Here is a 115,343-nt window from a genome sequence, read left to right on the forward strand (position 1 = left end):
GGATAGATTGGGTCGGGATGCCATAGACGTACTCCAGACCATACAGCATCTGACCTCAAGGGGGATTAGCGTTCAGTCTCTAGACTTGCCTGTGTCCGACCTCAGCACGCCTGAAGGTAAGCTGATGCTATCCCTGATGACAGCCTTTGCCGAGTTCGAGAAGTCCCGCATTGTAGAGCGTACTCAGGAAGGACTCGCAAGGGCCAAGGCTGAAGGCAAGAAGCTTGGCCGCCCTGTAGCCAAAGGAACTACTGAGGCGGTGAAGAAAGCAAGAGAGCAAGGGCTGTCGCAATCCAAGGCAAGCGAGGTCTTGGGGTTGTCTCTGGCGACAGTCAAGAGGCACTGGAATAAGAGCCTGTAAACGCTCTGGATGATCTGCTGTGGCCTCCAGAGTCTTGGATAGGCCAAAGGTATTACTGGAGGCTAATCGAGGCTCTGAGGCGTTCTGAGGATCTTCTGCCTTCCTTGTCTCTGCCTCCCTGTTTTGGTGCTGTCACTGAGACCGCCTACGGTCATCAAGACCACCAGCAGGAGACCATCTGCCAATTGTCCCTCCATATACGACAGAGAAGCCAAGGTCGCTTTGGGTTCTCCTTCGCTTCCTTTGGGCCACACAGTTTCCTCTGCTGTTTCAGTGGCCCTCCAAGGGACTTCAGGACTGCCATAGGTAATCCTCAACCCTCCTAAGTGTTGCTGTCTACGTGTATCGGTCTCCCTTACCTTAAGACTCCTCAGACCTAAGGATCCTCAAGACCAAGGTTCTCCTCAGCCAGTATAACCAATCAGGATAATATCCCTCCCAAGACAGAGCCTCAGACCTAAGGACACCTTAAGACCTAAGGATACCTCAAGACTACCTAAAGACGGGGGCTGGGCTTAATACCACATTTTCATGTTTGTGTCTACATGATTTTGCGATGAATCTGAGCATTATTTACCCACCTAAGCAGACAGCCTCAAGATTCCATTGCTGGTCGGGTGTGTCAGGTGTCAGTCCTGAGGGTCTCCAAGTCAAGCCAGAGGTCGCCTTAGTGGATGCCAGGCTATGCATCCCTCTCAGTGATGGCCTTGGAGGTACAGTTCAGTAGCCCGTTGTTCATGGACAGACACTACGGTCTGGGCTATCTCTTGGGCTTCCTCAATGTCCCCGTTAGTCAGGGCGGTGAAGGCATCCACGACCACCATGTAGAACTCAACATCGCACCACATAGCGTAGGCATAGAGGGCTTCCTGAGTTGCCCATGTGTGGTGGCTCAGATGACCGTTGGCGGCGGCGGTTCTACCAGCGCGCAATTTTGCGCTCTGGACGAGGCAATCCCGAATGCGGTGCCTCCATTGATGTGGGAGCTTAGTCTTCGGCAGCTTGAAGGCTTGGTGAATGTCATTAAGGTCGTACATACCGTCTTCATTTGGATATACGGTCGCGGTGATGTTGGCGCCTCCCTGCGCCTCTGGGCCATCCTTAGGCTGCTTTAAGGTAAGTACAGCAGTCGTCAGAGAAGATTACCGGGAGGCCCTCAGATAGTGCCTGCTTGGCTTCCTCTCGGGTGACCTCTTTCCAGTCCATCGCGGCTGGGTCTTTCTGTTTGACGTTGTGGGCCTCAGAGGTAAGCAAAGCTGGCAGCAGCTCGACCTCAGCAGCTAGTGGATGGGATTCATTAAAGATGTAGACCATAGTCATTGATTACCTCCTGTGTGTATGTGGTGTTCATCTGGTCGGCAAACATACCACCGCAAGATCTCACCTGAGACAATCAAGTCGTATACGCATGGATTTTTCGTGACGGTCATCACGGGTCTTCCGATCAACCGATCATCCCTTGATCGACAGTAAACCTTAGCGGCCCCGGAGTCATGTTAGGCAGTTGGCGTTGCTTGGTCTCCAGCTCCAGCCAGCGGTCGATTACGGCGGCTCTGCGAACTACGTCATAGCCACAGACCAGAATCTCGCACTCGCGGCGAGGCAGTCTGAAGAACGCAACTGTACGTCCATTGGCCCCAGAGTTATCAAAATTCAAAAATGAATCTTGTTCGACATTTAACTGTTCCAACATGCTGCGAATATCTCGGCATATATGGGCGTGCTTCTTACCTGTCAGCTCGGCAATCTCGCGGCTTGACATAGTGGGTACATTGTTGGTTATTGCCGTCAAAGTAGCCCGAACGAAAACTCGTTTCGGCTAATCCAAGTTATCTTGACCTATGGACGGTCATCAGACACCCTCACTCCCAATCCAGAGCCTCAACCACTCTGAGCAGGTTGTTTACCTTGTACTCCTTCCCGTAGCGGTCGAAGGTAATTGAACCATGGGAATGCCCCAATAACCCGGCGACCAAATCAGAGCTAAACTCCTTGCGTTTCAACTGGGTTGCCACCGCATGGCGTATACCGTGCAAGGTCTCTCGCTCTCCCCAGTCCAGTTTCCTTTTGAAGTTGTGGAACCACTTAGAAACAGCATGGGAGTAACCACGAGCCTCCTGTTTAGGCAACTCAGGGAACAGGCGCTGATGACCTAGGCTTCGCTGTCTCTCAACAAAGTGCAGGAAGCCCAGAGCTATCAGCTTAGGGTGAATGGGGATGGCCCTCTCGCTGCTTGGGGTCTTAATTGATTGGTCTGGGTGATTGGCTCGGATAAGGATGCACGGATGACCATCAATTACCGTGAAATCATCCAGATACAACTGAGCCAACTCCCCGACTCTGGCCCCAGTGTACGCCGCAAGCCGAGGCACCCAGTACCTGTAGGCATACCTTTTGGCGTTGCCTATGGGTAGTGCTTGGAATAACTGCTTGATTTGGAATGGAGTCAGCGCCTCCCGCTCTTTAGACACCTTCACCTTTGCCGACACACGAATGCTCATTCCTGCCATGGGATTGGGTGTCCCATAGTGAGCTGAGGCCCACTGCAACAAGGCGGTGACCCTAGTCAGATACTTGTTGATTGTCGCGACAGACAGGTCAGTCTTGGCACTGTAGTGCTGCTTATACCTCTGAGCCAGCTCCTTGGTGAACTGGTCAATCCTAAGGTCACCCAGCAAGGTAATCATGTCTCTGAATGTCTTGCGGTTGACGCTCTCAGTATGTTTCGACCATGCACCACCCAAGACCTTTTCCCGGCTGTATTCATCCGCTATCTGACTCAACTTAGGTAACTGGGGGGATACGGGGGGAATCTCAGAAGGGACTGGGGCCGATACCACAGCACGACCTTGAGAAGACTCCAAGCTGGCTGATGGGGATTGTGTCGCCGATGCTTTGCCTTTAGCCAAGGCATGCAGAGCCTTAAGCACATCCCAAGACCTCAGGACAGCCTCGCGCTTGTCTTTAGTGGCAAGTGTCTTGCGAAGTTCACGTTTCCCTATGGCATCTCTACGGTCTTCAGGAACGACTACACGGGCATACCAGACACCATGTCGGGATCGATACAAGTAAGGAGCTGGATTAGAGGCTTTAGCTAGACTCAAAGTGGACCACCTTGTGGACCCCTTAGGTACTTTCAGCGCTAACTATTTGAAAAGGTTTGGAATTGGAGGTTCCCCCAGAGCCACACCCCGGCACATGAGTCACTTGCTACGGTTGCTCCCTTCCGGGCCTGGCCGGGTTCACAAGTTATCATTGCGGGGGGACCCTGGGGTCACCACAGATTTGCAGCCTTGCTGCAACGCCGTGGATTATCCACCATGCCCCCGCCGGGATCAAGGGAAATAACCTCCGTTTGCCCCCTAGTGCTTTTAAGTGAACATAAGATAAACAAAAACCTGTGTTTACCCTTACTCTTCAAAGTACCAATAGATGTTTATTCTGTTCGACCAGTTTAGCCCCAATCCCCTTCACTTGAGCCAACTCATCAATGGATTTGAATTTTCCTTGGCTGCTACGATATTCCACAATCGCTTTGGCCTTAGCTTCTCCAATCCCTTTCAGTAGCTGCAGCTCAGATTCCGAAGCAGTATTAATATTGATTTGGTGAACCTGTGCTTGGCCGGCTTGCGGGGTTTGTGAAGTTTTATCCTTGGTGGGCTCTCCGGCGTAAAGGGGGAAACTCAAACTAGTTGCAAGTAATAAAGCATAGAATGGTGTTTTCATTGAAGACTCCTTGTCATGGTCATTGAGGCCGAGATCCTTTTCCTTGGCCTAAGAGAAATGTAGACCAGCGCACGGATATTGCAAAATTATTGCAACTAGACATTAGTACAACAGCTTAATGTGACACGCATCACCGTTTTAAACTTTCATTCTCTTTCAGTAATATAGAGGCTGTGCCTCTTAGTTAACCGTTTGAAACAAAAAAACGCTCAAAGGCGATCAAAATTAGGTGATCCATCTCTCCAATTTTCCAATTTCGTGATAGATTCCTCATACAAATGTATTACGCAAGGTGGTTAAGTTACCCAATAAAGCCCTTTGCCAAATGTGAGCTATACCCTAAATTGCTTGCCATAAAAACAAGACGAGGAAGTTAAGAATGTCTTTAGAACAAACGGAAAGCTTACCCCCTTCGCAGACAGAGAAGAGCGTCCAACAACGTAACATGTTGATCTTAGCCGCAGATATCTTGCTGCTTTTCCTATTGCACAGTTTTTTACCTTTTGAACCTGGGGTAAATACCGGTCTGTCTATCTTGGTATTTGCCGCTGTGCTCTGGCTTACTGAAGCCATTCATTTGAGTATCACGGCGATACTCATTCCGGTTCTGGCGGTATTTTTCGGTGTGTTTGAAACCAAAGCTGCCATGAGCAACTTTGCCAACCCAATTATCTATTTGTTTTTTGGTGGTTTTGTATTGGCTGCTGCCCTGCACCATCAAAAAATCGATACTCTTATAGCCCAAAAGGTGTTACTGGCTTCCAAGGGTAAACTCAGTATCGCCTGTATGATGCTGTTCGGAGTAACAGCTTTGCTGTCTATGTGGATCAGCAACACAGCCACAGCGGCCATGATGTTGCCTCTGGCACTGGGGATCTTGCAGCAACTGGATAGAGAGAGCCAACACAACACCTATGTCTTTATGCTGCTGGGTATCGCTTATTCGGCCAACATTGGTGGCATAGGCACTCTGGTAGGTAGTCCACCAAACGCCATTGCCGCTGCCCAAGCTGGCTTGAGCTTTAGCGACTGGCTGGAGTTTGGTCTCTTGACTGTGGCCTTGATGCTGCCAACCATGCTGATCGCCCTGTATCTGTATTTCAAACCAGACTTGTCGGTGGAATGCAAACTGGATATCGAAAATCAGAAACTGAGTTTCCAGGGAAAACTGACCCTGCTTATTTTCCTGGCCACAGTTTGCTGCTGGATCTTCAGTAAGCCCCTATCAGAGGCGCTCGGTGGTATCAGCCAGTTTGACACCATAGTCGCGCTTTCTGCAGTAGTTTTGCTGGCAGGACTTGGCTTGGTTGGTTGGAAAAAGATAGAAAAAACCACCGATTGGGGTGTACTGATACTGTTCGGCGGCGGTCTGACCCTGAGTGCCGTACTGAAAGCCACGGGTACCAGCGTCTTCCTGGCCCATTGGATGACAGACATTTTCGGCAGTACCCATATGTCGCTGTTCGTGTTCGCGGTCATTTTCTTTGTGGTCATGCTGACAGAGTTTGCCAGTAACACCGCGAGTGCTGCGCTGCTGGTACCTGTGTTTGCTGCTATCGCCGAAGCATTGGGGCTGTCGCCTGTGATGCTGTCAGTGCTCATAGGTATTTCGGCATCCTGCGCCTTTATGCTGCCGGTGGCCACGCCACCCAACGCCATTGTCTATGGCTCTGGCTACATAAAGCAGTCTGAAATGATGCGAGTCGGTGTTATCATCAACTTCATCAGTATGTTGGTGCTCTATATCATAGCCCACACCTTCTGGGGCATTTGATTCTCTCAAGCCCGAAAAGATAAGGCGAGCCATGCTCGCCTTATCCCTTTTAACTGATCACTGTCAGTGCCTGCTCCAGATCGGCTATCAGGTCATCCACATCCTCGAGCCCGGCCGATATTCGCAGCAGGCTGTCACCTATGCCGGCTTTAAGACGCGCCTCCTGAGTATAGGGGGAATGGGTCATGGACGCCGGGTGCTGAATAAGCGACTCACAATCTCCCAGACTCACAGCAATTTTGAATAGTGCCAGTCGATTGACAAAGGCCATGGACTGCTCCAAATCGGCCTTAAGCTCAAACGCCAACACCCCACCGGCCCTGCGCATCTGCGAGCCGATAAACTGATGGCCCGGATGGGAAACCAACCCGGGATAATGTACCTTGGCCACGGCTTGATGGGATTCGAGATACTGCGCCAAGCGCTCGGCATTATCGCAATGACGTTCGAGTCGCACCGAGAGGGTTTTCAGGCCTCGCAAAATCAACCAGGCATCGAAAGGCGATAGCACGGCGCCAATATCTTTTAGCTGTTGTTGCTTGATGGCCATTATCGCCGCCAGTGAGCCACAGATGATACCGGCAATAACATCGCCGTGGCCATTGAGATACTTGGTGGCGCTGTGAACAACAAGATCGATTCCCAACTGCAGTGGCTGCTGCAGCAACGGTGTCATAAAGGTGTTGTCCACTATGCTGGTCAGTTGATGGCGCTTGGCTATAGCGGCTATGGCGCGGAGATCATACACGGCCAGATGCGGGTTCACCGGGGTTTCGCAAAAAATCACCCGAGTGTTGGGGCGTATAGCCGCCTCGACGGCCGCGAGATCGGCAAAATCCACCAGAGACACCTCAATACCGAAGCGGGCAAACTGCTCTGTCATCAATGAAAAAGTGCAACCATAGACGGCCGAGGAAGCCAGCAGGTGGTCGCCACAGCTCAAGTATGCCAGCAAGGCCGCCGATACCGCGCCCATGCCGGACGCGGCAGCAGCTGCTGCTTCAGCGCCTTCAAGCAGCGCCAGACGCCGCTCAAGCTCGGCAACCGTCGGGTTACCCAAGCGGGTATAGATATAGCCCTCTTCTTCACCGGCAAAGCGGCGACCACCGCTTTGGGCTGTATCAAAACAGAAGGTGGCACTCTGATATAAAGGCGACACCAATGCCCCGGAAGACTCGCCCGAGTGGCCACCATGAATAGCCAGTGTGGCTGAGTGCAGTACTTTTGGCTGCTTGTGTTGCATGCTTAACTCCCCATGTCAGTCCGCCCATCCCTTATATTGTTATTCGGCTTCTCGCCCGGGATGATTCAGTTGTCCTGGCACCAACATACTGAGTCAGCAAGACTTGCCCAAATCGGCAAGCAAAAATCATTACCCCTTGGTTGTAAAATCTTTGTTACGTTCAGTTTTTCTGGCCAGCACTGAGGCGGAAAAATCCTTCAGTTCCAATAGTAGTTCTTTGTGGATCCGCGACAGTTTGGGCTTGCTGGCACTGGAAAATGCCAGCGGCCGACAAAGCGCCATCGCCTGATAGCCAAGTCTCGCCGTCAACAAACCGCCCCCCAGTCCCTGACCGAGCCGCGCCGAAAGCTTGCCGGACATCTCTACCGACAGCAATTGGGTACCCAAGTCGGTGGCAAGCTCTGTGGTGCCTGCATAGAGAATATTAACCAGGATCCCGCGGATCAGCCGAATACGGCTCCAATAACCCAGCTCTACCCCATAACAGCGGGCGATATCCTGGATCATCTTCTGATTGCGCCAGAGGATCAGCGCCATATCCAGTACCGCCAGCGGGCTGGCCGCCAACAACAACGCCGATTCGGCCGCATAACGGCGCACCAGCTTCATTCCAACCTTGTCACGCTCGGTCAGCACTACCTGATCAAACAGTTGCAACTGCTCAGCATCATTCTGCTCCGGATTCAGCAGCGTCTGCAGCCTGTCCTGCTCCGGCCCCTTGGGCATCTGCTTGCAAATACCATAGATAAAATCGCGCGCTTCGCCCATCTGCATACTGCCGAGCAGGCGTTGCCCGGTTTGCTGAGTATCTTCCACCTGGCGCAGGCGTTTGAGTTTACGCCACTCCCCGAAACAAAGCTTGCCAACCCAGGCCAGCACCAAGGCTAGCACCAGGCTGTAAAAACCAAACAGCCAAGGGCTTTCCCGCCAGGCATCGATAAGACCAAGCAGTGTCTGCACCACAACAGCCGCCATCACGCCCAGCAGAGCCAAACGCGCCAACCAGGACCAGCGTTTGGGCTTGAGGGAGATGAGTTGATCTGCCTTGGGCTGTGCACTCAGCACTTGTTCCAGTTCGGCTTCTGTGGGGTATTCAACAAAGTCATCGCCTTGAAAATCCTTGGCCGCGGCCAATTCGACGGCGGATTCCGGCTGATGACTGAAAATTCTCTGCGGCGCCAACTCTGTGGTTTGCGCTTCATCAGCGTGACTGCCGTTGCCGGCAGCATTGTCAACACGCTTTTCTGAACTGTGTTTTGCCACGACTTACCTCAACTTGTCGCCCAAAAGAAACTCCAGCAGGTGATCGAGCCGGATATGTTCATAGCCTAGTTCCGGTTGGCTGTCGGGCGGCGCAAACTCACAGAAATGAAATCCCTGCCTTTGCCAAAACGCTTTCTCAGGCAAGGCTCTGGGCACCTCGCCCGGATACAGGGTCACCTTCTGGCCATCGCTCATGCGCCTGCCACAGACTACTTCCACTTCTGCGCCATCGGCATCTTTTACCATACCGTGACGGGTCGCCTTGATGGCGCTGATGGCCATGGTTTCCACCCTACTGCCGGCAAATCCAGCCTGTTGCCGACTGGGCGCCAGCATGGCACTGAGCAGTGACAACACATTGCCCTGCTGATCCCGGGTCACCTGATCGACTTTACTGGCGGCAAACAGCAGAGTATCTATTCGAGGAGCAAACAAACGGCGCAGCAAATTGGACTGGCCATACTGGAAGCTGGCGCTAATGGCATTGAGTGCTTCGGCCATATCTTCAAACTGCGCCTTGCCACGATTAAGGGCGCTGAAACAATCCACCAGAATTAACTGACGGTCGAAACCGGCAAAATACTCCTGATAGAAGGGCTTAACCACCTTGGCCAGATATTGCTGATATCTGTGCCTGAGCACCTGATAATTACTGCGACGTCCGGCCGATGCCAGTTGCTGTTTGTCTTTGAGTTGCTCGGGTAACAGGGGAAAAAAGGCCAAAAGTGGCGTACCGGCCAGTTCTCCGGGCAGCAACATTCGCCCCGGCTGTGCCTGATAAAACCCCTGTTGATGCACCAGATCCAGCAGTAGTAACCGATAACTTTCGGCAATGGCGGCCAGCGCCTGATCGTCGGCATCGGCGTACAAATCCAGCGCCGCCAGCGCTGCAGCAAATTTAGGGTAAAGAGGCGAGGCTTCCAGGGTTGATTGCCGAGCAAAACGGGTTTCGGACCAGCGGTTAAAGTCCTGACTCAACATGGGCAAGTCCAGCAACCACTCCCCGGGGTAATCGACTATGTCAAGATGCAGCTTGGCGCTGTCAGCCAATTTTGCCAGCATCCCTCTTGTAGGCACATATTTGAGCGTCAGCCGCAGCTCACTGATACTGCGGGTCGATGCCGGCCAACTGGGCTTGGCCGCGGTCAAGCTGGCAATCGCCGCATCAAAGTCAAAACTGGCTATGGTCAAATCCGGCTGCAGCTCCCGCCTAACCCCGAGTAAACGTCCGTCGCGGCACACCTGAAATAGGGGTAAGCCCCTGCCATCAGCCTCAGTACCGGCGCGCAGCAGTCTATCCACCAGCGCGGTAATAAAGGCCGTCTTGCCGGCGCCGGAAAGGCCGGTAACCGCCAACCTAAGATGCCTGTCTGTAGTGCGCTGTGCCAACTCGCGGGTTTTATATTTGAGTTTGCCGAACTCTTGCCTGACGCTTGCCATAAGTCTCCTGATACAAACAAACGGGGCGGTAAACACCGCCCCTTGAACAAGGATTTATAGGTTGTTGAATTGTCTTTTCAACTCGAACTGCTCAGAGGTGACATGTTGTTCGAGTGCCCTGAGCCTATGCTCCAGCGATTGAAAGCGATTGCTTACATCTCTGAGCGCTTGCCCGGCGGGCTCCCCGGCTTGCCAGACCTTTTTCTTGACCCCAATGTCCTTATGGGTGTCTTTAGCTGTCCAAGGTTTGACATCCAGTATCATCCACAGCACCAGATAGGTGATAATCACCATTCCATAGCCACCGAGCACAAGGATTGAAACCGTAGCGACCCGAACCAACCAAGGTTCCAGATTAAAGTACTCGGCTACCCCGGCACAGACCCCGGCGATCTTCCTTTGCTGGGGAATGCGGTAAAGAGTACGCTTGCCTGATTCAGTCATGACGTTGCCTCCATTCCGGGGACTCGGCATCCAGGATGGCTTCCAGCGTTTCAATCCTTTGGCCCATCTTATCAGCTGTGTCTATCAAATCGTTAAGCTGTTTGAACTCTGCCTCGGTAAGCCCCTGGCTCACCTGACTTTTACTGCGATAATGCAGAATCAACCAGATTGGCGCCACAAAGATCATGAAGATAATCAGGGGTGCCAGCAGTAAGTCCATATCCATAAATCACCTCTGAGTCTGTATTATTTTTTGGTTTTGGCGCTATCGCCTTTCACCTTGGCCTTCAAGGCTTCCAGCTCGGCGCTGACAGAATCTTCGGCCTTGAGTGCCGCAAATTCCTCTTCCAGACTGGACTTCTTGCCACCCAGATCATAGGACTCAACTTCAGCCTCCAGACCTTCGATGCGACGCTCATACTGTTCAAACTTGAGCATGGCATTGTCGATTTTGCTGGAATCCAGCTGCTTTTTCACTTCCAGGCGTGAAGAAGCAGTTTGCTTGCGCATTATGATGGTCTTCTGGCGAGCCTTGGCATCGGCCAGCTTTTCCTGCAGTTGACCCACTTCCTCTTTCAGGCGGGCGATATGCTCTTCAACCACCTCGAGCTCTTGCTCCAGGGTTTGCGCCAGCGCTGCGGCTTTTTGCTTTTCAACCAGCGCGGCCTTGGCCAGATCTTCCCTGTCTTTGCTCAGTGCCAGCTCGGCCTTTTCCTGCCAATCCTGCACCTGAAGTTGCACTTTGCCAATACGGCGGAGTAACTCTTTCTTCTCTGCCAATACTTTAGCCGAAGTAGAACGTACTTCAACCAGGGTATCTTCCATTTCCTGAATGATCAGGCGCACCATTTTTTCCGGATCTTCTGCCTTGTCCAGCAAGGCACTGATGTTGGCATTAATGATGTCGGCAAAACGTGTGAAAATTCCCATAATCCTGTCCTCTACATTTATTGTGGGTCTCGGTTCTTGTAATACAGATCCCGTGCCAACTTTTAATTTATTAACAATATCAATGATTTAATATAAATCTTAACTTTTACTTTATTTATTTAACCTACCCGCATATTATGATTTTCACCAATTATTAGCGTTAAAGACTAACTGTTATCGTGGCCAATCCCTATCAGCAAGACAATCTTATCGGTCAATCCAATGCCCTGTTGGAGGTGTTGGAGCACGTTTCCCAAATCGCACCACTGTCCAAACCTGTGCTTATCATAGGTGAGCGGGGGACGGGTAAAGAGTTGATCGCCGAACGTCTGCACTATCTTTCCCAACGCTGGGATCAGAGTTTTATCAAGCTCAATTGTTCCTCTCTGAGTGAAAATCTACTGGAAAGTGAACTGTTTGGCCATGAGTCCGGCGCATTTACCGGCGCCAAGGGACGTCATGAAGGCCGCTTCGAGCGCGCCGACGGCGGCACCCTGTTTCTTGATGAGCTGGCCAATACGTCCGGCCTCATTCAGGAGAAGCTGCTGCGGGTTATTGAATATGGTGAATATGAAAGGGTGGGCGGCAGTAAGACCCTCAATGCCGATGTACGTCTAATCTGCGCCGCCAATGAAGACTTACCCAGTCTGGCGGAAGCCGGCGAGTTTCGAGCCGATCTGCTCGACCGTTTGGCATTCGATGTGATCACCCTGCCGCCGCTGCGCTGCCGCCGGGAAGATATTCTGCCATTGGCCGAATACTTTGCCGTGGGGATGGCGCGCCAGCTCAAGCTGGAGCTGTTTACCGGTTTTGCCGCCGCAGCCGTGGCGACCATGATGGATCACAACTGGCCGGGTAATATTCGGGAGCTTAAAAATGCCATAGAGCGCAGCGTCTATCGCCATGGCCATAACCCCGAACCGATTGAAAACATAGTGCTCGACCCCTTTGCCTCGCCCTACCGGCCCACCAAGCGAGTCAAGACCCATAGTCGCCAGTTGGCGACCGCTGAAGTTGGCAATGAAGTCCTTGCCGGCAGTGCCGCCGCACCGACGAGCGATAGCCCGGAACCTTCGGCAAACCAGATACAGTTCCCGGTGGACTTCAAACAATGCTGTGAAGACTTCGAGACCGACCTGATTCAACGTGCGCTCAGTGCCAGCCAGTTCAATCAAAAGAAAACCGCCGAGCTACTGGGACTTAGCTACCATCAGCTCAGAGGCATACTGAAAAAATACAATTTGCTCGATAAGGCATAAGCCGATTGCCCAGGTAACGGCTGCACTGCTAAAATGTTCGGTCAACATCTGAATAACTAACGATTTTGTAATGAATCTGCTGACGTTAAGCCCCGGGCGAGGCTCTGATGCAATGGCGCAAGTCTCCAGGAGCAAGCTCTACGGACGCCTTGCCACTGGGCGTTTATTCCGCTCATGTCGGCGCCTGAAACTGACCGGGTGCATACTGACCGGCCTGGCTCTGACAATGCTGCTTGGCGGCTGTGGTCAACAGAAAGTGCCTTCCGGCCTGGTTTACTGCTCCGAGGGCAATCCCGAGTCGTTCAACCCGCAGCTGGTGACCTCGGGAACCACAATCGATGCCACCTCGCACCAAATTTATAGCCGCCTGGTGGATTATGATCCCGAGAGCGGCGATATCATCCCGGCACTGGCAACCGAGTGGCAAATAAGCGAAGACGGCCTCAGTTATGAGTTTGAGTTGCGCCAGCGTACCCTATTTCACGAACAGCCATACTTTCACCCCAGCCGGCATTTCAATGCAGATGATGTGCTGTTCAGTTTCAATCGCATCATAGACAAACAGCACCCTTTCCATGAGGTAGCTCAGGGCGGTTACCCCTTCTTCCAAAGCATAGGCTTTGCCGGGCTGATAAAATCCATCAGCAAACTGAGCGAATACCGAGTCAGATTTGAACTCAACCAACCCGATGCTTCATTCCTGTCCAATCTGGCCACCGACTTTGCGGTAATCCTTTCCAAAGAGTATGCCGATCAGCTTCTCGCCCAAGGCAGCCCACAACAGTTGGATAACCAGCCGGTAGGGACAGGCCCCTTTATGCTGGTGCAATACGTTAAGAATGAATATATCCGCTACCGGCGCCACCCAGGTTACTGGGGCAATATGCCGCAGTCTGAAATGCTGGTGTTCGATATCACGCCACGAAGCACTACCCGCCTGGCCAAGCTGATCACCGGCGATTGCAGCGTCTCGGCCTTGCCCAAGGCCGGTGAGTTGCCGGTTATTGAGCAGCACGACAACCTGGTTTTGGAGAGCCGCCCCGGGATGAACGTGGCCTATTGGGCCTTCAATACCCAAAAACCGCCGTTCAATGATGTCAGGGTCAGACGGGCGCTGGCCTACGCCATCGACAAGCAAAACCTGCTCAAAGCCGTTTATCAGGACACTGCCGTCGAGGCAACCGGTATTCTGCCGCCCTCCTCCTGGGCCTATTCCGACTCGGCCAAGAGTTATGAATATGCCCCGGACAAAGCCAGGGCGCTGCTGGATGAAGCCGGCATAGATAAACTGGAGCTGGATATCTGGGCTATGCCTGTGGCACGAATATACAACCCCAATGCGCTAAAGACCGCCGAGCTGATCCAGGCTGATTTGGCGACCATAGGTGTCAAGGTCAATATCGTCAACTACGATTGGAGTGTGTTCACCCAAAAACTGGCGCGCAGTGACTATGACTCAGTACTCATCGGCTGGAACGCCGACAACAGCGATCCGGATAACTTCTTTACCCCCTTGCTCAGTTGTGGCTCCATCGCCTCCAACAACAACCGTTCCCGCTGGTGTAACCCCAAATTTGACGGCCTGCTCAACCAGGCCAGACGCGTGACCGACAGAGAAAGTCGCAGTTTGCTGTACCGCCAGGCCGAGGCGATTCTGGCACAGGATATGCCGCTAGTGAGTCTGGCACATGCCAAACGTATGGCGCTAAAAAATGCCAGCGTGACCGAAACCAGCCTAACGCCTTTTGGCGGTATCGCCTTTGCCAACATAGGCCACGGCAATAAAGCGACTGCTGATGCCCCAATGCCGCCCGCAAAGGATCAAGAATGATGGCTGCTTACCTATTGCGCAGACTCAACCTCTTTGTCGCCACCTCTATGCTGCTGATTGGTGTACTCTTCTATGCCACCAGTTTGTTTCCGGTTGACCGCATCTACGCCCTGACCGGGATCCAGGCACCGACTGATGCCCAGGAGGCGCAAATCATTGCCGATTATCATCTCGATGGCGGCTCTTTTGCCCAGTTTATGGGTTATTTAACCCAGAGACTCAGTGGCGATCTCGGTATTTCGGTGACCTCTCAAAGGCCAGTGGCAGAAGAGCTGTTGGCGGTATTGCCGGCCTCTTTCGAACTGGCGACTGTATCCGGTTTATTTGCCATCATCTTCGGGGTGCCACTGGGGGTGCTGGCCTCATTGAGTAAACAGAAACTAACCCAAAACGCCATCATGGCGGTAACACTGACAGGTTACTCAATTCCGGTATTCTGGCTCGGGCTGTCCCTGTCACTCTGGTTCGGTGTCAGGCTGGGTTGGCTGCCAATTTCCGGCCAGATAAACCTGCTCTATGAAATCAAGCCTGTGACCGGCTTTATGCTGATAGACACCCTGCTTTCCGACTCGCAATACCGCTTATCCGCCTTTAAGGATGCCGCCTTGCATATAATCTTGCCAGCGCTGACCTTGTCTGTGTTGCCCTTTACCGTGGTGGTACGTATTACCCGCTCGGCGATGATGAATGTGATGAACCAGACCTATATCCGCGCCGCCGAGGCAAGAGGTCTGCCAACCAGCAAAATCGTTTTGCGCCACGCCCTGCCCAATGCCTTGATCCCCTTGCTCAAGCATCTGGGACTTATGCTGGGGCCATTTGCCAGTTATGCCATAGTGGTGGAGGTAATCTTCAGTTGGCCTGGAGTAGGCTCCTGGCTGGTATCTGGTATCTATCAGCGGGATTACACTGTGATCCAGGGCGGTACACTGGCGGTAGCGCTGCTGATTATCTTTCTGAGTATTCTGATTGAAGTGCTGCATACGGCCACCAATCCGCTCAGCAGGAAGGAACTCTATGCCTCAAATTAAGATTTATCAGGAAGACGATATTCCGTCCCCCAGCCTCAAGCTCTGGCGTACCTTTGCCGCCAACCCTTTTGCGCTTGCCGGGCTTTGGGGCGTGCTCTGCCTGCTGATCCTGACAATGTTCGGGCCCATGATTGCCCCTTACCCGGCCGATTTTCAAGATCCCAACGCCCTGTTACTGCCACCATCCTGGGACGATCTCGGCACGGTTGAGCACTTTCTCGGTACAGACGATCTCGGCAGGGATATCTTTTCCCGCCTGCTGCACGGCACCAGCTACACCTTCGGCATGGCGCTGGCGATTGTTGCCACCGCGCTCCTGGTCGGATTTATCATAGGTTCATTCTCGGGGATGATGCGCGGCCTCAAGTCCAGTATCCTTGGGCACCTGCTCGATGCCCTGCTGTCGATTCCATCACTCTTGATGGCCATTTTGGTGGTGGCGGTAATGGGCCCAGGGCTGATGAACGTATTCTGGGCCGTGGGGATTGCGCTCACCCCTCAGTTTGTGCGCGCCATACATCAAGCCGTGCATGAAGAGTTGCAAAAAGAGTATGTCACCGCCGCCAAGTTGGATGGTGCCAATGGTCTGCAGATATTCTGGTTTGTGATTATGCCCAATGTCTGGGAGACTGTGATTATTCAAACCACGCTGGCAATATCAGCGGCCATTTTGGATATCGCCGCGCTGGGTTTTCTCAACCTCGGCGCCCAGGCGCCCAAATCCGAATGGGGCGCCATGGTGTTCCAGGGGCTGGATAACCTGCTGACCGCTCCCTGGACTGTGACCATTCCGGGAGCCGCTATCCTGCTGAGTGTATTGGCCGTCAACCTGGTCGGCGATGGACTGAGATCGGCGCTTGCGCCCATCAGAAACTGATTATGCCATTACTCGATATACGAAATCTCACCATAGAACTGGACACGCCACAAGGGCGGGTCAAGGCATTGGAAAAAGTCAGCCTGACTGTCAATGCCGGAGAAATCCATGGTCTGGTCGGTGAATCCGGCTCGGGCCGCTCTCTCATGGCGCGGGCCATTCTCGGCATTCCCGGCCCCAACTGGACTGTCACCGCCGATCGCATGATGTGGGATGGCCGCAACCTGATGGAAATGACCCATGCAGAACGCCGTAGTCTGATGGGCTCTGATATGTCAATGATATTTCAGGACCCTTCCGGCAGTTTCGACCCGGCGCTGACCGTGGGCAGCCAATTGATTGAAGCCATGCCGTTGAATAGGCAGACACCTTTCTTTCGCCGCAGTAAAGAGCGGCGCCTCACTGCCCAGAAATGGCTGCACAAAGTGGGGGTCAAAGAGCCGCGGCGGGTGCTGGCCAGCTACGCCTGGGAACTCTCCGAAGGTGAATGCCAGAAAGTGATGATCGCCATGGCGCTCGCCAATCGCCCCAAGTTGCTGATAGCCGATGAACCCACGGCTTCGATGGAACCCAGTACCCAGGCGCAGATTTTTCGTCTGTTGACCCAGCTCAATCAGTTGCAGAACGTCGCCATCTTGCTGATCAGCCACGAGCTGGACACACTGTCGAACTGGTGTAACCGCCTGACTGTACTCTACAGCGGCCAGGTGATGGAATCCGGCCCTACCGCAGAGCTTCTTGAGCAGCCCTATCATCCCTATACCAAGGCGATGCTGGATAATATGCCGGACTATTCCGGCCCTGCAGCCCACAAGACGCTGATGCCGACCCTGCCGGGCTCAGTGCCGGCGCTGCAACATCTGCCGATAGGCTGTCGCCTGGGGCCTCGCTGCCCAGAAGCCCGCAAACAATGCGTGGTGCAACCGCAACTGAGCCATCACAAAGACAGATATTACGCCTGCCATTTCCCTTATCAGAGTGAGCCTATTGATGACGACTCCCTTGCTTAAAGTCACGGACCTGAGCAAACGCTACTTCAGCGGCTACAAGGGCTTTCGCCGCCAATATACTGAAGCTTTGGCGCCCATTTCGTTCGAACTCAACAGTGGCGAAACCCTGGCCATCGCCGGTGAAGCCGGCTCCGGCAAAAGTACTTTGGCCCGCATTTTAGTCGGCGCCGAGTATCGCAGCGGCGGACAAATTCTGTTCAATGGCGAGCCGCTCGACAGCCATGATCTGAAACAGCGCTGCAGACTTATCAGGATGATATTCCAGGATCCCAACACCTCACTCAACCCCAGGCTGACCATAGGGGAGTTGCTCAATGAGCCGCTGAGATTTAATACCCGGTTGTCGGCCCATGCCCGCAGCGAACAAGTGATTGAGACCCTGCGCAAAGTCGGCTTGCTGCCGGAACATGTGGAGTTTTACCCCCACATGATTTCCGAAGGTCAGAAACAGCGGGTGGCGGTGGCTCGGGCCTTAATGCTCAACCCGAGGATCATTATCGCCGATGAAGCCCTGACGGCCCTGGATCTCTCGGTGCGGGCGCAGATCCTCAACCTGCTGCTCAAGCTACAAAAAGAGATGGGACTTTCCTATATATTTGTGTCCCACAACCTCAATGTTATTCGCCATGTAAGCGACAAGATCATGGTGTTGCACAAGGGGGTGATGGTGGAAAAAGCCGCCACTGAGACCCTGTTCAATGACCCGCAACATGAATACACCCAAAGATTGCTGCAAGAGCAGGCACAATTGACCCGCAAGCGTTGATAAGGGTTCAAACTGCTCCAACCACTGCCCCGTCGGCAGGCTTTTTGAAAAAATCAGTACCAATTCAAGTTGAAATACTTATCCTAATGACAGTTTTCGGAAGAAGAAGCTAAGACATGATTATTAAACCTAAAATTCGTGGTTTCATTTGTACCACTACTCATCCTCTGGGCTGTGAAGCCAACGTGCTGGAGCAGATCAACACCACCAAGGCCAAAGGCAAGATAGCCAATGGCCCCAAGAAAGTACTGGTGGTAGGTTCTTCCAGTGGTTATGGTCTCTCCTCCCGTATTGCCGCCGCCTTTGGTTCCGACGCTGCCACTATAGGGGTCTTTTTTGAAAAGCCCGGCACTGAAACCAAACCAGGCACAGCCGGTTGGTACAACTCGGCGGCGTTTGACAAGTTTGCCAAGGCAGAAGGCCTGTATTCCAAGAGCATCAACTGTGATGCCTTCAGCCATGAAGCCAAAGCCAAGGTGATTGAGCTGATCAAGGCCGATCTGGGCCAGATAGACATGATAGTTTATTCACTGGCCTCGCCTGTGCGTAAATTGCCTGACAGCGGCGAAGTGATCCGCTCAGCCCTCAAGCCTATCGGCGAGTCATATCGCTCTACCGCGGTGGACACCAACAAAGACACCATCATTGAAGCCTCGGTTGAACCGGCCACAGAGCAGGAAATCAACGACACTGTGACTGTGATGGGTGGTCAGGATTGGGAACTGTGGGTAGATGCCCTCGACAAAGCCGGTGTGCTGGCCGATGGCTGCAAGACAGTAGCTTACAGCTATATAGGTACAGAGCTGACCTGGCCTATCTACTGGCATGGTGCTCTGGGTAAAGCCAAGATGGATCTCGACCGCGCCGCCGGCGAACTGAACCAAAGACTGGCCGCCAAGGGTGGCAGTGCCAATGTCGCCGTGCTCAAGAGTGTGATCACTCAGGCCAGTTCGGCTATTCCGGTAATGCCACTGTATATCGCCATGGTCTTCAAGAAGATGCGCGAAGAAGGCCTGCATGAAGGCTGTATGGAACAGATTTACCGTATGTTCAGCGAGCGCCTATACAAGGCCGATGGCAGCAAGCCAGAAGTAGACGATGCCAACCGCCTGCGCCTGGACGATTGGGAGCTGAGAGAAGACATCCAGCAGCATTGTCGCGATCTCTGGCCACAAATCACCACAGAAAACCTCAGTGAGCTGACTGATTACCGTGAGTACAAGGCCGAATTCCTTAAGTTGTTTGGCTTTGGTATCGAAGGCATAGACTATGATGCCGACGTTAATCCAGCCGTTGAGTTTGACGTGATTGAACTCTAAATTGAAACAATAACGCTGACCGAAAAACGCCGCTATCAAGCGGCGTTTTCTTTTACCACCACAAGTAAAGGTTAAATTATAAGCTTTCAGGCAATGAATCGACCGTGGGCATTTTACCTATGGTTGCAGAATCAGCGCTTGGAGCCCAAATTTGTCGCTCAGGCATCCATCTTGAGGACGATTGAGTTTATACTCTTTACCTTGCTAATTATTCTTCCAGGAGAAAACCATGAAAATCAGTGCACGCAACTGTCTTGGCGGTACCATCAAAGCCATCGAAGAAGGCTCTGTAAACAACGAAGTCACCATTGAACTGGCTCCGGGTGTCGAATTAACTTCCGTAGTCACCAAAGCCTCCTGTGAGCGTTTAGGGCTTAAAGTCGGTGACAGTGCATACGCACTGATCAAAGCCAGCAGCGTAATGCTGGGTGTTGACGAATAATCAATGAGCAGCGCCGCAAGGCGCTGTTTTTTGTTATGCATACGGATATCAGTTGGGCCAAAGTGCTGGGCCCTGAAAAACAACAAGCCTATTTTCAAGAGACGCTGGCTTATATCAACGCCGAGCGTGCCCGGGGAAAAATCATCTACCCTCCCAAAAACAATACCTTCAACGCCCTGCGTTATACACCACTATCAGAAGTCAAAGTAATGCTCCTGGGACGAGATCCCTATCATGATCCAGATCAGGCCCACGGCCTGTGCTTCTCAGTGCCCAAAGGGGTGATGCCACCGCCTTCATTGCAGAACATGTTTAAGGAGCTGACCACCAATACAGTCCCGGGATTTCGCTATCCAAGCCATGGCAATCTTTGCAGCTGAGCCAGTAAGGCGTGCTGCTGCTCAATACTGTGCTCAGTGTCGAGCGTTATCAGCCACACTCCCATGCCCATATCGGCTGGGAACTATTCACCGACAGAGTGATAGAGGCGGTCGATAAATACACAAAAAGCGTGGTGTTTCTGCTTTGGGGGAAGCCTGCCGGGCTCAAGGCTCAGCGGATTGATGGCAGCAAACATCTTATCTTAAAGGCCCCTCAGCCATCGTCGCGCTCGGCTCACAGAGGGTTCTTTGGCTGTAATCATTTCAATCGGGCCAACGATTACCTCATAACCAAAGGCAAGGCGCCCATAGATTGGCGCTTACCAGACTAACCTGCCGCTCGCCAAAGTCCTGGCACCCTGGTTAACCACAGAACATAAATCCCAGACATAAAGAAGCCGGTCACTTGGACCGGCTTCTAAGCTAAATCAATGAAGCTATTTACTCATCGCCTTCCGGGTAAACGATTTCAGCTTTGGCCTTCAGCATATCGATAACAGCGCGATAGTCATTCTCACCGTACTGGCTATTAAGACCTTGCTTAATGGCCGCAACCTGATCGGCAGGTACGCTTTCAGTGGCATGGATTGCATCCAATACCACTACCGCATAACCGGTCGCCAGCGATACAGTATCAACGCTCAAGCCCTCTTTGGCCTTGGCCATCTGGAATGCCTTGCTCACCAAAGCCGAATCTACGTCCTGGGTGAAACGTCCCAGGTTAGCACGGCTCTGCAGCGCGATATCAGCACTACCTTCTTTGAGCTTGACCATGTATTCCTGCGCCTTGTCACGAGCAATCTCATTAGCCTTTTGCTGCTTAAGACGCGCTTCAATGGCAGGCTTCACTTCGGCGAATTCCAGCGTGCCGGCTTGTTGATGTTCCTTAACGCGGATAACCACGACATGGTTGCGCTCTACTTCAAGCAGCTCACTGTTCATACCTCCCAGTACATCACTGGAGAAGGCGGCCTTGGACAGCTCCGGCTTATCGAAAGGCGCAGGCGCGTTATCACGGCCGAACAACCGGGTAGTCTTGATCTCTGCACCAACGGCCTTGGCCGCCTCCTGCAGGTTATCAGGGATTTCATAGCTGGTATCGGCCAGTTTTTGCTGCAAACCATAGAATTGGTTGACTGCTTCATCCTGCTTGAGTTGGGCAACTATCTTGTCTTTCACTTCGGCGAAAGGAGCAGTCTGACCGCTTTGGATATCCAATAACTTGATGATATGGAAACCAAATGGTGTCTTGACCACTTTGGAGACATCACCCTTACTCAATGCAAACAGAGCGTCATCAAAAGCAGGATCCATCACACCAGGCTCAAACCAACCCAATTCACCACCCTTCTCACCGCTCAAGGTATCCTGGGAATCGGACTTGGCCAGCGCAGCAAAATCAGCGCCGTTTTCCAGTTGCTTATGAATATCCTCGGCCTTGGCTTCGGCGTTGTCGGTCGAGGCATCAATCAGAATATGGGCAGCCAGACGCTTTTCGGCAGTCTGATATTGATTCTGATGCTCATCATAGTAAGTCTTGGCTTGCTCATCGCTGACCTCAATGCTATCGGCCAAATCTTTGGCATCAAGCTCAACATATTCCAGACTGATCATTTCCGGACGTTCAAATTGGGCCGGATTGGTGTCGTAGAATGATTTGACTTCCTCTTCGGTCACTGTCGCTTGGCCCAGGAAAGGCTCAGCGTCAACCAAGAGATAGCGAATATCACGGGTTTGTCCCTGCAGCTTTGCCAGAGATTCGGCTTCACCATTGAGAACAAACTCACTGCCAATCAAGGCGCTAATCAGCTGTCGACGAGTCATGTCCACCCGCATGCTTTCACGGAAAGTGGCTTGTTGATAGCCCAGTTGGCGCAGAATCGCTTCGAAGCGATCGTTGTCAAACTTGCCTTCTGTCTGGAAAGCCGGTTCTTGTCTAATGGCTTCTGCGATTTGAGCATTGGACACTCTCAAGCCCATTTCAGCAGCGGCTTGATCCAGCAGCTTTTGCGCTACCAGACGTTCAAGCACCCCTTGCTTGATACTGGCCAGATAAGCATCATTGGCCGCCAGGGCGTCAAACATCTCACCCAACTGTTGTTCCAGACGGGCACGCTCGCTTTGATAGGCCTGGTCCAGTTCGGTTGTGGAAATCTCTTCACCATTGACTGTGGCGGCCGGAGCCACTGAGGAGGAACCCAGGTAACTGCTTACACCAGCAAATGCAAAGGAAAGTATCACCAGTACCAAAATACCTTTGGCTATTACGCCCTGTGACCCTTCGCGAATCTTCTCTAACATCAGACGTCTCGCTTAGCGATTAATAGTAAAAAAAAGGCGCATCTCTTGTGGGATGCGCCTATCTGTAACATGAATGGAGTCTGCAGACGCTACTTCAGCTTATCCTCACACTCCGAAACGTCGGCTAATCCGGCGCTTCCCAATCCGTAAAAAGCACTGCCTGGCAGTGCTTAATCTTTACGAAAGCCTACAAAGGCTACGATGTTAATTAGTTAACAGCGTCTTTAAGAGCTTTACCTGCTTTGAATGCAGGGATCTTAGCTGCAGCGATTTTGATCTCTTTCCCGGTCTGTGGGTTACGACCAGTACGCTCAGCGCGCTCACGCACTTCAAAAGTACCGAAACCAACAAGAGAAATTTTGTCGCCTTCTTTCAGACCATCAGTCACAGCTGCGATGAAAGAGTCCAGTGCGCGGCCGGCAGCGGCTTTAGAAATGTCAGCACCAGAAGCGATTTTCTCGATTAGTTCAGATTTGTTCATGTCATCCCCTTGAATGTAGTTTTCGCGCCGCAACCAAATCCTTCTCTAGAGCGGTCTGCGGAGGCTTTTATAACAAGCTTGATACCAAAGTTCAAGCTCAGTTGGAAAACCAAAGAATTTAAATTGGATACAGCTCAAAGCCAGTTGCCCCAAGGGCTTGGCACAACTGGCTCTCCACAGACCTAGGCTACCACAGGTCTGGGTTTTGTTAAGCCCCTTTTTTCATTTTTTTTAGTGGCATAGGACATTTTCTTGCGTTAGCCCAAATTTTTAACCACTTCAAAGCCTTCGACTGGTCGCTCAAGCGCCAATTGCAGCACTTCGTCTATCCAACGAACCGGACGAATTTCCAAGTCTGCCACTACGTTAGCCGGAATTTCTTCCAGATCCCGTTCGTTTTCCTTGGGTATCAACACCAGCTTAATGCCACCGCGGTGGGCCGCCAGCAGTTTTTCTTTCAGGCCACCGATTGGCAGCACCTCGCCTCTCAGGGTAATTTCACCTGTCATGGCGACTTCACCCTTGACCGGGTTACCTGTTAGGCTGGAAACCAGCGCGGTACACATGGCGGCACCGGCAGATGGACCATCTTTCGGGGTTGCCCCTTCGGGTACGTGCACATGGATATCACGCTTCTCGTAGAAGTCAGGGTTGATCCCCAACTGCTCGGCGCGCGCCCGAACCACAGTCATAGCGGCCTGGATAGACTCCTGCATCACATCACCCAAAGAGCCTGTATAGGTGAGCTTACCCTTACCGGCCACAGATGTGGCTTCTATAGTCAGTAAATCGCCGCCTACTTCGGTCCAGGCCAAACCTGTCACCTGGCCAATCTGGTTCTTGGACTCGGCCTTACCATAGTCAAAGCGCTGTACCCCGAGGAAAGACTTGAGGTTGTCCTGATTGACATCCACATGCTTGGTATCTTTCTCCAGCATGATCTGTTTGACCACTTTACGGCAAATCTTTGACAGCTCACGTTCCAGCGCCCGCACCCCGGCTTCACGGGTGTAGTAGCGGATCACCCCGAGAATAGCGCTGTCATCGATAGTGATTTCAGTCTTCTTCAGGCCGTTACGTTCAATCTGCTTCGGCAACAAGTGCTGCTTGGCAATATTGAGTTTCTCATCTTCCGTGTAACCGCTCAGACGAATAACTTCCATCCGATCCAACAAGGGGCCCGGGATGTTCATCGAGTTGGAGGTGGCCACAAACATCACATCGGACAGATCGTAATCCACTTCCAGGTAGTGATCGTTAAAGGTGGCGTTCTGCTCGGGATCCAACACCTCCAGCAATGCCGAGGCCGGATCGCCGCGCATGTCCGAGCTCATCTTGTCGATTTCATCGAGCAAAAACAGCGGGTTTTTCACCCCGACTTTGGCCATCTTCTGGATAATCTTGCCCGGCATAGAACCTATATAGGTACGGCGGTGACCGCGGATTTCCGCCTCATCACGCACGCCGCCCAATGCGACCCGCACATATTTACGACCGGTCGCTTTGGCAATAGATTGTCCCAGGGATGTCTTACCTACCCCTGGCGGGCCAACCAGACACAGGATAGGCCCCTTAAGCTGTTTCACCCGGCTCTGTACTGCCAGATACTCAAGGATCCGCTCTTTAACCTTCTCCAGGCCATAGTGATCTGTATCCAGCACCTGTTCGGCCTTGGAGAGGTCACGCTTAATCTTGGAGCGCTGTTTCCAGGGCACTGAGGTCATCCAGTCAACATAGCTGCGTACCACAGTGGCTTCGGCCGACATCGGAGACATCATTCTCAGCTTGTTGAGTTCAGCAGACGCCTTCTCTTTGGCTTCTTCCGGCATGCCGGCTTCTTCAATCTTACGGCCAAGGCTTTCAAATTCATCATGGCCCTCATCAAGATCGCCAAGCTCCTTCTGGATAGCCTTCATCTGTTCGTTGAGATAATACTCACGCTGGCTCTTTTCCATCTGCTTCTTGACCCGAGAGCGGATACGTTTTTCTACCTGCAGCAGGTCGATTTCCGCTTCCATCATGGCCATCAGATATTCGAGTCTTTCACCGACCTTGACCATCTCCAGTACAGACTGCTTGTCTGCCAGCTTAAGCGGCATATGCGCCGCCATGGTATCGGCCAGTCTGTCGGCCTCTTCAATACCAGAGAGTGAGGTGAGTACCTCGGGCGGAATTTTCTTGTTCAGCTTGATATAGCCTTCAAACTGACTGATAGCGCTGCGAACCAGCACCTCTTCTTCCTTGTCATCCAGCGCTTCAGACTCCAGGTAGTGTGCGGTGGCAACAAAGAACTCTTCTTCCTGGGTATAACGTTCTATGCGGGCGCGCTTGCCGCCTTCGACCAATACCTTGACTGTGCCATCGGGCAGCTTCAGCAGCTGCAAAATGGAAGCGACTGTACCTACGTCGAAAATATCGTCTATGCCAGGCTCGTCCAGATCCGCATCCCGCTGCGCCACAAGAATGATCTGTTTATCCTGCGCCATGGCAGTTTCCAAACAACGGATGGACTTTTCACGTCCTACGAATAACGGAATTACCATATGGGGATAGACCACCACGTCTCTCAGTGGCAGCACGGGCAATTCGATTCGCGCTTCACGCTCTAGGGTCATAGTTCGATTCCGTTTCAGTTAAAGATTACATTGAGTATATTGGGACGCTTTCCCGGCTTTCAATGGTAAAGATAAAAAAAGGAGCCCCAGTGGACTCCTTAATTTTCAACCTGATAGCTTATTGCTCAGTTATTGGTCACCGGCAGCAGCCTGGGAGTCATTATTCTCATAAATAAGAATAGGCGCTGACTCACCTTTCACCACAGACTCATCAATAACCACCTTGACCACGTTATCCATGGACGGCAGGTCATACATGGTATCCAGCAGTATCGCCTCAACGATGGAGCGCAGACCGCGGGCACCTGTCTTACGGGACATGGCTTTTTGTGCTATCGCCTTGAGGGCGTCATCGCGAAACTCGAGTTCGACATTCTCCATCTCGAACAAAGTGGCAAACTGCTTGGTGATGGCGTTTTTGGGCTCGGACAGGATCTGCACCAGCGCCGCTTCATCCAGTTCACCCAAGGTCGCAACCACAGGTAAACGCCCGATAAACTCAGGAATAAGGCCATACTTGACCAGGTCTTCCGGCTCAACCTGCAGCAGAGTATCTGTGATGGTGGCCTTTTCAGCCTGACCTTTAACCTGAGCGCCAAAACCTATACCGCTGCCCACATGGGAGCGCTGCTCAATCACCTTCTCAAGGCCGGCAAAGGCACCACCACAAATAAAGAGTATCTTGGAGGTATCAACCTGCAGGAACTCCTGTTGTGGGTGTTTACGACCGCCCTGAGGAGGCACAGCGGCAACAGTGCCTTCAATCAGTTTCAGCAGTGCCTGCTGCACCCCTTCACCGGACACGTCCCGGGTGATGGAAGGGTTATCTGACTTACGGCTGATTTTGTCAATCTCATCGATATAGACAATACCACGCTGCGCCTTGTCAACATCATAGTCGCACTTCTGCAGCAGCTTCTGAATGATATTTTCAACGTCTTCCCCCACATAGCCGGCTTCGGTCAATGTGGTGGCATCCGCCATGGTAAAAGGCACATTCAGGAACCGCGCCAGGGTCTCTGCCAGCAAGGTTTTACCACTACCAGTTGGGCCGATAAGCAGAATATTACTCTTGCCAAGCTCCACACCATCTTTGGGGGCGCTGTTTTTCAGGCGTTTGTAGTGGTTATAAACCGCTACAGACAACACCTTCTTGGCCTGCTCCTGGCCGATAACATAATCATCCAAATGAGCGCGCAGTTCATGGGGAGTCGGCAGCTTGTCCTGATCCCGATTGGGCGAAATCTCTTTTATCTCTTCGCGAATGATGTCGTTACACAACTCGACACATTCGTCGCATACATACACAGATGGCCCGGCGATCAGTTTGCGAACTTCATGCTGGCTTTTTCCGCAGAAAGAGCAATACAGCAATTTGCCGCTATCACCGTTGCCTTTGTTGTCACCCATTACTCTACCTCTTTTGCAGTCTGCTCTACTGCCATACACTTAAGCGTCTTCAATCTGAGCATAGCCCAGCCATAAGCAAAAATCAGCCTTAACGTTTGGTCAGAACCGAATCCACCAAACCGTATTCCATGGCCTGAGAAGCACTCATAAAGTTATCTCGGTCGGTATCCCGCTCGATGATTTCCAATGGTTGACCTGTGTGCTCGGCCAACATCTGGTTCAGCTTCTGTTTAATCCCCAGGATCTCTTGGGCATGGATAGCGATATCCGATGCCTGGCCCTGGAAACCACCCAAAGGCTGATGGATCATCACCCGCGAGTTCGGCAAACAGTGACGCTTACCCTTGGCACCACCGGCCAACAGGAAGGCGCCCATACTGGCCGCTTGCCCGATACATACAGTGCTGACATCCGGCTTAATAAACTGCATGGTGTCATAAATAGCCATACCAGCAGTGACAGAGCCGCCTGGAGAGTTGATATAAAGAGAGATCTCTTTATCCGGGTTTTCTGATTCCAAAAACAGCAACTGTGCCACGATCAAGTTGGCCATGTGCTCTTCAACCTGACCAACCAGGAAGATCACCCGCTCTTTCAACAGACGTGAATAGATATCGTAAGAGCGTTCTCCCTTGGCGGTTTGCTCAACCACCATAGGAACGAGTGCATTAAGTACTGATTCTGGCGCGTTATGCATCATTAACTTTCCCTAAATAAAAAACGGCCCGCATGAGGGACCTCATACGAGCCATTATAAATGGCGAACAACCAAGCAAGTCAAGCTTAGGTTATGCGCGGCCGGTAGCCTTGTTCATAAATTCTTCAAAAGCGACATCTTTCTTAGTCACTTTGGCTGATTTCAGAACCGCTTCAACAGCTTGCTCTTCCAGAGCCAGGTTGCGCATGTTCTGCATCAACTCTTCGTTACCGTTGTAGTATTCGATCACTTCTTTTGGATCTTCGTAAGCAGAAGCCATGGAAGCAATCAATGCCTGTACGCGCTCTTCTTCGGCTTTCAGCTCGTTGGACTTAATCACTTCGCCCAGCAGCAGACCGACTTTAACACGGCGCTCGGCTTGTTCGGTGAACAGCTCGGCTGGCAGCTCAGGCATGTTGGCACCTTGACCACCGAAACGCTGCATGGCTTGGCGACGCAGTACGTCAACTTCACCGTCGATCAGCGCTTTTGGCAGTTCGATTTCGTTGGCAGCCAGCAGGCCTTCAAGAACTTGTTCTTTCACATTGGCTTTCAGAGCTTGTTCCAGCTCGCGGCCCATGTTCTTGCTGATCTCAGCTTTCAGAGCATCGATGCCGCCATCGGTGATACCGAACAGCTTGGCGAACTCGTCGTTAACTTCAGGCAGGTTGGCGCCCTTGACTTCTTTCACTGTGATAGCGAACTTGGCGGCTTTGCCTTTCAAGTTTTCAGCGTGGTATTCCTCAGGGAAAGTCACGTCAATGTCGAACTCTTCACCGGCTTTGTGGCCTTTAACGCCTTCTTCAAAACCAGGGATCATGCGACCGCTGCCCAGTTGCAGTTCGAAGTCTTCGGCCTTGCCACCTTCAAACTCTTCACCGTCAACGCTACCAACAAAGTTGATAACCACTTTGTCGCCGTCTTCGGCAGCGCGCTCAACCGCTTCGTAAGTCGCGTGTTGCTTGCGCAGAGTTTCGATCATGTTATCAACGTCGGCTTGTTGTACTTCGGCAACAGGCTGCTCAACTTCGATACCGTCCAGGCCTTTGATTTCAACTTCTGGATAAATTTCAAAGGTCGCAGTGAACTCAAACTTTTCGGCGTCAGTGGCACCTGGGGTAAAGGTAGGAGCACCGGCAGGGTTCAACTTCTCGGCAATGATGGCCTCAATGAAGTTGCGCTGCATTACTTCACCGGTAATGTCTTGGCGAATCGCTTTGCCATAACGCTTTTCAATCACGCTTGCTGGGACTTTACCTGGACGGAAACCTGGGATACGGGCACGCTTGGCTTCGCGTTGCAGGCTGTCTTTAACCAGTTGTTCGATCTGCTCTGCAGGAACAGAGATGGTCAGGCGACGCTCCAGGCCTTGGGTTGTTTCAACAGAAACTTGCATTGTTTTACCTCGAAATGTGTCTAACGTCCTTTGCAATAGCCGATTGTTTCAACTATTCAGGTATTCGTTTCTTGATCTTTAACTTGACTTAAATGCCCATCAGAAGTGAATTCCGGCACCGGTCGCACATTGTTGATTGTTATCAAGACGCAGCATTATATCGACCGTTCTTAGTGGAGTCGAGCCTCAATGCCACAGAAAAGGGCATAAAAAAAGCGACCTAAGGTCGCTTTTTTTAATAAAGAGTGGGGTGACTGATGGGGCTCGAACCCACGACAACTGGAATCACAATCCAGGGCTCTACCAACTGAGCTACAATCACCACCGAAAGTGGTACGCCCGGCAGGATTCGAACCTGCGACCATCCGCTTAGAAGGCGGATGCTCTATCCAACTGAGCTACGGGCGCAGGACCTGCAAATTCAATTTGCATCCTAAGCGGTACTGACAATGCTATCCACACTGCCCTTGAAATCTGGTCGGTGATAGAGGATTCGAACCTCTGACCCTCTGCTCCCAAAGCAGATGCGCTACCAGGCTGCGCTAATCACCGAAAATTTTCTCCAAGCGCGGTTACAACCGGCTCGCCTCGAGAACGGAGCGCATCTTAGCCCCTCACCCGACAAGCGTCAACGATTTTTTTAAGCGCTTTATCTGCTTGGCGAAATTACGTGCTGCTTTAACGAAATTCTGTGTTCTGGACCCGGTTTGTCCATGACACTCCCAAGCCTCACTGGTAAAATGGCGCCGTTTTCAACATCATCGCGCCATACAAAGGATATCCTACACCCATGACAGCCCAACTAATAGATGGCAAAGCGATTGCGCAATCCATAAGACAACAGCTAAAGCAAAAAGTCGCTGCACGTCAAGCAGCGGGACAACGTATCCCAGGCTTGGCTGTTATTCTGGTGGGTGCTGATCCTGCCTCTCAGGTCTATGTCGGCAGCAAGCGTAAAGCCTGTGAAGAAGTGGGGTTCATCTCCCGCTCCTATGATCTGCCGGATTCCACCAGTGAAGAAGAACTGCTGGCCCTGATAGATTCACTCAATGAAGATGCCGCCATTGATGGCATTCTGGTGCAGCTGCCGCTGCCGGAACATATTAAAGAATCCAAGGTCATTGAGCGGATCCGTCCCGACAAAGATGTCGACGGTTTCCATCCTTATAATGTCGGCCGTCTGGCCCAACGGATCCCGGTACTGCGCTCTTGCACTCCCATGGGGATCATGACCCTTATCAAGTCTACCGGTATCGATACTTATGGTCTGGATGCGGTTGTGGTGGGCGCCTCCAATATTGTGGGCCGTCCCATGACTCTGGAGCTCTTACTGGCAGGCTGCACCACCACCACTTGTCACAGATTCACCAAAGATCTCGAGGATAAGGTCAGCCGCGCCGATCTTCTGGTGGTTGCCGTCGGCAAACCCGGCTTTATCCCCGGTAGCTGGATCAAACCAGGCGCCATAGTCATAGATGTGGGCATTAACCGTCTCGACAGTGGCCGTTTAGTGGGCGATGTTGACTTTGATCTTGCCTGTGAGCGCGCCAGCCACATCACCCCGGTTCCCGGTGGCGTGGGTCCAATGACCATAGCCAGCTTGCTGGAAAACACCCTGTTTGCCGCAGAGCAATATCACGACTGAAAGCAAACTTCCGAGCTGCATCTTGATTGAAGCCAACCTCAGTTTGGTTTTCAATTTCAAGCGATAAAAAAACGCCGACTTCAACAGCCGGCGTTTTTGTTTGCGTTATTATTTCGATGAGGGTTACTTCTTGCGCCAGCTGGTACCCTGTGGGCCATCTTCCAGCACCACCCCCAGCTCATTCAATCTATTACGGGCAACATCTGCTGCCGGCCAATCCTTCTCGGCGCGGGCACGGTTACGCTCGGCAATAAGCGCTTCGATTTCAGCCACCTCATCGTCGCTGCCCTCGCCTTTGAAGAAGGCTTCAGGTGTTGAGCTGACAATCCCCAAAACATCCGCCAGTTGTTTCAGTGACACGCCAAGGGCCGAAGCTGCCGCCATATCCACGCCCTTGAGGCGGTTGATTTCACGCACCATCTCAAACAGCACTGAGTAGGCTTCGGGGGTGTTGAAGTCATCATCCATCGCCGCCTTGAAGCGCTCAACATACTCTTCGGCAGGCGCAGCAGTGACACTCAGGTCAAGATCTTTAAGCGCAGTATAAATTCGCTCAAGCGCGGCTCTGGCCTGCTTGAGGTTGTCTTCCGAATAGTTCAGTTGGCTGCGGTAGTGGCCGGACAACAGGAAGTAGCGTACGGTTTCGGCATCATAATGCGCCAACACATCGCGAATGGTGAAGAAGTTACCCAGCGACTTGGACATCTTCTCTTTGTCGACCATCACCATGCCGGTATGCATCCAGTAGTTCACATAAGGTGTGTCGTGGGCGCAGCAAGACTGGGCGATTTCATTTTCATGATGCGGGAACTGCAGATCGCTGCCACCGCCATGGATATCGAAATGCAACCCCAGGTGTTTGCTGTTCATAGCAGAGCACTCAATGTGCCAACCGGGACGACCCGGGCCCCAAGGTGAATCCCAGGTAGGTTCACCGGGCTTGGACATCTTCCACAGCACAAAGTCCATGGGATCGCGCTTGTGTTCGTCCACTTCGACCCGGGCACCGGCCTGCAACTGCTCCAGGTTCTGCCCGGAAAGCTTGCCGTATTCAGGGAAAGAAGCAACGCTGAAAAGTACATCGCCATCATCGGCTACATAGGCATGACCACGGGCGATCAGCGCCTCAACCATGTCGATAATCTCGGCAATATGCAGAGTCGCCCTTGGCTCCATATCGGGGCGCAGCATGTTCAGAGCATCAAAATCTTGATGCATCTGACCGATAAGACGCTCAGTGAGGCTATCGCAGCTTTCGCCATTTTCATTGGCGCGCTTGATGATTTTGTCATCCACGTCTGTGATGTTGCGCAGGAAGTTAACCTGGTAACCCGCGTAACGCAGGTAGCGCACTATCATGTCAAAGGAAACAAAGGTCCGGCCATGACCGATATGACACAAGTCGTATATGGTGACACCACACACATACATACCCACTTTACCTGGGTTAATCGGTTTAAATTCCTCTTTTTGGCGGCTCAGACTGTTGTATATCTTCAACATCGACTTTCTCTTCAACAATATAGGATTAGTGGGTAAAACGAATCTGGCAGTTTAGCATTGCCACAAGCTCTTGAATACTGCCCTTTATAGCCGGAGTCGGATAAGTTAGAATCCGCCAACAAAATTTATCCTGAGGATCCAATCATGATTACATTGCACACCAACCACGGCGACATCAAACTGGCGCTGGATAGTGAAAAAGCCCCTCTGACCGCGGCCAACTTTATCAAGTATGCCCAGGAAGGCTTCTATGACGGCACTATCTTCCACCGCGTTATCGATGGTTTTATGGTTCAGGGTGGCGGCTTTACCGAGCAGATGTCACAGAAACCTACCAATGCCCCTGTGCGTAACGAAGCCAACAACGGTCTGTCAAACAAGACAGGTACCATAGCCATGGCCCGCACTTCCGATCCTCATTCCGCCACCGCGCAGTTCTTTATCAATGTCAACGACAACACCTTCCTGGATTTCAAAAACGAATCCATCCAAGGCTGGGGTTACTGTGTATTCGGTGAAGTGGTAGAAGGTATGGACGTGGTCAATGCTATCAAAGGCGTGAGCACGGGCAACCGCGGCATGCACCAGGATGTGCCTCTGGAAGCTGTGATCATCGAGAAAGTGACCATAGCAGACTGATAACTTCTGAATGCGCACTCTCTTTATCGGCGATCTGCACCTCAGTGCCGATCGCCAAGATATCCTCAACGCCTTCTATCAATTCCTCGATACCGGTCTTGAACAGGTCGATGCACTCTATATTTTGGGAGATCTGTTTGAGGTTTGGGTCAGTGATGATTTGGCCGAGCCCTTTGCCCTGGCGCTGGCCGAGCGGCTCTATGAAGTCAGCCGCAGCCTGCCGGTGTACTTTATCCACGGCAACCGCGACTTTATGCTGGGGAAAGACTATGCAGCCAAAGCGGGAATAACCTTACTGCCCGAGGTGTATCGACTGGATCTCTATGGTCACAAGACAGTGCTGCTGCATGGCGACAGCCTCTGCACTCTGGATAAAGCCTACCAGCGTTTTCGCCGGTTTCGCAATATGACATTGCCCCGCTGGATATACCGGCATCTGCCGAAAAAGACCCGCAGCAATATTGCCGCCAAGCTCAGGCAAAACAGCCAGATGCAGAATCAGCTGAAGAGCGTTGAAATAATGGATGTTGATCCGAGCGCGGTGGAAGAACTGTTTGCCGACACAGGAGCTGAGTTGATGATCCACGGTCACACCCATAGACCGGATATCCATCAATTGGCCGGTAATAAGCAGCGCTTGGTGGTGGGAGACTGGTATGAGCAGGGCAGTGTCTTAAGCATCAGTGCCGATAACATAGCACTGACCAGCCTGCCTTTCATAGAATAAAGCCAGTAGACTCGGATTTTATCTGTTTGGCTTGGTCGGCTCGCGTTAAATCTATCCAGCCCTGATAACCTATAAAACCCTTCCAATCCATCAGATGCCGACCCTGTCGGCATCTGCATTGACCTAGTATTGGCTCAACATCGAGTAATTTAAAGCGACGCGCCGCTGTGAAACCTGAATTCGTCATCCGGCGCTAGAATAAGCTCGGCTTCCACCTCAGCAAAATAAGCCACTCTGGCGCTGATATCCTCGCCGGCAATCGCCTCGGCCAATGAAAGATAATCCTGATAGTGGCGCGCTTCAGAACGCAGCAGTGAAATATAGAAACGTTTAAGCTCATCATCGAGCCAAGGCGCCAGCTTGGCGAAACGTTCACAGGAGCGGGCCTCGATAAAGGCGCCCACTATGAGTTTATCTATCAGAGTAGCAGGCTCATGGGTGCGAACATGCTTCATCATCCCCTTGGCATAACGGCCGGCGCGGATGTTGCTGTATGGGATATTGCGCGCCAACATCAGCTCCAACACCTGTTCAAAGTGGTGGAACTCCTCTTTGATAAGGCGGATCATCTTGGCGATAAGTTCAGGGCCATGGGGGAACCCCGCCCTGGGAGTCAACTCACCAATCAACTCGTTCTTCTTCACCTCTCTGGCCAGAAAAGCCGCCATATCCCTGTCGTTTCGATAAACAAACTCTTCGTAGGGCCTGGCCCAGGTTAGCAACTGCTCGCCACTTTGTTTGTCCACCGCATACTTGCGTACCAAAAACATCGCCGTCTGCGCCGCCTTAAGCTCACAATTACAGTGATCTATCAGCAATTCGGCCAGTCTATGCTCCTCTTTGGCAGCCGCTATCCAGCTGTCCGGGGTTTCACAGGCCAAGAATTCTTTTACAGGGGCGAGTAACTGCTGCATTGAGGTCAAGCTTCCACAAGAGTTTTCAAGGCCGCCAAGTCTACCAGCAAGCCAATGCTATGCCCACTGCCTCTCGGAGCACAAACTTGACGCCCCGCCGTTTTTGTTCAATAAATAGACTCAGAGCGGTAAAACGCTCGTCTGCAGTTTGGCGAGCAAAAGTCAAAGCGGAATAAGGATAATTATAATGGTATTGAATCACTTAATGGGGTTGTATACCCATCCCAAACAGGAATGGCAAACCATAGAACAAAACCATGAGGCACTTAAAAGCTGTCTCAGTCACCTGCTACTCATTGCGCTCATCCCTTCTATCTGCAGTTACATCGCCGCTGTGCACATCGGCTGGAACCCTGGTGCCGGCGAACCTCTTTTTCTAACGGCTCAAAGCGGCTTCTTTATGTGTGCCGGTATGTACTGTAGCCTGGTATTCGGCGTATTTGCCCTCGCCTATCTGGCCTATTGGATGGGTCAAACCTTTGATGCTCACCCGGACTTTACCCAGTGCCTGGAACTGGCGTCCTATACCGCCACGCCGCTGTTTATGGTGGGACTGGCGGCGCTCTATCCAGAGCTTTGGTTTATTATGGTGATAGGATTGATAGGGCTTAGCTACTCGGTATACCTGCTGTATACAGGAGTCCCTATCATAATGAACATTCCCGAAGAAAAAGGCTTTATCTATGCCAGCTCTGTGGTGACTGCAGGCTTGGTGCTTCTGGTCGCTCTGATGGCTGGTAGTGTGATCCTCTGGAGCATGGGACTCGGCCCAATACTGCAATAGTAAACGCGGCTGACATGAAAAAGGCGCTCAATGAGCGCCTTTTCTATCTGTATACCCGAAGCATTAAGCGAATGAATCTCTTAATGCCACAGTGCGGTTAAATACCAACTTATCTGGGCTTGAGTCCTTGCTGTCGGCGCAGAAGTAACCTTCACGCTCAAACTGATAAGCCTTTTCGGCCTCAGCTTGCACCAAACCGGCTTCAACCAGACCATGCTTAACCACCAAAGATTCCGGGTTCAGCACTTCGTCCACAGTTTCTGCCGCGGCAGGATTGGCATCGACGAACAAGCGATCATAGAGGCGGAACTCGGCAGGCACAGCGCTGCTGGCTTCTACCCAGTGGATCACGCCCTTGACCTTGCGGCCATCGGCAGGGTTTTTACCCAGAGTCTCTGGGTCATAACTGCAGTAAATAGTGGTGACCTTACCGTCTGCGTCCTTGTCACAACGCTCGGCTTTGATCACATAAGCGTTGCGTAGGCGCACCTCTTTGCCCATCACCAAACGCTTGTAGTGCTTGTTGGCCTCTTCACGGAAGTCGGCCGCATCGATATAAAGCTCACGGCCAAAGGCCAGCTCACGATTACCCAGCTCTTCCTTATTGGGATGCACCGGTGCACTGACATGCTCCAACTGCCCTTCAGGATAGTTCTCGATGATCACCTTAACCGGGTCGATAACCGCCATGGCTCTCGGGGCGTTGTCATTGAGCTCTTCGCGAATACAGGCTTCGAGCATACCCACTTCCACCAGGTTATCCTGCTTGGTCACGCCGATGCGATCACAGAACTCACGGATGGAGGCCGGGGTATAACCGCGGCGACGCAAACCGGCGATAGTCGGCATGCGAGGATCATCCCAGCCATTGACCAACTGACGCACCACCAGCTCGTTGAGTTTACGCTTGGACATCAGGGTATATTCCAGATTCAGGCGTGAAAACTCATATTGACGGGTACGGTTGGGGATCTTGAAATCATCCAGATTATCCAACACCCAGTCATAGAGGCGACGGTTATCCTGGAACTCCAGCGTACAAAGGCTGTGAGTGATATTTTCCAGCGCATCAGAGATACAGTGGGTAAAGTCGTACATGGGATAGATGCACCACTTATCACCCGTCTGATGGTGATGAGCGAATTTGATCCGGTAGATTACCGGGTCACGCATACACATGAAAGGTGATGCCATGTCTATCTTGGCCCGCAGTGAACACTCACCTTCTTTAAACTCACCGGCGCGCATCTTTTCAAACAGTGCCAGGTTTTCTTCAACGCTGGTGTCACGATAAGGGCTGTTCTTGCCCGGCTCTTTCAAAGTGCCGCGGTACTCGCGCATCTGCTCGCCATTGAGAAAACACACATAAGCCAGACCTTTTTTGATCAACTCAACAGCATAGCCGTAGAGGTTATCAAAGTAGTCTGAGGAGTAATGGATATCACCGGCCCACTGGAAGCCCAGCCATTGCACGTCCGCTTTAATGGAATTCACATAGTCGATATTTTCCTTTTCCGGATTGGTATCGTCAAAGCGCAGGTTGCACTGGCCCTGATAATCCCTGGCAATACCGAAATTCAAGCAGATAGATTTGGCATGACCTATGTGCAGGAAGCCATTAGGCTCTGGTGGGAAACGGGTGTGCACATTGGTGTGCTTACCGCTCGCCAAATCTTCATCTATGATATTGCGAATGAAGTTACTTGGACGTACTTCGGTGTCCACATGACTCATGAAATTCCTCTTTGCGAACAATGGCAGTCTAACGAAAAGAGGCATGATCCTACAGATCATGCCTGGTTACAATCCTTCTAGAATAAAAACTGCGGCGCGCTTCGTCAAACCCGGCGCCATGATCCAAAAAGCAGCCAAAATGGCTGCTTTTTATCTGCGACCTTACTCAGTCACTATCTTGATACCCGGAATAATCTCCTGGGTCTTGCGGCCTTTGCGCTTCAGCCACATATAGAAACTAATCAGGGCAAGTACAAAGAAGCTTATCCAGGCGGTGGACTGCAATGGATGCTCGGCAAAAGTCGCACCTTGATAGACCACAGTGGCACTACCGTAAGCCAGTGCAAAGGTCCAGGTCGCCGCGAAAGTAGCCCAGCGACTGCCAAACTCATTCACCAGTGCGCCCATAGCGGCCACACAAGGCGTGTAGAGCAGAATAAACAGCAGATAGGAGAAGGCAGCCAATTGTCCGCTGAACCCTGCCTGCAGAGCCCCGAATGTGGACTGATCAACCCCCTGCTCTTCTGCAGCCAGGTTTTTATCTTCAACATGGCCCACAGACAGCTTAAGCGGATCTTCCATCACTATGCCGAACAGGTTGGCCGGAATGGTCGCCAGCGCCTCGGAGAAGCTGTCCATCAATGGAGTAAGCTCGCCACCACCGCCATCAGCCGTGCTATACAGGCTATTGAGCGTACCCACTACCGCTTCTTTGGCGAAGATCCCTGTCACTATCCCAACCGTGGCCGGCCAGTTATCTTCCTCTATCCCCATGGGCGAAAACACCGGAGTGATCTTCTGACTGGCGACACTGAGCAAAGACTCCTGACTGTCTTCATGGCCAAAACTACCATCGACCCCTATGGCATTAATAAAGTTAAGCAGAGTCACTACCACTACAATGGTCTTGCCGGCACCGAGAATAAAGCTCTTGGTACGTTTACCTGTGCGGGAAGCCACAGCTTTTAGCTTGGGCATTTCATAGCTTGGCAGCTCCATCACTACGGCACTGCTGTTACCGGGCAGCAAGGTCTTGCGCAGCAGCAGGCCTGTGCCTATCGCAGCCAAAATACCTATGAGATAGAGACCGAACACCAGGTTCTGACCTGAATCAGGGAAAAAAGCCGCAGCAAACAAGGCGTATACCGGTAATCTGGCACCGCAGGACATAAAGGGTGCCATCATACCCGTGACGATACGTTCACGTTCACTACCCAGTGTGCGGGTCGCCATGATGGCAGGCACAGAGCAGCCGAAACCGACTATCATGGGCACAAAGGCCTTGCCGGGCAGGCCGATGCGGCGCATCAAACCGTCAACAACAAAGGCCGCACGGGCCATATAGCCAGAGCCTTCCAACACAGACAAAGCCAAAAACAGCGCCGCGATAACCGGAATAAAGGTCGATACCGTCTGAATACCCTGACCTATACCACCGGCCAGCAGAGTCACCAACCAGGCAGGAGCACCTATGTTGGTGAGAAAAGCACCGAAATGATCAACAAACAGTGCACCGGCACTGATATCGAAGAAGTCGATAAAGGCACTGCCCACGTTGATGGCAAACATGAACATCAGGTACATCACCAGCAAAAATACCGGAATACCCAATACAGGATGCAATACCAACTTATCGAGTCTGTCACTCAAGGTCAGTTGACCGTCGGCATTGACAGAACCCTTGTAAACGCGCTCGACAAAGTCAAAACGTGTGGTAGCGACCATGATCTCTATGTCTTTGCCTTCGAGTGTCAATTGATCTGTCACTCTGGAGACTTGTTCATCGAGTAAATTGTTTTGACAGGAACCACAACCCAGACCATTAGCCAACATAGCCAAGGCTCGGCCCCGACTTAATTGACTGTCGCTACCCATAATGGCAGCGACACCGCTTTCAATCGTGGCATCATACTTAAGCATCAAAGGCGATTCTGAAACCCGCCCTTCCAGCAGTGCTATCACCTGCTCCTTGACCCGCTCGACGTCTTGGGCTTCTCTTGAAGTCACGCCTATCACGGGGCAACCCAATTCTCGACTCATGGCTTGAGTATCGACCCGAATGCCACGCTTGACCGCCGCATCCATTTTATTGAGTACCACAACCATGGGAATACCCAGCTCACGCAGCTGCACTGTCAGATACAGGTGACGTTCGATATTGGTGGCATCCACCAAGTTGATAATGCCATCTACTTTCTGGCTGGCCAGATACTGCTGGGCAATCTGCTCATCCAACGAGCAATCACAGTTGCTACCGGCGGGAAGAAGATCGTAAATGCCGGGTAAATCAGTGAGAAAGACATCATCGCCATTAAGCGAAAAGTGGCCGGTTTTCTTTTCAACTGTCACCCCGGACCAGTTACCCACCTGTTGATTGGCACCTGTGAGGGCATTGAACAATGTCGACTTACCGGCATTGGGGTTGCCGACAGTGACACAATGAAACTGCTTAGTCATTGGCCTTTTCCACCTCTATAATCTGTGCCAGATCCTGACGCATGCACAACTTACTGCCGCGGATGTCCAATTCCAACCCGGATCCCATGGGAGCTCGACGGATCAAAGAAAAACGGGTATTTGGGGTGATCCCCATGGACAGGAGCTTGCGTTTGACCACTGCAGGCAGATCCAGATGGCCAACTTCGGAAATCATGGCGCGATCACCGGGTTTCAATTCACTTAACTTCATTGCCTCTACCACTGAAAACAGCATGCAAGCATGCGGGTAATGATTCGATTTTACCTGAAACCGTCAAATAAGAACTTTATCTGGATCAAGCTTTTCAACTGGTAACGATAATAGTTTTCAATTGTGTTGGCTATTATGAGTCAAAAGCGCTCGGGAATAAACCGCTTAAGCTCAAATAACCCAAACTGAATCCGGTATTTTTCTGCTTCAGATCCCAATTTCAGCTTAAAGAGTGTCACAACAAAATGTGGCGCAGATCACACTTTGTTGTTTTCTTTTTTAAATCAGCCTTCTTTATTCATAAGCATCATTAAAAAGTTATCGCCTTGTCATTTTTTTGCTCTATTCTTTAACATTAGCAATTCAGTAAATTACTGAAGCATGCCCAATAACTATAAATCGGCAATGAACGCGCTCAGGATGGAATGATGAAAATGGATAACTCGAGTAAACCAAGCCTTTGGGGGTTGGGTTGTGCTCTCCCCTTATTGTTTTTGTTGGCCTTTGCAGCCAAAGCCACCCCATGGGACGACAAGGATCCGGCCGAAGTTGAAGCCATCCTGGATGCCAAGTTTGCTGAAGGAAAATACTCTCCCAAAGGGGCTGACAGCTGCCTGATGTGTCACAAAAAGAACCAGAAGGTGATGGCGCTTTTTGATGGTGTCCACGGCAATCCCAACGTCTCTCAGTCTCCGATGGCCGATCTGCAATGCGAAGCCTGCCACGGTCCTATGGGAAAACACAACCGCGGCGGCAAGGAACCGATGATCACCTTCGGTGCCGACTCGCCGATACCGGCAGACAAACAAAACAGCGTTTGCCTCAGTTGCCACCAGGATGAACAGCGTCTTGGCTGGAGTGCCAGCCACCACGACACCGCCGGAGTTGCCTGTGCCAGTTGCCACCAAGTGCACACAGGCCATGACCCCATCCAGAGCCGTGAAACCGAAGTCGCCGTTTGCAGCAGCTGTCACTCAGAGCAACGTGCCGACATCCACAAACGTTCCGCTCACCCGATACGCACAGAGCAGATGGTCTGCAGCGACTGCCACAATCCTCACGGCAGTCTTGGGGACGCCAGCCTGAAACAGATGACGGTCAACGAAAACTGTTACAGCTGCCACGCCGAAAAGCGCGGGCCCAAGCTGTGGGAACACGCTCCGGTTACAGACAACTGCGCCAGCTGTCATAACCCTCATGGCAGTGTCAACGAAGCCATGTTGCTGGCCAAACCACCTCAATTGTGTCAGCAGTGCCATGCCTCCGATGGCCATGCAGCCAGAGCTTACTTCCCTGCCAATGAGCAAACCGGCTTGATGCCCAACGCCTATAACGCCGGCAACTCCTGCCTGAACTGCCACACCCAGGTGCATGGTTCCAACCATCCATCCGGCAAACTCTTGCAGCGATAAGGAGCTGAGTATGGTTATCGAGAAACAGACACAGATGAAGCTGTCACTGCTGACGCTCACCATAGCCTGTGCACTGCAACCGGCCTGGGCCGGTGGCTATTCGCTGCAACAGGCCAATCGCGCCGAGCTCAAGCAAGACAAGTGGAGTTGCGGCCAGTGCAAGTTGCCACAGGAAAGCCGCGGCACGCTTGAAGCCGGTGTGGCCTACAATGATGGCGGCAATGCGGTGTTTGCCAATAGTAGCGGCACAGACGCCGATGGCGCCACTGGGCACCTTGGCAGCGATGTCGTTTTTTACGGTGAGCGGGGTTACCGCACCCACATTGAAGCCGACAAATTGGGCTATGACACCGGCAGTGCCAGCCTGAGCATGGGAAGACCCGGCCAATTTGATATCCGTCTGGGTTATCGCGCCTTGGCCAACTTCGGCCCGGACAATGGCATGAGCCCCTATATCAATCAGGACAACAGGCTGATGTTGCCGGACAACTGGCAAGCGGCCGCCCTCACCTCGCAGATGCCAGGGCTTAATGACAGCCTGACAAGCCAGCGACTGGAAATGAAGCGGGATCGCTTCACCCTGGATGCCCATTACCTGGGCAGCTTTTATAAAGCGGGGCTCAATTACCGTCACGAGCAAAGGGATGGTACTCGCCAAACCAACGGCAACTTTCTAACCAACTCCATGGCATTAGCCACCCGAGTGGATGACAGCACCGACGAACTGGAAGCCAAACTCTATTTCAAAGGAAAGGGCTGGTTGGCCGGCTTCAATTCGACCCTCAGCCAATACAGTAACGACTATCAGGCACTCTATTGGGAAAACGCCTTCTTACCCACATTCGGGGCCGCCTATAATGGCCAACTCGCCGACAATCCGGACAACAAGGCATTGAGAGTCGGCGCCGATCTGCAGTTATCCGAGGCCGGACATCAAATATTAATGCACACGGCATTCACCCGCATGACTCAGGATCAGGCGCTGTTACCGGCCACCATCAATGGTCCTTCACCCCAGTTGCCCGCAATCGATGGCGACATGCAGGTCGACGTGCTGGAACTCAAACTCAAGTATGCCGCCCGCATCAGCAGAGGCTTGTCGGTTCGCGGTGGCTATGACTATCGCGACCGGGAAAACAAGACACAACTTAAAGACTGGCCACAAGTGAGCAGTGACAGCTGGCACCAGGGCAGTGCTACACCCGCGGCCTATGACCACACCCGCCAAAGAGCCGATATCGCCTTTAACTACCGTTTTACCCGTGCCCTGTCTCTTGACGCAGGTTACGAGTATGAACACCACAGCTATAGCGATCTGGCGCGCGAATCCCTGTTCCAATCCAGCGTGTTTGCCAAGCTGAACCTGCGTGCCAGCCGCGATTGGCAGTTGTGGTTCAAAGGTGAACTCAGTGAGCGCAGTGGCGGCAGTTATCAGGCCTCCGAGCTGAGCCAAAGCCCCAATAATCCATGGATGCGTCAGTATTGGCTGGCGGATCGCAAGCAAACCCTGTTGCGACTGCAAAACGATTACCGCTTCAGCGATGCCCTGTCGTTCAGCCTGGCGCTAAATCACAAAAAGCAAGACTATGATGAGACGCTTATCGGCCTGGATGAAGTCAGCAGTTGGGGCTATGGCCTCAGTGGCAACTATCAATTCTCAGCCCAATTTGGCCTCAATGCCTGGCTCAATCAGGACTGGCAGGATACAGATCAAACCGGCTCAGCCTCTTTCGGCCCCAGCGGTTGGTACAGCCGTGCCAGTGACAGCAGCACAGTCGCCGGGTTCGGCATCTACTATAACGAGTTGCTGGATAAACAACTGGATCTGGGCTTCGACTGGCAATACTCAAAAGGCGAAAGCGACACAGATGTCAGCCAGGGGCTCACACTGGATTACGGCGACTATTATTCACGCCGTCATACCTTCAACGCCTTTGCCAAGTATCACTTCAGCGACAAGATGGCATTGAGGCTGGATTGGATGTTTGAACACTATCAGGACAGTGACTGGCTCAATCAGGGATTAACCCCAGATAGCATCCCCAACGTGCTCAGCTTTGGAGATCTTGGCCAGGACTATAACGCCCACTATCTGGGGCTGACACTGAGTTACTCCCTATAAGAGCAAGAGGCGAAGAGCGATGTCAAAGGAATACACCCCAAAAACTCCCCTGTTTTATCTAGGCGCGCCCCTGCTGACCGCCATGTTGGCTCTCTCAGGTTGCGGTGGTGATGATGGCAACCCGGGAACCCCAGGCGAACCGGGCGGCGAGCCGGCGATGAATATCAGTATGCTCAAAATTGAGGTCAAGGAAACGGCTCTCGAAGAGGGCATTACCCGGGTAGATTACCGGGTCACCAATCAGGATGACGAGCCTGTGGTTGGTATCCCCTCCGGGCGCTTCATTGCCGCGCAGTTGTTGCCGGAAGGCACCAGTGGCGCAGGCAACAGCAGTGAATGGCAGTATTTCACCGCCGAGACCTGCTCCAGCAGCTGCCCTGGCACCTATGTTGACCATAAAAATGGCAACTACTCCTACAGTTTCAGTGCCCCTTTCGACGGTATGAATGAAATAGCTGAAATCGCCGGCGCCACCCACAGAGTGGTGATCAAACTCGGTGGTGATACCTTGGCCGATGGCACCACATTGCCGGTAACCAATGACCATTACGACTGGCAGCCACCCTCTGGGGCTCCGGCCTACAGCCGCAACATTGTCTCCATCGACACCTGTAACAGCTGTCACAATGACCTGGCGTTTCACGGCGGTAACTATAACCAGGTGGAAACCTGTGTCACTTGCCACAATGCCTCTCGGATCAGCAATCCGGAAAACATCTTCCCGCAAATGATCCATGCCAAACATCTGGCCGGATTCCCCAAACCCTTGTCTGACTGTCAGACCTGTCATAAAGAGGATGAAACCCTCAGCGAACAGCACAACTGGTTCCGAGTGCCAACTATGGAGTCTTGTGGCAGTTGTCATAACGATATCGACTTCGTCAAGGGCGAAGGTCATCCGGCGCAAGCGGATAACAGTAATTGTGTCGCTTGCCACAATCCGGATTGGACCCGCGAAGTCCATGCCAATCAGCAGAACATGGCGGCCCTAGAGCAATTCAAGGCCGAGGTCACCAACGCCAGTGTCAGCGGCACCAGTTTGAGCTTCTCGCTCAAGTTGAGTAACCCGCAGACAGGTGCAGCCTATAACGACAGCGCCGACAAACAGCTGTTTGTCAGCGATCTCAGGATCTACGCCAACTGGGGCACCAGCTTTGATTACGCCACCCGCTCTGCCCGCTCAATTCGAGTGCATGAAGTGGCGCCGCTGTCCGGAAGTAATGGAGTCTATCAGTATCAGTTGGATGGACTGACCATTCCCGCCGGCAGTGAAGCCGATGCAGGCACCCTGGCGATTCAGGGCCGCGTCTGTGCCAGCCAAGGCATGCTGGTTGACTGCAGTGACAGCGCCGCCAGTGTGCTGGTTATCAAGTCGAGCCATCAGTCGTTCAACATGGCGGGCCTCACCACGGCCGGGCGGCGCCAGGTGGTCAGCAACGAAACCTGTGGCAGCTGTCATGGCGATCAGCAATTGAACTTCCACGGTGCCCGCAACGACTTGGCCGGTCAGTGTCAACTGTGCCACAACCCCAATATGCAGGCCGATGCCACCGCTGCCAATCCGTCGGCAACGAGTGCCGACTTCAAACAGCTGATCCATGCGCTGCACTCTGCCCGCTACGAAGGGTTCGAGACGCTGCAATTCCCGGGGAACATAGGCAACTGTGCTCACTGCCACAGCAAAGATGAAAATGGCGTGTTGAGTATGGCGCTCCCGCTCAACTCGGCGGTGCAACCCTTGAGCCTGAATGACGGCAGCTTCACCAGCCCCACGGCGGCAATCTGCAGTAACTGCCACCAGAGCGATGGTGCCCGCAACCATATGACACAACAAGGGGCCGTGTTCCAAGGCGCTGAAGCCGATGCCAAGGCAGGAACGGAAAGCTGCGCCACTTGTCATGGGCAGGGTGGCCTGGCCGATGTCACCAAGGTGCATCCTATCGCTCAGTAACAACAATAAGCCGCCCTTTAAGGGCGGCAATAACAGGAAAGAGCCGGTATTTAAACACTGGCTCAGTCGTGCAATCAAAGCAATGCAGGGAAATAATGATGAAAAGCTCAAGACTGGTTAAAGGGCATACCCGCCTGGCATTGGCCACTCTGATGTCGCTGACGCTCATAGCATGTGGCAGTGACGGCAAGGATGGCGAAGACGGTAAGGACGGCGTGATCGGAGTGAATATCGATGCCACTCCCACCCTCAAGGTCAAGTTTACCGACGCCAAAGTGGAAGCAGGAAAGGTCACTGTTGACTTTATGTTGACCAACGCCAATGGCGTAGCTGTGCTGGGTCTGAACAAAGACTATGACCTCAGATTTGGTATCGCTCAGCTGACCCATGTAACCGAAACCATAGGTGAAGGCGAAGAATCCAGAGAAGCCGATTGGGGATTCCAATGGCAAGCCTATATCAATAGCCTTAAACAGCCTACAACAGTTCCCAATGGGGTGGACAACATCAGTCCATCGCCTCAGTATCAGGCTGGAGTCGAAGCCGCCAGCGCCTGCGAGACCTGTCTGGTGGACAATGGCGATGGCAGCTATAGCTATAGTTATCAGGTCAATATTGCCGAAGTCACAGAGCCGCTGGCCATAGCTTATGATGCCGATGCCACTCAAAGGGCCACGCTGGAACTGAAACTGCCTCAAATTACCGCCAATGCCCATTATGACTGGCAACCCTCCAGCGGCAAAACTGAAGGCATTCAGACCCGCAATGTGGTCACCATTGATGCCTGTTACACCTGTCACCAACCGGACAGCCTGGAGCTGCACGGCGGACGGCGGATAGCGCTGGAAAACTGCGCCTCCTGCCATACTGCGACCTCTGGTGATCCTGAGTCGGGTAACAGCGTGGAGTTCACCTATCTGATCCACGCCATTCACCGCGGCGCAGAACGGCATACCTATGATGCCGATGGCAATGAAGTGCCGGCACCATACAAGATTGTCGGTTATGGCGGCAGCGTCCACGACTATGGTGTGGTCGGCTTCCCCCGTAAGCCTGCTTCAGACTGTAGCGTCTGTCACCAGGAAGGCAGTGGCGCCCCGGCCAATGCCGACTTGTTCAAGGCCGAGAAAAGCAATACCGCCTGTGTCGCCTGTCACACGGAAAAACCTTCGTCCCACCACTCCAGCACAGATTGTATGGCTTGCCACAACACGGACAATACCTATCACGGTACCGGCAGCGCAGCCAAGCGCCACGGTGATGTGATGCAAGCCTTCACTCTGGCTGCCGAACTGAGCGTCAAGGTGTTGGAGGTCAGCAGCAACACCGGCAAGATGACCTTTAAAGTGCAGGTTTTGGACAAAGACGGTAACGCCATGGAGCAAAGCTTTATCGATCAGAGTAGCCGTATGATAGTGGGCTGGGATGTAGACAAGGACTACCCAGCCTACAACGAAGCCTCCTACAGCCAGCGCCGTATTCGTCTCAGTGAAGGCAGTTTTGACGCCACCAGCAAGAGCTATACGCTGACTCCGGCGTTTGATATGCCGGCAAACCCGGATGGCAAGAGCTTTGAAATCTGGTCGGCACTGGAAGCCTGCTTCAATAACGGCGGTTATGGTGTTGCCGATATTCAACTGACAGACTGTGCAACCGACGGCGTTCGCTCTGTGGCTATCCAGCAGGAACCCTACCGCTTTGTCTGGGGCAACAATGGTGTCGACAGCAGTATGGATGCCATGGCCCGCCGCGCCATCATAGACCCGACCAAGTGTCAGAGTTGTCATGGCAAGGAGATCCATCACTATGACAATGGCGTCAACTGCCAAACCTGCCATACACCGGATAAGACACTGCGAAATGATGCCGATTATCCCGGCGGCAAAATCCCCTCAAGCTTTGCCTGGAAGGCACACGAGCGTGAAGGCCACTTCCTCAAATATGCAGGGCTTAAGTCCGGCACTGTGCTGAAAACCGATTGTGCCACCTGTCATGCAGAGTCCTCCGGCAGCGTCACAGGTATCACTCTGGGTCGCTCACCGGATCGCGTCTGGCGCTATGGTGACATCAGCAATGGCGGCGCGGATATCTGGGTATCCTCAGATGCCGGCTCCTGTTTGAGCTGCCACCAGCAGTACCTGAGTGATGCAGCCAAATCGCATATTCAGGCCAACGGCGGTATTCTGGATGGCATGGATGAAGCCGATGTCCGTAATCGTGCCAAAGAGGCCTGTGCCACCTGTCACACCCCGGCTCAGCTGATGACAGCACACGGCAATTAAACTCAATATTGCTACCAAAGGGAGGCTTTCGCCTCCCTTTTTTATGCAGCAAAATTCGTTAAAAAAGCCTTTAAAACACACGTTTTTTTGATCAGGATTAACTTTTTTTGATCTGGCGGTATACCCCTAAAGAAATAGTCGGATCTTAATCACATAACCCATCTAAAGTGACTGATTAATCCCCACCACTTGGGTAGCCTTGGCCTTGGAAAAATAATTCCACACACTTTCCATGGTTGATGAGATTTATTCTTATTTAACCTCTGGTTAGTGATGATTAAAATCACTTGCAGGGAAATATCATGATGAAACGGTTTAATTTCAATGCCGCGACGAAAGCGATGTTGGGTGCCGGTTTGCTGTCTCTGATGCTGGCCGGTTGTGGCAGCGACGGTTCAGATGGCGAACCAGGTAAGCCAGGTCCTGTCGGCACACCTATAAGCAAAGTCAACACGCTGAAATCCAAGATTAATTCCGCGTCTGTAGACACCAACGGCTTCCTGACAATCAACTTCAGCTTGTCTGATGCCAACGGCGCCGCCGTCTTTGGTTTGAAAAACACTGACATAGGTGCAGTCTCCTTCGGCCGTGTCGGCAGCGAAGATGAGATTGAAGGCCTGACCGATGTAGAAGGCCAAGCGAGAGAAATCTGGCTGAGCTACTTTAACAAAGACAAAGGTGATGGCTTCTACACTGGCTCTTCCTACTTCCAGGGTAAAAACTGTGAAGACTGTCTGACCGACAATCAGGACGGCACCTACACACTGAAACTGAACAAAGCCATAGATACTCTGGGTAAATACGACTACAAGGCCGACATGGTCAACGGTATTTATCTTGGCATCAAGACAGCCAATGCGGCCAACGTTAATCTGGTTAACAACAGTTTCTTCTACTGGCAACCCTCTTCCGATACTACTCAGGCCAAACCCAAGCCGATTATCGCCGATGAAACCTGTCAAAGCTGTCACAGACCCGGTCATGATGGCGCACTTGCCATGCACGGTGGCAAACACGTCACCCTGGAAAGCTGTACTTTCTGTCACACCGACTACAACAGCTACATGAAAGATGACAAGGACGAAAATGACCAAGTGATCGGTAGCCACAAATTCGACGGCTCCATCAAAGGCATGGCACACGAAGTGCACAGTCATGCCTTCTACAACGGTATTTTCCCGCAATCAGCCAGCAACTGTCAGACCTGTCACCAACCCAGTGAAACTCTAACCATGGCCGATGCCTGGAAAGCCGACAAGGATTCCGCAACCTGTCTGAATTGTCACAACAGCCCATATGCCGTGCCTTCCTGGCACTGGGATGCAGAAAACAACCAGATCCTAGAAAACAAGCAAAACTGTGTTTCCTGCCACAATGATCCTGATGGTGCCCGAGGTGCCGAACGCGCCCACTATAGCAGCAACGACAGTGCTCAGGCCGCCAAAACCCGCGTCATTTTCAATAGCATGACCTATGATGAGGCCAGCAAGACAGTCACGGCCAATATGACGGTCAAGCACGGCGACACCAATGTGACGCTGGCGCAGATTGACTCCAGCCCATACTCACACGGCGGTTTCACCAGCGCCATCGTCTTCAACGGCGTGGTTAAAGACGACTTCCTGGTTAACTACCAGAAAGTGGGTTACGACCACTTCAGTGAAGGCGCCGACGGCAGCATAGATGTCACCTTCAGCGACGGCGACTTCAAAGTAGCCGAAGTCATGGGTACACCTGAGGTCAAAGTGGCTCTGAGCAGCCAGCTGCATGTCTGCTTCGATGGCAAAGGCGCTGTAGCCAACTGTAAGCCAGTCGCAGACGGTGTTATCCCTAACTCCGGCCCTTACGTGCCATCTGACACAGTTTACTTCAATGTGGATGGCAGCAAAGTCGACAAGACGCCAAGGGTTCAACATGCCGAAATGACAGCTTGTCAGCAGTGTCACACCACTGCCATCAAGCATCGTTTCTCCAACGACATCGACGGTTGTGCCTCCTGCCATAACGGCACCCGCGACAAGAAGGGTAATGGCTCATCTAACCTGGCATACATAGTGCACTCCAAGCACTACCTGTATGACAGCTCAGGCAATGGCTTCTTCAAGAAGACAGACTGTCAGACCTGTCACGGTAAAGACGGCTTCTCACTGAAGAAAATTGCCGCCGATGCCGCGCCGGTTGCCTTCGGCAAGACCGAAGATGAAACAGAGCAGACTCTGGTATCACCACAGACTGCCGCCTGCGCCAGCTGTCACCAACCGCCATACGGCCTGAGTGAAACCACTATCAACCACATAGTGACCAATGGTGGTGTGATAGGTACAGGCCACGGTGTAGCTGCAAGTGATTATGACGCCCAGAAAGGCCAAGAAGCCTGCGCTACCTGTCATACAGACTCCCAGCTGTTGGAAGCTCACTCCAACTGGAGTTTCGATCACTAATACTTAACCCTAAAGAGAGGCTTCGGCCTCTCTTTTTTTATCTGTCAAATTGTTAAAATCGAATTAAAAAACAGCGTTTTTTTGATCGAGATTAAGTTTTTCCTACCAGCTCAAATACCTCTTTATAAATAGAAAGATCCAAGTCACACATTAACACCAGTTATGCAGCTTTTCGGCCCTGCTTGAGTTAGCCTTTTCAAGGGGAAATCCTATTTCCGGTATCGGGTTAAGGGCCAATTACATAATCAATTTGGTTGACTCAAATCAACCACTCCCTAAACCAGATACTTCCACTATTGCAGGGAACAAGATGATGAACGCACAAAAAACCAGAATCGCACTGCTGCTGGCAGCCAGTGCAGCTACTCTGGCCTTAGGTGGCTGTGGTGGCGATGATGGCAACGATGGTAATCCAGGTAACCCAGGCGGCGAGCCGGCAGGCGAAATCAAAGCACTGCATTTCAGCTTTGAGCAGGCCGTTGTCAAAGACGGTATCCCAACTGTCGAATTTACCGTGACCAACGAAGACGATATGCCGGTAGTTGGCTTGCAGAAGTTCCGCTTCGCCGCCGCTCAGTTGCTGCCGGAAGGCGCAACCGGTGCAGGTAACGCCTCTCAGTGGCAATATTTCGGCAACGAAGACTGCACTGTAAGCAGCAGCTGCGCAGGCACTTTCGTTGACCACAAAAACGGTAGCTACAGCTACACCTTCAGCAAGACACTCAATGAACTGAGTAAAGATAGCATCAGCTTCAACCCTGAGCTGGCTCAGCGGGTATTGCTGCGTGCTTACAACACACCACTGCCTGACGGCACTCTGATCCCCAACAGCAACGCCTTCGTCGACTTCAGTGCCGACTCAGGTGCTGCCGCATACAGCCGCATGCTGGTGAGTACTGATAGCTGTAATACCTGTCACGGTGACTTGGCCGACGTCAAACATAACGGTGGCTATCCTGACGTCAACTATTGTGCCACTTGCCACACTCCTGGTCGGGTTGGTGAAGGAAAAGAGTTCAATGTCCTTATTCACGCCAAGCACAAGGACCTGGGGCTGGATGCGCTTAACAGCTGCCAATCCTGTCACAACGACACCAATGTCGAGCTGACGCCCGATTGGGGCAACTGGTCCAAAGTGCCTACTGCTGCAAGTTGCGGTAGCTGCCACAGCAACATCGACTTTGCTGCAGGCCAAGGCCACAGCCAACAAACCGACAACTCCAACTGTATCGCCTGTCACAACAGCAAGTGGACAGAAGAGCTGCACACAGGTGTAACCGCTGATAAGCGCGCCGTTATCGCTCAGCGCGGTCTGGCCGCAGAGATGACAGGCAATGCCGACAACAGTGCCACTCTGACTGTGACTCTGCTGGATAAAGCCGGTAATGCGCTGGATGCCAACAAGGAGCTGGCCAAGATCAAGCGCCTGGAAACCATCACTAACGTGGGCCCTAACTTCCCTGTCATGGGCTACAACGTCAGCCCTGGAAGCGGTAAAGCCAAGGTTGCCAAAGATCTGGTTAAAGACGGCCAGCTGCAGGACGCCGTGACTCTGGTTGACGGCAAGCTGCAATTTACCGTTCAAGACCTGCCTTTCGGTGCCGGTGATGCCGATACTGCCTTCAGCTTTATCGGTCTGGAAATGTGCAACCAAGGCAGCGAGCTCATCGCCTGTGCCGATGGCGTTGCCACTACCAGTATGAAAGCTCAACTGGCCTTCGCTACCAAGTCAGGTGATGCGCCTAGTCACCGTCATATCGACTCAGTGGACTTCGCTACCTGTCAGGGCTGTCACAGTGACACCTTCGAACTGCACAAAGGCCACCACTCAGGCTTTGTAATGACAGAACAGCTGGGCCGCGAAGTAAACGGCAAGCTCACCGTCGGTGTTGATGGCTGTGTGGCCTGTCATACACCTGATGGGACTTACGCCAGCGGTGCCAACAAAGGCGCCTTGGAGATGAAACTGCACAAGACCCACATTGAAAAGGCTCACGGCCTGATCGGTGGCAACTGTTCAGCCTGTCACAGTAAGCTGAATCTTGATGCCTTCAAGAACAAAGGCGCTCTGGCCACCTCAGCAGGTAAGTACACCACGCCTATCACTGCTACCTGTACTTCTTGTCACACTGTCGGTGGTGACTACATGGTACACACCAAGGAGCAACTGGAAGCCTACGGCGCTGTGGTAGATGGTGATTACACCCCTGCCAACCAGGCTGCGCAGCTGGAAACCTGTTTCTACTGCCACAAACCAACCGCCGCAGATCACACTCAGGTGAAGATGTAATTTGCCCAGGCCGGGGGAGTTACCTCCCCCGTCTTTCAAGGGTTTGGACAAATTAAGGATGCCTAATATGAGAATCAGCAAAAATATACCAACACTGCTAAGCGCCCTTCTGGCGACGGCAGTGTTATCTTTTGGTATCACCCAGGTGGCTCACGCCTCCAAGTGGGACGCCAAAATGAGCCCGGAAGAAGTGGAAGCGACTTTGGATCAGAAGTTTGCCGAAGGCAGCTACTCTTCCAAGGGCGCCGACTCCTGTCTGATGTGCCACAAGAAGTCAGAGAAGGTCATGGACCTGTTCAAAGGGGTTCACGGTGCCATCGACTCCAGCAAGAGTCCTATGGCCGGACTACAATGCGAAGCCTGTCACGGCCCTATGGGCAAACACAACCGTGGCGGTAACGAACCCATGATTACCTTCGGTAAGGGTTCAACCCTGGCAGCCGACAAGCAGAACAGTGTCTGTCTCTCCTGTCACCAGGATGACAAGCGTATGTCCTGGAACGGTGGTCACCACGACAACGCCGATGTTGCCTGTGCCTCTTGCCACAGCGTGCATACCGCCAAGGATCCTGTGCTCTCCAAGAACACTGAAATGGAAGTCTGTACCAGCTGTCACACCAAGCAAAAGGCTGATATGAACAAGCGTTCCAGCCACCCGCTGAAGTGGGCACAGATGGTGTGCAGCGACTGTCACAACCCTCACGGCAGCACCACAGATGCCGATCTGAACAAGGCATCAGTCAATGACACTTGTTACAGCTGCCATGCGGAGAAGCGCGGCCCAAAACTCTGGGAGCATGCACCCGTCACTGAGAACTGTGTCACTTGCCACAATCCCCACGGCAGTGTTAACGATGGCATGCTGAAGACCCGAGCGCCGCAACTATGTCAACAGTGTCACGCCAGCGACGGCCACGCCAGCCGTGCCTATCTGGGTAACACAGGCATGGGTTCTCAGGTCAACGACAACGCCTTCACCGGTGGTCGCAGCTGCCTGAACTGTCACAGCCAGGTCCATGGTTCCAACCATCCATCCGGCAAGTTGTTCCAACGCTAAGGAGGCGGGAAGATGAAATTCAAACTTAATTTGATCACCCTGGCTCTGCTGGCTCCTGCCAGCCTGGCGATGGCCGCTGACGGTTATGACTTGGCCAACGCCAATACCGAAAAGGTGAAGTTTTCGGCCTGGAGCTGTAAGGGTTGCGTCAGTGAAACCGGTGTATCCGGCACTATTGGCGCCGGGGTCGGCTATAACGACTCTGACGATATCCGTTCTGCCAACGCCTTTGCCGCCGAAGATGACTTTGCCGGCAAGGTGGACGCAGACCTGAGCTATCGCGGTGAAAACGGCTATCGAGCCAGTATCGAAGCCGATAATCTGGGTATGGAAAACGGCCGGGTCGATATCAATGCCGGTAAACTCGGGCAGTACAACATCAACCTGAACTACCGTCAGATCCACACCTATAAGACAGACTCAGCCATGAGCCCTTATCTGGGAGCCGGCAGCGGCAACCTGACACTGCCGGCTAACTGGCAGACAGCCGGTGGCAGCAGCGAGATGCCCATGCTGTATGACAGCCTGAGCCCACTTGAGCTGTCGCTCAAGCGCAAGCGCGCGGGCCTGGGCCTTGAATATCAGGGTGAAGAGCTGTGGAGCACCTATGTCACCTATATGCGCGAAGAAAAAACCGGCCTGAAAACTGCGTCCGGCAGCTTCTTCAACCAGTCAATGATGCTGGCCGAACCTGTGGACTACACCACAGATACGGTTGAGGCCGGGATCAAACTCAAGGGTGACAACTGGTTTACCGCACTCAACTACAATGGTTCATTCTTCAAGAATGACATCCAGACCTTGAGATTCGATAACGCCTTCAACCCAACCTTTGGTGCCCAAAGGGCGGGCTATATGAGCCTGGATCCGGATAACGAGTCTCACACAGTGACCTTGAGCGGCCAATTTGCCCAGAAAGGCGCCGTGGTCAGCGGCCGTTTGTTTGCCGGACAGATGACCCAGGATGAGGCCTTTATCACCTCGGGTTACGGCTATCAATTGCCGCAGGAATCCCTGGACGGTAAAGTCGATATCCTCGGGATGAACCTCAAGGCGGTCAAACGCGCCACCCGCAATCTGCGGATAAGCGGCAGTTATGATTACTACGACAGGGACAACCAGACCCAGATCCAGGAATGGACTCAGATCAGTATCAATAACGTCAGTGGTCGTGTGGCCTACAACACCCCTTATGACAACACCAGTCACAAGGCCAAGTTGGCCATGGATTACCGGATTGCCAACGGCATGAAGTTGGACGCAGGTTATGACTACCGTCGTGATGAACGCAGCTATCAGGACAGGGAAATCACCGACGAGAACAGCGTTTGGGCCCGTTTCAGTCTCAACAGCTTTGAACACTGGAATATGTGGATCAAGGGCAGCTATGGCAAGCGCGATGGCTCAGAGTACGAAACATCTGAGTGGACCTCTTCCGAGTCCAACAAGTTGCTGCGCAAGTACAATCTGGCCGACCGCAAGCGCACTCAGGTTGAGGCCAGGGTGACTCACAGCCCTATCGACACCCTGACCCTGGATTTCGGTGCCCGCTATGCGCTGGATGACTACAACAACACGGTTATCGGTTTGACTGAATCCAAAGACCTCAGCTATGACGCCAGTATCAGCTATTTGCTGACAGACGATCTCAGCCTGAGTGCCTTCTACAACCATCAGACCATAGACTCAGATCAGGCCGGCAGCAGCAACTTCAGCACTGTCACCTGGACAGGAACCGTGGAAGACAAGGTAGATGTCATAGGGGCCGGTTTGGCCTACGACAACCTGCTGGAGAAGAAACTGCGTCTGGGGCTGGATTACACCTACTCTGACTCGGATTCCAGCACTCAGGTACGCCAAGGCATCACAGGCGACTATGGCGATTACTATGCCAAAGTGCACAACGTTAACCTCTATGCCCAGTATCAGGCTACTGAGAAAATGGCGCTGCGTCTTGACTACAAGATGGAGAAATACGAGGACAACGACGCAGGTAACGATATCGCCCCGGATGGTATCTGGAACCTGGTCAGCTTTGGTGACAACAGCCATGACTACACGGCTCACCTGATCATATTGAGCGTCAACTACCGTCTGTAATTCTCGCTCTTAGCTCCCAAAAGCCCGCTTTTCGCGGGCTTTTTTATCTCTTCCCACCTTCACCTCAAACCAACAAGCATTCGGTAAAATTCCTCTTGCCAGCGGCCCTTTTTGCAGCTTACACTGCGAAACGTTACATCTTCGCAACAATTATAACAATTAAGATTATATGACCTGAGGACAAAGGCATGAGAATCACTCATACACTACAAGGAATAGCCTTGCTCGCGGCCCTTTCCAGTACCAGCGTGCTGGCCGATGGCATTCGTGCCAGCCTGGAGATGAGCCAGCAGAGCTATAAGGCCAGTGATAACGTGTTGGTCACTGTGACCCTGACCAATGACGCCAACCAGCCGGTAAAACTGCTCAAGTGGTACACAGCCGCTGATGGAGTGGAAGAATCCCTGTTCAAAGTCAATGCCGATGGCCTTGACCGTCACTATCTGGGCGCCCATTTCAAACGCCCGGCTCCCGGCAAACAGGACTATATCAAGCTCAAATCCGGTGAGAGTGTGTCCTATCAGGTAGAGTTGTCCTCACTTTACGACATGAGCAGCAGCGGCAACTACGAGATAAGCTATGATGTCAGTTCGTTGCAACTCTTCTCCCCCAACCCGGGCCAACAAAAGAAGCTGGCCCGCTTAGGGATAGAAGGGATACATTCAGATCCGGTCAGCTTCTATGTGGAAGGCCGTGAATTCAAGTCCGGCGCCAACAAGGGTAAACCCGGCAGTGGCGATGGCGGTACGTCACCCGACGGTATCAGCTTTACCGGCCGTTGCAGCAATTCCCAACAGAGCGATATTCTGGCGGGACTGGACGCCGCCCGCGCCATGGCGGCCGACAGCAAACAATACCTCGCGAGCAACAACAACCCCTCAAGCTCAGTGCGTTATGCCACCTGGTTTGGCAGTTACAACAGCAGCCGCTGGAATAGCGTCAGCAGTAACTTCAGTGCCATAGACTCGGCCTTGAACAATCAGCCACTGACCTTCGATTGCAGCTGTAAGAAGAGCTATTACGCCTACGTTTACCCGACTCAACCCTACAAGATCTACATGTGTAACGCCTTCTGGAGCGCACCGGTATCGGGCACCGACTCCAAGGGCGGCACCATAGTCCATGAAATGAGTCACTTCAATGTGGTGGCGGGAACCGATGACATTGTCTACGGCCAAAGTGGCGCCAAATCGCTGGCCCTGAGTAATCCTGCCCAGGCGATTCAAAACGCCGACAGCCACGAATACTTTGCTGAAAACACCCCCTTTCAAAACTAAGGAAGCTATAGCAGATTAGTTTACCTTTCGTGGGCCGGCTCCTCCGGCCCACCTCCCTGTTACCTTGTGAGCTTGGGCGGACGGAACTGCCCCTTTTTTCCTCATAGTCTCAGAGCCATCCCATAACAGCCATCAAGCACTTGCAAGCCTTTCGCCTTTAAGCCAATGTAAGGCGCAACCTTTATGATGAGAATCTATTGATGAAGTTGAAATATCCTTGTGCCTTGGTCGCCCTTTTTCCGCTATCGGCCATGGCTGCACAACCCGAGGGGTTAATGGCCGGGGTGTTTACCATACTGGTGCTGGGTGGTTTTACTCTGGTTAACCTGCTACTGCAGCTGGTTTTTTACTTCAACGGCCAATATAGCCGCCCTGGGTTTGTCCGCAGCCATATCTATTGGACCTTGCCCATTCCGCTCATTACCCTGTTACTTGTCCTCTGGGATCATGCCTCTGTTGCCGATCTCAGTATGAACTTCGGCCTGGTGTTGATAGCCGTGGCACTGGCGCTGTTGCCACTGCAACTGAAAAACTCGGCCAAGGTCGCCGGGACTCAGGCCGGTTGGCGCCTGCTGGCAACCTCCGCCTTATTGTTGCTGCTGGCCAATTTCATCTGGCCACTGACTATCCCGGCGATGCTTATCGCCTGGAGTGCTAGCGATTGGCAGCAGCGCAGAGAAAACGGCTTTAAGCTCAGCCGGATAGTGTTACTGCTGGCGGCGCTGGGGCTGACATTGTATGAAGGCTTTCAGGCCTGGCAACATTTTTTCGGTGCCTGATTTTCGGAGACTAGTTTTCGGAGCCTAGTTTTCGAAGCCTAAGTAGGGTCTGATATCCATCAAAAACCAGGAAATATAATGAAAACTGCCGCTCTGCCCAGTGATTTCCCGCTACTCGATGAGGTGCGAGCCTGCACCCTGTGCCGGGATAAACTGCCGCTGCCGCCCAAGCCGATACTGCAGGCCCACCCTGACGCCAGGATTTTAATCGCGGGGCAAGCGCCCGGCAGAATAACCCATGAGCGTGGCCTGCCCTTTGACGATGCCAGCGGCGACCGGCTAAGGCAGTGGCTGGGGGTGAGCCGAGAGCAGTTTTATAACCCCAGGCTGTTTGCTGTCATTCCCATGGGATTTTGCTATCCGGGAACAGTTGAAAAACAGGGTCGCAAGCAGGGTGATATGCCGCCGCGGCCAGAATGCTCTGCTACCTGGCACCCAAGGCTTTTTGCCGCCCTGCCCAATATTGAGCTGACGCTTATCCTTGGCAAATACGCCATGGCCTGGCACCTTAATGGCAGTCCGCTGGCCAAGGCGTCCGTCAGCACCGCCGTGGCAGAAGCTGACTCGCTGTGGCCGACAAAACTGGTGCTGCCTCACCCGAGTCCGCGTAATCGCCTCTGGTTTAAACAGCACCCGGAATTTGAGCAAAACCTGTTACCCAGGCTCAGGCAGAGAGTCGCCGAGTTATTGGCACATTAGGGTCTGTTGACCCTTAAAGATGGTTTTTGCAGCTTTTGTCGTTTTTTATACCAAACAACGACAAATGCTACTCAAAGGGCTCAGCAAGACGCGCTTTACTTTTTGTTGCAAGGTATTTACCTAGGCCCCTAGGCTGCATACCTTGCGTCGCGATTAAAACGCGTCTAGTACGAGCAAAATTCAACCATGAAAGGTCAACAGACCCTAGAGGCTCGCATGTATTTTCTCGACGCCGCGACCGCGCAGCAGATAGTGGATCGCACCATGAATATCATCGACCACAATATCAATGTGATGAACAGTCAAGGGGTGATCCTCGGCTCCGGCGACAAGCAGCGACTCAACAGTGTCCATGAAGGCGCCCTTCTGGCCATAGCCCAAAACCGCACTGTAGTGATAGATGAAGGCAGTCGCCACAGCCTGCACGGCGTCAAACCCGGGATCAACCTGCCGCTGCACTACCACGGCAAGATAATCGGCGTTGTCGGCATTACCGGTAATCCGGCGGAGCTGCTGCACTATGGCGAGTTGTTGAAAATGACCGCCGAAATGATGGTCGAGCAAGCCAACTCCCTCGAGCTGGATCTCTGGCATAAACGCCAGCGGGAAGAGTTTATTCTGCAACTGCTGAAACGTGACAGTTATAGCGAAAGCGATTTTTGTGCCTGGGCCGCCCAGCTGCAGATAGATCTGCAAAAACCCAGAGTTGCCGCCGTGATAGAACTCGCCAAAGGCGAAAGCAAGGCCACAGATCTCAAGGAGATCCAGCGCTTACTCGAGTATCCCCAAAGGGACAACCTGGTGGCCATGACCGCCATGGATCAGTTGGTGATCCTCAAACCCGCCTTTCTCGATGGTCGCAGCTGGGATCCGGCGCTTGAGGATCTGCGAATCGAGAAATTGCTTGCCCGTTTGCCGGCCGACACCCAGGGCCGGCTCAAAATCGCGCTGGGGCATTTCTTTCCCGGTGAAGGCGGTATTCGGCGCTCATATCAAACCGCGCTGGAAACCCTGAGATTGGGAAAGAAACGCGCGCCGGAAAAGACCAAATACCTCTATCAGGATCACGCGCTGGCGGTATTGTTGTCCGGGCTGGTTAATAGCTGGCGCGGTCAGGAACTGGCTGCGCCTTTTCGCAAACTGCAACAGCATGACAAAAAGGGCCTGTTGCTGCGTACACTGAGTGCCTATCTGCAACACTTCGGCGACCAGCAACAATGTGCCAAGGCATTGTTTATTCACCGTAATACCCTGAGGTATCGTCTGGAACGTATCAGTGAGATCACCGGCATAGAGCTGCAAAGCCTGGATGGATTACTGCAACTCTACCTGGGAGAGGTCCTCAGTCGCCTGGAACACAAATAATTGTGCATACGCACAAAAAACTCCCCTCTTTCAGGGGGGAATTCCGTATTTTCCCCTAAAGCCATCACGGCGCGGCAACTGGGATAATAATCGCCAGCCCGCCTTTGCGCCGGCGCCCCAACCCTACACAAATAACGACCCAATAAGGGACACTTATGAGCCTGGTACTAGTACTATTGGCGGTGATCATCTTTATTGTTATCGCCACCTCAACATTTAAACTACACCCCTTTTTGACGCTGTTGCTGGCGTCATTTATCGCCGCCTTCGGATTCGGCCTGCCCGCCGGGGAAATCGCCAAAACCATCAGTGGTGGTTTTGGAGGTATTCTTGGTTATATAGGGCTGGTGATAGTCCTGGGAACTATCATAGGCACAGTGCTGGAAAAGAGCGGCGCGGCCATCACCATGGCCGATGTGGTCATCAAGGTGCTCGGGCAGCGCTTCCCGACTCTGACCATGTCCATCATAGGTTATATCGTTTCCATCCCGGTGTTTTGTGACTCGGGCTTTGTGATCCTCAACAGCCTGAAACAGTCTCTGGCCAATAGAATGCAGGTTTCCAGCGTTGCCATGAGCGTCGCCCTGGCCACCGGCCTCTATGCTACCCACACCTTTGTGCCGCCCACTCCCGGCCCGATTGCCGCCGCCGGTAACCTGCAACTGGAAGCCAGCCTGGGGCTGGTGATTGCCGTAGGTATTCTGGTTTCTGCCGTTGCCGCCTTCGCCGGTTTACTCTGGGCCAACCGCTTTATGAACACTGAGCCGGATGGTGAAGGCGCCGAAGAGCTCAAGGCTTCTGCCGAAGAATTTGAAACACTCAAGGCTGCTTATGGCAAGCTGCCAAGCCCCTTGGCGGCGTTCTCACCTATTTTTGTTCCTATTTTGCTGATCTGCCTTGGCTCTATCGCCGCCTTCCCTTCCAAGCCCATGGGTGAAGGCATGCTGTTCAGCCTGTTCCATTTCCTCGGCCAACCGCTCAACGCCTTGATGATAGGCCTGGGGCTGTCACTCTTGCTGCTCAAGGGCGACAACAAGGTCAAAGAGTTTTCCGATCGTATCTCACAGGGCCTGGCTGTTGCCGCCCCCATACTGCTGATTACCGGGGCCGGCGGCGCTTTTGGCGCTGTGATCAAAGCCACGCCTATCGGTGACTTTATCGGCACTTCACTGTCAGCTCTGGGTATAGGTATCTTTATGCCCTTCCTGGTGGCAGCGGCACTGAAGTCGGCTCAAGGCTCCTCCACTGTGGCGCTGGTAGCCACTTCGGCTCTGGTAGCCCCCATGTTGGGAGATATCGGCCTTGGCAGCGAAATGGGCCGGGTGCTGACCGTCATGGCCATAGGCGCCGGTGCCATGACAGTGTCCCACGCCAACGACAGCTTCTTCTGGGTGGTTACTCAGTTCAGCCGTATGAGCGTAGCCCAGGCCTATCGGGCTCAGACCATGGCGACCCTAATTCAGGGGATCACCGCCATCATCTTCGTCTGGCTGCTTAGCCTGGTTCTGCTCTAAACTCTTCCCTTGCTGCTGCCGGTTTCACCGGCAGCCCGTTGTACAGGAAATCAGATGAAAATAGTGATAGCACCGGATTCCTTCAAGGAAAGCCTGAGCGCCCTCGAAGTTGCCAATGAAATTGAAGCAGGCTTTAAACACAGGCTGCCGGATGCCGAGTACCTCAAAGTGCCGGTGGCCGACGGCGGCGAAGGCACAGTGCAATCTATGGTCGATGCGACCAATGGTCACCTGGTCGAGCTTGAAGTCTGTGGCCCACTCGGACAACCAGTGAAGGCCCATTACGGCATTCTGGGTACAGAAGGCACTCATGGCGCCAGAACTGCAGTTATCGAAATGGCGGCCGCCTCCGGGCTGCATCATGTCAGCCCGGCGCTTCGCAATCCAAGGCTCACCACCAGTTACGGCACCGGCGAGCTGATTGTCGATGCCATGGAACGTGGTATTCGCCACTTCATCATCGGCCTTGGCGGCAGTGCCACCAATGATGGCGGCGCCGGTATGGCCAAGGCGCTGGGCGCCAAACTATTGGATAGTGCCGGGCTGGAGATAGGCCCGGGCGGCGCGGCGCTCGTGGCCCTGGCAACACTGGACTGCAGCCAACTGCATCCGGCGCTCACTGACTGCCATTTTGAAGTGGCCTGTGATGTGGACAACCCTTTATGTGGCGAGCGCGGCGCTTCGGCGGTATTCGGGCCGCAAAAGGGAGCCACAGAGGAAATGGTCGCCGAGCTTGACGCCGCCCTCGGCCACTTTGCAGATATTCTGGTTCAGAGCGGCTTTGAAGATAAGCGCCTGCAAAGTGGCGCCGGCGCCGCCGGTGGCATGGGGCTTGGGGTAATGGCATTTCTGGGCGCCAAGCTGCGCCCCGGTATCGACATAGTCATGCAGGCCGTGGGGCTTGATGCCAAACTCGAAGGCGCCGCACTGGTTATCACCGGCGAAGGACGTATAGATGGACAAACCATCTATGGCAAGACGCCCATGGGAGTTTTGCGCCTGGCAAAGGCACGCAACATTCCCGTGATTGGTATTGCCGGCTGTTTGGGAGCGGGCTCAGAGCTGGTGTTGGAGCAGGGAATGAGCGCCATTTTTGATATCATTCCCTCAGCCTGCGACTTGCCCAAGGCGCTGGCCGAAGCCAGAACCAATCTGCAGCGCACCTCAAGCAATATCGCCGCTCTGCTGGCTCTGCAACTGAATAACGCCAATTGATTTTTCGCGGGCCAACCTCTGTGGCCCGCCGCTTTTTCGTTTCAGTTTCAACTTGTCTGACCGTAATCCTTGCAGTAAAGTGAGCTGCCATTTCAAGACCTGTGCAGACACAGGCAGATACAGTGTGAGACCAAAGCCCAATGACCGCCAGCAAGCAACGCCAGGCCACCGCCTCAGAAAACTCTCTGATGCGTATCTTTACCGTGCCCGAAGCACCGGAATCGACCCTGAGCCGCATAGAGCAGGCATTGTCTCAAGATCTCGCCGGTTTCCTGACCCAGAATATCGCCGCGCTGGAAAAGCCCCTGAGTGAAATCGAAAAAGATTTCCAGGCCTTTGAAATCCCGCGTCAACCCAGATTTGTTTCTGACTACACAGAAGAGATGATGCAGAATTTGGTGGCGCATTCAGTACACACCGCCGCCCCCAGCTTTATCGGCCATATGACATCGGCACTGCCCTACTTCGTGTTGCCCTTGTCGAAAATGATGGTGGGCCTGAATCAGAATCTGGTCAAAATCGAAACCTCCAAGGCCTTCACTCCCTTGGAGCGGCAGGTGCTGGGAATGATACATCACCTCATTTATGGCGAAACCACCGACTTCTACCACCAGTGGATGCACAGCGCCAATCATGCTCTGGGAGCCTTCTGCTCCGGCGGCACTGTAGCCAATATCACCGCCCTATGGATTGCCCGTAACCAACTGCTCAAGGCTGACGATGAATTTCGCGGTATCAACCGCGAAGGCTTAGGCGCGGCGCTCTGCCACTACGGTTGGAAGGGCCTGGCGATACTGGTGTCCGAGCGCGGCCATTACTCCCTGGGCAAAGCCGCCGATCTGTTGGGCATTGGCCGAGATAACATAGTTTCAATCGCGACCGATGCCAACAATAAGGTCGATGTCGACGCCATGCGCGAGGCGGCCACCAAGCTGGCCAGGCAGGGCATCCGAGTCATGGCGATAGTTGGCGTTGCCGGCACTACAGAAACCGGTAACATAGACCCTCTGCCTGAGCTGGCCGAGTTGGCAACCGAGCTCAATTGCCACTTTCATGTTGATGCCGCCTGGGGCGGAGCCAGCTTGTTATCCAGCAAATATCGCCATCTGCTCAAAGGGATAGAAATGGCAGACTCAGTGACCATAGATGCCCATAAACAGATGTATGTTCCTATGGGTGCCGGTATGGTGCTGTTCAAACAGCCTGAACTGGCCCGGGCAATTGTGCATCATGCCGAATATATTTTGCGTAAAGGTTCCAAGGATTTGGGCAGCCAGACTCTGGAAGGTTCCCGTCCAGGAATGGCCATGCTGGTGCATGCCTGCATGCAGATAATCGGCAAGGAAGGCTATGAAATACTGATCAATAATTCGCTTGAAAAGGCCCGCTTCTTTGCCGGCTTGATTGAGCAACACAGCGAATTTGAACTGGTGAGTCCGCCCGAGTTGTGTCTGCTCACCTACCGTTGGTGCCCCTCTTGGGCACAAACTGCTCTGAACCGGCAATTGGCACAGGGCAATCTTGAAAAGGTCAAAGAGATCAATGGCATTCTTGATGACCTCACTCGTGCCATTCAGAAAAAACAACGTGAACAAGGCAAGTCTTTTGTGTCCCGCACCCGGATCCAACCCGCCCGATATCACAGAGAAACCGTGACTGTATTCCGGGTGGTGCTGGCCAACCCGCTGACCACAGACACCATACTGGCAGATGTATTAAACGAACAAACTGAGCTGGCAGCTTCTGAAACCGGGCTACTACAGGTGCTAAAGCAAGCCTGCTGCTAAAAAGGGGCGAACAAGTTTCATCTGTGCTCTGCGGCGTGACTTACAAACCCGTAAGCCACGCCCTTGGCAACCCACTATCGTATCTGTGGCATTCAAGGGCGCCATCTGCGGAAAGTCCTTGATCTCTATCTTGCCGCTGATCTCCATATGAGCGCAGCGGACACAGTTGATTTTACTGTCGGTGCCGAGGGTAAACTCCCGCCGGGTATGCCAGTAACATCACTTGGCGATTTGGGTTGACTTGAAAACTGTCGCTTAAATGGACACAAGCAATAAACTCTTCTAAAAATAAACATGTTTACTGCAAGTGCACTCATCTAAGGAAGGTCATCGTTTTTCTGAAATTCCTTGCCAACCAATGCCAGGTCCCCCACAGTTTGTATTTCATCTTCTCATGCCACGGGCTTTCTCAGGCTCCACTCTATCAACTTGGCTCTGACCAAACGTTGCGAAAACTGCTGCGGATCAAGAACCCAGTTAGTAGCGATTTCCCGAACATTCGCACCATCCGGATAACATCCCCCTGTAGACAAACCATTAATATAACAACGTTTAGCGGCTTGTACCTCTGCCTCAGTGGGTTCACCCGCCGAGATGTAGCTTTGGTCATATTCATAGAGCCCGTCATGATACACGGCATATTTTCTTGTTACCTGACCGTTTTCCGCCATAAACCAAAAATTGTATATACCTCCTTGATGGTCACCGAAGCCATAAGTTTTTCCAAATCTCTGGCTTAACCTGGCAGCGAATTCTGAAAGATTGCGTAGGCATTCATCCAGCATTTCCATACTGTCCCTGAGGCCATATTGCCGGAACGGCAAGCCCCAACCACCAAGGTAGATAAGTCCATCAAGATCCGCGACAACCAGATGTGAAGTTTTCCAGATAAGCTTCAGATCGCCTGCAGATCCCAAATCACTGATGGACGTGATATCTGCTTCCCCCTTCAGATGGTCAACGATTCCATCCAGATCTGTGCTTTCTACGACCAACCAAATCATATTGCGATACATCGAAACACTCATTTTTATTCCCTTAAATATCTGAAGCTTTGAAAATTCAGTAGTCCACGGACTTTAGTAGCTCAACAATGGGCCGGAACAGTAACAAAACCAAGAGACAAAACAAAGGGACAAAACAAAGAGATTAAAACCGAGATATTAAAATTGAGACCCCATAACTCTTGGTAGATTGCAGGCCGGAGATCCTCGATGAATTCAAAAAAAAGTGCCTGATGTTTCCATCAGGCACTTGAGTCTCTTGTCAGAGAGTTATCTATTCAGTTAATGAATAACCACGGGAATACTGGGCAAGATGGTGGAAACTCCGTTAGGGGTGGTGATTTCAATCAACAGACTACCTGCATCGGCTTGGTCGGCACCTTTCACCATCACACTATACTCCAATGCGCTATTTTGATTGGTTGAGAGTACAGTAAAGTTCCCCTTACTTGCCAAACTACCTGCTGAGGTGCTGAAAGTGATACTCGTCCCGGATGGCAAGGGTTGATTATGGAGATCCCCGACAATAATTGATACTGCGCCAACGGATTTACCTATGATATCCAAGGTCTGGTTGTCATTGAGGCCGTCACAAACATCCACTTGGTTCTTATCATCAGTACAGCTATCCGTAATTTCAGGAGTTGAAGCAACCGGGTCACTACCCGACATCACCAATACAATAGAAGCCCTGACATTGAGCGACTTGTCGGTTGCTGAACACCCTTCGTGAGGATTATTGCTGTCATCAAGCCGGCAAAGACTACCGTTATAAACGCCATCCGACTCATCAAAGCTACCACTATTATTAAAGTCCACAAAAGTCTCTAACTCTCCACCGGTTAGCGATCTGTCATACATATAATCTTCATTATGGTCGACGAAGGCTTCCGATAAATCAAAGGAACGACCGGAGACATCAAGTTTATTCTCGAAGTCGTCCCATTCATCAAGGTCAAATCGTCCATTACCATTGAGATCCGGGAACGACTCTTCTCCAATTGCCGTAGCAAGAATGGTTACCCGGCCGCCATAGGGTTGACCAAGGTTATCCAGGGACGGTTGATCTCCGCCCCCAAGGGTGTTGCCTGTAGGACGAGGGTTTTGGCTGGTCCAGGTCACGGTACAAGCACCGGCTGTTGTTGTACATGAAGACTCAATGACGCCACCCTCTGTGGTAAAGCTAACTGCAGTGCCATCCGGAACCGGGTTGTTGAAAGCATCTGCCAACCTGGCAGTCACTTTGACTTCAACGCCATCATAATTCCAACCTTCCGGGTTATAGTTATCAGCAGAAAGAGAGAAGGAGTCCTGATCCGGAAGGCCGGTCGAAATCACCAGTTGACTGGACTGGGACGAAATCAATGGCAAGCTGCCATCCACTTCAGCGGTTACCCTGACTGAAGTCGATACGGTTCCTGAGTTAATAACAGTTTGGGCTATCCCTTGTGCATTGGTCGTCGCAAACACAGGATCTATCTCTATATCACCAACGTCTGTATTGAGGGAAAAGTTAACTCTTTGATTACTTACAGGATTATTGTTTTTATCCAGCACTTTAAATCTAACAGTTGACGATTCCGCACCGCCCGTGCCTTTCAAACGGATAGTTTGCGGAGTCGCATCCATGAAAAAGATACTGCCCACGCTCGCCGGTAACACATTGACCACGGCTTTGGCCGTCAGTGATTTGCCTCCGACATTAGCACTGATATTGATAGTATCATCACCGACACAGCCTTTGGCGAGATAAGTGCTGGTAGCGACACCATTAACTGCAATGACAGGTGAACTGATTTCCGCTTCCAAAGGCGTTTTACCGGCACAGACTGAAGTAAACTTAACTTCAGCAGGTTCGACAAAAGGATTACCGTTATCATCCTGCAATGTCACACTGACACTCGCTGTACCACCAGCAGAGACAACGGCTGGTGCCACAGCTGCCACCCCATCCTGAAATGGCGAGCCACTGCCCATAAACACATTGGTTGCACCGACTTTAAATACCAGGGATGTCTCTTCACCGGACAGTAAAGTCGCGGTTGCAATCCCGGCTCCAGGCTGAGTACCGGCCAAGATCTGAACATAGGCCTTACCATTATCTGTGGCCGCCGTATCTATGGGGATTTCGCCCCTGTCACTGGTAAACTTGACAATGGTCTGTTTGGAAATCCCGGTGACATTGGCCACCAAATAGCCCGGCGTTAATGAGGTGATCGCTTCCAAAGGAGTTGTACTGTCAGGATCAGCAACAAGCACCAAGGATATCTGAGCTCCCCCGGTATCGGCGCCACCATCACCTTTGGTATTGAATGAGACTTGAGCTTCAGCACCATCGCCACTGCCAGGAATATACCGGGCTGTTACAGTCCCCGAACCCAACTTATCGCCGGGCAAGAGATCTATTCGCACCACACCTTGTGCATCCGAAACCCCACTGTCGGAAGCCAATACACCTTGACCTTCAACGGAGAAGACAATTCTTCCGCCCTGGAATGGCACTGCGTTTTTGCTCAACGTCGCAACCAGCTTTCCCGGTACGGCATTGGAGACTTCCGATAAAGGCTCACCATCGGCATCGGTTAACTTGAGACTGATGGTATAAGTATCTGTAGGCAGAGTCGGCGTTGTGCCATCTCCACCGTCGGAAATACTGCCACCACCACCACAGGCAAATAAAAGAAAACTACATAATAGAGTGAAGCAAAACTTAAACGCTGACTTCATTGTCAGACTCCCCGTTACTCAATAAATGCAAATGATCTACTTATGTATTACTTATAGAGCAACATTGTATAATTTTCATTAAACATTTCCACAACATGTGAGCGTTATTTGTAATTAACAGCCTCAATATTTAACCAGCATACCATTTCCTCAAGAGAGCTTTCTTGCTAGGCTTTAGTGCGCCAAATTACAAAAGTACAAGAATTAAACAGGAAAATTTATGGCATTCACTCCAACCAAGAAAATGGGCCTGACCGGCAAGATCCTTATTGGCATGGCAGCCGGTATCATTGTCGGTCTTCTTTTGAGATCTTTTTTCCCCGCTGGTGAGTTGGATTCACCGCAAGTCCAGCAAGATCCCTATTTCATCTTTGTGCAGGATTACATCACCGAAGGCTTTCTCAATGTCGTCGGTACTATCTTCATTTCCAGCTTGAAAATGCTGGTAGTGCCCTTGGTCTTTATCTCTCTGGTGTGCGGTACCAGCTCACTCAGTGATCCCTCAAAACTGGGGCGTTTGGGTGGCAAAACTATCGCCTTCTATCTTTTCACCACTGCCATAGCTCTAACACTGTCAATTATGGCTGCAGTGATGATCCATCCCGGCCACAGTAGCATGTCTACTGCAGGTAACAGCTTTGAAGCCAAAGATGCTCCCAGCTTGGCAGAAGTATTGATTAACATAGTACCAACCAACCCGATGCAGGCGATGAGCGAAGGCAATATGCTGCAGATCATTATCTTTGCAGTGATCTTTGGTTTTGCCATCTCTCATGTGGGAGACAAGGGCAAGCGGGTTGCAGCGCTGTTTGAGGACCTCAATGAGGTGATCATGAAGGTGGTGACCCTAATCATGCATCTAGCGCCTTACGGGGTGTTTGCCCTTATGGGTAAACTGGCACTAACACTCGGCGTAGAAACTTTCGGTAGTGTGGTCGCTTACTTCTTTGTGGTACTGGGCGTACTGCTGGTGCATGCCTTTATTACCTATCCGGTACTGCTCAATCTGCTTTCAGGACTCAACCCTTTCACCTTTATTCGCAAAATGCGCGATGTGCAGCTGTTTGCCTTCAGTACCGCCAGTTCCAACGCTACTCTTCCGGTCACTATCGAGACGGCCGAGCATCGCCTGGGCGTCGATAATAAGATAGCCTCGTTCACCTTACCCTTGGGCGCGACCATCAACATGGATGGCACCGCCATCATGCAGGGTGTGGCAACGGTATTTATCGCTCAGGTTTACGGTATCGACCTGACAATTACCGACTATATCACTGTGGTTGTCACTGCCACCCTGGCCTCTATCGGCACGGCGGGCGTACCGGGCGTGGGCCTGGTGATGCTGGCAATGGTACTCAATCAGGTAGGCTTGCCGGTAGATGGTATAGCACTGATTATCGGCGTAGACAGATTGCTGGATATGGTACGCACCGCGGTGAACGTCACAGGCGATACTGTTGCAACCGTGGTGATAGCCAAGTCGGAAAATGAGTTCAATGAAGAAACCTTCAACGACCCTAAAGCCGGTAAAGCCAATGTCAACTTCCACAAGGAACACCATACTCCCATGTAAGGCTTAAGCCTGGTTCGCTGACAACGGAAATACAAAGAGGGCGCCCATTCGGACGCCCTCTTCTATTTTAACGGGTTTGATTTAACCCATTGAGATTAGCTGAGCCAAACTTAACGTTCCCAGTAGGCTTCTTCCAAGCTATCTTCCCGCTCGGGCAACCCTCTTGATAGGCGTGGGCTATGCTGCGCCAGCACTTCATAAGCGACCCGGTTGGCGTACTTACAGATTTGCGAGAATGAGGAGTAACACAAACCATCGCGCTTATGCTTGCTGGAGCCCGGCACGTTGGTCTTGTGGAAGGTATTGGCCGCCAAATCATGCAAGAGCGCAGACAGGGCACCATCACCGGCGCCATTGGTATTATGAATTTTCTCCGGCCCGCCCATATAAGGCGAAATATGGGCATACACCTTGATAGGTTTATCACAATCATTTTTCAATTTCGGGCGGGAGAACTCATAACGGTTAAATTCAGGAATAGCGCCGGGCAACAGAGTATGGGCCGTCTCGCGTTTCTCGGCGTCATCGGTATAGCCTGCAGTGTAAAGTCCCGAAGCACCCGCAGTGGTCAATACCATGTCGCACCATTCAAGTGCCGCTTCGCTGGCCAGTAAAGGATCGGCAAATCCGGTCAGCGCCTCACCTTCATCTTCATTCATCGCCAACACAGTCACATATTGGCGAATAAATTGCTGCCACCACTTGGGATCTTCGGCGATCAGGAAGCGGGTTCCCAAGGTCAGTACCACTGGTACTTCTGCTTCCTGGGCGTAGCGAATCGCCGTCAACGCCGCTTCACCTATCTGATCGCCATCACTGGCCCGCATCAGATAAGCGGTCAACACCAAAGCAGAACTGCCCTGAATCACTTCTTTATCGATAAACTCCGGACTTAACTTGTCCATTGAGCCCTTGCTGATGGCAAAAGTGCGCTCACCGTCATCGGAGATCAGGGTAAAACAGCGACCTATCGGGCCTTCAACCGGCTGTAAGTAGTTGAGATCCACCTTGGATGAAGTGTTGCACAAATAGCGATAGGCGTAGCTGCCTACTTCAATATGCTTGCTCATCACGCCAAAGAGCACAGATCTGTCATCGGCAAGAATTGAGTAGTTGTGAATGGTATTACCGATAGTGCCGCCGGCAAACTCATCGCTGACCAACTCACGGCTTTTAAGCTCCTGATACAGTTGATGGGCACTGGCATCATCAATCAGAGTCGAGTTGCCTTTGGGTAAGCCGTAACGCTGCAGCAGTTCATCTTCAACCTTGGCTTCAATATCCACCAAAGTCTGGTCTATACCTGAAATCCAGGTGCTGAAAGGTTGTGGCTGCTGAGTCAACTGCGCCAGCAAAGGATCACGGGTTTTGACCGGAAAATAGTGTTTGGATTTACGCTGACCGGGAAATTTCATATTGGGCTCTCATTTTCATCGTCCCTGAGTAGTGTACCGTTTGGGTACACTTTCCTGATAATGATCTTAAGTCAGGCTGACGGAGCTGCCAGCGACCACTTTAAATGGCGGCAGATTCTATCACAAATCCACCGCCACACCAGTGCACGCTAACGGGCTTGATACCAATTTTCAGAGTGAAACTTCACCAACTCGGCCAAAAAACACATATGAGCCGATTGTGCGTTGAGACAAGGAATAAATTGATAACGCTCACCACCGGCTTCAAGGAAGCTCTCGCGGCCTCCTTGGGCTATCTCTTCCAGGGTTTCCAGGCAGTCGGCGGCGAAGGCGGGACTCATGATATCGACCGAGGTAACCCCTTGTCCCGGCAAGGATTCAAGCAGCTCATCGGTATAGGGCGTTAACCAAGGCTCTTTGCCGAAACGAGATTGGAAACACAGCTGCCATTCGCCTTCACCCAGGCCAAGCTCGGCGGCCAGCAACTTGGCAGTGGTTTCACATTGACTGCGATAAGGATCCCCCTCCTTAATGTAACGCTCGGGCACCCCATGAAACGACATCAGCAGCCTTTGTCCCCGCCCTTCTTGCTGCCAATGGGTTCGGACACTGCCTGCCAGGGCCTGAATATAACCAGGCTTGTCGTGGTAATCACGCACAAATCTCAGCTCAGGCAGATTACGTTCCCGTTTCAGTGCCGCAGCAACACCATCAAACACACTGGCCACAGTGGAGCAGGAGTATTGAGGATAGAGAGGCAACACCAACACCTTGTCAACGCCGGCATCTTTCAATGCTGCCAGGCCATCACTCAAGGAAGGGCTGCCATAGCTCATTCCCAGCTCAACAGGAATATGACAGCCAATTTGCTCCCGAAGCAAATCAGCCAGAGCTTGCCTCTGCTGCTTACTGACCACCATTAAAGGCGAGCCTTCCGCCTGCCAGATAGATTGATACAACTTGGCGACTTTCGCCGGGCGGGTATTGAGAATAATACCTTGTAACAGGGGTTGCCACAGCCAGGGAGACAGATCCACCACCCGTTGATCGCTGAGGAACTGCTTCAAAAAAGTACGTACTGCCGCTTTGGTTGGCGCAGCGGGAGTACCCAGGTTAACCAAAAGCACACCGAATGGAGAACGGGGATCCTGCACTGTATTATTCCTGTTTCAAGAGAGGTGGCGCCAAGTTAACATCGCTAAAACCATAAAAAAAGCCCGCAGTTGCGGGCTTTTTTCGATTATGAGAACCGGTTCTGATAATTAATCAGCCCAGCGCCTTCACAATGGCTTCGCTGACGGAAGCAACACTTTGGGTACCGTCGAATTTACTGTACTTGGTATCACCCTTGGCAGCCATGGCGCCATAGTAATCCACCAGCGGCATGGTCTGTTCGTGGTAGATGCCAAGGCGCTTGCGTACTGTGCTCTCTTCATCATCCGGACGGATAACCAGCTCTTCACCAGTAACATCATCCTTGCCTTCTTCTTTAGGCGGATTGAAGACCACATGGTAAACCCGGCCGGAACCAGGATGCACCCGGCGACCGCTCATACGTTTAACGATTTCTTCGTCCGGCACATCAATCTCAATCACGTGATCAACATGGATACCGTTGGCCACCATGGCATCAGCCTGTGGAATAGTGCGTGGGAAACCATCCAGCAGGAATCCCTTGGCGCAGTCGTCCTGAGTAATGCGCTCTTTAACCAGACCTATGATCAGCTCATCTGAAACCAATTGTCCGGCATCCATCACCTTCTTGGCTTCCTGTCCCAAAGGCGTACCGGCCTTGACGGCTGCACGCAGCATATCGCCGGTTGAGATCTGTGGAATGCCATACTTTTCCATGATGAACTGAGCCTGGGTACCTTTACCGGCACCAGGGGCGCCCAATAGGATAATGCGCATATCAAGAGTCCTCTTTTCGCATTGATATTCTTGTTAGGGCGGCGATCTTCGCACATCTGACCGCCCATGAGAAGGCCTTTGGCTTCGACTTTAGCCACAGAAACGCCAAAAAAACCTCACAACTCCGACCTGTTAAAAGCGGTAAAAAACCGCTCAGACAGAGGCTTGGCCTGCCAAGCTTAACTCTATCAGTAGAGTAAACTATAAAGCTTGCGACGATAGCTGCTCGCCAGTGTATTCCCCTGACCAAGGGCTGAAAGTATCGTCAGAAACTGCTGTTTCAACTCACCATTGCCGGCGTTGAGATCTTGCTGCAATTGAGCAAACAGCAGCTCCAGTGCCTCTTCATCCCGGTGCGCCTGATGCAATGCCGTTGCCAGCTTGCCAAGTATACTCAGATCCCCCGGGGTGGCTTCGAGCGCCTGTTGCAAAGAACGGATTTCCGGCGTATCGGCCGCCTCTTCCGCCAACTTGAGTTTAGCCTGCAAACTGGCGTAATAAGCATCCTGATCTTCAAGCTTGATGCCGGCAAGCAAGCTTTTGGCAGCGGCAATATCACCGCTTAACAGGCATGCATCAGCATAGGGCAAGGCCACCTCGGCGCCATTGTGCTCGCCATAGGCCTCCTTCAGCAATACCAGAGCTGCAGCGGCATTGCCTCCGGCGAGTAATTCTCTGGCATCAGCAAGTTTCAGCTCCCAGGCGGCAGGCAGATGTTTATCCAGCATGGTCTGTATTTGCGACTCGTCCTGCACCCCGGCAAAGCCATCAACCGGCTGGCCCTGGCTGAGCAGCAAAGTGGTCGGCAGGCTCTGGATTTGGAAATAGGAGGCGATTTCCATTTCGGTTTCGCAGTTGACGGCCGCCAGCAGCAGTTGTCCCTGATAACGGTTTGCCAATGTTTCCATGGTGCCGAGCAGCCCCAGACTCTCCGGGCTCTGCTGGGCCCAAAAGACCAACGCGACCAACTGTTGTTTCGAGGCTTCCACCACCTGTTGAATATTGTCGCGGGTCAGTTCGATACGTGTTTCCATAGCAATCCTTGTTGGATGGTCGGGCTAAGCCCGAGTAAAAAAGGGCCATAAAGGCCCTTTTTTGATTGGCTTACTTAAGGTTGGCAAGCAACATCTGGTTCATCAAGCGGATAAACTCAGATGGATCGGCCAGGCTGCCCTTTTCTGACAGCATTGCCTGTTGCAACAACAGGTTACTCCAGTCAGTAAAGCGGCTTTCATCTGTCTCTTCATTGAGCCTTGCCACCAGCGGGTGCGTCGGGTTCAGCTCAAACGTCGGTTTGACTTCCGGCACCTGTTGACCGGCTGCCTGCATCAACTTGATCATCTGGCTCGACATCTCGCCTTCACCGGCCACCACACAGGCAGGAGTGTCGGTCAAACGCGTGGTCACCCGCACATCCTTCACCTTATCACCCAGCGCTTCTTTGATACGCTTGAGCAAAGACTCGGATTCGGCCGCCAGTTTTTCCTGTTCGGCCTTTTCATTCTCATCTTCCAGCTCACCAAGATCCAACTCGCCGCGGGTCACAGAGTGCAGCGCCTTTTCCTTGTACTCGGTCAGATGGTTAATGAGCCACTCGTCGATACGGTCAGACATCAACAGCACTTCGATGCCCTTCTTGCGCAGCAGTTCCAGATGCGGGCTGTGGGCCGCCGCCTCATAGCTGTCGGCAACAATATAGTAAATCTTGCTCTGACCTTCTTTCATCCGGCCTATGTAATCGTCCAGCGATACGGTTTGCGCCGCAGTGTCATTGTGGGTCGAGGCAAAACGCAACAAGCCGGCCACACGCTCGCGGTTGCTCCAATCTTCTGCCGGGCCCTCTTTCAGTACCTGGCCAAATTCGGCCCAGAACTGCTGGTACTTATCGCTGTCGTCTTTTGCCAGTTTCTCCAGCATACCCAGCACCCGCTTGGTGATGGCTGTACGCATGGCTTGGGTCACCTTGTTGTCCTGCAGTATCTCACGGGAGACGTTCAGCGGCAGATCGTTGGAATCGACCAAACCTTTTACAAAACGCAGGTAAGAAGGCATAAACTGCTCGGCGTCATCCATAATAAATACACGCTGAACAAAGAGTTGCAGGCCCTGCTTGCGATCCCGGTTCCAAAGGTCCCAAGGCGCCTTGGAAGGAATGTACAGCAAGCTGGTGTATTCCTGCTTACCTTCGACCCGGTTGTGACTCCACAGCAGAGGATCGCTGAAGTCATGGGAGATATGCTTGTAAAACTCCTGATATTCCTCATCGGAAATCTCAGACTTGTTGCGGGTCCAAAGCGCGGTGGCCTTGTTCATCACTTGCCATTGACCTTCGGTCGCCGGAATTTTTTCGCCATCCGGGCCTTCGGACTCGGGCGAACCTTCCTGCCACATCTCTACCGGAATGGAGATATGATCTGAGTACTTGGTGATGATAGAGCGCAAACGCCAGTCATCGGCAAACTCTTTTTCCTCTTCACGCAGATGCAGAATAATCTCGGTCCCGCGGCTCTCTTTGACTATGTCTTCAACGGTAAAGTCGCCTTCACCGGCAGACTGCCATTGCACGCCTTCATCGGCCTTGTGACCGGCAGCGCGGGTTCTCACCGTTACCTTATCGGCCACAATAAAGGCCGAGTAGAAACCCACGCCGAACTGACCGATCAGCTGCGAGTCTTTGGCGGCATCGCCGGAGAGGTTTTTGAAGAATTCTGACGTGCCAGACTTGGCAATGGTACCCAGGTGTTCGATAACACCGTCACGGGTCATACCTATACCATTGTCTTCAATGGTAATAGTGCCCTTTTCCTTATCGGTACTGATACGTACCCTGAGCTCACCATCACCCTCATAAAGCGCATCGTTGGTAAGTGCCAGATAACGCAGTTTGTCGGCGGCATCGGCGGCATTGGATACCAATTCACGCAAGAAAATCTCTTTGTTGGAGTACAAAGAGTGGATCATCAAATGCAAAAGTTGTTTGACTTCAGTTTGAAAACCATGAGTTTCTTGATGTGACATGAATAGCTTCCCTTGTTTATCGCAATAGGTTAAACCAACTTGAGTTGCTTAACTAAATGGGGATGCGATTTTCAAATTCAAGGGCGGGATGACACAGACTGATAACAGCCGCAGAAAAAATAGCCCGTAGAGCGCTATGAAAATAGCCCAGCGCCGATTGTCGGTTTCTATCTATGTCGAAAATATTCAATCTTTGTCCGCTTTGCCCGGCTATCGTCTGGGAACCCCCTCTCAGGAGATATCATGATGAAACGACTCAACTATGTAAATACAGCGCCACAAGCCTTGGAACTTCTATACCAACAAGAGCGTTACTTCCACCACCAATTCAGCTCATCGAAGACCATGTCTATAACCATCTGGGAACTGGTCAAACTCAGAGTCTCACAAATTAATCAATGCGCCTTTTGTATTGACATGCACAGTAAAGACGCGCTGAAGTATGGCGAGAAAGCCGAACGAATTTTTGGTCTCAATGCCTGGCGGGACATGCCTATTTACAGCACTGCAGAAGGTATTGCCCTCGCTTGGGCCGAGCATCTGACCGCAGGCTTGAGCGTCAGCGATGAAGAGTACCAAAAGGTGCTGGATTGTTTCGGCCCTCAGGCGATGACAGATTTGACCATAGCCATCAATGCCATCAATAGTTGGAACCGTATCGTTAAAGTATTTAAACCCGAGGTCGGCAATTACCAGCCCAAGTGATTCAGGTTGAGTATGGACTTAAAGCTATTTTCCCCCAAAGGCAATATCGCAGCTGATATTCAAGCTATATGGTCTGTTCGCGTATCAACAGGGCATAGGGAGCCAATTGTTCGATTACTGCTGGGCGACGCCGGCAGCGGTATCCTATTCAATTTTGGCCCTGAGGTGTTTTTTGATGGGATATGGCATCCTCCAGGGATCATTTTGTTGCCTATTAGTCAGACTTCCCAAAACATCATCATGCCGCCGGGGACCCAAATGGCAGGCATCCGCTTTCATCCAGCTATGGGCTATCAATGCCTGGGAAAACGCTTCGACAGCCCTGTCCGCAGTGAGCAGGAAACGGATATCCATACCCTTCTTAACCCACTATATTTGCAGCTCCATACCTGCAGCGTTCACTATACCCGCATCCGCACCATATATCAGTTTTCTCGGCAACATATCGTCAGCCGTAGTGAAAGGCATCAAAGGGTTAAGGAAGTCCTCCGGTATACACACCACAAGCATGCCAAAGAAACCACATTGGGATTACGTCAAATAGAACGCCACTTCCAAAGCTGGATGGGTATGACCCCTAAGTATTATCAACGCGTTATTCGGGTCAAGGAGGCACTGGAACAACTCCAGCTGGCACCGTCAACATCACTGGCCGAACTGGCAGCCGACTTTGGCTTCGCCGATCAGGCACATATGACCCGGGAATTTCGCACCTTGGCCAATATCACCCCGAAACATTACGCCCGCCGCTACTTATCCCACGCTACGCAGACCAAAAAATAGCCCCGCATAAGCGGGGCCGGTATCTTCACAGAAGGCTCATTAAATCAAACGTCAGAGCGGCAATCGTCCATTAAACGACAATGCCAGAGTGGTACTGTCGACATATTCCAGCTCACCACCTACCGGAACCCCATGAGCGATTCGGCTCACCTTGACTTGGTAACGATGGGCGATATCGGCAATAAAATGCGCCGTAGCATCGCCTTCCACCGTCGGGTTAGTGGCCAGGATAAGCTCAGCAATCTCGCCTTTGGCCAGATGCTCTTCCAGCAGCGCCAGCCCCAACTCCTCGGGTCCGACACCATCAAGCGGCGATAGATGCCCCAGCAACACAAAATAACGGCCACTGAAATGCCCCCCGGCTTCGATAGCCAACACATCGGCCGGCGTTTCAACCACGCAGATGGTATCGGCGTTGCCGCGCCGAGGACTGGCGCAGATGGGACAAAGCGTTTCCTCGGTGAAGGTACGGCACGACTGACAATGTCCCACCTCTTTCATGGCTCGCTCCAACGCTTCAGCCAACTTAAGCCCGGCTTTACGCTCGCGCTCAAGCAGTTGAAACGCCATCCGCTGTGCCGATTTAGGGCCAACACCGGGCAGACAGCGCAGCGACTGGATCAATTCATCAACCAGAGGGCTGAATTTCATCTGTTATTCCGACTCAGAATGGCATCTTCATGCCAGGAGGCAGTTGCATGCCACCTGTCACTTCGGCCATTTTGGACTTTTGGTTCTCTTCAACACGGCGAGCCGCATCGTTGCAGGCCGCGGCGATCAGATCTTCCAGCATCTCTTTGTCGTCTTCCAGCAGGCTGGGATCTATCTCGACTTTGCGAACATTGTGGCTGCCGGTCATGGTGACTTTCACCAAGCCTGCGCCTGACTCACCTGTGACTTCCATGCGGGCGATCTCTTCCTGCATTTTGGCCATTTTTTCTTGCATCATCTGGGCTTGCTTCATCAGGTTGCCCATACCGCCTTTTCCAAACATAGCTTTATCTCTTCAATTCAAGTTGTGAGTAACAGGTCAAAGTTGGCTAATCTTACTGAAATAAACCCGCTTGGCAATCCAAGAGTCGCTTTGAGTGGCAATCTTATGAAGCGGGTAACATCCACCGGGCCTAGGGCGCCTTGTCTGCAATCAAATTAGCCCTTTGACTGAGCAGCTCAGGGGGATAGCCGAGAGTATCCTGATCCAGTTCGGCCCCCATATGACTGACAAGCCATTGAATATTTTCATCATTCATCAATGAAGCATGAGCCCCGCTCAGGAGCTCCTGATGAAAACGATGACGAATTTCCAACGGCGTTTCCCTTTGGTCATCTACTCCTACGACAATCTCTGTGCGGCAAGGTTTCCCAAACAATTTGGAAAGCGCCTCTTCGAGCTGTTTGATGGCCGAATCTGCCGCCAAGTGCTTCTGATCCGGCTTAAGCAGCAAGGGCAGCGGTTCAGCTATCCGCTCACAGACTGAGTTCACCGCCAGTTGCCTTACCCGGCCGCCAATCTCCAGCGCCGACATCAATTTATACCAATAAAGATCCTGTGGATGGCCGCTGGGTAGAGCATGGGCAAAAGCATCCGCGGCCCCTGGGTGAGGTGCTAAGCCCGGCTCAGGTGCGGGCCGAACTTCGGCGTTTGCCATTATGTTTTGGCTTGGCGGTTGCCCAATCGCTTTTGCAGATTCTTGTACCGGCTCATCTATCGCCTGTGGTGCAGCTTCCTGTGCTGTCTGCGGCGCGGTATTTTGTGGTTGTGGCTTAGGTTCAGGCTTAGGTTCAAGCAAAAACTCAGGCACAGACTCTGGTTCGGCTTTTGGGAAAGCCGCATTTTGAAGCGTTTCACTGTCTTCCACCGCCTCGCGACCCGCTGCAACCGTACCCTCTGGGGCATCTTCCCATGGCGGGCTGTCTTCCTTGAGCGCCGCAACATGACTAGGGCCAGATCCAAAAGCCATTTCCCCGGCGACAGGAGTTTGCGTTTCTGCTCGGGAGGCCTCAGGACTATTGAACCGCTCAGGGCTTTTGCTCAGCTCAGAGCTTTTGCTCAGCTCAGGGCTGTTTCCTGGCTCTGCCAACGCTTCAGACTGACTGGCAGCTGCCCCATCGGACTCAGGTGCTGCGGCCGCGCTGCGGCGCTCCAGCAAAGGCTTTTTTTCTTCACCGTCCTTGGGGCTGGCCGCCTCTATATCACTGAGCAGCAAATCCCGGGTGGCAAGTACCTGATCGAGCAGATCATCAGCCAAGATGTCATCGCTGCCAGATTCTATGTTGGCATCGGCAGGCACAGATGACTCGCTCGATGGCTTATTTGATAGCGATACCTCGGAAGTACTATTGTCAGCAGCGGATGGCATTTGGCCGTCCATCGACATCTGCTGCTGATAAAAATCCAGGCTACTCTCCTGCCCTTCACCTTGTTGTGAATAGCCCATGGCAGCGTAAAAATCATCCTGGGACTGCTGCTCATCGCTAACAACCGAGGTTTCAGCTTGTGAAACAGGCTTGTGAGGCTGAGCTGCAGCCGTTTGCTCTACAGGCAGAGACTCGGTTACTTTAACTGACTCAACTGCCGCATTTGCTTCAGCCACACTTGTTTTTGACGCATTCATCTGTGAAGGGGAAGCTTGCAAAGGCACTGAGGCCTTATTCCGAAACCCCATGCTACCGGCTTGGGATAACAGCAGCGCTTGTTCGGCTAATAAGGCCTGTTCATCTGCATCTTCGCCTTCACCGGCAGCCATCTGCGCGCCACCACTGCTCGCCTGCGTCTCAGCCGCCGAGCTTACCTGTGTTGGCATCTTGGCAGCTTGTATCTTTTCAGCTTGCGCTTCGACAGCCTGACTTATAACAGATTGAGCAGAGACGGCTTGAGGCTTTATCTCATCGACGTTACTGCTTGCCACTTCTTGATTCGGCGCCCTTGCAACTGCAGCTGCACTATGGCTGTTATCCAAGGCAGATAGATCGGCGACTTCGCCCCTTTGCCAGCGCTTGGGCGGCGTTTCCGGCACAAAGGCAACGGCTCTGAGTAACGCCATCTCCAATCCTGACTTGGGATCCGGTGCATAAGGCAGCTCCTTGCGACCACTGAGCAGCAACTGGTAATAGAGCTGCACCTGCTCGGGCGCCAAGTTTTCACCGTAGTGGTTAATTCTGGGGCCGAACAGCGACAGATTGGCCGCCGCCGGTGCAAACTGGCTCAGGGTTATCTGATGCAAGAGCTCCAGCAGGCTGCGCAGCACTTCGGCAGCATCGGCGCCAAATGCCAGCACCTTGGCCACCTCCTGCATCATTTTGGCGATATCACCTGTGAGGAGCGCATCAAACAGCGCCAGCACCTGGCGCTCATCTATGGCGCCGAGCATGGTTTGTACCTGCTCCAGCATCACTTGCCCAGCCCCAAAGGCGATGGCCTGATCTGTCAAACTCAGGGCATCACGCATACTGCCATTGGCGGCTCGCGCCAGAAGCGTCAGTGCAGAGGTTTCAAACTTGAGGCCTTCGCTTTGCAAAATATGCTGCAGCTGACCGGCCATCTCGGTCTGATCCAGGCTCTTTAGGTTAAATTGCAGGCAGCGGGACAGTACAGTCACCGGCAGCTTTTGCGGATCTGTAGTGGCCAGCAGGAATTTGACGTGCTCAGGGGGTTCTTCCAGAGTCTTGAGCAGCGCATTGAAACTGCTGCGGGACAGCATGTGCACTTCGTCTATCAGGTAAACCTTGAAACGCCCCCGGGTCGGGCGATACTGAACATTATCCAGCAGTTCGCGGGTATCATCTACCTTGGTACGGGAAGCGGCATCGACTTCGATAAGGTCGACAAATCGCCCCTGGGCAATTTCCTGACAGGCGCTGCATTGACCACATGGCTTAGCGGTGATCCCGGTTTCACAGTTGAGCCCTTTGGCGAACAGGCGCGCCAAACTGGTCTTGCCGACGCCGCGGGTACCGGTAAATAAGTAGGCATGGTGCAGTCGTTGCTGACTCAGGGCATTGGTCAATGCATGCAAGACATGAGATTGGCCGACTACCTGATCAAAACTGGCAGGTCGCCATTTTCTGGCTAGTACCTGATAGGACATGAAACTCCCCAAAATCCATAAAAATATCTTTGCGGGAGCAAGCTCCGCGGATCGTAAAACAATAACATGAGGTATAACTTCATGCTACCGAGATGACCCGCAAAGCGGCAGGGCTGAGCTTTTATTCGCCTTCAAACTCGCACAGTTTGACTAACTCAAGCCCATGTTCGGTCAGACGTTGTTCACCACCCAGATCAGGCAGAGAAATGATAAACGCAGCATGTTTGGCCTCGCCGCCCAAACGACGGATAAGCTTAACCGTAGCTTCAATGGTGCCGCCGGTTGCCAGCAGGTCGTCGATAACCAATACCTTGTCACCCGGTACTATGGCATCAACATGCATTTCCAAGGTGTCGTGACCATATTCCAACTCATAGCTTTCGGCTATGGTTTCTCTTGGCAATTTGCCGGGCTTACGCACAGGAACAAAGCCCAATCCCAGTTCCAACGCCAGCGGAGCGCCAAAGAGAAAACCTCGGGCTTCGGTACCGACAACCTTGGTAAAACCATGATCTTTATAATGATCCACTAGTAAGCGAATACTTAACTGGTAGGCGACCGGGTCTTCGAGCAAACTGGTCACATCACGGAACAGGATCCCGGCTTTTGGATAATCCGGAATGGTTTTAATGCTTTGCTTAATCAGGCTTAAGCTGTCGGAGTTCATTGCCATAGTCTCAATACTTCGTTTCCAGACACTGGGCCCGGCTCTTTACAACAAAAAAGTCCACACTGAGGTGGACTGCATTTCAAAAATCCGGCTAAAGCTTAAGCCGCTTTAATCCGCCATGCAACAATCTCTGTCGATAAGTGATCCAGGAGTTGTTGCTTTGTGTCACAGTTCAATGGTTTTCTCCAAAAGCCGTTAACCTGCGACATATCCATACTGGCAGCGACTTCCTCCCGAGTGTGAGTACTTAACACCACTACAGGCAGGTTGGCATAACCGTCTAGTTGTCTGAGTAACGGGATGAAGTGCGGCCCGTCAAGCAAAGGCATGAAAAATCCACTGATCACTGCATCGAAGCTTTGCCGTTCAGCACAAGCTAACCCCTGCATACCGTTGGCCGCCAGCGTACAGCGCCAACCTTGACTCTGGAACAATTCCGCCAAAGCCTGTTGGCTGATGTTATTATCATCAACAAGCAAAATATTGAAACTCATTAAAATTCCCTGGTGGTTTCAAGGCGCGCCAAGGCTACCCCAACTGAATGACAAAAGCACGACGAGCCGACATTTTTGTCTACAGGATCACTCACTGTCTTCCAGTTCAGGAATTTGCCACAGGAACAACAACAGACTAATACAACATACAGCCAGCAAGAGTTTCACCCACCAAAGCGGTACCAAGGCAATACTGAGGGCAAAACTGGCACCACTGATCAAAAAGGCTTTTCGCTTTAATCCCTTACGCATCGCTTTACGGGAATGCCAATCGGCAAGAGGCTGGGCAAACCAAGGATGGCTGTGCAGCCAATCGTGTAGCTTTTCGCTGGAGCGAGCAAAACAAAAAGCGGCCAACAAAATAAAGGGAACTGTCGGCAACACAGGTAAGACGATGCCAAGCAATCCCATGCCCAGGCTTAGGATACCGAAAATTAAAAAGAAGCCTCTTTTGATAACCATCCAATTTCCTCTGGAAAACCGGCCGCCCATAAGGAAGTGCTTCTTGCAAAGGACTAGGGCCATTTGCTACGAACCACGCCTTGCATCCAGGCCCGTAAGCCAACGCAGAGCACACATGGGACTTGTTCGCACCTTTCCTAAACAAAAGCCACCGCTGAGGGTGGCTATTGTAGCAAAAATGGTATTTTGTTGCTTCAGATCAATCCCGCGTGTTTCAGCCAAGATAGGCTGGCCGGCAATGTAGGTAACAGCATTACCAGAACAAAACCAAGAAAATACAAAATATTGAATGGGTCTTTAAACGGCTGACTCATGACAGCTCCTCTACTTCCAGGGCTAGTGTGGGAGTGACCTTGGTCACAAAACCCGGCCATTCTAGCCCTTTATCACGCCGATAAAAACCATGTTTTTTCAATGGGATTAGCCAATCCCTTGTATTAAGGTCGCTTTCAGGCATCAATGTCAGCGAAAGTGTCAGCCAAAGGCAAATACAGCTAAAATACACTCATGCCTAACAAGACGTTGTGGCCGCAATAGCGGCTGCAGGCTGTTTACGAATAATACCCAGCGCCGCCAACTCAGCCAAAGTAGTGGCCGCGCCCTGACAAAGCTGCTGCTTTGAAAATGAAGGAAATGTCTCCGCCAGCCAAGCAAGTAACCGGCTAAAGCTCAGCGGCGTTTGCTGCAATTTGGCCAGCAGCTGCGCCGTCATCGGATTGAGCCTTAAAAAGCATACCTCCTCTTCCCGATCACGATAAACGCAGAAGAATACCGGCTTGGATGATACTGTATTTGGGCGAAAATCTGCGCTAATTCGGTCAACTTCGAACGGATATTGCGCCACTTTAGCGGTGGCGGCCAACTGCAGCTTTACTGCCAGTTGCTCCAGCGCCTGGTATTCGGCCGGCTCCAGCCAAGGCGCCGAACTGTCCAGAGCCACAGATACCTGCAGTTCCAAGAGTTCATAATGTGCCAATTCCAGCATAAAAGGCATGGCATCCAACCCACTTGCCTGCTCCCGGCACAGATAGTCGAGAAACTCGGCGGCAATGTCGAGAAACAGCGGGCTTTGACATTCATGACGGGCAAAAAAATCCTTTACCAACGCCAACCACTGCGCTTCAGTATGCAGCGACTTGAGAACCGGATAGGCATTGGAGACAAAGCCGTTGACATTGCTGAAAAACAGCTCGCGATATACCTGCATGTGTCGCTCGTCGGTGCCGGCCGGTAAAGGCATATCTTCCTGCCGCAAATAGGCCACAAAAGCCCGTTGTAATTGAGCCAAGGCCATTAAGCTCTCCTTTCTTGTGCAAAAACATCCAAAGCCTGCCCTTGTAGCGAGCCTATCTGCCTCAACTCCTGGCACAAGACCCGGGTTTCAGGGATATTAAAATCCCGCTCCAGCAAGGTGGGATGTACCCCGTGCAATCGATAACACTCTGCCAGCAGTTGCCAGACAGGATTGATAATATCGGCGCCATGAGTATCGATAATCAGATCTTCATCCTGCTGATAATGACCCGCGATATGCAGGTAAGCGATACGCTCACTGGGCATAGCCGCTAGAAAAGCCTTGGGATCATAACCGTGATTAACCGAATTGACATAGATGTTATTGACATCAAGTAGCAGACGACAATCAGCCTCTTCCAGCACGGCGCAGACAAACTCTTGCTCTGTCATCTCGGCGCCAGGCGCAGCATAAAAGGACACGTTCTCCAGAATAAGTGGCCGCTCCAGAATCGCTTCAACCTGTTTAACCCTGGCACTGACATGCCGCACTGCTTCGTAGGTAAAAGGGATTGGCATAAGATCGTACATATGCCCAGCGGCGGAGCAATAACTTAAGTGCTCTGAATAAACATCTATCTGATGCAAATCGAGGAAACGCTTAATCTCCTTGATAAACACCAGGTCCAGCGGATCCGGGCTACCGATGGAAAGACTGAGCCCATGGCAATAAAATGAATGCCTTTCGGTCAATTGTCGAAACTGCTTGCCAAACTTACCGCCAAGACGCATCCAGTTTTCCGGTGCCACTTCAAAGAAGTCGGCCTCTTTAGGAGCTGCCTGACAAAACTCAGCCAACATCTCCCGCCTAAGCCCCAAACCGACACTGTTATTCATAAATAATTACCGCCTTGTGGTTTCAGACAGGGCGCAAAGCGCCCTGCACTATTCAACTTCAGTGGTTGCTACCGCACTTACCTTCTTTGACTTTGTTGGCTTCTGCCTTGGCTTTATTCTCTTCAGCTTTGGCTTTTCCTTCCGCTGAGTGCATCATACCTTCACCGCACTTGCCTTCACCGCACTTGCCCTCGGCGGCCTTATTCACTCCCTCTCCACACTTGCCCTCGGCAGCCTTATTCATCCCTTCACCACATTTACCTTCGCCGCACTTGCCCTCACGGCTTTTTTGCTCGGCTTCTTTGGCTTTCTTATCGCCACATTTACCTTCGCCGCACTTGCCTTCATTACCAACCAATTGATAACCGGCTTCCATAGTCTGAAACCCGAACGGGTTGGCATTTGCTTCTGCCGCGACGGCGCTACCGGCGATAACCATACCCAAAGCGGCTGCTACTGTACTTGTCTTGACTGTCTTCATTGTCTTTCCTGCCTTTGCTCATAGAGTTGTTACGAGTGACCGACCTCAATTGCCGGCTTGCAATATCAGACCCGGGGACAGCAGAATCTATTTCACTTTTTCAACCACGGATCACAGTTTTTATCCAAAACCCCATGTAGGGAACCATGAGTAAAATAGCAAATGCAGATAAGATCAAGCTGTTAACAGTTACATATCTAGAATAAGCCTGTGCCTTTTAAGCTGTCGATTGGTGCCGGATGGGATTTAAGGTAGAATGCGCCACTTTCTATTTCAGCCAGGCCTTAAACACGTGCGTATTATTCTCGCCCCTATGGAGGGGGTTGTTGACAATCTGATGCGGGAACTGCTCTCTGCAATTAATCCTTATGATCTGATGGTCACAGAGTTTGTACGTGTGGTGGATCAACTTTTGCCTGAAAAAGTCTTCTATCGTCTCTGCCCCGAGCTGCTGCAAGGCGGCATGACCCTCAGCGGTACGCCGGTCAGGGTACAACTTTTGGGGCAGGAACCAGATTGGATGGCCGAAAACGCCTTACGGGCTATAGAACTCGGCTCCCAAGGGGTAGACGCCAACTTTGGTTGCCCGGCCAAGATGGTTAACCGCAGCAAGGGCGGCGCCGTATTGCTGCAGTATCCGGAGCAAATCCACAAGATAGTCAAAGCCATGCGTCAAGCAGTTCCTGAACCGCATGCGGTGACCGCTAAAATTCGCCTGGGGTTTGAAGACAAGAGCCTGTTTATGGAAAACGCACAGGCGATTTATGAAGCCGGTGCCACTGAGTTGGCCGTCCATGCCCGCAGTAAAAAAGACGGTTATCGTCCACCGGCCTATTGGGAATATATCACTGAGATCCGTAAAAAAATGGCCATTCCCGTGATCGCCAACGGCGAGATTTGGAACCGGGAAGATGCCCTGCGCTGCATGGAAGTAACGGGTTGCGACAGTATCATGGTGGGCCGCGGTGCCATCTCTTTACCCAATTTGGCGGATCACATCAAAAACAATGCCAAGCAATATAGCTGGCAGCAAACCCTGGCGCTGTTGATGAGTTATAGCCAAAAAGAACTCAGCGGTCGCAAAAGTTGCTATTACCCGGCGCGAATAAAACAGTGGTTCAGCTACCTCAATCGCCAATACCCTCAGGCCGATGCCCTGTTCAGAGAGCTCAGGGTACACAAGCAAACCGACGACATAGTGACCACGCTCAGTCAGGCTTATCGCGAAATAGATGACAAGATCTGAGCAATTCTGACAAATTAACGCCTTAACGACAGAAAATGTCACCCAGATTTGATCTTCATCATAGTGACATTGACCCGGCTGTTTAGACTAAATGACCGTAGACTCAATCTTTACAGGCTATTATCAGTGAGCAGCTCCCATATCAGACAAGCATTGTCGGCGTTAGAAATCGATCTCAGGAAAGAGATAATGGTGCTCGGACCCCACTGGGATCCCCAGATGTCACTCAGTGATCTGATTGAAACCATGACTCAAGCCGATCTTTGCAAACACCCCCTCTACCACAGACTGTTGCGATTGGATGCCGCGTTGTGCCAACTGGATTTAGGACTTTATGGTCTTTGCGCAGACTGTGAAGCAGAAATCGAGTCACATCGACTCGTGAAAGATCCGACCGAGCAGCGCTGTGAACGTTGCCATGAGCAATATAAACATGAACACAGACAAGAGTTGCGCTTGAATCACTAGTCAGTTACAGCAGTAAAGGCAACCCCAGAGGTTGCTTTTTTGTTTGAGGTTATATTTTGACGTTTAAGAACTGATAAAAAAGCCCCGTCAAAATGACGGGGCTAAGCCGTAAGGGAGGATCGGCGTTTTATCAGAACTTCTGATTAATGGTCACAAACCAAGTGCGGCCCAGTACGTCGTACAAACCTGTGTTGACATCACGATAACCATCGTAGCTATACCAAGTTGGCGCTTCTTCATCGAACAGGTTATTTACACCCAAAGTGACAGAACCATTCCAGTTATGAGCATAAGTTAGCTGAACGTTATGCTTGAAGTAGCTGGACACATCAATCAAGTCATCATTCTTATAGATATCAGCTCCTGAATCCTGACTGCCTATGTAATAGGTAGTCCAAGCAGCACTCCAGTTATCACGGGTCCAGTTAACCGATGCACTGCCACGCCACTGTGGAAGATCCTGTAGACCGGCTTCATCGAAGAAGTCAGACTCAGCATCGGCCTTGGTCTTGTAATCCAACACATGAGTCATTTCCAGCTTCAGACGGAAATCACCGAAATCAGTTTCCTGGTTGTAGCTGGTGACAAAGTCAAAGCCGGAAGTTTCCAGGGCACTCAGGTTACGATACTGGCTGTGAATGGTCTCAATCTTGCCATCACTGCCACGAACTATGTATTGAGAACCACCATTGGCAATTTCTTCACGGATCAAATCGTCAACATCGACCACTTCAATCTTGTTGTCGTAGCTGATGTCATAATATGAAGTCTCAATACTCCAATCGTCAGTCACGTTCCAGACAAAGCCCAGAGTCAGGGATTCACCTTCTTCTGCATCCAGGTTGGGGTTACCGCCGTAGAAAGTTTTATGCTGTTGGTTATTGGCACAATAGTTTTCATCTGAATTATCGGCACACCACAGAGAATCAAGCGCGTATTCAAAGCTCAATGCTTCACCGGCAAACATTTCGCCCATATTCGGGGCTCGGAAAGACTCACCCCAGCTGGCACGCAACAACAGGGAATCAACCGGACGCCAGCTGGCAGAAAGCTTAGGTACGACTGAATCAAAAGTAGAAGATACATGGCCAGAAGCTATGTTGCCCTCCTGCTCGTAACGCTCATAACGCAGCGCGGCTGACAAGTCGATATTGTACGGCAATGAAGATTGCAGCTCTACGTAGCCTGAGCTACGATCCCGGGTTGCATCAACATCATCACCACCTGAACCACCTGAGATAATACCGGCAGCTGATTGCGGATCACTCAGCTGTACGAACTCAATCATTTCATACTCGGCACCGACAACCGCGGCCAAAGTAACGCCATTGCCTTCATACAGCATGCCGGACAGCAAACCATCAAATTGGGTGCTGTTGAATTGTGCCTGATACACACCTGTGTGGGCCGCTTGACCATAAAGATCGGTCATCTGAGCATTCCAATCCTCATAGCTCATGCCTGTAGTATTGAAGATGTCGTACTCACCAGAATCAATCAGATCCTGAACGATATTATCGTTGATCAGGTTGTAGTTGAATGAGTCAGTGGTTGAGCGGGTATGCTGGGCATTGATTTCCCAGTCGATGCCATTGCCCACATCCCAATAACCCACCAAACCGGCCAAGAAGTCGATTGAGTTGGTTTCAGTGGTGGTATCCCGCGGACCAATCTGTGCCGATCTCATATAAAGAGTAAGATCTTTATCGATAGGGTTCAGCGGATTATCGGCGTCCATTACCGGCTGATTTGTTGAAACCGGAGTCCCCGCGTAACGGGTATTCGTTTCACTCAGGCTGGCAGAAGCGCGGCCACGGAATTGAATATCATCGGTCAGCTGATAATTGAAGTTTGACAGAATACTGTTGCGGTTCACATTACCAAACAGTTTGGTCACAGAGCCTGGATCATACAGGCAGCGTGAAGCGGCTTCCTGGGTTGCATCAGTCTGGTTGCAGGTATCGGCGTTATAGTAGAAGTCATATATCTCCTCTCCCTTCTCATTCAAGACTCCGGTATTGTAGTAACCGCTGGGTGAAGGGCTGTAAGAGCTGCCGTTATTCAAGAACCAGTCGGCACCGCCTTCGTCCCATATGTGGCGATCATAAACAGAAGTGGCATCATAATGCTCGAACGTCAGGGTGATATTGCCCTTATCTGTGCTAAAACCAGCGGCCACGGAAAAGCGTGAAGAATCACCGCCTTCCACATCCGGAGATTCGCCGGTGTAGTTCAGCTCAACACCTTCAAAGTCTTTCTTGGTAATAATGTTAATTACCCCGGCAACCGCATCTGAACCGTAAACAGCCGAGGCACCATCACGCAGTATCTCGATTCGCTCAACAATCGCCATGGGGATGCTGGAAGTATCGGCAACGGTTCCTGAGCTTGAGCTGGTACCCGGCATGCGACGACCATCAAGCAGAATAAGCGTTGCCTGAGACCCCAAGCCACGCAGGTTTACATCACTGGTGGCACTGGCTCCGGCACCATAACCGGACATACCCCGCCAGGAACCAAAACTGTTAATGCTGGAGTTATTCAATACATCGGCAACCGAAGTTTCCCCGGTAACCTTAAGATCGGCTGCAGTAATAACAGTCACAGGTGAAGCCGTTTCCATATCCACTTGCTTGATACGTGAACCTGTTACCTCGATCCGCTCAACTTTGCCTTCTTTTGCTTCCTCAGCAGTGGCATATCCGCTGAATGCAATTCCCGTAACTGCCGCAGCAAGTAAACCGCGACGAACTGCCTTTGCAGTTAAACTGATGGAACTCATACTTGTCTCCCTGATGTTTCTTTTGTGAGAAATATCTGATTATTTTTGTTTTAAAATTTGCAAGCATATTGCAATGCTTACGATGATATTCCACAAATAAAACAATTTGGTCAACATTAAAAACCACCAAAACAACTAGGCAACAACAAATTGATACAGATAATTACGCAGGCATTCAACAGCATTAAATTTAACCAATAAAAATCAGCAAGATAGCCACAAAAAGGCCAAGCCGAAACATATTGATACTTAGGTTTTTAAATGGTTAAAAATATTTCACCAATGAAACAATTTGGCACGACAAACAAAAATAACAAATTAATCGCCAAGAGAAAAATATAACAATAAAACAACATACGAATTAAAGTGTATCGAATATAGTCCTTATTTACTAAAAACAGGCATAAAAAAACCGGCTTAAACTAAGCCGGTTTTTAAATTTAAATATGATTAGAAGGTAAACTCTACCCCTGCATAATATTCACGTCCGATAACGTTATAATAGGCTCTTGGGTAATGAGGCCAGCTGGACTGGGTGTAATCTATCTCAGGGCCTGAATCAAACAGGTTGTTGATACCTGCCGAAACCTTAAGATTGTCATAAATGAAGTAACTGGCAGCCAGGTTGACCTCCACATGACTGTCAACTTTCACTGAGTACTCGCTATCTAGGCCATTTTCAACAAAGTAGTCCATCCGCTCACCGTTCATGCTGTCGATATATTTAAACAGAATGTTGGTGGAGAAGTCGTTGTAAGACCATCCCAGGTTCAGGTTGGCACGCAGCTGAGGCGCAGAACCTTCACCATCGATAAGATCCAGCTCTTCAGAATCCGGAGTCAGCTTTTCCTTCCAACGGGTCAGATAAGTCCCTTCCAGGCGGCTGCTGAATTCACCATAGCTCTCGGTTTCATAGCGATAGCCCAAGGAGAAGTCGATACCGGCAGTCTCACGGGAAGACATATTCATCGCCTGGGTGTTCACTTTCAGCAACTTACCTTCACTGTCGCGAATGATTTTATCGGCAAAGGCATCGGCGTGATCCAAAATGTACTGTGCACTTGGGTCATTCACCAGATTATCGATTTCAACCATCCAGTAATCTACCGTCAGGTTGATACCTTCGTAGTCCCAAACCAGACCCAGGTTGTAGTTTTTACCCTCTTCGGCTTCCAACTCTGGGTTGGCACCGATAGCAATAGGTAAAGACTCAATCTTGTCACATTCGTCATAGGCTTCGCAGCGCGGAGTATCGATAACAGTGCTGTAGCCAGTGGTGGGATCGCCAAACAAACGCTGCATATCCGGTGCGCGGAAGGTCTCGGCATACAAAGCACGCAGCATCAGGCTATCGATTGGACGGTATTCCAGTGACACTTGCGGAGTAAACTGACCACCAACATCAGACTCATCATCATAGTAGTCATAACGTCCGGCCAATGTCATGGTCAACTGATCCAAGAGTGGCAAGGCCAGTTCGGCATAGGCAGCATACTGTTCACGTTCACCTTCGGCGCTGCTGCCCCCCTTGCCTATAACGCCACCGTTGGAGGTGAAGCTGTCAGATTTATCGTAGAACCACTCCTTGCTGTACTCAAGGCCCACAGCGTAAGCGGCTGTGCCACCGGCCAGTTCGAACGCATCGCCATTGATGCCGGCGCTAAAGCTGGACAGAGTAGATTGTCCCTTCTTGTTACCTTCGTAGTTCAGCAGCGCCGCATCTTCAGGAGAGATCACATCCATCAAAGACTTGCCGTTTTCGCCTGAGGTCAGATAGTCAAACATAGCCTGATGAGTCGGCGAGCCTGAGCTGCGGGATTCCACTGTCTGACGCGCAATAGACCAGGAAGTATCATACTCGATACTGTCGGTCAAAAAGCCTTTGGCACCTATGATGAAAGAGAAGTTATTGGTTTCAAAGTCAGAGGTACGTGGCCCCAGCTCACTCATACGGCGGGTGTAGAAGTAATCGCCATCTGCAGCATTGGCAAAGTCACCGCCGAATGCGGTGTCCTTTTTGAAGGTCTGGGACATACCCTTGTCTTTATTGGCAATGGTTACACTGTCGCCGGCTACATTGAACATGAAGTCATTGCCCACTGTCGCAGACTCAATCTCGGTAAAAGTCGAGGAGTGGGTGTAATCGATGCGGGAATACAGCTGATGATCCGCATTCAGCTCCTTGGTGAGGTTGATCATGGTGGAGTAACGCTTCTGCTCCGGCAGGAAATCCCGCTGCTTGGAGCGGTCGAAACCACAGCGACCATTTTCCATCACCACATAACCACGGGCCTCACACTCGGCCGGTGACAAGGTCTTTTCCAGTTCAGTTTTGTTGTTGCCAAGATCCTGCACCAGGTTGGCGCCATAGGAGCTGTAACCCGAGTATGGCTGACCGTCGACAATATCTGTGCCCCACTCTGGGCGATCTGTTCCTTTCAGCGCCGTTCTGTCTTCATATTCGGCAAAGAAAGTCAGGTTGGCCGTGTCACTGCTGACACCTGTCATAAAGGAGAACTGGTTGTTCCGCAGGCCACCTTCATCCGTATCGGAGAAACGATACTTGAAGGTGGTCTGTTCAACATCTTTCTTAAGAATGATGTTAATAACCCCACCCATGGCATCTGAGCCATAAATCGCCGAAGCACCCGTAGTCAGGATTTCGATACGCTCAATCGCGCCCAGTGGGATATTGGCCGTATCCACAAAGCTGTCTGTACCACCGGCACCAAAAGGATACTTAGGCACCCGCTTACCGTTGATTAGGGTCAATACCCGACCGGCCCCCACGCCACGCAGGTTGACCGATGATGCCGCAGGAGTAAAACCATGGACTTCCTGCTGGGTCATGGAACCACCTGAGTTTTGTGACAGGTTACCCAGCACATCCTGAACCGAGTTGAAGCCACCTTTTTCAATATCAGCAGCGCTCATTACCACGATGGGGGAAGCATTCTCCATATCGGTGCGTTTAATACGGGAACCCGTGACTTCAATACGTTCGACTTGTTCAGTGGCTTGAGCCTCATCGGCAGCGTAAGCCATTGTAGGGATTGATGTGGAAACAAAAGCAAACAGACTAAAGCGGATAGCCTTAGCGACGGCAGTCTGCGTTGACATATTCTCATTCCTTTTACAAAGCACGGTGGCAGGGAGGGAACACCGTGTTCTTATTCTATGTAATACTCAGCCCCCCAAACGAGAAACATACCAATAACAGCAATATTATCAATCACTTAAATGATAACAATATGTTTATACATGGTTTAATTTGTAAAACACAAGCATCTTATCAATTAAGATCTAATGATGATTTTACAGGTTCCATGCCGGGTTCCGTGAATTCGTATCATTTTGTATCGATACAAATCCGTTACAAAGATTATTTTTTAACCTGTTGTTAGAGCGACGCTTTTAATAAAAAATGCGATATAGGTCGCATTTTCAATTCATACAAAAATCAAACAAAAAGGGAGCCAATTGGCTCCCTTTTGTCTCTTTGCTGTTAATTAACGAGTGCGAGGACACAGCTCATCGGCAGCAAAGAAATAAGCGATTTCACGCTCGGCTGAAGCCAGGGCGTCAGAACCGTGAACAGCGTTCTCATCGATGCTGTCAGCAAAGTCAGCGCGCAGAGTACCACGGGCAGCTTCTGCTGGGTTGGTAGCACCCATGATTTCGCGGTTAGCCAGAACGGCGTTTTCACCTTCCAGAACTTGAACCATGATAGGACCAGAAGTCATGAAAGAAACCAGAGCACCAAAGAAAGGACGCTCGCTGTGCTCAGCGTAGAAACCTTCGGCTTGTTCTTTGGTCAGGTGAACCATTTTGGCGGCAACAATTTTCAGGCCGGCAGTTTCAAAACGGTTGTAGATAGCACCTATGTGGTTCTTGGCTACCGCATCAGGCTTAATGATAGAAAAAGTACGTTCGATCGCCATGACTAGATTCCTTAATCAGCGAGTTTAAAAATTCGCGCGGATTATACGAAATAATCGCGTCAAATCCTAATCTTATCTGATAAGCCCTTCAGTAAAAGCTATGATACAAGCCAGGTAATTCTCGGTTCAGTGCCTATGCTTGAGCCACAAATAGCCGAGACCGAGACAAATAAGCAACAGCAACAAAGGCATAAACGGCGGTAAATGATGAAAAAAACCTATGCCACCGTGTCCTGAATGCGCAAGCACGGCCGGGGCAAATAATCCAAAACTACAGGCGAAAATACGTGTCATGACTCACCTCCGGAAAATCTGGGTTCAACAATTTATTAACCGAATAAATATAGTTGACTCCTGGTGGTGATAATTTGACCGGGATCAGCTTTCAGCCAGCGAACGCTACTTTTCTTCTATCCAACATTGCTGCACGGCTTCGAGGATTTTCTCGCTGCAGTGTTTGGGATCATCATCGAAGGCTTCCAACGCCAATATCCACTCGTAAAGCTCAGGGAAATGCAGTTGCTGCGGATCCACATCGGGATGTGCTTCCAGCAGCTCCAAAGCCAAGTCCAATGAATCTATCCACTTGAGTCCCATAGTTACTCCTGCATCAGATAAGAATTGACTTTGAGTATAGCGCCGCAGAAGAAGGCTTTATAGCATTGATTAACACTTTTCCATTAGCGAAATCAGGCTTCACTGGGCGCCTTACTCTTGCGCTTCTGCTTGGCAATAAACTCTATGATGGCGCCGGCAACATCTTTGCCGGTAGCGGCTTCAATACCCTCTAACCCGGGTGAAGAATTGACCTCCATCACCACAGGCCCATGGTTGGAGCGCAAAATATCGACACCGGCGACATCCAACCCCATGGTTTTGGCGGCACGCACCGCGATTGAACGCTCCTCCGGAGACAACTTTACCAAGGTTGCCGTGCCGCCCCGGTGCAAGTTGGAGCGAAACTCTCCCGGCAGAGCCTGGCGCTTCATCGCAGCAATGACCTTGTCACCAAGGACAAAACAGCGGATATCGGCTCCTTGAGCCTCCTTGATATATTCCTGCACCATGATGTTGGCCTTAAGACCCATAAAGGCCTCAATCACACTCTCGGCCGCCTTACGGGTTTCGGCCAGTACCACACCTATACCTTGAGTACCTTCCAAAAGTTTAATCACTAAGGGAGCACCACCGACCATGTCGATAAGATCCGGAATATCGCTGGGCTTATTGGCAAAACCTGTCACTGGCAGTCCTATGCCTTTGCGGGACAGTAACTGCATGGAGCGCAGCTTATCCCTCGAGCGAGAGATCCCCATGGAGCTATTGAGTGTATAGGTAGCCATCATTTCGAACTGACGCACCACAGCCGTGCCGTAGAAGGTAATGCCGGCGCCTATTCTCGGGATCACCGCATCAAAAGGCGGCAACTCAACGCCCCCGATATGGATACTGGACTGCTGCATGCTGATATTCATGTAGCATTCCAGTGGATTGATCACCTGCACCTGATAACCCCGTTCTTGGGCGGCCTCCACCAAACGGCGTGTGGAATATAAGGTTTTGTTCTGTGACAAAATTGCAATCTGCATCCCGGTCAGTATCCCGAAGAGTGAAAAAGACAGCGCATCATACGCCTGCCGTGTTGGAAATCAATCTCTGCATGCCAAGCATAGCAATAAAAAACCGGCCTCTTGAGGCCGGTTTTCAAACGATGTCAGCACTTAGGGAAGGTGCCTTGAACGCCAATTGCTGTGCAAGCCACTCTCTACAAAAGAGAAGGCCACAAGGACCTGTTCTAACCTTCCCTAGCCTTCACTGACCATGTTGACTGTGTATTTGGGGATTTCCACCACCATATCGGTTTCAACCACCTTGGCCTGACAAGACAGACGGCTCTCTGGCTCCAGGCCCCAGGCCTTGTCCAGCATGTCGTCTTCCAGATCATCGCTGGGCTCGAGATCATCGAAGCCTTCACGCACTATCACGTGGCAGGTGGTACAAGCACAGGATTTCTCGCAGGCATGTTCTATGTTGATGCCGTTTTTCAGCGCGACATCCAAAATGGATTCACCCACCTCTGCCTCCACCACGGCGCCTTCTGGACACAGTTCTTCATGGGGCAAAAATACTATCTGTGGCATAGTCTCACCTATATGTTATCGACCGACTGACCCTTCAGCGCGGTCCGAATCGAATTGTCCATGCGTCTGGCGGCAAACTCCTGGGTCTGCGCATCCACCGCTTCTATCGCCGCCTTGATGGCATCAACATCGCCATTGGCAGCAGTTTCATTCAAGTCAGCCATGGCGCGGTCAACCAAAACGCGTTCCTCCTGGCTAAGCAAATCGCCATCTTTCGCCAGTGCCGAGTGCAGCGATTCCAGTACTCTGGCTGCCTCCACTCGCTGCTCGGTGAGCATTCTCAGCTCAATATCCTCTTTGGCGTTCTGCATCGAATCTTTGAGCATTCCGGCAATTTCAGTATCACTCAGGCCGAAGGAAGGTTTAACCTGGATGCTGGATTGCACCCCGGTCGACTTCTCCATGGCAGTGACACTGAGCAAGCCATCGGCATCGACCTGGAAGGTCACCCGAATATGCGCGGCACCAGCGGCCAATGGTGGAATGCCCTTAAGGGTAAAGCGCGCCAGAGAGCGGCAATCGGCGACCAGCTCACGTTCACCTTGCACCACATGAAACGCCATGGCGCTCTGACCGTCTTTGAAGGTGGTGAATTCCTGGGCTCTGGCCACCGGAATTGTGGTATTGCGCGGGATCACCTTCTCCACCAAACCGCCCATGGTTTCAATGCCGAGCGACAGTGGGATCACATCCAGCAGCAAAAGATCCGAGTCAGGCTTGTTACCCACCAAAATATCGGCCTGTACCGCTGCACCTATGGCAACCACGCGATCCGGGTCAATCGATGTCAGCGGCGCCTTGCCAAAGAATTCGCCGACCATTTCCCGCACCAGAGGCACACGGGTAGAGCCACCAACCATCACAGTTTCCAGCACCTCGTCAGCATCCACCCCGGCGTCGCGCAAAGCCTTGCGGCAACCTTGAATGGTTTTCTTCACCAGTGTGTTTATCAACTGGTCAAACTCACTGCGACTCACTTCGGCTTCACGCTCAGTGCCGTCTTGCAGTGTCAGCTTAGCAATAGTGCTGTCGCTATCGGTCAACGCCTCTTTTACCCGCCGGGCTTCCATCAGCAACTGCCGCGCTTCCTGGCTGGAAAGCGACTCCAGCGCCATGCGTTCACGCAGTAAGCCTTGCAGCAGTTCATCAAAGTCATCACCACCCAGGCGGGAATCGCCACCGGTTGCAAGTACCTCAAACACGCCGCGGTTGAGACGCAAAATAGAGATATCAAAGGTGCCGCCGCCCAAGTCATAGACGGCAATGACGCCTTCCTGACCCGAGTCCAGGCCATAGGCGATGGCGGCCGCCGTTGGCTCATTGAGCAGGCGTAACACCTTGATACCAAGCAAGGCTGCCGCATCTTTGGTTCCCTGACGCTGGGCATCATCAAAATAAGCTGGCACTGTGATAACCACGCCTTCCAATGGGCCACCCAGAGTGGACTCGGCGCGGGCAATCAGGGGGCGCAAAACCTCGGCAGACACCTGAACCGGATTCATTTTACCTGCGCGGGTAACAAACAATGGCAGGCCGTTTTCACTGGCCTCAAACTGATAGGGGAAAGCTTGCGCACCGCTTTGTACATCGGCCAAAGAACGGCCCATGAAGCGCTTCACCGACACTATGGTGTTTTCAGGATCCTTGGCCGAATCGGCCAGGGCATCGTGACCTACTCGGACGCCCTGCTCGCCATAGTGCACCACAGATGGCAATGAATGCCGACCTTGCTCGTCGGCCAGTGTACTGGTCTCGCCGCTGCGAACCGCAGCAACCAGGGAGTTGGTGGTCCCCAAATCTATCCCGGCGGCTAATCTGTGTTGGTGAGGAGCGGCCATTTGGCCGGGTTCAGCAATCTGCAAAAGTGCCATAGTCTTCCATCTTGTGTTTAAAAAGTTGGCTCAATCAGAAATTGAGCCAACTGTAGGAATATGCTTTAAGGCCGAAAGCGAATTCAGTCGAACAGCGCATCCTGGGCCCGCTGCAGTTCATCCTGCAATTTTGCCATAAACTTCAACTTACGGACTTGATCTGCCGCGGCTATTGCATCGGCCTCTTTGGAACTGTGAAGTTGGTTGCGCAGCAGCTCTGTCTCTTGCTTACGATAAGCCGCGAATGAAGCATCTAGCTCATCGATATCGCTCTGGGCATCGCCGCTCTGGCCTATTTCCTCCAGCGCTTCACGCCATTCCATCTGCTGCATCAAAAAGGCGGTGTCTTTAACCGTGGTGGTTTCGTGACTGATATCCACACCTTTGAGCGCCAACATATGTTCGGCTCGACGGATAGGGTCTTTCAGGGTCTGAAAGGCATCGTTGATCTGGGCAGTGCGGGAAATGGCCAACAGCTTTTGCTGTTCACTGGCGTTGGCAAATTTGTCGGGATGCACCGCCCGCTGCAGATCGCGATAGCGACTGGCCAGCTCGGCGGTGTCCACATCAAAGGAGGGAGTTAAATCAAACAGCTCGAAATAATTCATATACTCTCAAGGCGGCGGTGGAACTCAAACCGTGAAGCTCTCACCGCAACCGCACTCACCTTTGGCGTTAGGGTTATTGAATTTAAAGCCTTCGTTGAGTCCTTCCTTGACAAAGTCCAGCTCGATCCCTTGAAGATAGATGAAGCTCTTGGCATCTATGATGATGTTGACACCATCTATGTTGTATACCTCATCATCTTCATTGAGTTCGTCGACAAATTCCAGAACGTAAGCCATCCCGCTGCAGCCTGAAGTCTTGAGCCCCAAACGCAAACCTATACCTTTTCCTCTGTTGCTCAGGAAGGCACGGACACGCTCGGCGGCGGCAGGCGTCATAGTAATAGCCATCTTAACTCCTGGCGTTATTTATCTTGCTTGGACTTGTACTCTTCCAGAGCCGCCTTGATGGCGTCTTCGGCCAGAATCGAACAGTGGATCTTCACAGGTGGCAGAGCCAACTCTTCTGCAATATCCGTGTTCTTGATGGCGGCCGCTTCCTCAATGGATTTGCCTTTAACCCATTCGGTCACCAAAGAGCTTGATGCGATGGCGCTGCCACAACCGTAAGTCTTGAAGCGAGCGTCTTCAATGATGCCCTGGTCGTCAATCTTGAGCTGCAGTTTCATCACGTCACCACAGGCGGGCGCACCCACCATACCGGTTACTACGGATGGGTCGTTCTTGTCGAAAGAACCTACGTTACGCGGGTTCTCGTAATGATCTATCACTTTTTCACTGTAAGCCATGATACTGCTCCAAATTCATCTATCCGCGGGGATCAGTGGTGTGCCCACTGCACCTGGTTGAGGTCTACACCATCTTTGAACATTTCCCAAAGTGGTGACATTTCTCTCAGTTTGCCAATAGAATTTCTAATGGTTTCGATTGCGTAATCTATCTCTTCTTCAGAAGTGAAACGACCGATGGAGAAACGGATTGAGCTGTGCGCCATTTCGTCGTTCAGTCCCAGGGCACGCAGCACATAGCTGGGCTCCAGACTGGCAGAAGTACAGGCCGAGCCGGAAGATACGGCCAGGTCCTTGAGCGCCATCATCAGCGACTCGCCTTCCACATAGTTAAAGCTGACGTTCAAGCTGCCGCAAGCACGCTGATCCATATCACCATTGAGATAGGTTTCTTCGATATCTTTGATACCGTTCCACAACTTGTCGCGCAGATAGCGAATACGTTCGTTATCTTTTTCCATATCGGCTTTGGCAATGGCCGCCGCTTCGCCCATACCCACAATTTGGTGAGTCGCCAGGGTGCCGCTGCGCATACCACGCTCATGACCACCGCCGTGCATCTGGGCTTCCAGACGAATACGAGGCTTACGGCGTACATACAGGGCGCCTATGCCTTTGGGGCCATACATCTTGTGACCCGAGATAGACATGAGGTCGACCTTGGTCTTTTGAATATCGATAGGCAGCTTACCGGCACTCTGGGCTGCATCCACATGGAAGATGATGCCTTTGCTGCGGCACAGCTCGCCGATGGCATCGATATCGTGGATCACGCCAATCTCGTTGTTAACATGCATGATGCTGACAAGAATGGTGTCGTCGCGCATGGCCGCTTCCAGGCGCTCCATAGGAATAATACCGTTGGCCGCAGGCTCCAGGTAAGTGACCTCGAAACCTTCACGTTCCAGCTGACGGCAGGTATCCAGTACGGCCTTGTGCTCTGTCTTGCTGGTGATGATGTGCTTACCCTTCTTCTGGTAGAAGTGGGCAACACCTTTGATAGCCAGGTTGTCAGATTCGGTAGCGCCTGAGGTGAACACAATTTCACGGGGATCAGCATTGATCAGCTCCGCGACCTGGTTACGGGCGATATCCACCGCTTCTTCGGCCTGCCAGCCGTAGCGGTGTGAACGGGATGCGGGGTTACCGAATACACCGTCCATTGTCATGTACTGTACCATTTTGTCTGCAACCCGGGGGTCTACAGGCGTTGTTGCGGCATAATCCAAATAGATAGGAAGCTTCATTACACACTCCGTACTTCGCAGTCTCGGCCGAGGCTACATACAACGTACATTATTCGTTTTTATATCCAACAGAGGATCAGCTCAAGCGCTGACTCTCTGCTCCTGCTGCATCTTGTCTTGCTTTACCGAGATAAACTGCACATCCCGTTTCTGCATCAGTGCAGCAAGGCTGATGCCATTTAAAAAGTCAGAAATCTGTTTGCTCAGGTCACCCCAGAGCGAATGCGTCAGACAGCGGGTGCCGCTCTGGCAATTCCCCTGGCCTTGACAGCGGGTGGCATCGACAGATTCATCTACCGCATGTACCACCATGCCCACCGAGATGTCATTGGCTTCCAATCCGAGGCGATAACCGCCACCGGGACCGCGCACACTGGCGACCAAGCCCTGCTTTCTCAGTTTGGCAAAGAGTTGTTCTAGGTAAGAAAGGGAAATCCCCTGGCGCTCTGAAATATCTGCCAGCGGTACCGGCCCCTGCGCCGAATGTATGGCCACGTCCAGCATGGCTGTCACTGCGTAGCGACCCTTAGATGTAAGTTTCATAAAACGACCACGGCTCCCAAACAGGTATGTGGGAATTTCAACATACCCGAGCAATTTAGTCAAGTATAAATCCTACTTGTTTACTCGGGTATTGTGGTTCATAAATCAGGTTGAATACCCTGTCTGCTTGGTGGGGTATTTAACCTTTTTCGCCACGATTATTCAATGGCAAAAGCCGATAAAATGGTCATCGAGTATCAGATAATGGGATCAAACTCATCCATTGACTGTTGCCGCTTTTGTGCCGCAGCAGTTTCAGCATCACTGAACTCGCCCACATCCAACTCAGGCAGACGTTCAGTGCAGACACTGCCGCCCATTTTCTGAACCGCATGACAAACTTCCTGTACTTTGGAATCCATCAAATGCATATGATCCAACATCTGGCCTATGGCATTGGCAACAGGGTCTGGATTATCGGGAGAAACGGCGTAAGCATCGAAACCGTATTTCTTGGCCATGGCACTGCGGCGCTCACTGGTTTCCTTGGATTGAGCCGATGCGACTGTCACAGCTCGGCCAGGAATACCCACAACGGTAGTGTCCTTGGGCACGTCTTTAACCACCACAGAGTTGGAACCAACCCGAGCCCCATCATGCATGGTAATGGGGCCCAGCACCTTAGCTCCGGCACCTATGACCACGTTATTGCCCAAGGTCGGATGGCGTTTGCCGGCTTGCCAGGTGGTGCCCCCCAGTGTCACCCCGTGATAAAGAGTGCAGTCATCACCAATCTCGGCCGTTTCGCCAATCACGACTCCCATGCCATGGTCAATAAAAAACCGCCTACCTATGGTTGCCCCCGGGTGTATTTCCACCCCTGTGAGCCAACGGGAAAAAGTGGACAGACAACGCGCCAGAAAACACCAATTGGCCTTCCACAGTTTATGGCTGATACGGTGCAGCCAAATAGCCTGCATTCCCGGATAGTTGAGCAATATCTCCAATGTGCCCCGCGCGGCAGGATCCCTGTGATAAATGGATCCTATGTCCTCTTTCAGTCTGGCTATCACACCCATCTTGATTCCTCGGATTACTCTTCTTTACTGTCGACCTTTTTTTCTACCGATGTCAGGATCCCGCGCAGTATGTTCATCTCCTGCGTTTCGATTCTGGCCCGGGTAAACAGGCGCCTCAGCTTAATCATCACCTGTCCCGGATGATTCTTGATAATAAAGCCGGTTTTTTGCAGTGTCCGTTCCAGATGTTCAAAGAAACGCTCATGATCTTCACTGCTGGGATACTCGGCCAGTTCCTGCTCGACTTGTTGATGTTTCTCCAGCCATGCCACCCGTGTTTCATAACAGATAAGCTGCACAGCCTGAGCCAGATTGAGTGAGCTGTATTCCGGGTTGGCAGGGATACACACATGATAGTGGCATTTTTGCAACTCTTCGTTGCTTAAGCCATGGCTTTCACGGCCAAAGACAATAGCAACAGGCCCCTGGCAACTTTCAAGCGCCAATTTGCTGCCCGCTTCACGGGGTTCAAGCACGGGCCAGTCGAGTGTGCGGCTGCGGGCACTGGTGGCAATCACCAGACTACAGTCTTTAATTGCCTCTTCCAGGCTGTCGACCTTGACCAGATGCTTGAGAATATCAGAGGCGCCGGCGGCAAGCGCAATGGACTGACCGTCTGGTTCAACTTTGGGCTCCGCCAGATAAAGGTTGGATAATCCCATGGTTTTCATGGCCCTGGCCACAGAACCTATATTGCCGGGATGCGTGGTACCTACCAGGACGACACGAATATTGGAGAGCATGGAACAACTTCAAAAATAAAAAAATCAGGAGGCGGATGGTACCACAGGCATATTTTTTTGCTTATAGAAAAATCGCCATTTGATATCAGCGTCAACTAGGATATAATCTGCGCCGAATTTTTGTCCGTTCTTTAACATCCAGGGGATTGCAATGCATCCGATGCTGACTATTGCCGTGCGCGCTGCTCGCGCTGCAGGCCAAACTATTATGCGTGCCTACACCGAACTCGACCGTATTGAGGTCGATGCCAAAGGTGTCAACGATTTTGTGACCAGTGTAGACAAGGAAGCAGAAGCAGCAATTATCTATCAGATCCGCAAGTCCTATCCAGACCACAGTATAGTGGGTGAGGAAAATGGCGAAAACCGCGGCACCAACCAAGATTATCTGTGGATTGTTGATCCTCTGGACGGCACCAATAACTTTGTTAATGGTGTACCTCACTTCGCCGTCTCTATCGCCATGCAGTACAAGGGCAAAACTGAAGTTGCCGTTGTCTATGATCCCGTTCGCGATGAACTATTCAGCGCCGTCCGCGGTAAAGGGGCCAAGCTGAATGATTTCCGTCTGCGAGTAAACAATGTCAACGATCTGGGTGGAAGCCTGGTTGCCACAGGATTCCCTTTCAAGGCTCGTCAGCACACCGAAACTTATATGAAGCTGTTTGGCGAAGCTTTCTCTCTGAGTGCCGACTTACGCCGCGCCGGCTCTGCCGCACTGGATCTGGCTTATGTAGCCGCCGGTCGTGTAGACGCCTTCTTCGAACTGGGCCTCAAGCCTTGGGATATCGCCGCCGGCGATCTGATTGTTCGTGAAGCCGGTGGTACAGTTACCGACTTCAGTGGTGGCCACAACTACCTGCTCTCCGGCCATATCGTTGCCGGCGCACCTAAAGCCACCAGCCTGCTGGTCAAACGCTTCCGTCCCCTGTTGAGCGACGCTCTGAAGTAAGTTATCAGACAAGTACTTGAGCAAACATTGAAACAACACGCTAAAGTACTGAATTTATTTAAAAACCGCCGAGTGGCGGTTTTTTTATGCCTGAATACCAAGAAGATAGAGCGGACTTCAATCCGTTCGAGTAATCAGATTGAATCAAACAGGATTAAATCAATAAGGCTTTGAATGAGCCAAGCCGAAATAACCAAGGATGAGTATCTTCCCCCCCTACCCTTCAAACAGATAACTCTTTGGATATATTTACATGTATTTATATTACACCTTAAAATACCCGAGTATTTTGTTTGGGTATTTAAGGCAAGACTATGAGTAAATCCGGCACTCGCAACACCCGGGGAGGGATCCTCAACATTGACGAACCGGCCAACAAGCAGTTTCCGCTGGCGCTTTTTCGTTTGGGTTTCAGGCCTTTTTTTCTCGGTGCCAGCCTGTTCGGCTTGTTGTCGCTCTTGCTTTGGGGAGCCTTACTCAGTGGTCAAGTCCAACTGATTCCCCACGCCAATCCCCTGTGGTGGCATGGACACGAAATGCTGTTCGGTTTCACCGGCGCTGTTATCGCAGGCTTTTTGTTAACAGCAGTTCAAAACTGGACAGGGATCCCGGGCATAAGAGGCTGGCCTTTACTGCTGCTCTGGTGTCTATGGCTGGCTCCCAGACTACTCTTGCTTGATGCCGGCATAGCCCCTTTTACTTTAGTAATGCTGTTGGATCTGGCATTTTTTCCGGTCACGGCAATAATACTGGGGTTAGCTGTCTTCAGGGTAAAACAGTGGCGCAACCTGGTGTTTGTCCCCCTGCTGCTGTTACTCTTTTGTGCCAACCTCCTCTCTTATCTTGGCCTTGAACAGCCTGGGTTGGCACAAAAAGCATTGCAGGCCGCGGCGCTGTTGATCGTTATTCTGGTGGCTCTACTTGGCGGCAGGGTAATCCCCTTCTTTACCGAACGCGCCACAGATTTCAAGCGCGGGGCACCAAGCCCTGTACTTGAAGCTCTCAGCTTCGCCTCTTTGATTCTCATGCTGATCAGCTTGTTTTTACCCTATTCCTGGTTGACACAAACATTGGCCTTGCTGGCAGGCACAGTACTGTTGTTGCGCTGGGCACGCTGGGGCTGGCACGCCAGCCTCAAGGTACCGCTGCTGTGGTCACTGCATTTAAGTTACCTGTGTATTCCGATCGGACTGCTGATTATTGGTGTCAGCGGCCAGATGATGTTGGGGTTTCATGCCCTGACCGTTGGCGGTATGGGAGGAATGATCTTGGCTATGATGGCGAGGGTATCTCTGGGGCATTCCGGCAGGCCACTGCAGATTGCCTGGCCTATGATCCCCGCCTTTGGCTTGATGTTACTGGCTGCAGCCTTGAGGGTCGCGGCAGCAATTGTGCCTCAGCTAAGCCAAATCTTACTAATAGGCGCGATTCTCTGCTGGCTATTGGCATTTACCACTTTTATAGTAGTTTACGCGCCTATTCTTTGCCGAGCTAGGTTGGATGGCCGCCCCGGTTAAAGGTTCTGTGAAAGCTATCACACAGATTTCGCGGCGAGCAGGAAATTTACTGATACTATTTAGGAAATGATTTCAGGGAGTTTTCATGGAACTGTATCGCCAATACGGCTCTAAGAGCCTTAAAGCCGTCGAACATCTGGTCTTGTTTGTTATTGCCATTGCCACAGTCGTCGCCATTGGCCAGGAGATAGTGCATATCTTCAAAATGGGCGCTGTGGCCCTTGCCGATCTGCTGCTGCTGTTTATCTACTTGGAAGTGCTGGCCATGGTGGCCAATTATGCCGAATCCGGCAAGTTACCTGTACGTATGCCGCTCTATATCGCAATAGTGGCTTTGGCCCGTTATCTTATCCTGGACATGAAATCGATGGAAGATTGGCGCATAGTCGCCATCTCAATCTCAACCTTGGTGCTTGCAGCAACTGTGATAGTGATCCGCTGGGGGCAATTGAAGATGCCCTACCCCAAGAATCAAGAGTATGACAATTAACTGGAACCCGGCAGACGCCGGGTTCTTTTTTATCAGCTCTTTAGAACTGACCCTAGCTACCGACAAATCTATGCTATTTTTAAAACACTTACCCCATTTCACATAGGATTTGATTCTCACAGCGATAATGAAAATGTGCGGTACAAATACGGTAAATCAGGGTTATCAGGACACATACCCAGAGCCGTTACCGCATCCATAGCCTCGAGAGACTCAAACCTAAGAAATATGGGATAACGGCCTACTATCCATTGAACTTAAGGGGACTGCCATGGATGAAAATCTGGATGACTTTATCGAAAGACGCAGATCACTGCGGGTCGATCTGGAGGCGGAGCGGATCAGGCTTCATTGGATAAATAAAGCGGGTGATGAACTCAATGACGATGGCATCTGTATTGATCTGTCCAGACGGGGGATTTTGTTTGAGTACCATCAACCCTTTACCTTGGGAGAACTGGTATCTGTAACCTTCCATGCAGGAACCGATTCACAAAATACCATCAAGGGACAGGTGTGCCGTTGCAGCGAGATCAACCCAAAGCGTTTTCACATCGCCATGCAACTTATCTAGATCCCCGACGTAGTATCCGGGGTGTTCTATACTTTACATCAACTTAAGTACCAAGGACACGGGGAGAAAATCCATGATACTGCTCGTAGGCGGAGAGAAAGGGGGCAGTGGCAAGAGCTGTCTGGCCCAAAATCTGGCTGTACACATTACCCAGAAATATCGGGCCAACGTGTTAATGGTCGACTGTGACCCCCAGCGCACCACATCCGACTGGATCCAGGCCCGCAACAATGACCCTTCCCTGCCTGCAATCAACTGTATTCAGCTCTACGGCAAGATCCGTAACGATCTCCTGAGCCTGGATGAACGCTTCGACTATGTAATAGTCGACTGCGGCGGCCAGGATAACCTGGCGATGCGAGCCGCCATGTCGGTTGCCAGTTATGTGGTGATCCCTTTAAGACCCAAGCGGCGTGATTTAAAAACCTTGCCCCATATGGAAGATATGCTCAGCACCTGTAAGATGGTCAACCCCAAGATGGTGGCGACAATAGTGTTGACTCAATGTCCGGCGCTGCCTTCACAGTTCAAACGCATTCTGGAAGCAAAAGATGTAGTAAAATCGTTCGGTCTGAGGGCGCTGGACTCGGTCACTTTTAGCCGCAATATCTATGATGACAGCGAAGAAAAAGGCTCCTCTGTCATCGAAATTGAGCCCGATGGAAAAGCCGCCGAGGAGATACGCAATATTGCCGACGAGCTGTTAGCCATTCCGCCGGAAAACTCTTATGAGCTTAACTGATCTCAAACGTCACAAGATCAAACCCAAGGCCAAAAAGGTCTCTGTCGACGATTTCATCGAAGATGCCAATAACTACGCCCATGGGAAACCCAGCCGCTTGGGCGGTGGCTCTGTGGCCAAATCTCGAACGGGACTGGATAAAAAATCAACCCGTCTCTATCGCCATGCCACTTTTACCCTGACTGAAGCCAGCATTAGTCAGCTGGACGGTATTGCCCGCAAGACGGGTATTGCCAAGTCCAAACTGCTGCGGATCTTCATTCGTGATTTTCACAGTCTGAGCGACAAAGCCCAAGCTGAAATGATTGCCAGAGATCAGACAAATGAAACTCAGTGACGACAAATTTTACTCTCAAGGGTGCTCAGCCCCTGAGATGATTCGATAAATTTACCCTTGGCGGCCAGAAAGTTGAGCAAAGCCTCTGCGTCCATTCCCTCGGCGCTGCAGGTATGATAACAGGCGTCTTTACCGAAACGCTCCTGCATCAATGCCTTGAGCTTGTCCCGTTTAATGGGAGCGGTTTGTTCCAGCAACAACTGCAACACCTGATGGCCATGTACCGACGAATTCATGTATCCTCCACAAAACAATGAGTCGCAGCCGATTTTTAACGGATTTTGCTGCAGTATTCCCTGATTTAGCGCAACTTGTTTGTCGTTTTGGCGGTTGTTTGCTTGTGCAAGAGGAGTTGTCATGTCCCTTATTCTATTGCTGACACAGCAGATGAGCCTGTATTTGGTGATCGTTTATCTGGTCAGCAAGACCCCTTTGTTCAAGCTGTTTACCGAAGCATCGACCCGCCTGCCCCATAAGATCTTTCTCTATCTGGTATTTTCCGGCTTTTGCATCATGGCAACCTATTTCGGTGAGCAGACCCATGGCGCCATCGCCAATACCCGCGCCATGGGTGCAGTGCTCGGTGGCCTGCTCGGTGGCCCGACAACAGGTTTGCTGGTCGGCCTGACAGGAGGTTTACACAGGTATAGCTTGGGTGGTTTTACCGATCTGGCCTGCGCGGTTTCCACTACCTTGGAAGGTTTATCGGCCGGGATGATCAGCTATTATCTGCGCCGTCAGGGCAAGGCCGAGTTGGTGTTCAATCCAATCCTGGTGTGCCTTATTACCTTTTATGCCGAGATGATGCAGATGAGCATTATCTTGTTGCTGGCTGAGCCCTTTGATGAAGCTTGGGGACTGGTGCGTCAAATAGCTCCGCCCATGTTGCTGGTCAACTCCATAGGTGCGGCCCTGTTTATGAGCATGGTACGGGATCAAAAAACCATGTTCGATAAGCTCTCATCCAGCTTTTCCACCAAGGCGCTGAAAATTGCCGAGCGCAGCGTGGGGCTCTTGAGCTCCGGCTTCAACGAGGAAACCAGTACTCAAGTTGCCAAGATAGTCATAGAGGAAACCAATGTCGGCGCAGTGGCCATCACTGACAGGGAAAAACTCTTGGCCTTTATCGGTATAGGAGCCGATCACCACTTGCCCGGCACCTTGATATCGTCCCAAATAACCCTGGATGCCATACACCAGAACAAGGTGATGTTTGCCGATGGAGTGGAAGTTCCCTATGCCTGTTCCATTTCCCCCAACTGTAAACTGGGTTCCAGTTTGGTGATCCCACTTCGTAGCGACAATGAGGTCATAGGCACCATCAAGCTGTATGAACCCAAGAACAAGCTGTTTCTCAACATCAACCGCACCTTGGGGGAAGGGATCGCCCGTCTGCTGTCGAACCAAATTCTCTACGGCCGTTTCGAGCAGCAACAAAACCTGCTGACCCAGGCGGAACTCAAACTGTTGCAGGCTCAGGTTAACCCACATTTTCTGTTCAACGCGCTTAATACCATAGGCGCTATCATACGTCGCGATCCGCCCATGGCCAGAACCTTGTTGCAACAGCTGAGTCAGTTTTTGCGAATTAATCTCAAGCGTACTGCTGGCCTGGTGACTCTGGGAGATGAGTTGGAGCATATCGAAGCCTATCTCACCATAGAAAAGGCCCGTTTCATTGATAAGCTCGAGGTGGATATCGCCATACCCCAATCTCTGCTGACCATTAGAGTGCCGGCCTTTACCCTGCAGCCCATCATAGAAAATGCAGTCAAACACGGCACTTCGCATCTGATAGACACTGGCCGTATTCGGGTAGAAGGCCGCCGCACAGATGACAGACTCATACTGGAAGTTACGGACAATGCCGGCCTTTATCAACCCGCCGAAGAATCCGATGGCCTGGGGATGAACCTGGTGCACAAAAGAATACAGAATCTCTTCGGCCCAGATTATGGCGTCAGTGTCGAGTGCCAGAGCGACAGTTACACTAGAGTCAGCATACATTTACCCATAACGGAAACAGCCCTGTGATCACTTGTCTTATTGTCGATGACGAACCTTTTGCCCGTGAGGAGTTGGCCGAGCTACTGCTTCAGGCCGGCGACATTGAAATTCTCGGCCAATGTGGCAACGCCATAGAGGCCATGCAGGCGATAGCCAAGCTCAAGCCTCAGTTGTTGTTCCTAGATATTCAAATGCCAAGGATCAGCGGCATGGAACTTATCGCCATGCTGGATCCCGACAATATGCCCAGAGTGGTGTTTGTTACCGCCTACGATGAATTTGCCGTCAAGGCCTTCGATAACCATGCCTTCGACTATCTGCTCAAACCCTTGGATGAGAAGCGCCTCAGTCAGACCCTGGATAAGCTGCGCCGGGATCTCAAACCTCAGTCGCTGTCGGCCATAGCACCGCAACAACTGGAACACCTACCCTGTTTCAGCGGTAACCGTCTCAAGGTGATCCCGGTTGCCGAGGTAGAGTTTGTCTTCAGCGATCTCGGCGGGGTGCATGTGGCGACTGCCAGAGAAAAGGTTCATACCCAGTTAACGCTGAAACTGCTGGAAGAAAAAACCCCGCTGCTCAGATGCCATCGCCAATATCTGGTGGCCCCAAAGGCCATTGCCGAGATAGAACTGCTGGAGACAGGCGCCGAAGTCACCACCCGCAGCGGCGCCAAGATCCCGGTATCGAGGCGCTTTCTCAAGCCACTGAAGCAGCTGTTTGGTTACCAGTAAAGCACAAGCTAACAACCGCTCGGCGACCTAGGTAACCGCTCACCCCCGACTTTTGACCGCTGACCCAGTTCCCGCTGGGCCTTGTAACCAAAGTGTTTACAATTGCGTCAACTCAAATCGGGGAGATAACAACTATGATGTGGTTTTTGTTGTGTGTCGGTCTGTTGATCGGCGGCTACTTCATCTACGGCGCTTTTGTAGAAAAAATATTCGGGATCAACAATAAAAGACAAACACCCGCCTACGCCCAAACAGATGGTGTCGACTATGTGCCCATGTCCAAGGGCAAGGTCTACCTTATCCAACTGTTGAATATTGCCGGTGTGGGTCCAATCTTCGGTCCTATTCTGGGGGCGCTATACGGCCCGGCAGCCATGTTGTGGATTGTTATCGGCTGTATCTTTGCCGGTGCTGTGCATGACTACTTCTCCGGCATGTTGTCGGTACGTAACGGCGGTCAGTCAGTGCCTAACCTGGCGGGTAAGTACCTTGGCAAAGGCGCCAAGAACTTTATGAACATCTTCGCCATCATACTGCTGTTGTTGGTGGGTGTAGTGTTTATCTCGGCTCCGGCCGGCTTGCTCGGTAAGCTTACCGGCGGCAGCGTTGGTCTGTTTGTCGGCATCATCTTCGTTTACTACCTGATTGCCACCATAGTGCCGGTAGACAAAATCATAGGTCGCCTCTATCCCTTCTTCGGCGCATTGTTGCTGTTTATGTCTATCGGTTTGACCATAGCCATAGTGCTGTCCAGTGAACATACTCTGTTGCCGGGCTTTGAAGCCGGTGACTTTCTGCAGAACCTGAACCCTGACAACGCCCCGTTGTGGCCGGCGCTCTTCATCACCATCGCCTGTGGTGCCGTGTCAGGTTTCCATGCGACTCAGTCCCCACTGATGGCCCGCTGTGTTGAAAATGAATCCAATGGCCGCTTCGTGTTCTACGGTGCCATGATAGGCGAAGGTATCATTGCCCTTATCTGGTGTGCCGTGGCTCTGTCTTTCTTCGACGGTGTCGAGGGACTAAAAGCCGGAATGGACGGCAACCCTGCCAACGTGGTTTACAGCGCTTCAACCGGCCTTCTCGGTGCAGTCGGTGGCTTCATGGCTGTGCTTGGGGTCATCATTCTGCCTATCACCTCCGGCGATACCGCCTTCCGCTCTGCCCGGCTGATCTTGTCTGAGTACTTCAATATGCCTCAGACTGAGATGCCCAAGCGACTGATGTTGGCAATTCCGCTGTTCATCATAGGGGCGATACTGACCCAGGTGGACTTCGGCGTGATTTGGCGCTACTTCGGGGTCGCCAACCAGGCAACTGCGGTAATGATGCTGTGGACAGCTTCAGCCTACCTGCTGCGTCACAATAAGCTGCACTGGATCTGTACCATTCCGGCGATGTTTATGACCACAGTGGTGATAAGCTTCCTGCTCAACTCCAGTACCCTGGGTGCAGGTCTGCCAATGACAGTATCCACCATCAGCGGCATAGTGGTGACTCTGCTGGTAACCGCCTTGGTGATAATAAAGACCAAGGGCCGCAACGAGGTCGATGAAGTACTCCCAGAAGAAGGTTAAGCTCTGGAGATAAAACGCTACATAAACCAAGAGCCGCCCTTTTGAGGCGGCTCTTGTTATTTAAGACGACTCGCAGCAACCGAGACAATCACAATGCCAGGGGCTTCAACACTTTAGGTTCTACCATCACGCTGGCACTATCGCTGCTCAGGTAAATAATCCCGTCGCTGATATTGCAACCCAGTTTCATTGAACGGCTGACCAACTGCGCCATCTCCTTCACCTGCTCTTCAGGTATCTCCCACACTTTGAGGTTGGCATAACGGTTAAAGGCATGCTGATTCTGTTGCCACCATACTGGCACGCTGCGGCCACCATAGGCAAACAGCTGCACTTCGTCGGCGCGGCCGCTGGCCTTGCGCAGCCATTTTTCATCGCTCTGACCAAACTCGACCCACAAACGAATATCACCGTTAAGCTCGCGATCCCAAAGTTCGGGTTCATCATCAACACATAAACCCTTGCTGAAGGCCAAACTGTCAGAGGCGTTGAGCGCAAAGGCCAACAAACGCACCATCATACGCTCATCGGTTTCCGACGGATGCTGGGCAATGGTCAACTGATGATCCTGATAATAATGCCGGTCCATATCAGCAATACTGAGCTGAACTTTAAAAATACTCGCCTTCAAGGCCATGATAACTTCTCTGTGATAAGGAGGCAGATTCTGCCTCAATAAGGAAATAAAGGGTCTAAATAGCGCCGGGGCGCAGATGTTTGGCAAACGGAAACGCCGCCTTGAGCCTGGCGACTTCGTTTGCGTCGGCAAGACGCAACATCCGCATACCGGCTTGATATGATGCCAACAGGGCACTGTCTGCCATGGGCGCAGTGCGTGACGCGTCCCGGCGGATAAGCTCCAGCAACTCAGTCGTAGGGGCGGCATCTGTAATCAGGCTGTCTATCCGCTGCAACATTGGCATGGCGGCCAGCGGCAACAACTGCAGATGACAGTCATCTGCCAGCAGCAATAACTCTCCCTGCGCCTTACCAGAAGCAAAACTCAGCTCGAAATTCTCCCGGGTGCTGGCGTCAAACCTGTCACCATTGAGCTTAAAGAAATGCTCCCAGAAGCGTCGCCTGGCATCCACCGAAGGCAAGCGCTGCTGTACTTCCTCTCTGCGCTCGGCGATAAAATCCAGCAAAGGGTTGAGGCTTGGCGGCAGCAGAGTTTCAAGTTTGGCTCGCAAGTCTCTCGCAAACACAGGCGCGGCACCGGCGGTACTAATGGCCATTACCAGCCGCCCTCTATCTACGATGGAGGGAGTGATAAAATCACACTCGGATGGGGTATCAACCACATTGACCCATGCACCAAACTCGCGCGCCTTGGCCGCCAGGGTTTGGTTCAGATGACTGTCGGCTGTAGCCAGATAAACCAGCTCCCGCTCGACAAGATCCCGCTCTTCCACGCCCCGGCGAGACAGCCAAATCCGGCCACTGGCGGCATAGGCCTCCACCTCTGCACTCACCTTGGGCGCTACAAGGTGAATTTCAGCTTGGGTTCTGGCCAAGAGATCCAGTTTACGGCTGGCCACTTCACCGCCACCGACCAACAGCACTCTTATGCGTGAAGTGTCAACAAAAAGGGGAAAATACTGCATTAATCCTGTACCAAAGGCAATTCGTGGGCACACCAAGCGCGATAACCACCGTCAAGGGAGGCCACATTCCGATATCCCAAGCGTTGCAAACTCAATGCGGCCAGTATAGCGCGTTGCCCACCGGCACTATAGAGTAGCAGCGCTGCAGACTTGTCCGGAAATCGCTTACCGATATCCCGCTCCAATATGCCTCGGGACAGGTGCTTAGCCAGCGGCAGGCGATCTTTGAGCCATTCATGATCTTCTCGCACATCAATGAGCTGCCAGCTATCATCATGCTGATACTCTTCTATGCTTAATTCACGAACCAGCTCCCTGGCCTGTTCAACCAAGGCCATAAAATCAAGGCTATTTGTCATTTGCCACTCCCGGATCCTGCCATCGATAGCTTAATTATGGCACTCACTGCGTTCGGCGCTGCACTGCCAGCAAAGTTCAAAACTGGCGTCGTTGAACTCATGACATTGGAGGCATTGCCACTGGGGCCTATCGGCATCGAGACTGGCCAATTGTAACTGTGCTTGCTCCCGCTGCGATTCAGGAACCCAAAGTTCAACGGTTTGCATATCAACCGGCAACTCTCCCACGCCACCCAACAAGGCTTCACCGCGCAGTTCAACCCTCAATCCGGAGGTCTCCAGCATTCCCTTCCAGGTATGAGCCTGCAGCAGATTACCACCGGCTACCATGACTTTTCGTTCTTCCATGTTTCTTCCTACAACTTTAGGCCCTGCCACCGCAGAGAAATTAAGGAATGGATCCTATGGAAGGATCCGCAGCCCATGCTACTGATAAACGCCTGGGCTGTCGAGTGACAGCACCAAGCGAATTTACCTTTTGATAACAAAAGCGCATATCTGGATCATAAACTCAGGTTTTACTCTAACTTTGGCGCTATCCCCGTAATGCCCAGACACAAAAAAGCCACCCGCAGGTGGCTATTTTCTACCCGGTTTATCAGGGCATAATGGAGGGCTGATCGGCGCCTTCCTTCTCCACTTCTACCGGCATCATATGTTCGCGGTTGATCCCAAGCTTAATTGCCAGGAAGCTCGCCACATAGATGGAGGAGTAGGTACCTACCAAAATCCCCATCAGCAATGCCGTGGCAAAGCCGTGGATCAGAGTGCCGCCCTTGAGGAACAGCGCAACCACAGTAATAAGCGTGGTCCCTGTGGTGATAATGGTACGGCTCATGGTCTGAGTGATTGAGGTATTCACCACTTCCACAGGTGTTGCCTTACGCATCTTGAGGAAGTTCTCACGGATACGGTCAAACACCACAATAGTATCGTTGAGTGAGTACCCCACCACGGTCAGCAAACCTGCCAGTACCGTCAAGTCGAACTCCAACTGCAGGAAGGAGAACAAGCCCAGAGTCACTATCACGTCGTGCGCCAGTGCGGCGACCGAACCCATGGCCAGACGCCATTCAAACCGGAAAGAGACGTAGATAAGAATACAGATAAGCGCAACCAATACTGCCAGGCCGCCCTGCTCTGCCAATTCCTTACCGACCTGAGGGCCGACAAACTCCACACTCTTTTGCTGCACAGCCGGGTCTTGCTTGGCTGCAGCGGCAAAAACTTCCTTAACCTGGAGGTCGCTCTTGATGTCTTCGCGCACCTGCAGACGCACTACCACATCGCGGCTGGAACCGAAGTTTTGCACCACAGCCCCCGAGGTCAGTTCGGTATCGAGGGCAAGACGCAGCTCGTCCAGGTTAGCAGGTTTGCTGAACTCCATGATGACAGAGGTGCCACCGGTAAAATCCAGCCCCCAATTGATCCCCTTGGTTGCCAGGGATGTCAGAGAAGCCACGACCAACACTACCGACATAATACTGATGGGCAGAGCATGACGCAGGAAGTTGATAGAGCCTTTAAATGATAAAATCTGCAACATAATCAGCTTCCTCAGATCGACAGTTTCTTCACGCGCTTGCCGCCCCACATGGCGTTTACAATCGCCCGGGTGCCGACAATAGCGGTAAACATGGATGTCGCGATACCTATCATCAAGGTCACGGCGAAGCCTTTAATCGCGCCGCTACCCACTGCGAACAGGATAA

At 51.9% G+C, this 115,343-nt stretch carries 102 protein-coding genes, 3 tRNA genes, 1 other RNA gene and 1 pseudogene (2 of these 107 cut by a window edge); 44 read left to right on the forward strand and 63 right to left on the reverse strand.

Features of this window, described 5'->3' with window-relative positions; all coding sequences use genetic code 11:
- Window positions 1-361, forward strand: the 3' portion of a protein-coding gene (locus ACMHXE_RS14825) for a recombinase family protein (protein WP_071477084.1). Its footprint begins 212 nt before the window's first position; only the last 361 of its 573 coding nucleotides appear in the window; the start codon falls outside the window, past its left edge; its stop codon occupies window positions 359-361.
- A gap of 695 nt (window positions 362-1,056) precedes the next feature.
- Here ACMHXE_RS14825 and ACMHXE_RS14830 read toward each other — a convergent pair.
- From ACMHXE_RS14830 to ACMHXE_RS14855, 6 genes are all read right to left on the reverse strand, one after another.
- Window positions 1,057-1,398: a KilA-N domain-containing protein gene (locus ACMHXE_RS14830; protein WP_413732689.1), complete on the reverse strand. Its 342-nt coding sequence runs from the start codon at window positions 1,396-1,398 to the stop codon at window positions 1,057-1,059.
- Window positions 1,399-1,462: 64 nt separating this feature from the next.
- Window positions 1,463-1,681, reverse strand: a complete 219-nt coding sequence (locus ACMHXE_RS14835; protein ID WP_045282675.1) for a hypothetical protein — start codon at window positions 1,679-1,681, stop codon at window positions 1,463-1,465.
- 124 nt (window positions 1,682-1,805) lie between these two features.
- Window positions 1,806-2,123 (reverse strand): Rha family transcriptional regulator, encoded by a 318-nt coding sequence (locus ACMHXE_RS14840; RefSeq protein WP_394135396.1) that lies wholly within the window; start codon window positions 2,121-2,123, stop codon window positions 1,806-1,808.
- A gap of 100 nt (window positions 2,124-2,223) precedes the next feature.
- On the reverse strand, window positions 2,224-3,429 hold the full coding sequence (locus tag ACMHXE_RS14845) for a tyrosine-type recombinase/integrase (RefSeq protein WP_413732691.1): 1,206 nt from the start codon (window positions 3,427-3,429) through the stop codon (window positions 2,224-2,226).
- 107 nt (window positions 3,430-3,536) lie between these two features.
- An RNA gene (gene ffs, locus ACMHXE_RS14850) (signal recognition particle sRNA small type) lies at window positions 3,537-3,633 on the reverse strand.
- Window positions 3,634-3,778: 145 nt separating this feature from the next.
- The gene (locus ACMHXE_RS14855; protein WP_101053386.1) at window positions 3,779-4,087 is read right to left on the reverse strand and encodes a ComEA family DNA-binding protein; all 309 of its coding nucleotides are present in this window, start codon (window positions 4,085-4,087) and stop codon (window positions 3,779-3,781) included.
- 379 nt (window positions 4,088-4,466) lie between these two features.
- Between ACMHXE_RS14855 and ACMHXE_RS14860 the strand changes: the two genes are divergently transcribed.
- Window positions 4,467-5,861 carry a DASS family sodium-coupled anion symporter gene (locus ACMHXE_RS14860; protein ID WP_165565281.1) on the forward strand — a complete coding sequence of 465 codons (1,395 nt, stop codon included), beginning with the start codon at window positions 4,467-4,469 and terminating at the stop codon, window positions 5,859-5,861.
- Between the two features lie 49 nt (window positions 5,862-5,910).
- Here the strand turns inward: ACMHXE_RS14860 and ACMHXE_RS14865 are convergent, their stop codons facing one another.
- The 6 genes from ACMHXE_RS14865 to pspA all read right to left on the reverse strand — a co-directional run bounded on the left by ACMHXE_RS14865 (window position 5,911) and on the right by pspA (window position 11,181).
- The gene (locus ACMHXE_RS14865; protein ID WP_101053382.1) at window positions 5,911-7,104 is read right to left on the reverse strand and encodes a trans-sulfuration enzyme family protein; all 1,194 of its coding nucleotides are present in this window, start codon (window positions 7,102-7,104) and stop codon (window positions 5,911-5,913) included.
- 129 nt (window positions 7,105-7,233) lie between these two features.
- Window positions 7,234-8,367, reverse strand: a complete 1,134-nt coding sequence (locus ACMHXE_RS14870) for a TIGR01620 family protein (RefSeq protein ID WP_224866390.1) — start codon at window positions 8,365-8,367, stop codon at window positions 7,234-7,236.
- A 3-nt stretch (window positions 8,368-8,370) separates the two neighbouring features.
- Window positions 8,371-9,807 carry a YcjX family protein gene (locus ACMHXE_RS14875; RefSeq protein WP_224866389.1) on the reverse strand — a complete coding sequence of 479 codons (1,437 nt, stop codon included), beginning with the start codon at window positions 9,805-9,807 and terminating at the stop codon, window positions 8,371-8,373.
- A gap of 54 nt (window positions 9,808-9,861) precedes the next feature.
- Window positions 9,862-10,251, reverse strand: coding sequence for an envelope stress response membrane protein PspC (pspC, locus tag ACMHXE_RS14880; RefSeq protein ID WP_101053376.1), 390 nt, complete (start codon window positions 10,249-10,251; stop codon window positions 9,862-9,864).
- The gene (gene pspB / locus ACMHXE_RS14885) at window positions 10,244-10,477 is read right to left on the reverse strand and encodes an envelope stress response membrane protein PspB (RefSeq protein ID WP_101053374.1); all 234 of its coding nucleotides are present in this window, start codon (window positions 10,475-10,477) and stop codon (window positions 10,244-10,246) included. The genes pspC and pspB overlap by 8 nt, the downstream gene beginning before the upstream one ends.
- A gap of 20 nt (window positions 10,478-10,497) precedes the next feature.
- A complete protein-coding gene (gene pspA / locus ACMHXE_RS14890; RefSeq protein ID WP_286996628.1) occupies window positions 10,498-11,181 on the reverse strand; it encodes a phage shock protein PspA in 684 nt (227 codons plus the stop codon).
- Between the two features lie 179 nt (window positions 11,182-11,360).
- On the opposite strand from pspA, the gene pspF reads away from it, so the two are divergent.
- From pspF to ung, 9 genes and pseudogenes are all read left to right on the forward strand, one after another.
- Entirely contained in the window at window positions 11,361-12,440 is a 1,080-nt protein-coding gene (gene pspF, locus ACMHXE_RS14895) for a phage shock protein operon transcriptional activator (RefSeq protein ID WP_165565285.1), read from the forward strand.
- A gap of 226 nt (window positions 12,441-12,666) precedes the next feature.
- On the forward strand, window positions 12,667-14,271 hold the full coding sequence (locus tag ACMHXE_RS14900; RefSeq protein WP_226564195.1) for an ABC transporter substrate-binding protein: 1,605 nt from the start codon (window positions 12,667-12,669) through the stop codon (window positions 14,269-14,271).
- Entirely contained in the window at window positions 14,271-15,302 is a 1,032-nt protein-coding gene (locus tag ACMHXE_RS14905) for an ABC transporter permease (RefSeq protein ID WP_101053464.1), read from the forward strand. The genes ACMHXE_RS14900 and ACMHXE_RS14905 overlap by 1 nt, the downstream gene beginning before the upstream one ends.
- Window positions 15,289-16,179 carry an ABC transporter permease subunit gene (locus ACMHXE_RS14910; RefSeq protein WP_028780445.1) on the forward strand — a complete coding sequence of 297 codons (891 nt, stop codon included), beginning with the start codon at window positions 15,289-15,291 and terminating at the stop codon, window positions 16,177-16,179. The genes ACMHXE_RS14905 and ACMHXE_RS14910 overlap by 14 nt, the downstream gene beginning before the upstream one ends.
- Before the next feature lie 2 nt (window positions 16,180-16,181).
- Window positions 16,182-17,189, forward strand: a complete 1,008-nt coding sequence (locus ACMHXE_RS14915) for an oligopeptide/dipeptide ABC transporter ATP-binding protein (RefSeq protein ID WP_101053368.1) — start codon at window positions 16,182-16,184, stop codon at window positions 17,187-17,189.
- Complete coding sequence (locus tag ACMHXE_RS14920; protein ID WP_101053366.1) at window positions 17,170-17,955, forward strand: ATP-binding cassette domain-containing protein; 786 nt, start codon at window positions 17,170-17,172, stop codon at window positions 17,953-17,955. Before ACMHXE_RS14915 ends, ACMHXE_RS14920 begins: the two co-directional genes overlap by 20 nt.
- Before the next feature lie 116 nt (window positions 17,956-18,071).
- Window positions 18,072-19,274, forward strand: a complete 1,203-nt coding sequence (gene fabV / locus ACMHXE_RS14925; protein ID WP_101053364.1) for an enoyl-ACP reductase FabV — start codon at window positions 18,072-18,074, stop codon at window positions 19,272-19,274.
- Window positions 19,275-19,503: 229 nt separating this feature from the next.
- Window positions 19,504-19,716 carry a TOBE domain-containing protein gene (locus ACMHXE_RS14930; protein WP_025010701.1) on the forward strand — a complete coding sequence of 71 codons (213 nt, stop codon included), beginning with the start codon at window positions 19,504-19,506 and terminating at the stop codon, window positions 19,714-19,716.
- A 35-nt stretch (window positions 19,717-19,751) separates the two neighbouring features.
- A pseudogene (ung, locus tag ACMHXE_RS14935) lies at window positions 19,752-20,428 on the forward strand (uracil-DNA glycosylase).
- A 109-nt stretch (window positions 20,429-20,537) separates the two neighbouring features.
- On the opposite strand, the gene ACMHXE_RS14940 reads toward ung, so the two are convergent.
- The 9 genes from ACMHXE_RS14940 to ACMHXE_RS14980 form a co-directional block, all read right to left on the reverse strand.
- Complete coding sequence (locus ACMHXE_RS14940) at window positions 20,538-22,397, reverse strand: SurA N-terminal domain-containing protein (RefSeq protein ID WP_101053362.1); 1,860 nt, start codon at window positions 22,395-22,397, stop codon at window positions 20,538-20,540.
- Window positions 22,398-22,605: 208 nt separating this feature from the next.
- On the reverse strand, window positions 22,606-22,878 hold the full coding sequence (hupB, locus tag ACMHXE_RS14945) for a nucleoid-associated protein HU-beta (protein WP_025010704.1): 273 nt from the start codon (window positions 22,876-22,878) through the stop codon (window positions 22,606-22,608).
- Window positions 22,879-23,135: 257 nt separating this feature from the next.
- Complete coding sequence (gene lon, locus ACMHXE_RS14950) at window positions 23,136-25,493, reverse strand: endopeptidase La (protein ID WP_101053360.1); 2,358 nt, start codon at window positions 25,491-25,493, stop codon at window positions 23,136-23,138.
- 129 nt (window positions 25,494-25,622) lie between these two features.
- On the reverse strand, window positions 25,623-26,903 hold the full coding sequence (gene clpX / locus ACMHXE_RS14955) for an ATP-dependent protease ATP-binding subunit ClpX (RefSeq protein ID WP_039033888.1): 1,281 nt from the start codon (window positions 26,901-26,903) through the stop codon (window positions 25,623-25,625).
- Window positions 26,904-26,991: 88 nt separating this feature from the next.
- Entirely contained in the window at window positions 26,992-27,600 is a 609-nt protein-coding gene (clpP, locus tag ACMHXE_RS14960; RefSeq protein ID WP_039033912.1) for an ATP-dependent Clp endopeptidase proteolytic subunit ClpP, read from the reverse strand.
- Window positions 27,601-27,691: 91 nt separating this feature from the next.
- Complete coding sequence (tig, locus tag ACMHXE_RS14965; protein WP_101053358.1) at window positions 27,692-28,996, reverse strand: trigger factor; 1,305 nt, start codon at window positions 28,994-28,996, stop codon at window positions 27,692-27,694.
- A 246-nt stretch (window positions 28,997-29,242) separates the two neighbouring features.
- Window positions 29,243-29,318, reverse strand: a tRNA-His gene (locus tag ACMHXE_RS14970).
- 9 nt (window positions 29,319-29,327) lie between these two features.
- Window positions 29,328-29,404 (reverse strand) — tRNA-Arg (locus tag ACMHXE_RS14975).
- A 67-nt stretch (window positions 29,405-29,471) separates the two neighbouring features.
- Window positions 29,472-29,548 (reverse strand) — tRNA-Pro (locus ACMHXE_RS14980).
- 238 nt (window positions 29,549-29,786) lie between these two features.
- On the opposite strand from ACMHXE_RS14980, the gene folD reads away from it, so the two are divergent.
- Entirely contained in the window at window positions 29,787-30,641 is an 855-nt protein-coding gene (folD, locus tag ACMHXE_RS14985) for a bifunctional methylenetetrahydrofolate dehydrogenase/methenyltetrahydrofolate cyclohydrolase FolD (RefSeq protein WP_129978938.1), read from the forward strand.
- A 123-nt stretch (window positions 30,642-30,764) separates the two neighbouring features.
- On the opposite strand, the gene cysS is transcribed toward folD, so the two are convergent.
- On the reverse strand, window positions 30,765-32,144 hold the full coding sequence (gene cysS / locus ACMHXE_RS14990) for a cysteine--tRNA ligase (protein WP_165565287.1): 1,380 nt from the start codon (window positions 32,142-32,144) through the stop codon (window positions 30,765-30,767).
- Between the two features lie 144 nt (window positions 32,145-32,288).
- Between cysS and ACMHXE_RS14995 the strand changes: the two genes are divergently transcribed.
- Together ACMHXE_RS14995 and ACMHXE_RS15000 are read left to right on the forward strand one after the other, a co-directional pair.
- Window positions 32,289-32,783, forward strand: coding sequence for a peptidylprolyl isomerase (locus ACMHXE_RS14995; RefSeq protein ID WP_039033884.1), 495 nt, complete (start codon window positions 32,289-32,291; stop codon window positions 32,781-32,783).
- 10 nt (window positions 32,784-32,793) lie between these two features.
- Window positions 32,794-33,510: a UDP-2,3-diacylglucosamine diphosphatase gene (locus tag ACMHXE_RS15000; RefSeq protein ID WP_413732699.1), complete on the forward strand. Its 717-nt coding sequence runs from the start codon at window positions 32,794-32,796 to the stop codon at window positions 33,508-33,510.
- Between the two features lie 149 nt (window positions 33,511-33,659).
- Here ACMHXE_RS15000 and miaE read toward each other — a convergent pair whose 3' ends face one another.
- Window positions 33,660-34,424, reverse strand: a complete 765-nt coding sequence (gene miaE, locus ACMHXE_RS15005; protein ID WP_165565289.1) for a tRNA isopentenyl-2-thiomethyl-A-37 hydroxylase MiaE — start codon at window positions 34,422-34,424, stop codon at window positions 33,660-33,662.
- A 187-nt stretch (window positions 34,425-34,611) separates the two neighbouring features.
- On the opposite strand from miaE, the gene ACMHXE_RS15010 reads away from it, so the two are divergent.
- Complete coding sequence (locus ACMHXE_RS15010; protein ID WP_039033881.1) at window positions 34,612-35,208, forward strand: Yip1 family protein; 597 nt, start codon at window positions 34,612-34,614, stop codon at window positions 35,206-35,208.
- A 63-nt stretch (window positions 35,209-35,271) separates the two neighbouring features.
- On the opposite strand, the gene glnS is transcribed toward ACMHXE_RS15010, so the two are convergent.
- The 3 genes from glnS to ACMHXE_RS15025 all read right to left on the reverse strand — a co-directional run bounded on the left by glnS (window position 35,272) and on the right by ACMHXE_RS15025 (window position 39,631).
- Window positions 35,272-36,942: a glutamine--tRNA ligase gene (glnS, locus tag ACMHXE_RS15015; RefSeq protein ID WP_208149297.1), complete on the reverse strand. Its 1,671-nt coding sequence runs from the start codon at window positions 36,940-36,942 to the stop codon at window positions 35,272-35,274.
- Window positions 36,943-37,104: 162 nt separating this feature from the next.
- A complete protein-coding gene (feoB, locus tag ACMHXE_RS15020; RefSeq protein ID WP_234555179.1) occupies window positions 37,105-39,399 on the reverse strand; it encodes a Fe(2+) transporter permease subunit FeoB in 2,295 nt (764 codons plus the stop codon).
- Window positions 39,392-39,631: a FeoA family protein gene (locus ACMHXE_RS15025; protein WP_039033911.1), complete on the reverse strand. Its 240-nt coding sequence runs from the start codon at window positions 39,629-39,631 to the stop codon at window positions 39,392-39,394. Before ACMHXE_RS15025 ends, feoB begins: the two co-directional genes overlap by 8 nt.
- A gap of 428 nt (window positions 39,632-40,059) precedes the next feature.
- On the opposite strand from ACMHXE_RS15025, the gene ACMHXE_RS15030 reads away from it, so the two are divergent.
- The 15 genes from ACMHXE_RS15030 (at window position 40,060) to panP (ending at window position 63,922) form a co-directional block, all read left to right on the forward strand.
- Entirely contained in the window at window positions 40,060-41,043 is a 984-nt protein-coding gene (locus ACMHXE_RS15030) for a DmsE family decaheme c-type cytochrome (RefSeq protein ID WP_101053344.1), read from the forward strand.
- 10 nt (window positions 41,044-41,053) lie between these two features.
- Complete coding sequence (locus ACMHXE_RS15035; RefSeq protein ID WP_234555191.1) at window positions 41,054-43,165, forward strand: MtrB/PioB family decaheme-associated outer membrane protein; 2,112 nt, start codon at window positions 41,054-41,056, stop codon at window positions 43,163-43,165.
- A gap of 19 nt (window positions 43,166-43,184) precedes the next feature.
- Window positions 43,185-45,116 carry an OmcA/MtrC family decaheme c-type cytochrome gene (locus ACMHXE_RS15040; protein WP_413732702.1) on the forward strand — a complete coding sequence of 644 codons (1,932 nt, stop codon included), beginning with the start codon at window positions 43,185-43,187 and terminating at the stop codon, window positions 45,114-45,116.
- A gap of 95 nt (window positions 45,117-45,211) precedes the next feature.
- A complete protein-coding gene (locus tag ACMHXE_RS15045; protein WP_413732703.1) occupies window positions 45,212-47,398 on the forward strand; it encodes an OmcA/MtrC family decaheme c-type cytochrome in 2,187 nt (728 codons plus the stop codon).
- A gap of 302 nt (window positions 47,399-47,700) precedes the next feature.
- On the forward strand, window positions 47,701-49,839 hold the full coding sequence (locus ACMHXE_RS15050; protein ID WP_412486822.1) for an OmcA/MtrC family decaheme c-type cytochrome: 2,139 nt from the start codon (window positions 47,701-47,703) through the stop codon (window positions 49,837-49,839).
- A 310-nt stretch (window positions 49,840-50,149) separates the two neighbouring features.
- A complete protein-coding gene (locus tag ACMHXE_RS15055; RefSeq protein WP_335922901.1) occupies window positions 50,150-52,129 on the forward strand; it encodes an OmcA/MtrC family decaheme c-type cytochrome in 1,980 nt (659 codons plus the stop codon).
- 58 nt (window positions 52,130-52,187) lie between these two features.
- The gene (locus ACMHXE_RS15060) at window positions 52,188-53,186 is read left to right on the forward strand and encodes a DmsE family decaheme c-type cytochrome (protein WP_406818632.1); all 999 of its coding nucleotides are present in this window, start codon (window positions 52,188-52,190) and stop codon (window positions 53,184-53,186) included.
- A gap of 12 nt (window positions 53,187-53,198) precedes the next feature.
- Window positions 53,199-55,286 (forward strand): MtrB/PioB family decaheme-associated outer membrane protein, encoded by a 2,088-nt coding sequence (locus ACMHXE_RS15065; RefSeq protein WP_413732706.1) that lies wholly within the window; start codon window positions 53,199-53,201, stop codon window positions 55,284-55,286.
- A gap of 188 nt (window positions 55,287-55,474) precedes the next feature.
- The gene (locus tag ACMHXE_RS15070; RefSeq protein WP_109247650.1) at window positions 55,475-56,563 is read left to right on the forward strand and encodes a M35 family metallo-endopeptidase; all 1,089 of its coding nucleotides are present in this window, start codon (window positions 55,475-55,477) and stop codon (window positions 56,561-56,563) included.
- Window positions 56,564-56,763: 200 nt separating this feature from the next.
- A complete protein-coding gene (locus tag ACMHXE_RS15075) occupies window positions 56,764-57,342 on the forward strand; it encodes a hypothetical protein (RefSeq protein WP_413732708.1) in 579 nt (192 codons plus the stop codon).
- Window positions 57,343-57,420: 78 nt separating this feature from the next.
- Window positions 57,421-58,041, forward strand: coding sequence for a uracil-DNA glycosylase family protein (locus ACMHXE_RS15080; RefSeq protein WP_234555236.1), 621 nt, complete (start codon window positions 57,421-57,423; stop codon window positions 58,039-58,041).
- A 216-nt stretch (window positions 58,042-58,257) separates the two neighbouring features.
- Window positions 58,258-59,406, forward strand: coding sequence for a sugar diacid recognition domain-containing protein (locus tag ACMHXE_RS15085; RefSeq protein ID WP_039033869.1), 1,149 nt, complete (start codon window positions 58,258-58,260; stop codon window positions 59,404-59,406).
- 155 nt (window positions 59,407-59,561) lie between these two features.
- Window positions 59,562-60,920: a GntP family permease gene (locus ACMHXE_RS15090; protein WP_025886739.1), complete on the forward strand. Its 1,359-nt coding sequence runs from the start codon at window positions 59,562-59,564 to the stop codon at window positions 60,918-60,920.
- Window positions 60,921-60,974: 54 nt separating this feature from the next.
- Window positions 60,975-62,135, forward strand: coding sequence for a glycerate kinase (locus tag ACMHXE_RS15095; RefSeq protein WP_101053322.1), 1,161 nt, complete (start codon window positions 60,975-60,977; stop codon window positions 62,133-62,135).
- 140 nt (window positions 62,136-62,275) lie between these two features.
- Window positions 62,276-63,922 (forward strand): pyridoxal-dependent aspartate 1-decarboxylase PanP, encoded by a 1,647-nt coding sequence (gene panP / locus ACMHXE_RS15100; protein ID WP_165565300.1) that lies wholly within the window; start codon window positions 62,276-62,278, stop codon window positions 63,920-63,922.
- A 392-nt stretch (window positions 63,923-64,314) separates the two neighbouring features.
- On the opposite strand, the gene ACMHXE_RS15105 is transcribed toward panP, so the two are convergent.
- Entirely contained in the window at window positions 64,315-64,950 is a 636-nt protein-coding gene (locus tag ACMHXE_RS15105) for a hypothetical protein (RefSeq protein WP_165565301.1), read from the reverse strand.
- Window positions 64,951-65,208: 258 nt separating this feature from the next.
- Window positions 65,209-67,653 (reverse strand): Ig-like domain-containing protein, encoded by a 2,445-nt coding sequence (locus tag ACMHXE_RS15110; RefSeq protein WP_234555245.1) that lies wholly within the window; start codon window positions 67,651-67,653, stop codon window positions 65,209-65,211.
- Between the two features lie 220 nt (window positions 67,654-67,873).
- Here ACMHXE_RS15110 and ACMHXE_RS15115 point away from each other — a divergent pair, with 220 nt between their 5' ends.
- Entirely contained in the window at window positions 67,874-69,226 is a 1,353-nt protein-coding gene (locus ACMHXE_RS15115; RefSeq protein ID WP_101057278.1) for a dicarboxylate/amino acid:cation symporter, read from the forward strand.
- Between the two features lie 110 nt (window positions 69,227-69,336).
- On the opposite strand, the gene ACMHXE_RS15120 is transcribed toward ACMHXE_RS15115, so the two are convergent.
- From ACMHXE_RS15120 to htpG, 5 genes are all read right to left on the reverse strand, one after another.
- Window positions 69,337-70,641, reverse strand: a complete 1,305-nt coding sequence (locus tag ACMHXE_RS15120; RefSeq protein WP_101057280.1) for an inosine/guanosine kinase — start codon at window positions 70,639-70,641, stop codon at window positions 69,337-69,339.
- Window positions 70,642-70,790: 149 nt separating this feature from the next.
- Entirely contained in the window at window positions 70,791-71,795 is a 1,005-nt protein-coding gene (hemH, locus tag ACMHXE_RS15125; RefSeq protein ID WP_165565303.1) for a ferrochelatase, read from the reverse strand.
- Window positions 71,796-71,907: 112 nt separating this feature from the next.
- Window positions 71,908-72,552 carry an adenylate kinase gene (gene adk / locus ACMHXE_RS15130; RefSeq protein ID WP_101057284.1) on the reverse strand — a complete coding sequence of 215 codons (645 nt, stop codon included), beginning with the start codon at window positions 72,550-72,552 and terminating at the stop codon, window positions 71,908-71,910.
- Between the two features lie 188 nt (window positions 72,553-72,740).
- Window positions 72,741-73,586 carry a tetratricopeptide repeat protein gene (locus ACMHXE_RS15135; RefSeq protein ID WP_101057286.1) on the reverse strand — a complete coding sequence of 282 codons (846 nt, stop codon included), beginning with the start codon at window positions 73,584-73,586 and terminating at the stop codon, window positions 72,741-72,743.
- Window positions 73,587-73,656: 70 nt separating this feature from the next.
- The gene (htpG, locus tag ACMHXE_RS15140) at window positions 73,657-75,570 is read right to left on the reverse strand and encodes a molecular chaperone HtpG (protein WP_101057289.1); all 1,914 of its coding nucleotides are present in this window, start codon (window positions 75,568-75,570) and stop codon (window positions 73,657-73,659) included.
- 243 nt (window positions 75,571-75,813) lie between these two features.
- Here htpG and ACMHXE_RS15145 point away from each other — a divergent pair, with 243 nt between their 5' ends.
- Window positions 75,814-76,275, forward strand: a complete 462-nt coding sequence (locus ACMHXE_RS15145) for a carboxymuconolactone decarboxylase family protein (RefSeq protein WP_165565305.1) — start codon at window positions 75,814-75,816, stop codon at window positions 76,273-76,275.
- Between the two features lie 12 nt (window positions 76,276-76,287).
- Entirely contained in the window at window positions 76,288-77,058 is a 771-nt protein-coding gene (locus ACMHXE_RS15150; protein WP_286995656.1) for an AraC family transcriptional regulator, read from the forward strand.
- A 51-nt stretch (window positions 77,059-77,109) separates the two neighbouring features.
- On the opposite strand, the gene recR is transcribed toward ACMHXE_RS15150, so the two are convergent.
- From recR to ACMHXE_RS15195, 9 genes are all read right to left on the reverse strand, one after another.
- A complete protein-coding gene (gene recR, locus ACMHXE_RS15155; RefSeq protein ID WP_039033855.1) occupies window positions 77,110-77,709 on the reverse strand; it encodes a recombination mediator RecR in 600 nt (199 codons plus the stop codon).
- 13 nt (window positions 77,710-77,722) lie between these two features.
- Window positions 77,723-78,052 (reverse strand): YbaB/EbfC family nucleoid-associated protein, encoded by a 330-nt coding sequence (locus ACMHXE_RS15160; protein ID WP_025011505.1) that lies wholly within the window; start codon window positions 78,050-78,052, stop codon window positions 77,723-77,725.
- 130 nt (window positions 78,053-78,182) lie between these two features.
- Complete coding sequence (gene dnaX / locus ACMHXE_RS15165; protein ID WP_339086471.1) at window positions 78,183-81,146, reverse strand: DNA polymerase III subunit gamma/tau; 2,964 nt, start codon at window positions 81,144-81,146, stop codon at window positions 78,183-78,185.
- A gap of 121 nt (window positions 81,147-81,267) precedes the next feature.
- Complete coding sequence (apt, locus tag ACMHXE_RS15170; protein ID WP_039033853.1) at window positions 81,268-81,819, reverse strand: adenine phosphoribosyltransferase; 552 nt, start codon at window positions 81,817-81,819, stop codon at window positions 81,268-81,270.
- A gap of 95 nt (window positions 81,820-81,914) precedes the next feature.
- Window positions 81,915-82,310: a response regulator gene (locus ACMHXE_RS15175; protein ID WP_101057297.1), complete on the reverse strand. Its 396-nt coding sequence runs from the start codon at window positions 82,308-82,310 to the stop codon at window positions 81,915-81,917.
- A gap of 87 nt (window positions 82,311-82,397) precedes the next feature.
- Complete coding sequence (locus ACMHXE_RS15180; RefSeq protein WP_101057299.1) at window positions 82,398-82,772, reverse strand: YbaN family protein; 375 nt, start codon at window positions 82,770-82,772, stop codon at window positions 82,398-82,400.
- Between the two features lie 511 nt (window positions 82,773-83,283).
- Window positions 83,284-84,066: a DUF2063 domain-containing protein gene (locus ACMHXE_RS15185; protein WP_413732715.1), complete on the reverse strand. Its 783-nt coding sequence runs from the start codon at window positions 84,064-84,066 to the stop codon at window positions 83,284-83,286.
- Window positions 84,066-84,902 (reverse strand): DUF692 domain-containing protein, encoded by an 837-nt coding sequence (locus tag ACMHXE_RS15190; RefSeq protein ID WP_286995650.1) that lies wholly within the window; start codon window positions 84,900-84,902, stop codon window positions 84,066-84,068. Before ACMHXE_RS15190 ends, ACMHXE_RS15185 begins: the two co-directional genes overlap by 1 nt.
- Window positions 84,903-84,960: 58 nt before the next feature.
- The gene (locus tag ACMHXE_RS15195; protein WP_101057307.1) at window positions 84,961-85,383 is read right to left on the reverse strand and encodes a hypothetical protein; all 423 of its coding nucleotides are present in this window, start codon (window positions 85,381-85,383) and stop codon (window positions 84,961-84,963) included.
- Window positions 85,384-85,675: 292 nt separating this feature from the next.
- Between ACMHXE_RS15195 and dusC the strand changes: the two genes are divergently transcribed.
- Window positions 85,676-86,629, forward strand: coding sequence for a tRNA dihydrouridine(16) synthase DusC (gene dusC, locus ACMHXE_RS15200; RefSeq protein WP_101057311.1), 954 nt, complete (start codon window positions 85,676-85,678; stop codon window positions 86,627-86,629).
- A gap of 126 nt (window positions 86,630-86,755) precedes the next feature.
- A complete protein-coding gene (locus ACMHXE_RS15205) occupies window positions 86,756-87,097 on the forward strand; it encodes a TraR/DksA C4-type zinc finger protein (RefSeq protein ID WP_101057309.1) in 342 nt (113 codons plus the stop codon).
- Window positions 87,098-87,227: 130 nt separating this feature from the next.
- Here the strand turns inward: ACMHXE_RS15205 and ACMHXE_RS15210 are convergent, their stop codons facing one another.
- The 14 genes from ACMHXE_RS15210 to trmJ form a co-directional block, all read right to left on the reverse strand.
- Window positions 87,228-89,879, reverse strand: coding sequence for a TonB-dependent receptor (locus tag ACMHXE_RS15210; protein WP_413732717.1), 2,652 nt, complete (start codon window positions 89,877-89,879; stop codon window positions 87,228-87,230).
- A gap of 450 nt (window positions 89,880-90,329) precedes the next feature.
- Window positions 90,330-92,999, reverse strand: a complete 2,670-nt coding sequence (locus tag ACMHXE_RS15215) for a TonB-dependent receptor plug domain-containing protein (protein WP_412495791.1) — start codon at window positions 92,997-92,999, stop codon at window positions 90,330-90,332.
- Between the two features lie 389 nt (window positions 93,000-93,388).
- On the reverse strand, window positions 93,389-93,820 hold the full coding sequence (gene ndk / locus ACMHXE_RS15220) for a nucleoside-diphosphate kinase (protein ID WP_025011497.1): 432 nt from the start codon (window positions 93,818-93,820) through the stop codon (window positions 93,389-93,391).
- Window positions 93,821-94,219: 399 nt separating this feature from the next.
- Complete coding sequence (gene iscX, locus ACMHXE_RS15225) at window positions 94,220-94,417, reverse strand: Fe-S cluster assembly protein IscX (protein WP_100142340.1); 198 nt, start codon at window positions 94,415-94,417, stop codon at window positions 94,220-94,222.
- 92 nt (window positions 94,418-94,509) lie between these two features.
- A complete protein-coding gene (gene rimK, locus ACMHXE_RS15230; RefSeq protein ID WP_413732720.1) occupies window positions 94,510-95,409 on the reverse strand; it encodes a 30S ribosomal protein S6--L-glutamate ligase in 900 nt (299 codons plus the stop codon).
- A 216-nt stretch (window positions 95,410-95,625) separates the two neighbouring features.
- Window positions 95,626-95,961 (reverse strand): ISC system 2Fe-2S type ferredoxin, encoded by a 336-nt coding sequence (fdx, locus tag ACMHXE_RS15235; protein ID WP_039033844.1) that lies wholly within the window; start codon window positions 95,959-95,961, stop codon window positions 95,626-95,628.
- A gap of 8 nt (window positions 95,962-95,969) precedes the next feature.
- The gene (gene hscA, locus ACMHXE_RS15240; protein WP_101057146.1) at window positions 95,970-97,832 is read right to left on the reverse strand and encodes a Fe-S protein assembly chaperone HscA; all 1,863 of its coding nucleotides are present in this window, start codon (window positions 97,830-97,832) and stop codon (window positions 95,970-95,972) included.
- A gap of 83 nt (window positions 97,833-97,915) precedes the next feature.
- Window positions 97,916-98,440, reverse strand: a complete 525-nt coding sequence (gene hscB, locus ACMHXE_RS15245) for a co-chaperone HscB (protein WP_165565313.1) — start codon at window positions 98,438-98,440, stop codon at window positions 97,916-97,918.
- A gap of 24 nt (window positions 98,441-98,464) precedes the next feature.
- A complete protein-coding gene (iscA, locus tag ACMHXE_RS15250) occupies window positions 98,465-98,788 on the reverse strand; it encodes an iron-sulfur cluster assembly protein IscA (RefSeq protein WP_025011492.1) in 324 nt (107 codons plus the stop codon).
- Between the two features lie 14 nt (window positions 98,789-98,802).
- On the reverse strand, window positions 98,803-99,186 hold the full coding sequence (gene iscU / locus ACMHXE_RS15255; RefSeq protein WP_101057142.1) for a Fe-S cluster assembly scaffold IscU: 384 nt from the start codon (window positions 99,184-99,186) through the stop codon (window positions 98,803-98,805).
- A 32-nt stretch (window positions 99,187-99,218) separates the two neighbouring features.
- The gene (locus tag ACMHXE_RS15260) at window positions 99,219-100,433 is read right to left on the reverse strand and encodes an IscS subfamily cysteine desulfurase (RefSeq protein ID WP_101057140.1); all 1,215 of its coding nucleotides are present in this window, start codon (window positions 100,431-100,433) and stop codon (window positions 99,219-99,221) included.
- A gap of 81 nt (window positions 100,434-100,514) precedes the next feature.
- Window positions 100,515-100,976, reverse strand: coding sequence for a Fe-S cluster assembly transcriptional regulator IscR (gene iscR / locus ACMHXE_RS15265; protein ID WP_025011489.1), 462 nt, complete (start codon window positions 100,974-100,976; stop codon window positions 100,515-100,517).
- Window positions 100,977-101,173: 197 nt separating this feature from the next.
- On the reverse strand, window positions 101,174-101,995 hold the full coding sequence (gene cysE / locus ACMHXE_RS15270; RefSeq protein WP_165565315.1) for a serine O-acetyltransferase: 822 nt from the start codon (window positions 101,993-101,995) through the stop codon (window positions 101,174-101,176).
- A 14-nt stretch (window positions 101,996-102,009) separates the two neighbouring features.
- Window positions 102,010-102,738 (reverse strand): tRNA (cytosine(32)/uridine(32)-2'-O)-methyltransferase TrmJ, encoded by a 729-nt coding sequence (trmJ, locus tag ACMHXE_RS15275; protein WP_101057136.1) that lies wholly within the window; start codon window positions 102,736-102,738, stop codon window positions 102,010-102,012.
- A gap of 151 nt (window positions 102,739-102,889) precedes the next feature.
- On the opposite strand from trmJ, the gene suhB reads away from it, so the two are divergent.
- From suhB to ACMHXE_RS15305, 6 genes are all read left to right on the forward strand, one after another.
- The gene (gene suhB, locus ACMHXE_RS15280) at window positions 102,890-103,690 is read left to right on the forward strand and encodes an inositol-1-monophosphatase (RefSeq protein ID WP_039033837.1); all 801 of its coding nucleotides are present in this window, start codon (window positions 102,890-102,892) and stop codon (window positions 103,688-103,690) included.
- Between the two features lie 350 nt (window positions 103,691-104,040).
- Complete coding sequence (locus ACMHXE_RS15285; protein WP_412486710.1) at window positions 104,041-105,207, forward strand: NnrS family protein; 1,167 nt, start codon at window positions 104,041-104,043, stop codon at window positions 105,205-105,207.
- An 85-nt stretch (window positions 105,208-105,292) separates the two neighbouring features.
- Window positions 105,293-105,697 (forward strand): phosphate-starvation-inducible protein PsiE, encoded by a 405-nt coding sequence (locus ACMHXE_RS15290; protein WP_039033836.1) that lies wholly within the window; start codon window positions 105,293-105,295, stop codon window positions 105,695-105,697.
- A 271-nt stretch (window positions 105,698-105,968) separates the two neighbouring features.
- The gene (locus ACMHXE_RS15295) at window positions 105,969-106,271 is read left to right on the forward strand and encodes a PilZ domain-containing protein (RefSeq protein ID WP_144361138.1); all 303 of its coding nucleotides are present in this window, start codon (window positions 105,969-105,971) and stop codon (window positions 106,269-106,271) included.
- Between the two features lie 73 nt (window positions 106,272-106,344).
- Window positions 106,345-107,013 (forward strand): AAA family ATPase, encoded by a 669-nt coding sequence (locus ACMHXE_RS15300; protein WP_101057132.1) that lies wholly within the window; start codon window positions 106,345-106,347, stop codon window positions 107,011-107,013.
- Window positions 107,000-107,350 (forward strand): replication protein RepA, encoded by a 351-nt coding sequence (locus ACMHXE_RS15305; RefSeq protein ID WP_224866365.1) that lies wholly within the window; start codon window positions 107,000-107,002, stop codon window positions 107,348-107,350. The genes ACMHXE_RS15300 and ACMHXE_RS15305 overlap by 14 nt, the downstream gene beginning before the upstream one ends.
- Here ACMHXE_RS15305 and ACMHXE_RS15310 read toward each other — a convergent pair.
- Window positions 107,344-107,586, reverse strand: coding sequence for a YecH family metal-binding protein (locus ACMHXE_RS15310; RefSeq protein WP_413732724.1), 243 nt, complete (start codon window positions 107,584-107,586; stop codon window positions 107,344-107,346). The genes ACMHXE_RS15305 and ACMHXE_RS15310 overlap by 7 nt on opposite strands.
- 121 nt (window positions 107,587-107,707) lie before the next feature.
- Here ACMHXE_RS15310 and ACMHXE_RS15315 point away from each other — a divergent pair, with 121 nt between their 5' ends.
- The 3 genes from ACMHXE_RS15315 (at window position 107,708) to ACMHXE_RS15325 (ending at window position 111,668) form a co-directional block, all read left to right on the forward strand.
- Window positions 107,708-109,384 (forward strand): sensor histidine kinase, encoded by a 1,677-nt coding sequence (locus ACMHXE_RS15315; protein ID WP_101057126.1) that lies wholly within the window; start codon window positions 107,708-107,710, stop codon window positions 109,382-109,384.
- Window positions 109,381-110,091, forward strand: coding sequence for a two-component system response regulator BtsR (gene btsR, locus ACMHXE_RS15320; protein ID WP_101057124.1), 711 nt, complete (start codon window positions 109,381-109,383; stop codon window positions 110,089-110,091). Before ACMHXE_RS15315 ends, btsR begins: the two co-directional genes overlap by 4 nt.
- A 134-nt stretch (window positions 110,092-110,225) precedes the next feature.
- Complete coding sequence (locus ACMHXE_RS15325; protein WP_101057122.1) at window positions 110,226-111,668, forward strand: carbon starvation protein A; 1,443 nt, start codon at window positions 110,226-110,228, stop codon at window positions 111,666-111,668.
- An 88-nt stretch (window positions 111,669-111,756) separates the two neighbouring features.
- Here ACMHXE_RS15325 and ACMHXE_RS15330 read toward each other — a convergent pair whose 3' ends face one another.
- The 6 genes from ACMHXE_RS15330 to secD all read right to left on the reverse strand — a co-directional run.
- Window positions 111,757-112,305 carry a YaeQ family protein gene (locus ACMHXE_RS15330; protein WP_039033828.1) on the reverse strand — a complete coding sequence of 183 codons (549 nt, stop codon included), beginning with the start codon at window positions 112,303-112,305 and terminating at the stop codon, window positions 111,757-111,759.
- A 55-nt stretch (window positions 112,306-112,360) separates the two neighbouring features.
- Complete coding sequence (locus ACMHXE_RS15335) at window positions 112,361-113,272, reverse strand: bifunctional precorrin-2 dehydrogenase/sirohydrochlorin ferrochelatase (protein ID WP_234555783.1); 912 nt, start codon at window positions 113,270-113,272, stop codon at window positions 112,361-112,363.
- The gene (locus ACMHXE_RS15340) at window positions 113,272-113,631 is read right to left on the reverse strand and encodes a rhodanese-like domain-containing protein (RefSeq protein ID WP_101057118.1); all 360 of its coding nucleotides are present in this window, start codon (window positions 113,629-113,631) and stop codon (window positions 113,272-113,274) included. Before ACMHXE_RS15340 ends, ACMHXE_RS15335 begins: the two co-directional genes overlap by 1 nt.
- Before the next feature lie 30 nt (window positions 113,632-113,661).
- A complete protein-coding gene (locus ACMHXE_RS15345; protein ID WP_101057116.1) occupies window positions 113,662-113,979 on the reverse strand; it encodes a putative signal transducing protein in 318 nt (105 codons plus the stop codon).
- Window positions 113,980-114,229: 250 nt separating this feature from the next.
- Window positions 114,230-115,177 carry a protein translocase subunit SecF gene (gene secF, locus ACMHXE_RS15350; RefSeq protein WP_165565321.1) on the reverse strand — a complete coding sequence of 316 codons (948 nt, stop codon included), beginning with the start codon at window positions 115,175-115,177 and terminating at the stop codon, window positions 114,230-114,232.
- Window positions 115,178-115,188: 11 nt separating this feature from the next.
- Window positions 115,189-115,343: the 3' end of a protein translocase subunit SecD gene (gene secD, locus ACMHXE_RS15355; RefSeq protein WP_165565322.1), read on the reverse strand. It continues 1,696 nt past the right edge of the window; the window shows 155 of its 1,851 coding nt (coding positions 1,697-1,851); its start codon lies beyond the right edge, outside the window; it ends in the stop codon at window positions 115,189-115,191.

Origin of the sequence: Shewanella sp. BJSY2023SW007, from assembly GCF_047314525.1 — a bacterium.
Lineage (GTDB): Bacteria > Pseudomonadota > Gammaproteobacteria > Enterobacterales > Shewanellaceae > Shewanella > Shewanella chilikensis.

Bases quoted from the DNA above. Each gene is read 5' to 3' on its own strand.
- ACMHXE_RS15330 (WP_039033828.1), bottom strand. From the start codon at position 112,305: ATGGCCTTGAAGGCGAGTATTTTTAAAGTTCAGCTCAGTATTGCTGAT.
- ACMHXE_RS15325 (WP_101057122.1), top strand. From the start codon at position 110,226: ATGATGTGGTTTTTGTTGTGTGTCGGTCTGTTGATCGGCGGCTACTTC.
- secF (WP_165565321.1), bottom strand. From the start codon at position 115,177: ATGTTGCAGATTTTATCATTTAAAGGCTCTATCAACTTCCTGCGTCAT.
- iscA (WP_025011492.1), bottom strand. From the start codon at position 98,788: ATGGCTATTACTATGACGCCTGCCGCCGCCGAGCGTGTCCGTGCCTTC.
- hscA (WP_101057146.1), bottom strand. From the start codon at position 97,832: ATGGCACTTTTGCAGATTGCTGAACCCGGCCAAATGGCCGCTCCTCAC.
- ACMHXE_RS15305 (WP_224866365.1), top strand. From the start codon at position 107,000: ATGAGCTTAACTGATCTCAAACGTCACAAGATCAAACCCAAGGCCAAA.
- ACMHXE_RS14910 (WP_028780445.1), top strand. From the start codon at position 15,289: ATGCCTCAAATTAAGATTTATCAGGAAGACGATATTCCGTCCCCCAGC.
- ndk (WP_025011497.1), bottom strand. From the start codon at position 93,820: ATGGCGATCGAACGTACTTTTTCTATCATTAAGCCTGATGCGGTAGCC.
- ACMHXE_RS14915 (WP_101053368.1), top strand. From the start codon at position 16,182: ATGCCATTACTCGATATACGAAATCTCACCATAGAACTGGACACGCCA.
- ACMHXE_RS15045 (WP_413732703.1), top strand. From the start codon at position 45,212: ATGATGAAAAGCTCAAGACTGGTTAAAGGGCATACCCGCCTGGCATTG.
- ACMHXE_RS15335 (WP_234555783.1), bottom strand. From the start codon at position 113,272: ATGCAGTATTTTCCCCTTTTTGTTGACACTTCACGCATAAGAGTGCTG.
- clpX (WP_039033888.1), bottom strand. From the start codon at position 26,903: ATGGGTGACAACAAAGGCAACGGTGATAGCGGCAAATTGCTGTATTGC.
- ACMHXE_RS14835 (WP_045282675.1), bottom strand. From the start codon at position 1,681: ATGACTATGGTCTACATCTTTAATGAATCCCATCCACTAGCTGCTGAG.
- ACMHXE_RS15190 (WP_286995650.1), bottom strand. From the start codon at position 84,902: ATGAATAACAGTGTCGGTTTGGGGCTTAGGCGGGAGATGTTGGCTGAG.
- ACMHXE_RS15300 (WP_101057132.1), top strand. From the start codon at position 106,345: ATGATACTGCTCGTAGGCGGAGAGAAAGGGGGCAGTGGCAAGAGCTGT.
- suhB (WP_039033837.1), top strand. From the start codon at position 102,890: ATGCATCCGATGCTGACTATTGCCGTGCGCGCTGCTCGCGCTGCAGGC.
- fdx (WP_039033844.1), bottom strand. From the start codon at position 95,961: ATGCCACAGATAGTATTTTTGCCCCATGAAGAACTGTGTCCAGAAGGC.
- ACMHXE_RS15340 (WP_101057118.1), bottom strand. From the start codon at position 113,631: ATGACAAATAGCCTTGATTTTATGGCCTTGGTTGAACAGGCCAGGGAG.
- ACMHXE_RS15260 (WP_101057140.1), bottom strand. From the start codon at position 100,433: ATGAAGCTTCCTATCTATTTGGATTATGCCGCAACAACGCCTGTAGAC.
- ACMHXE_RS14940 (WP_101053362.1), bottom strand. From the start codon at position 22,397: ATGTTAGAGAAGATTCGCGAAGGGTCACAGGGCGTAATAGCCAAAGGT.
- ACMHXE_RS15025 (WP_039033911.1), bottom strand. From the start codon at position 39,631: ATGAAGTTAAGTGAATTGAAACCCGGTGATCGCGCCATGATTTCCGAA.
- ACMHXE_RS14905 (WP_101053464.1), top strand. From the start codon at position 14,271: ATGGCTGCTTACCTATTGCGCAGACTCAACCTCTTTGTCGCCACCTCT.
- ACMHXE_RS15000 (WP_413732699.1), top strand. From the start codon at position 32,794: ATGCGCACTCTCTTTATCGGCGATCTGCACCTCAGTGCCGATCGCCAA.
- ACMHXE_RS15295 (WP_144361138.1), top strand. From the start codon at position 105,969: ATGGATGAAAATCTGGATGACTTTATCGAAAGACGCAGATCACTGCGG.
- ACMHXE_RS14900 (WP_226564195.1), top strand. From the start codon at position 12,667: ATGCTGCTTGGCGGCTGTGGTCAACAGAAAGTGCCTTCCGGCCTGGTT.
- ACMHXE_RS15115 (WP_101057278.1), top strand. From the start codon at position 67,874: ATGGCATTCACTCCAACCAAGAAAATGGGCCTGACCGGCAAGATCCTT.
- ACMHXE_RS15110 (WP_234555245.1), bottom strand. From the start codon at position 67,653: ATGAAGTCAGCGTTTAAGTTTTGCTTCACTCTATTATGTAGTTTTCTT.
- ACMHXE_RS15085 (WP_039033869.1), top strand. From the start codon at position 58,258: ATGTATTTTCTCGACGCCGCGACCGCGCAGCAGATAGTGGATCGCACC.
- ACMHXE_RS15135 (WP_101057286.1), bottom strand. From the start codon at position 73,586: ATGGAAACACGTATCGAACTGACCCGCGACAATATTCAACAGGTGGTG.
- ACMHXE_RS14875 (WP_224866389.1), bottom strand. From the start codon at position 9,807: ATGGCAAGCGTCAGGCAAGAGTTCGGCAAACTCAAATATAAAACCCGC.
- ACMHXE_RS15035 (WP_234555191.1), top strand. From the start codon at position 41,054: ATGGTTATCGAGAAACAGACACAGATGAAGCTGTCACTGCTGACGCTC.
- recR (WP_039033855.1), bottom strand. From the start codon at position 77,709: ATGAAATTCAGCCCTCTGGTTGATGAATTGATCCAGTCGCTGCGCTGT.
- ACMHXE_RS14920 (WP_101053366.1), top strand. From the start codon at position 17,170: ATGACGACTCCCTTGCTTAAAGTCACGGACCTGAGCAAACGCTACTTC.
- ACMHXE_RS14840 (WP_394135396.1), bottom strand. From the start codon at position 2,123: ATGTCAAGCCGCGAGATTGCCGAGCTGACAGGTAAGAAGCACGCCCAT.
- clpP (WP_039033912.1), bottom strand. From the start codon at position 27,600: ATGCATAACGCGCCAGAATCAGTACTTAATGCACTCGTTCCTATGGTG.
- ACMHXE_RS15065 (WP_413732706.1), top strand. From the start codon at position 53,199: ATGAAATTCAAACTTAATTTGATCACCCTGGCTCTGCTGGCTCCTGCC.
- htpG (WP_101057289.1), bottom strand. From the start codon at position 75,570: ATGTCACATCAAGAAACTCATGGTTTTCAAACTGAAGTCAAACAACTT.
- ACMHXE_RS15030 (WP_101053344.1), top strand. From the start codon at position 40,060: ATGAAAATGGATAACTCGAGTAAACCAAGCCTTTGGGGGTTGGGTTGT.
- ACMHXE_RS15160 (WP_025011505.1), bottom strand. From the start codon at position 78,052: ATGTTTGGAAAAGGCGGTATGGGCAACCTGATGAAGCAAGCCCAGATG.
- iscU (WP_101057142.1), bottom strand. From the start codon at position 99,186: ATGGCTTACAGTGAAAAAGTGATAGATCATTACGAGAACCCGCGTAAC.
- ACMHXE_RS15090 (WP_025886739.1), top strand. From the start codon at position 59,562: ATGAGCCTGGTACTAGTACTATTGGCGGTGATCATCTTTATTGTTATC.
- pspA (WP_286996628.1), bottom strand. From the start codon at position 11,181: ATGGGAATTTTCACACGTTTTGCCGACATCATTAATGCCAACATCAGT.
- lon (WP_101053360.1), bottom strand. From the start codon at position 25,493: ATGACCCTAGAGCGTGAAGCGCGAATCGAATTGCCCGTGCTGCCACTG.
- panP (WP_165565300.1), top strand. From the start codon at position 62,276: ATGACCGCCAGCAAGCAACGCCAGGCCACCGCCTCAGAAAACTCTCTG.
- ACMHXE_RS15095 (WP_101053322.1), top strand. From the start codon at position 60,975: ATGAAAATAGTGATAGCACCGGATTCCTTCAAGGAAAGCCTGAGCGCC.
- miaE (WP_165565289.1), bottom strand. From the start codon at position 34,424: ATGCAGCAGTTACTCGCCCCTGTAAAAGAATTCTTGGCCTGTGAAACC.
- ACMHXE_RS15150 (WP_286995656.1), top strand. From the start codon at position 76,288: ATGGACTTAAAGCTATTTTCCCCCAAAGGCAATATCGCAGCTGATATT.
- glnS (WP_208149297.1), bottom strand. From the start codon at position 36,942: ATGAGTCATGTGGACACCGAAGTACGTCCAAGTAACTTCATTCGCAAT.
- ACMHXE_RS15040 (WP_413732702.1), top strand. From the start codon at position 43,185: ATGTCAAAGGAATACACCCCAAAAACTCCCCTGTTTTATCTAGGCGCG.
- ACMHXE_RS14855 (WP_101053386.1), bottom strand. From the start codon at position 4,087: ATGAAAACACCATTCTATGCTTTATTACTTGCAACTAGTTTGAGTTTC.
- apt (WP_039033853.1), bottom strand. From the start codon at position 81,819: ATGGCAATGAACTCCGACAGCTTAAGCCTGATTAAGCAAAGCATTAAA.
- adk (WP_101057284.1), bottom strand. From the start codon at position 72,552: ATGCGCATTATCCTATTGGGCGCCCCTGGTGCCGGTAAAGGTACCCAG.
- ACMHXE_RS15105 (WP_165565301.1), bottom strand. From the start codon at position 64,950: ATGAGTGTTTCGATGTATCGCAATATGATTTGGTTGGTCGTAGAAAGC.
- ACMHXE_RS15060 (WP_406818632.1), top strand. From the start codon at position 52,188: ATGCCTAATATGAGAATCAGCAAAAATATACCAACACTGCTAAGCGCC.
- ACMHXE_RS15070 (WP_109247650.1), top strand. From the start codon at position 55,475: ATGAGAATCACTCATACACTACAAGGAATAGCCTTGCTCGCGGCCCTT.
- ACMHXE_RS15290 (WP_039033836.1), top strand. From the start codon at position 105,293: ATGGAACTGTATCGCCAATACGGCTCTAAGAGCCTTAAAGCCGTCGAA.
- ACMHXE_RS15145 (WP_165565305.1), top strand. From the start codon at position 75,814: ATGATGAAACGACTCAACTATGTAAATACAGCGCCACAAGCCTTGGAA.
- ACMHXE_RS15180 (WP_101057299.1), bottom strand. From the start codon at position 82,772: ATGGTTATCAAAAGAGGCTTCTTTTTAATTTTCGGTATCCTAAGCCTG.
- cysE (WP_165565315.1), bottom strand. From the start codon at position 101,995: ATGGGTGTGATAGCCAGACTGAAAGAGGACATAGGATCCATTTATCAC.
- pspB (WP_101053374.1), bottom strand. From the start codon at position 10,477: ATGGATATGGACTTACTGCTGGCACCCCTGATTATCTTCATGATCTTT.
- ACMHXE_RS15050 (WP_412486822.1), top strand. From the start codon at position 47,701: ATGATGAAACGGTTTAATTTCAATGCCGCGACGAAAGCGATGTTGGGT.
- ACMHXE_RS14860 (WP_165565281.1), top strand. From the start codon at position 4,467: ATGTCTTTAGAACAAACGGAAAGCTTACCCCCTTCGCAGACAGAGAAG.
- cysS (WP_165565287.1), bottom strand. From the start codon at position 32,144: ATGTTGAAGATATACAACAGTCTGAGCCGCCAAAAAGAGGAATTTAAA.
- iscR (WP_025011489.1), bottom strand. From the start codon at position 100,976: ATGAAACTTACATCTAAGGGTCGCTACGCAGTGACAGCCATGCTGGAC.
- ACMHXE_RS15215 (WP_412495791.1), bottom strand. From the start codon at position 92,999: ATGTCAACGCAGACTGCCGTCGCTAAGGCTATCCGCTTTAGTCTGTTT.
- ACMHXE_RS15195 (WP_101057307.1), bottom strand. From the start codon at position 85,383: ATGAAGACAGTCAAGACAAGTACAGTAGCAGCCGCTTTGGGTATGGTT.
- fabV (WP_101053364.1), top strand. From the start codon at position 18,072: ATGATTATTAAACCTAAAATTCGTGGTTTCATTTGTACCACTACTCAT.
- rimK (WP_413732720.1), bottom strand. From the start codon at position 95,409: ATGCAGATTGCAATTTTGTCACAGAACAAAACCTTATATTCCACACGC.
- feoB (WP_234555179.1), bottom strand. From the start codon at position 39,399: ATGACTAAGCAGTTTCATTGTGTCACTGTCGGCAACCCCAATGCCGGT.
- ACMHXE_RS15075 (WP_413732708.1), top strand. From the start codon at position 56,764: ATGAAGTTGAAATATCCTTGTGCCTTGGTCGCCCTTTTTCCGCTATCG.
- ACMHXE_RS14995 (WP_039033884.1), top strand. From the start codon at position 32,289: ATGATTACATTGCACACCAACCACGGCGACATCAAACTGGCGCTGGAT.
- hscB (WP_165565313.1), bottom strand. From the start codon at position 98,440: ATGAATTATTTCGAGCTGTTTGATTTAACTCCCTCCTTTGATGTGGAC.
- ACMHXE_RS14865 (WP_101053382.1), bottom strand. From the start codon at position 7,104: ATGCAACACAAGCAGCCAAAAGTACTGCACTCAGCCACACTGGCTATT.
- dnaX (WP_339086471.1), bottom strand. From the start codon at position 81,146: ATGTCCTATCAGGTACTAGCCAGAAAATGGCGACCTGCCAGTTTTGAT.
- ACMHXE_RS15310 (WP_413732724.1), bottom strand. From the start codon at position 107,586: ATGAATTCGTCGGTACATGGCCATCAGGTGTTGCAGTTGTTGCTGGAA.
- pspC (WP_101053376.1), bottom strand. From the start codon at position 10,251: ATGACTGAATCAGGCAAGCGTACTCTTTACCGCATTCCCCAGCAAAGG.
- tig (WP_101053358.1), bottom strand. From the start codon at position 28,996: ATGCAAGTTTCTGTTGAAACAACCCAAGGCCTGGAGCGTCGCCTGACC.
- trmJ (WP_101057136.1), bottom strand. From the start codon at position 102,738: ATGCTCTCCAATATTCGTGTCGTCCTGGTAGGTACCACGCATCCCGGC.
- ACMHXE_RS15175 (WP_101057297.1), bottom strand. From the start codon at position 82,310: ATGAGTTTCAATATTTTGCTTGTTGATGATAATAACATCAGCCAACAG.
- ACMHXE_RS15185 (WP_413732715.1), bottom strand. From the start codon at position 84,066: ATGGCCTTGGCTCAATTACAACGGGCTTTTGTGGCCTATTTGCGGCAG.
- iscX (WP_100142340.1), bottom strand. From the start codon at position 94,417: ATGGGACTCAAGTGGATAGATTCATTGGACTTGGCTTTGGAGCTGCTG.
- ACMHXE_RS15315 (WP_101057126.1), top strand. From the start codon at position 107,708: ATGTCCCTTATTCTATTGCTGACACAGCAGATGAGCCTGTATTTGGTG.
- folD (WP_129978938.1), top strand. From the start codon at position 29,787: ATGACAGCCCAACTAATAGATGGCAAAGCGATTGCGCAATCCATAAGA.
- ACMHXE_RS15210 (WP_413732717.1), bottom strand. From the start codon at position 89,879: ATGAGTTCCATCAGTTTAACTGCAAAGGCAGTTCGTCGCGGTTTACTT.
- ACMHXE_RS15120 (WP_101057280.1), bottom strand. From the start codon at position 70,641: ATGAAATTTCCCGGTCAGCGTAAATCCAAACACTATTTTCCGGTCAAA.
- ACMHXE_RS14830 (WP_413732689.1), bottom strand. From the start codon at position 1,398: ATGTACGACCTTAATGACATTCACCAAGCCTTCAAGCTGCCGAAGACT.
- ACMHXE_RS15055 (WP_335922901.1), top strand. From the start codon at position 50,150: ATGATGAACGCACAAAAAACCAGAATCGCACTGCTGCTGGCAGCCAGT.
- ACMHXE_RS15080 (WP_234555236.1), top strand. From the start codon at position 57,421: ATGAAAACTGCCGCTCTGCCCAGTGATTTCCCGCTACTCGATGAGGTG.
- ACMHXE_RS15010 (WP_039033881.1), top strand. From the start codon at position 34,612: ATGGTATTGAATCACTTAATGGGGTTGTATACCCATCCCAAACAGGAA.
- hupB (WP_025010704.1), bottom strand. From the start codon at position 22,878: ATGAACAAATCTGAACTAATCGAGAAAATCGCTTCTGGTGCTGACATT.
- ACMHXE_RS15345 (WP_101057116.1), bottom strand. From the start codon at position 113,979: ATGGAAGAACGAAAAGTCATGGTAGCCGGTGGTAATCTGCTGCAGGCT.
- ACMHXE_RS14930 (WP_025010701.1), top strand. From the start codon at position 19,504: ATGAAAATCAGTGCACGCAACTGTCTTGGCGGTACCATCAAAGCCATC.